A 114872-nucleotide genomic window follows, 5' to 3' on the forward strand; every position below is an offset into this window, starting at 1 on the left:
TCGCCCTTGGCAATCTTGAGAGCGGTATCCACCGCTCCCTGGCCCTGGCCGGCAGCGTCCTGGAACACGGTGACCTTCAGGTCTCCGGCCTTCATCGCCGCAAGCGCATCCTGGGTCGCATCGACGCCACCGATGATCTCCTTGGAGGTGTCCTTGCCGGCGGCCTTGAGCGCCTGGATCGCGCCGATGGCCATTTCATCGTTGTTGGAAACGATCGCGTCGAACTGGACGCCAGCCGAGAGCCAGTTGGTCATCAGGTCGGATGCCTGCGTGCGCTGCCAGTTGGCGGTCTGTTCTTCCACGATCTTCATGAAGGAGCATTCCGGCGTGGCGATCACGTCATGCACGTCTTGCGTGCGCTGGCGCGCCGCCTGGTTGGACAGTTCGCCCATCATGACGACGATATTGGCTTCGGTCTTGCCGGCTTCCTTGAGAAGGCGGCAGACCTCCTGCGTTTCCAGAGTCCCGGATTCCTTCTCGTCCGAGCCTACGAAGGACTGGTTGGCCGGCAGTTCAGCGGCGTTGACCGGTTCCCGGTTTACATAGACCAGCGGAATGCCTGCATCCGCAGCGATTTTGGACAGGGCAACGGTCGCGTCCGTATCGACCGGGTTGACGACGATTGCGTCGACACCGCTGGCGATGAAGTTTTGCACCTGGCTTTGCTGCTTGGCGACATCGTTCTGCGCGTCTTCGACCTGCAGCGTCACGCCGTCGAGCGTCTTGGCGTAGTCGACCATGCCGTTGCGAAGCACGGTCAGGAAGTTGTCGTCGAACAGGGCCATCGACACGCCGATATTCTGCGCAAACGCGGAACCCGTCATCAGCGCCGACAGAGCGGCGCCCAAAAGTAGCTTCCTCATCTCACATCTCCTCCACAGTTGGTGTCCGGTGGCACCCATTGTTCCGGAATCCCCGGCTGGCCGGGGAATTGCTCCTGTTTCCTTGTCGTGCCCGCTTCCTGCGACCGGGGTCTCAAATCGCCCAAAGCGGAACATAAAAGCCAAAATGTATTAGCAGTGAAACATTTATTCCATTTTGGTGGCGCGCGTCAAGCTGAATTCCAGCGGGATGCCGCCGGATTCTGCATGGCCTGCCGTCCTGGGTTGCAATCGTTGTTGCAAGTGAGGGGCTTGTGGCTGCGCGGTGCCTGAGCGCGTGCTGACCAGGTCCGGCAAGCCGCAGGGCCGGTGGGGCGCCATAGGTCGACCTGGCGCCGCCATCCGCCCCGGGAATGCACCATGGCGCACCAGTGGAGTGGGATAACCGCTGCGGGTTCACGCGGTTTGTTTGGTCGCCTGACGCAAGAGCATGCCGAACAGGTCGCGCGGCTCGTCGGGGTCGGCGAGCAGGTCCAACTCATCGTAGCGCGGGATCGTGCGAAGCTGGTCGCGCACATAGCGCAATGCCGAGAAATCCTCGATTGCGAAGCCGACCGAATCGAACAGCGTGATCTGCCTTTGGTCATCGCGTCCGGGTGCCTTGCCGGTCATCACCTGCCACAACTCGGTCACCGGATGATCCGCCGCGAGTTGCTGGATTTCGCCTTCGACGCGCGTCTGCGGCGGATACTCGACGACGATGTGCGAGCGCAGCAGGATATCGCGGTGCAGTTCGGTCTTGCCTGGGCAATCGCCGCCAACGGCGTTGATGTGCACTCCGGTGCCAACCATGTTGTCGGTCAGGATCATCGCATACTGCTTGTCGGCCGTCACCGTGGTGATGATGTGGGCGCCTTCGACCGCCTCCTGAGCGGTCTTGCAAATGGTGATGTCGAAGCCCTGTCCCTTGAGATTGGCCGCGCATTTGCGGCTTGCCGAACCGTCGATGTCGTAAAGACGCAGCCTGTCGATGCCGAGCAGCGCCTTGAACGCCGTCGCCTGGAACTCCGACTGGGCGCCATTGCCGACGATGGCCATCGTGTCGGCCCCTTTTGGCGCGAGGTACTTGGCCGCCACCGCCGACGTGGCGGCGGTGCGGAGCGCCGTCAGGATCGTCATTTCGGTGAGCAGCATCGGATAGCCCGAACCGACATCGGCAAGCACGCCGAAGGCGGTCACTGTCTGGCGGCCTTCGCGCATGTTCTTGGGATGGCCGTTTACATATTTGAAGCCGTAGAGTTGGCCATCGCTGGTCGGCATCAGTTCGATGACGCCGTCATGGCTGTGCGAGGCGACGCGCGGCGTCTTGTCGAACAGGTCCCAGCGCCGGAAATCCTCCTCGATATAAGCGGCCAGATCTGTGAGGAAGCGGTCCACGCCGATCTCCAGGACCAGCTTCATCATGTTTTCCACGCTGACGAAGGGGACGATGTTGAGATTGGGGATTGTCATCAAAAGCTCCTGGTCGGGCGGTCCATGATGCGGCGGCCCATCAGGCTTGCCGTGAGATCGACGATCAGGCTGGCGGTGCGCCCGCGCTCATCGAGGAAGGGGTTCAGTTCGACGAGGTCAAGGCTGGTGACCAGCCCGCTGTCGTGCAGCATTTCCATGACCAGATGGGCTTCGCGGAAGGTTGCCCCGCCCGGAACCGTGGTGCCGACGGCCGGCGCGATAAAGGGGTCCAGGAAATCCACGTCCAGGCTGACATGCAAAAGCCCGTTCTCTTGCCTGACCCGTTCAAGGAAAGCGCGCAACAGCGGAGCCATGCCGTGTTCGTCGATCATGCGCATGTCGTGAACGGTGACGCCAACGCGAAAAAGCGCCTCGCGCTCGGCCGGATCTACGCTGCGAAGGCCCAGCGTGCACACGCGTTTCGGGTCCACCGTAAAGGCGCGGTCGGGGAAATAGCCTTCGAAGCCGGGCAGGCCGGACGCATAGGCCAGCGGCACACCGTGCAAATTGCCGCTGGCTGTCGTGTCCAGCGTATGGAAATCCGGGTGCGCATCGAGCCACAGCACGAAAAGCGGCCGGCCCGTTTCGGCGGCATGGCGCGCAACGCCCGATACCGTGCCCGCCGAAATGCTGTGGTCGCCGCCCAGAAAGATCGGCATGGCATCGACGCACGCCGCATAGGCCGCTTCGGCGATTGCCGCGGTCCATGCCGATATCTGCGGCAGTGCTTTCAAGGCCTTGTTGCTGTGCTGGGCCACGGCGACAGGTACGGGAACGACCGTTCCAAGGTCGGTCAGCGTGTGGCCAAGCTCGATCAGCGCATGACCGAGACCTGCAGTGCGCAACGCGCTCGGTCCCATTTCACACCCCATGCGGCCGGTTCCATCCTGAACCGGTGCTCCCAGAATCTTGCAGTGCATGTGCCGCCCCTGTCGAAGAAGGCGGCATTGGACTGGAAGGCACTGGCAAAATGAAGTGGGTGAATTGACAAATATGCCAAGGAATGTGTCCATTTCGGCAGAACTGTTTTCCAGAATGGAAATTCTATGGACGATCTGGACAAAAGGCTGGTCACGCTTCTTCGACATCAGGGCCGCCGCAGCATCTCGGATCTGGCAGTCGACCTTGGCGTGTCGCGTGCAACGGTGCGCTCGCGCATGGCGCGGTTGGAAAAGTCGGGCGACATTGTCGGCTACACGGTGATCCTGCGCGCCGACGCGGTGGACCAGCCCGTTCGCGGTATCATGCTGATCGAGATCGAGGGCCATGCCGCCGACCGGGTGATCAGGGCTCTGGGCGGCTTCTCCGAAATTTCGCAGGTGCACACGACCAACGGCCGTTGGGATCTGGTCATCGAACTGGGCACCGGCACGCTCACCGATCTCGATACGGTGCTGCGCAAGATCAGGCTGATCCCAGGCATTACCGGCAGCGAAACCAGCCTGCTGCTTGCCACCCCGCGCAGCACCAGGGCGAAACTCTAGCAAGCGAACAACCGCCGCGGCCGTCGGGTGCCTGCATTCCCTTCGCGGGGATCAGCCCGGCTTGTAATGGTCCATGTAGGCGAAGTCGAAATCGGTCAGTTGCGCGAGCCGGTCCTTGTCGACGAAAGTTACCACGCCGTCCCTGAAAAGAAGAAGTTCCGCCTCGCGCAAGTGGCGCAGCACGCGGTTGAGATGGATGGCGGTGATGCCGACGGCATCGGCGACGATGCTTTGCGAAAGTGGACACCGGTATGAGGTGGGGGAGCCGAGGCCGATCAGTTCCATGCGCGCGCCGAGTTCGAGCAGGAAGTGTGCGGTCCGGGCCATCGCGTCGCGCTTGCCCACGCAGACCAGGTGCTCAGTCACCATGGCTTCGTCGCGCGAGGCCGCCCACAGCAAGGTGGTGATCAGCTTCGGCGTAAGGCGGAATGCCTCCCATAGCCGGTCGGTATTGATCCTGCTGATTTCGACGTTGGTCAGTGCAACGACGCTTTGATCGGAATTTCGCAGCAACAGGCTGCGCAGGCCGATGAAGTCTCCAGGTATCTCTATTTCGACGATTTGCCGTGCGCCGTCCCGCAATCGTTTGTAGGCGCAGGTCCATCCGTCGTGCAGAATATAGGCGGCGTGCTGGTGCTGCCCCTCATAGATGAGTTCCTTTCCGGCAGCGACAAAAGTCCGCGCGCCTTGCAGCGCTTCAAGCATTGCCGCTTCTTGGGGGCTCAGCGTCGTATACGCCCCCAACTTGCGGAAAATTGCATCCGTACGAGCTACCATGCTGCAGGCAGGCCCCGATCTCAGTTGTGAACAGTAGTTGCAATTTGAATTATAGTACCCAAACTAAGCATGGAACACTAATCCAGATTAATGTCATAGATGCAATCCAGGCTGAGTTCCGGGTCGCGCGAAATGCGTGCAAGTCTTGCGCAAGCTTCACATGTCGCATTTCGGCGGTTACTGGTTCGTATTCTTTTTCCTGCCCGTTTTCCCGGGCTCCTCTTTTTAGCGTTCCTCCACCCTTCATGTGCAAGTCGCATACATCGAAATATGTATGCGGCTTGCACCGCATTTTGCTGGACATCTATTGTCGAATTGACCTTCGATAGACGTATTCAGCCAGTCTTGGCGCTTGCCGGAAAAGAAGCCCGAAATGAGCAATTTTAACCATCCGGTATAGTCGCCCGGCAATCTTGAGAAGCCGGTCCTTGCCTGAAGCGCACGTTCCCCGGCTTACCAAGGTCAGCGGAATTTCCCGAAGCTCTTCGGGGGCAGGCCGGGCCGGTGTTGCAAGACGAGACAGCGGGTTGGCGAGTTTATGGCGGCTCCCGGTACGGCTGAAATAATCCTTACGTTTCAGGTTATTGATCTGCAAGTGATCTGATTTGGTAATTTAGCTGACCTTGTATTAGAAGAATATGTGTATAACTGACAAATTAACCAACTAAACCAATAGCTCGTAAGATAGCTGGGAAAAAGAACGTAAATTTAAAGCTTCGTTAACCTAAATTAATGACTAGTACAATCTTTTTATCTATTCCAGTCTGGTGCAATAGTCCGCCAAACCGAGTTTGCTCCCTGAATGGCAGGGTGGCGCCATTGGCCCCAAGCCAAGGGCGCTTCTTATTCGGAGAAGCGGGTGGGAAGGCGACCCGCGGTCCTGGTGCCGCGGAGGGAAAAGGAGCTATGTGTCATGACACTAATGGGAGAAACCAACTTAAATCATACCCAGTTCGACTATCAGCAGCAGTCTGTCAGACCTGACGATGGCGACAGCGTTTCTGAGATATCGGCACAGCCTGCCAAGTTCGTGGTAATGATCGATTCGCGGGCACTTGGCCGCGAATGCTTCGTCCAGAGCGTGGCGGCCCAGAAGACCGGGATGAACGTTCTTGCCTTTGCCTCGATCGAGGAATGGAAGACGAAGCGGTCGTACCATCCGGCGGCTTCCGCCATCCTCGTCAACGTCGGCAGCCGGAAGATCACCGAGCCGTCCGTTGCCGAAGAGATCAGAAATCTGTCGGTGGAACTTGAGGGCGTGCCGGTCATCGTGTTGGCCGACGGAGACGAACTGCCGCAAATCGTCAAGGCATTGGAATGCGGCGCGCGCGGCTACATCCCGTCTTCGGTCAATATCCAGGTCTGCATCGAGGCGATCGGATTGGCGCTGGCTGGCGGTGTGTTTGTTCCTGCAAGCAGCGTGATGGCGATGCGCCAGATGCTCGAATCCGGCGCCGAGCCGGCTCGTCCGATGGCGGGAATGTTCACCTTGCGGCAGACCGAGGTCGTGGAAGCGCTGCGCCGGGGCAAGGCCAACAAGATCATCGCATACGAACTCAATCTTCGTGAAAGCACGGTCAAGGTCCATATCCGCAATATCATGAAGAAGCTGAAGGCGACGAACCGGACGGAAGTTGCCTTCAAGATCAACGACCTTTTTCCGGGCGATTTCGTCGTGCCTTCGCATGTCAATCATGCCGCCGCGCGCATGCCGGCCATTCATTACTGATCGAAAGCTTGGGCCTCATTTCTGACCGGGGCCGGGTCGCCATGCACTGCATGGCGGCCCGTTTTTCTGACCGGTAGTAGGTGTGGGGCTCAGAGCCCGGTTCCGCGAAAGACGACGCCGACAGTCCGGACCATGATCTGCAAATCCGTCTGAAACGACATGATGCGAGCATAGCGCGTGTCGTGCATGGCGCGTTCGGTGAAGGTGCAATTGTTGCGATCGCTGATCTGCCATAGTCCGGTCAAGCCTGGCCGGAGTTCGAAATAGGCTGTCCCTGGATATTGCGAGCGCTGATCGAGGCACATCGGGCGTGGCCCCACGAGCGACATCTGCCCTAGAAATACGTTGAGCAACTGCGGCAGCTCATCGAGGGAGTATTTGCGCAAAAACCCGCCGATCGTCGTAATGCGTGGATCGTGCCTGAGTTTTTGATTGGCGTCCCATTCGATGCGCGCCGTTGGATTGTCCTTCAGGTGCTGCTCCAGCTTGGCTTCGGCGCCGGGCACCATCGTGCGCAGTTTCCACAGCCTGAAGGTCTTTCCGCTCCTGCCGATACGCGGCTGGCTGTAGAACGCTCGCCCTCCATCGAGCCTGACCAGGATTGCCAGGGCGCCGACCAGCGACAATGCCACGGGCGCAACGGCTACCGTGGCTGCGATATCGAACCCGCGCTTAAGGCCGAAGTAGATTTGTCGTGACAATGGCGTGCGATTGCTTTCCGGCAAATCGAACGGCAAAGCATGAATGTGCGTTCTGGAATATTCTTCCAGCATAGACCGACCCGCCAAATGATGGTTTCTCCAGGCGCCCGAGCGCCAAGACAAAACTCAAGTGAAATTATCTGGAAGGGCAGTTCCCTCTCGCAGAACAATTCACGATAATAAAAGATTAACCAATTATGATTTTGAGCAGCAATTCATCGATGTTAGACAGTTCGATCTAGATACGAATAATAGTATTGGCACTCTCACAAAATGATTTGCGGTTGAGCCTGGATTCGCCGGGGTAGATCTGGAAATTTCAATTTTTCCATAACCCAATCAGTGGGTTTTCGGTGCATTTTCGATTTTCAGCGCAGTCAGGTGCCAAGCCTTCTTTCCAACTGCATCTGTTCGAAATGCGCAGGCGAAGCCTCCGATCGGTCTTCATTGCCTTCAAAGGGAGAGGGGCGTGCCTGCGTGGGCATCAAAACGAATAGGGTGGATAACGCAGCATAGCCGCAAGGCGTAGGGCGGCGCCAAGACCACCCCTCCCAGGTCGTAGTGTCACTACCGCCTCAGGAATTTTCCCTGTTCCAGGTATCGACCACGGCGGCGCTGTCGTCTTTCAGCGCGAGGCTGAACATCCGCCTTGCCCGATAGAGGCGGATGCGGGTCAGGCAAGCCAGCGCCAGCCATCTGGTGCGCAGGCTGGATATCCGCTTCGATCGCGCGATCGAAACGATTTCCGGTATCGGCTAAGCGGCGATCACCGCTCCGGTGAAGAGCCAGCGGACCATGGCTTTGGCATCGTCGACGTTGCGGAACTCGTGCGCCACTTGCCGATCCCATCGCTTGGCCAGTTGCGGGAACGATCTGCAGGAGTTCGTGAGCACCCTGGCTTGCGGCAAGTAGTCTACCTTGAAGCCCATCGCTGACGCCCGCTGCCCCCATTCGGTATCTTCCATGGTGGCGATGCCGCCGAACGGGCCGACGGCGCGGAAAACGGACCCCCGCACCGACATGTTGCCTGTCGCGGCGAATCCGTATCGCTCCACGTAGTCGCGGGCGCGGTAGCTGTAGATGCTTTCATACGCCTCGACGGCGGTCAGACTGTCCGGGTCGGCGGCCAGGATACCGATGTCGCCTCCCAGGAAGCCGATTGCGGGATTTCGGTCGAAGTACTCGACGATCGAGCGCACCCAGCCGGGACAGGCGACGCAGTCCGCATCGATGAAGGCGATGAGGTCGGCGCGCGCGAGACTGACGCCGCGATTTCGCGCCGGACCGGGTCCCGGCGTTGCCTCATGATCCAGATGTACGTCGGCGATGCCGGCGCACGCCTGCTCAGGCAACTCCGCGGACCCATTGTCGACGACGATGATTTCGAAGGCAATTCCGTCGCGCTTTTGTGCGTCGAGCGAGAGCAGGCAGCGGCGCAGGCCCTCCTGATCGTTGAGATGCGGGATGACGACGCTCAATCGAGGTGGTGAGGCCATGGCATGTCCTGTCGACGGGGCGGCGCGGCGTGCAGGTCCAGCTGGCGTCGCGCACGGGTGGACCTTGATAGCAAGCATCGGCTGAGCGTACGCATAAGCTTTATGGCGTAAGATCAGCCGCCCGCCCCGGTCCTTCAACAGCCGAATGACCAGATGGAAAAGCCACCCGGATAGACCAGAATTGCCTTTCGCAACCGATGCGCTGGTCGCATCGACGCAACGGGAGAAGATCATGGCCTTGTTCGGGTTCAGAGTTCGCAGCACCGACCGGGACAGTGCCGGGGACGCAGTACGGATGCAGCGTCTTGCCGACGCGCTGTCTGTTCTTGTCGCCGAGATCGAGGGCGAGCGTTCCGGTTTTCGGGCGAGGCGCGAGCGAGCGGCTGAAAATGCAGCCTTCTCGATGGCGGCGTTGGAAGATGACGGCGCTGACTATCTGTCGGAAAAGGTGGATGACCTGACCAACTCGATGTCGAGATATTCGCAGCGCATTGCAGCACTTCAGGCGCAGTCTGAGTTCGTCGTCGGCTTGCTTGACGAGGTTGGCCTGTTCGCGCGCGACTATGGCATCGAAATCCGCGGCTCCACGACTGCGCTGCATCGCACGGGAAGCGGCTATTGAAGCCCCGGCCCTATGATAGGTTCAGGCCCTAGACCCTTTTGTATAGCCCGAGATGGCGCAATGTCCCGCAAAAGGATTAGGTCGGTTGGCTGCCGCTGACACCCTTAGCGCCTATCAGCGGTCTATCGTCGGCTAGGCCGACACCCGAAAATGCAGCTGCCGGCATGGGTGCCGGATGCAGTCGTGAGCCGGCCATGGGTGATGTTGATCTGCGCTTTTATCTCTCGCTGCTGTTGCGGCGCCTGCCTCAGGTCGCGGCGATCATCGCGGTGTTCACCGTCGGCGGCGTGGCTCTGGCGCTGCTGATGCCGGCGCTTTACCGGGCGAGCGCCAAGATACTCGTGGAGGCCCCGCAGATTCCCACGGAAATGGCGCGTTCGACCGTTCCGATCAGCGCCGTGGAGCAGTTCGAAGTCATCCAGCAGGAAGTTACGACCCAGGACAAGTTGCAGGCCTTGGCCAAGCGCCTCGACGTCTATGGCAGCGACATCGCCAAAATGTCGGCCACCGATGTTGCCGAGGATATGCGCGAGCGCCTCCATTTCGAGCAGGTCCAGTTGGAAACGCAAAGCCGCGGCGCAGGGGCGACCGTCTTTGCCATTTCGTTCGACGCGAAGGATCCGCAACTTGCCGCTCGTGTCGTCAACGACCTGGTTGATCGGGTGGTCGACAAGAACGCCATCTCGCGCACGGGCCGAGCCGGGGAAACGATGAAATTCTTCGACCAGGAGGTCGATAGGCTGGGCAACGAACTGAGCGGACTCGAAGCCGAAATCCTGAAATTCAAGAACGCCAACAAGGATGCGCTTCCCGACAGCCTGGATTTCCGGCGCAGCCAGCAGAGCGGCTTGCAAGACCGGCTGTCCCAGATGGAGCGGGAGGAGGCGGGTCTTCGCAGCCGCCGAAATAATCTCGTCCAGCTTTTCCAGAACACCGGGCAATTGGCCACTGCGGGGCCGCTGAGCCCCGACCAGCAAATGCTTCAGGACATGAATCGGGCGCTGGGCGACCAGCTGACGATCTTTTCGGAGACGAGCCCGAACGTTGTTGCCCTGCGCAAGCGCATAGCCGCCTTGCAGGAGAAGATCACAACAGCCTCGCGCGGAACCGACAAGAAGGCGGGTCCTACCGAACTCGACCTGCAATTGTCCGATATCGACGAGCGGCTGCGCTATATCTCCGAGGAAAAGGCGTCGATCACCGACAACATCGCCAAGCTGACGAAGTCGATCACCGCAACGCCCGGTAACGACACCAGGCTCAGCGCGCTTGAGCGGACGCGCAACAACATTCAGGCGCAATACAATGCGGCAACCGCCCTTCAGGCCCAGGCTTCGACCGGCGAGCAGATCGAAGCCCATTCCAAGGGGGGGCGCTTCTCGATCGTCGAGCCTGCCGTCGCGCCCGAGACACCCGTGCGGCCGAACAGGCTGCGCATCGTCGCAACGAGCATCCTGGGGGGCGTCGCTGCCGGGCTTGGCCTCGTCGTGCTGCTTGAGTTGTTGAACAAGACCATTCGCCGGCCGGCCGAACTCGCAGAGTTCCTGCAGGCCCAGCCGCTTGCCACCATCCCCTATATTATGAGCCCCGAAGAGAAAAAATCGAAATTCCGCAGGCTGCGCCTGGGTCTGGCTTTGACCGGCAGCATTGCCGTGGCGGCATTCCTTGGCATGGGCGCGTCCGACATCATCACCCCTGAACCGCAAAATCCGGCCATCGGCGTTTCTGCCGATGGGGCGGTCTGACGTGGCAGGAAAGCGGGAAGGTAAACGGATCGTGCTGGCAGGTGCAAAGGCGGAAGGTATGGAATTGATTCAGGCCGCGCTGGTCAAGGCGAGGGCGCAGCAGCACATTCCCGAGAAGTCACAGCCGCAGTTTCCCCCGCAGCCAAAGCGGAAATCCAGGCCCAGCCAAAAGACCAATGGCAAGATCAATGGCAAGGCCAACGGCAAGGCGCCGTCCTTGGCTGCCCCCCATGTCGCTCCATCTGTCTCGCCGGCCCCGCCTTTGCCGGTTTCGTCCCCGGCTTCGATTTGGGCAGCTCTTCCGGCAGGAAGACCCGATCCCTGGCGTGTCGAACAGGGCCGGCTCGTAACCGTGGGGCGCACCGACCCGGCCCACGTCGCCTTCGACATCCTGCGCACCAAGGTCATGCATGTGATGCGCGAGAACGACTGGACGTCCTTGATGATTACCTCGCCGACGGCGCGCTGCGGCAAGACGGTCGTCGGGCTGAACCTGGCCTTCTCTCTCGCCAACCAGAAGGATTGCCGCACGGCTTTGGTGGACCTCGACCTTCGCCGGCCGCAGGTCGCCGAGGTGCTTGGCGTCAAGTCGCCGCCCTCCATGGAAGAATTCCTGAAGGGAAATATTGGTGTCGAGAACATGTTCTCGCGCTATGGCGACAACCTTGCCGTCGCCTCCAACAACCGGCCCGTCCGCATGGCTGCGGAATTGCTGCAGAGTCCGGAGGCCGCGCATGCAGTATCGGCGGTGCGGAAAAAGCTTGCCGCCGATATCGTCATCTTCGATCTGCCGCCGATGCTGGCCAACGACGATGTCATGGGGTTCCTGCCCAATGTCGATTGCGCCATCCTGGTGGTTGCGGCCGAAGAAAGCACGGTATCGGAGGTCGATCTGTGCGAACGGGAACTGTCCGAAAAAACCAATCTGCTCGGCACCGTGCTCAACAAGTGCCGCTATGCGCCGGAAAAATACGGCTATTGAGCGGGGGCATTGTGTTGCACAATCGAAAGCAGTTTGCGGCAAAGCACGACGATCCATCGGTGAATGACGAGCCGCAGGCCCGGCCTTCGGGCGGGTCGAGCAGCTTCCTGATCTATTCCAGTCATTTCGGCATCAAGGGCCGGCCCTTCAGCCTTGTTCCCGATCCCGGCTTCCTGTTCTGGTCGACCAACCACAGCCGTGCCTATTCGATGCTCGAATATGCGCTCGCCACCTTTGCCCCAATCAGCGTCATTACCGGCGAGATCGGAGCCGGGAAGACGACGCTGATCCGTCACCTGCTCAGCGCAGCCGCCCCGGACCTGCGCATCGGGCTGGTCTCCAACGCTCATGGCGACAGGGGGCAATTGCTGCATTGGGTGCTGGATTCGCTGGGGCAGCCGTTGGGCCGGGGCGTGTCCTATGTCCAGCGTTTCAGCCAGCTTGAGGAATTCCTTCGCAGCGAGCGCGCCGAAGGGCGCCACACCGTGCTGATTTTCGATGAAGCCCAGAACCTGTCGGCCAAGATGCTTGAGGAATTGCGTTGCCTGTCGAACCTCAATGACGAGAGCGACGAACTCTTGCAGATCGTGCTGGTCGGCCAACCGGAACTCAACGAAATCATCGCCAGGCCGCGAATGCTGCAGTTCGCCCAGCGCGTGTCGGCGCAGTTTCACTTGTCGGGCATGCCCCCCGAAGCGGTCGGACCCTACATCGCGCACCGTCTCTACGTCGCCGGAGCCAAGCGCAAGATCTTCACGCGCAGCGCTTGCCAGCTGATCGCGTCGGCCAGCAACGGTCTGCCGCGCGTCATCAACCAGATCTGCGACTATGCCCTGGTTTACGCCTTTGCCGAAGACGAAAGGACAGTCGACGCCGATACCGTCCGGCAGGTCATCGCCGACAGGAAAATCCAGTCGCTCAGCAGAAATTTCGTAGCCGATTGAGTGTGCGGCAATGCGGACCGCTCGTGACCTTGCGCGAGCGCAGGTCGTACCGCAGGTAATACCGGAAAGATCAAAACTCGCGAGTTACGGTCTATATCGATTTAGATATAGTTCTAGATCGATAACATGGAATCTGGAGGCAATGTATACTTAATAGGTAAGCTCGCCCAGCAATGTAGACAAATACAAGCGAACGCCGACATCGAATAAGCTCGTTGAGAAGGAGAAATTCCATCAATGAGCATCCAGTGCGAAACGCTGAAGCAGCCGTATGCCACGACCGAGTCGATCGTGCGCCGCAGCTTCCTCGGCGTTCCGTTTGACCGGGTCGACCAGGACAAGGTGGTCGAAATGCTGCGTGGCAATCCCGAAAACAGCAAGTTCCGCTACATCGTAACGCCGAACGTTGACCATGTCGTCCGCGTCAAAGGCAACAAGCCACTCTTGGCCTACTACGACAGCGCCTGGCTGTCTGTGTGCGATAGCGTTCCAATATCGATACTGGCGCGCATGTGCGGCTTGAAGTTACCGTTGGTCACCGGTTCGGATTTGACATCAAGGGTGGTCAAATCCGTTATCCAGCCGGGCGATTCGATCACGCTGGTGGCATCCGACCACGACCTTGTTCGCGATATGAGGCGCGCCTATCCCGACGTCCGGTTTGACTCTATCGTCCCGCCACATGGAGTTCTGGCCCAGCCCGAACTCTTGCAGGAGTGCGTCGAATTCGTTGCATCGCGTAAAGCCAGGTTCGTCTTTCTGGCGATAGGCTCGCCGCAATCCGAAAAGATTGCCCATGTCTTGTCGCAGGATTCACGAGCGACCGGTGTGGCGCTTTGCATCGGTGCAAGTCTTGAGTTCTTGCTCCAGAACAAGAAGCGCGCGCCGCTTTGGATGCGGCGGGTGGGCCTGGAATGGCTTCACCGCCTGGTGCTGGAACCCAACAGATTGTGGCGTCGCTACGTCTATGCAGTCGTGCCTTTGATGAAACTCTTCGTCCAGGAGTTCGCGCTGGGCAGGGGCAGGCGGGCGGACTTGTGATCAAGCTCCGATACGGGCTCGCAAACAGGCAACCGTGTTGGCGTTCTTCTCCAAAATGGGTGCGTCCACCGGCTTTGCTAGTCCTATTGGCTTAGATTGCCCGAAAGGTTAGCGGTCTCCTTCTCCTATCTGGGCGCTGGTGAATGTGATTGGAAATTCTAGCATTTACCGAGGCGAGTTTTTCTGACTCACCTGGAGCGTCGTGCGTCCGACTGGGCGTTCGAGGGACGCTCTAACGTTACCCGAAAACCGGATTCCACTTTCAGTCCGATGTTCGGGTGTGCAGGGTGCGGGGGATATGAATGTCCATTCAAAGGGGGACGTGGCAGAGTGCCGGTCTTTCGACCGCGCCGGCGACCAGTCGAGCAGATGGGTGTTTCCCTTTCGCGAGGCTTGACGCGCTGGGGAAGGTGTCGATTGACGCCCGCACACAGGTCGAGGGGCTTATTGCGCTTGCCAAGCGCGGGCTGCCGCGGATGTTCCGCAAGGGTTCATTCGCGCACAAGGTGAAGGCAGTCAGGATTAATGGTGACGTGGCGTTGAAGCCGGAAGGCGAGAGCCTTCGCAATTCCATCTGCATTGCAATGGGCCTTGCGTTCGTCGACGAGGACGATCAGGCAAGCATCCTGAAAGGCTTGTCGCTTGCTGATCTGCTCCGTTTGGTCGTAACCCGCGCGGAATTCTCCAACGATCCGGGGGCTATGGCGTTGGCCTTGTGGGCGGCGGCCGAAGGCCGGGGCCTGTTTGCCTCTCCTCTTGTCGTTCGGCTGACGAAATTGCTTGAGTCCGGTGCACCTCTTCCTGCTGCAGAGGTCGCGTGGATACTGACGGCTGCAATTGCCGCCGGTCCAGCCGGGGATACGGTCCACCTTGTCGGGATGGCGGGCAAGCGGCTGATGAACATGCAGTCACCTTCCGGCCTCTTTCCTCGGTTCGCGGCTTCCCCCGCTGGGCCGGAAGAGCATGCCGGTTACCTGGCCGACCAGACCTACGCCATCCAGGCCCTCGCGCGCCTCAGCATTCTGCGACGCAACACCGAGGCATTGACTGCCGCCGAAGCATGCGCATCGAAAATGTGCTCCATGCAGGAGATGTCGGGTCGATGGTGGTGGCGTTGCAACACCAGGACCGGTGAGGTCCTGGCCACTGATCCTGTCTTGAGTGTCCAACAATGCGCGATTGCGCCAATGGCGTTGTTTGAGCTCACAGAGGCAGGAGGCAGCGACCATCTCCCTTCGATTTTGAAAGGCTTGCATTGGTTCGAAGAACACACGGCGATGAAAGGCTCGTTTGTCAACAATAACTTGAACGTGATTTGGCACAGTTCTCGGTCGCGATCGTCAAACTGGGTATCGCTGGCGATTGCTCAGTGCCGACAAACTCTGCAGCAGAACTTGCCGGCTTCAATCATCGGCGTTGGTTCCCAGCGTATCCGTGTCATTCGTGAATGCAGCCCCGATGACCTTGGTTGGCTGTTGTACGGCTGGTATTCGGGACACTCGGCAGCAAACATCATAGAGCCGCCGCAAAGCGGGGGGCAGGCAAACCTGAGCTTTGTCCCATCACAAGCTACAGCTTGATTTTGTAGATGTGATAGCTGGATTCTCTTTCGAACGAGTCGACGAACCCATTCTCGCGGATCGGGATTTGACGACCTTCGAACAAGACTTCCACGCTTTGACCCTTGATGCCTGCTGGCAGTGCAAATGAACGGGTCCCATCGGTCCCTTCGGTCATTGCGAATATGTAGACATATCCATCGTGGACCTTGAGCATCGTATCGAGGTCAGGACCGAATTCCCATTTGTAGGATTGCGTATTGATGACGGGAGCCAGCATGTGAATCTGATTGTTCACTTCCTTCAGCGACTCGGCATAGGGCCATGCGCAAGATCCCGGCCCCTGTACCTGGGCCAGGCGCAGGGTCCCGCCTTCGCAGGAGCCGCTGAATGTGGTGTTGAACCAGACAATTCCGCGAGCTTCATTGACGATCGAGGCCATTACAGCACCCTTCTGCTGCTGTGGCGTCACTTGCGGGTTGTTGGTTCCCTCGGCAGGTCCCCCCGATATGAACTCGACAAAATTCCACAGGGGTTGTCGCTTGCCGTCAGCGGCATCCTGCATCGCCAGCATTTCCATCGACCGTCCGTAGGAACGTGACGTACGGCACGTGGCTTGAGGCGTGTCTATCAGGTAATTGGCGCGGTATGGCTGCAGGTTGCAGAACGGTATCGTGTACCAATACATGTCCATGGACACGATGTCGGTGAAGTCATTCACATATCGTTGGGCATCCAACTGATCCATGTCTTGCGAGATAACCAACTGCGTGAAGTTGGCATAATTGGGCTTGCCATTGCCTTTGTACTGGTCGACGAGCGCCTGCAGGTGAGCCCGGCCTTCCTCTGGCGTGAAACGACCGTCGACCTCGTCGTCCAGCAGATTTCCGACCCAGTTCGGGCTACTGGGTGAGGCATTCTTTAGAGGTCCGCCTATCCAGTACTGACCGGAAGCTTCAAACAGCCCGAAGTCGGTCCCTTCGTACATTCCCATATACGTGTTGACGCCGTGGGCCTTGTCGAACCTGGCTTCCTCTAGAGAACTGATCCCGTTGAACCAGATTGCCACTGGGAAGAAATCCGGCCGGTCCCATTTTTCCGTAGCCGGGAATTGAGCCCAGTAGGCGGGACCGCCTTCCCAATCGATGCGCGGCAGGTCAAGAATCGGCGTAGTATCTGCCGTCCTGGTTTCCGAGGTGACGGAGATAACCAGGGAAAGTGCGGCTGTTGCCAGAATTCCCCCGGAAACTGCGAAGGTCAGCCACTTATTTGCCAACGACCGATTCCACTCGCTTCTGCCATTTTCCCGGACGCAAAAGCGCATCCAAAGCCGCGCGATGTTCCGGGCCGCGCCAAGATCGAACGAGTTCTCCCACGGTCACTCCCATACGAAACACCAGGGTTTCGAACTTGCTGTGATGGCCGGCGAAGTCCCGCACGCGGTTCATCGTGGACAAACCAAAAAGGAATGGGTTGGCGTGCGTGTCGCCGCCCTTGTGGAAGGCCACGGCAACCGGCGAGTACTCGACCGTAAGCTCGGCTTCCCGAACGCGTCTCATGAAGTCCACTTCTTCGCTGTAGAGAAAAAACGATTCATCCCATACGCCCACAATATGGCGCGCTTTGGCGGAGATCAGCAGGATCGCACCGGTCGCCCAATCGACCGGTCCGACTTGCTCATAACGCTTTCGGTCCGAGATGATTTCTCCGGTTCTCAATTTGCCGGACAGCGTTCCGCCTAGAAGAGCCTCCGACCATGCTGTCACGATGGAGGGCTCGCATCGCAGCGAATAGGAAAGGTGGTCGCTCTCTCCCACGATCTTGGGCACGACCACGCCGACGCCGGGATTGATCAGCGCTCTGCGCATTGCCTGTACGGTATCGGGGCGAAGTCTGATGTCGGGGTTGAGGATGAGGACATCTACGTTGGCGCCCAGCGTTGCACAGGCAATGTTTATGGCTGCGGCATATCCTGCGTTGCGTCCGGTCTGGATGATCCGTGCGCCGATGGGGTGCGCGCTCGCAATTGCGACGGAATGGTCGCGTGAATTGTTATCCACGACGATAACTTCGCATTTCTCTAAACCCGTCAGCCCGTCAATCAATGAATCCAGCAGGCCCGCCAGCACGTCCTCGCTGTTGAAGGTTACGATGACGGCAGCCACCGGATTTGGGTGCAGCGGAACAACGACGCCGGCGTGACCGGTCATCGTGCTCGGATTGTCCATCTCGGTCTTGTTAGGCAACATCGGGCCGGCTATTGGCACAAAGGTCTCCGTAATCCTGCCCTGCAGTTAACCCTCCGATAGCCGGGTCATTCAACCTGACCTTTCTGCGGAACGGGGAACCGATACGCGCCAAGGGGGGTAGACCCTATTACCAATGGTTGAGGGCAAGACCGGTCTGTCGCAGCAGGTGTGCCTTCAGTGGTGGCGCGGACATTAGCTTCTGCCGAAATCATCGCTAATCCTGATGATGTCGTCCTCGCCAAGGTAGGAGCCTGTCTGGACTTCGATGAGCTCCAGCGTGATCTTGCCGGGGTTTGCAAGCCTATGCACTTCGCCCAGTGGGATATAGACCGACTCGTTTTCCTGCAGCATCTGTATCTTGTCGCCGATCGTGACTTCGGCAGTGCCTCTCACGACCACCCAGTGTTCCGACCTGTGATGATGTTTCTGCAGGGACAATTTCTTCCCGGGTATCACAAATATCCGTTTCACCTGGAAGCGGTCGCCGTTAAGTATCGACGTGTATCCGCCCCACGGCCGGTAGCAGGTGGGGTGATTTTGCGTCAGCTTCGATGTCGCTGCCGTTGCTGAGAGTTTTGCGACGATTTTACCGACATCCTGGCTGCTGTTCAGATCGCCCACATAGATGGCATCTTCCGTCGCGATCACTGCTACGTCAGCCATGCCGCACACCGCGACATGAGGTCCGCTGCTGACGACCAGAGAATTCCTGGTTTCGACGAGCGTCGCGTTTCCGGTTGCCACATTGCCGTCGGTGTCGCCTTGGCCGTTCTTCCATACGGCATCCCAGCTCCCAAGATCCGACCATGCAAATGACGTTGGAACGACCACGGCATTGCTGGTCTTTTCCATCAATGCGTAGTCGATGGAAATGTTCGGCGACTTGGCGAATTCGTCGGCATCCAGTCTGATGAAATCCAGGTCGCGGCAGGATTTTGCAACGGCGTTGTCCGCTGCCTCCAGGACATCGTGGCTGTGTTCCTCAAGCTCCGTGCGCAACTCCTTCAAGGGGAACATGAATATTCCGGAGTTCCAGTAAAAGCCGCCCGCATCGATCATTTCGACCGCTTTGTCATGGCTGGGCTTTTCCAGGAATCTGCGAATATGGAAGACCTTGGAGTTCAAGGGTTCGCCGACCTCGATATAGCCGTACCCGGTAGCGGGTTCCTTCGGCGCGATACCGAATGTCACGAGTATGCCTGACAGGGCGGCGTCATGGGCCACGCGGACTGCGTCGAAGTAAGTGTCGTCGGCGTTGATGGTGTGGTCGGACGGGAGCACCTGCAGCACTACGCCCTGGCCAAACAACGGAGTTGCAACGGCGGTCACGGCGGCTATAGCGGCCGCGGTGTTCCTCGCTGTCGGCTCAAGCACCACTGCGGCCAGTTCGATACCGATTTCGCGTGCTTGTTCGCAAACCAGGAAGCGGAATTCGTCATTGGTGACGATGATCGGAGCTTCGAACATGCTAGGGTCCGAGACACGCTCGAGCGTATTCTGGAACAACGTCCTGTCCCCGATAAGCTTTATGAATTGCTTGGGCGCCGCAGCGCGCGAGAGCGGCCAAAGCCGCGTGCCTTTGCCGCCTGCCAGGATTACGGGAACAATCTTCTTTTCCTTCATTGTCGTCCCATTCGTCACGAGGATCCCGAGTTTGCTTCAAACTGGCGGTTCTGCAGGGTGAACCTCACCCTCATTTCATCCCTTTGCATCCAAAGGGTTGCCGATAGGTATCCTGGTACCGAACTCTCAAGCATCTTGGTCAACAAGATGAAAGAAACCTTGGCATGCCATCGACTGGATGAACGGAGTAGCGCGCGTCTGGTCAATCCAGCATCTCCTACCGCCGCAAAACCCTTCCCTGAAACCGCGTCCATGCATATTTTGCCCTGTCCAACCCCTGCAGCCCAAACAGAAGGTACACAAGCTTTTTGGTCGTTCCGCGCGCGGCCTCGCGCATCAGCCGCCTTGGTTTAAGGACGAGTAGATCCAGCAGTCTATCCGAGAACTCCGGCTCTTTTGCTTCATCGATAATCCGGGGAAACAACGCCCGGTATCTTTCTGGCGAAACCAGTCGTCCGTGCACGCGGTTGCTGACATTCGTTCCGTGAATCACCTGAAGCCATGCTGGATCACCAGCGACGACCCGGGTTGGCATGATGCGTTCCAATTGATTGTGATAGGCGGCCCAGCATCCGACTGCACCTTCCCAAGGCTCACGGACCGAACAGAAGGCGTTGCTTTTATCGGTATGCAGGTATGTCTGGTTTCCCTGCATGATGAGCCCACTGGCCAGATAAAGCGCCGTGCGCTCATCCGTGACTGCTTCGGCTTGAAGCCTCTCTATGAAATCGACCGCCAGTCCGTCGTCGTTGTCGAGATTGGTAGTGATCAAAATGTCACCGGCCTGTCCAACCACGTCGTGCATATCGGCCATCAGTGCCTTTTTGCTCACGGCGACCCTGAATATCGGTCGGAACACGCCTGCCTGTTGCCAGACGGATATGCGCTTCATCAGCCAAGCTGGGCTTTGGGGGTCGAAGTAGATGATCCAATGAAAATTGGTCGAAGTTTGCTGCAACACTGAAGGCAGGCAATAACATTCGAACAGCACCACTCTTTTCTTTAGCCAGCCTTCCCGTGCCCGGATTGCACTTTCGTTGCCTCCGGAAGGCAAATTGAAGCGCGTGAGGATGACATGGTCCAACTTGGTCACGATTGGCCCCGCCCGTTCTGTTTTGTCCCGCTCGCGTTGCGCCTGGATGTTCGGTCGCTGGGCAATCTGGCCCGTCTGCCCGTGTGAGCGGATCTATCTGTCTGGATGTCCAGAAACCACGCGCCGCTACCCAGCAGGAACACGAACCATACATAGGTCGCGCCCCAGAAGTGAACGGTGGAACCGACGAAAAAGAATGTCGTCATGCACGCCAGATATGCCAGGCGATAAGTCGCATGTCTTTCGTCCAGGCCTTTTTTCAAACCGACGGCGAAGGTCAAACTGAGACAGGAGACCGCAATGAAGAACAAGGCGGGCAACCCATAGCGTATCGTATTTGCGAGCCAGAAATTGTCGATACTGTCAGATGTCATCCAGCTTGGGCGAGCCCAGTCGGCAAATCCGATTCCGAACATTGGGTGATTGTACACCGACGCAGTGCCGTATTCCCAGATGGCAAGCCGCCACCAACCGGATTGGGCGTCGAATGTGAAACGGGAAATGTAGAACTGGATAGGAGTCTGGTTGGAGCCGAGCTCGACAACCAGATATGCCGCAAAGGCTGCAATACCCAACAATATCCATCTTTGGCTCTGGCGTCGCAGGACCCAGTCCCATGCGATCAGAAATATCTGGACCATAAGCGCGGCAATCGGAGCCGAGGACATCGACATCAACGCGCTCCAGAATACAACTAACGTCAAAATCCATCGGCGACGGCCCGTCTGCTCTCGACTCAGCACCAGGAAAACCAGCGCCAGGATGCTACCGCAGAACAGGCCGAACTCGATAGAATGACTGAACGGGCCCTGGACACGCCAAAACCCCAGGCGCGGCTGGTCCAGATTTGCTGGCACGGTCGGCAGTACGGTCTGGAAAAATGCCAGGATGGGTTTGCTTGCGGTGATCCACTCATAGAGGGAAAATGGTGCCAGGAGGATCACGATCTTGGCCACCAGCCCGATCATGTTTCGGAAGTCGTTGGCATCGCGGATATAGCAGCGAGCCAGAAAATACGCTCCTGCCGTTTCGACAAAAATGATCCCGGACGACTGCAAGGCGGCGGAAATGCCATGTGCGTGAGCCAGGCTGATGGCTGTCCATAATGAAAACAGCAGCAACCCGATATCGGCGACCCGAACGCGCCCAGCCTGCCCCGACAGCCACTTTACAAGGCATGGCAGTACGGTGAACAGCAACACGATCCGATAGGCTGACAGGCTGATACTGCCCAAGGGTATGATCCATGGCACGACGAGGCCGATTATGAACAGACGTATCGGCCAAGCATTGGAACTAGAGCTTTGCTGGGCGCCCGTTGAACGCGCACGCTGGGAGACGACCGAACGCCTCGATACTTTCCTAGCAGTGTACGGAGCGCGGTTCAGTGTTTCGCCGCTCTGCGACAGGATTGGCGCGGACGGAAGTCTCCGTTTCGACTGTTGGCCAGATGCGCTGAACAAGCCAGTGTTCTCATCTCTCAAAGGGGCACTCGGTCGTTGCCGAACATTCTGTCACGGCTGACACCGTGAAGTTTACTCAACCCGGAGTACCGTCGACAACCACGCCCGGGTCAGCCTATTTGCAGCTGAATGTACTCATTTGGATGCATATCGAACCTGCCCGGAAGGACTGCGGAGGGTTCACGTTCTGCGATCGGTTCGAACCCACCCCTCGCCACGCCCCCCCCACATCCGAGCCGGGTACCTCGCCAGTTTCCGGAGAATGAACCCCGGAACTGCACCGATCATTCTAGGCGGTATGATCGCTCGACCATGCGACAGCCATGCCACCGTGGTGGCGGTCAGCATAACTGCGAGGTTGCAAAGGGCTATGTAGAACGGGGCATGCGATCCGCCTGCTGCGGCCAATAGGCCTGTCTGCACCGCCCACAAGCAAAGAATGGCTAAAAATAAGGTCAGGGGGGGGATCAGGCGGTCGATCAACAGGACGAACGCTTGCCAAGTGTGGATGCTGCGGGGTCTTAGCAAATAACCAAAAGCCGAACCGATCATCGCCAGATGTCCGCGTTCCCACCTCCGGCGTTGCGAAATCGTACCTTTTTCGGTTTGTGGAAAGAAGCTTGTGATGCCGAATTCTGGACAATAAGTGGGCGCATGGCCTGTCTGCGCGACATCGAAAGCCAGTTTCATGTCCTCGACAATGTGCTCATTGGCGAGGTCCGCCTTGCATATGATGTGCCAAGGGATGATCATTCCGGTGCCCATCAGCAGGGACGGCAGCTTCAGGCGCAGCATCCCCGTCGGCCTGACAAGGTTTTTCACGACATAGGCGAACTCGGCGATCTTGACGTCGAAAGCCGCGCCCGGTGGGGCCTTCATCAGATTCCTGCCCTGAACCGGCCGGCGGGTAGCAGTCGCAATGGCAGCCAAGCTGTCGACCGCGCCCTTGTCTAGCGCGCAGTCGGCGTCGACGACCATCGCAAGCTCGCACGGAGCATCTGCTAGGTAACGCATGCCTGCATCCAGCGCATACCCTTTGCCGCGCCGCACGCTATCAGTCCGCTCGTGGACCTCGGCACCGAGGCTCCTGGCGAGTGCCGCTGTTCGATCTTCACAATTGTCGGCAACTACAACGAGACGATCACCGGTCCCCAATTGTGGGAGAATGGTCTCGAGCGTCGCGCATATGCAGGTTTCCTCATTGTGTGCGGGAACAATCACGGCCACGGAGGGGCGGCGTCCTTTGTAAGCGCCGCGAGGCTTGTATCTAAAAGCACCAGCAAGGCATTGGAGAGCAAAAAACCAGGCCGGAACGGCCAACCCAAGTCCGATGAACACCGCAGATGTCGAGACGAATGATATGAGCATCGTTTCAGCCGCTGGTTGTTCGGGCCGTGCGATTCACGCGGCCCGGAGCTTCTCGATTACCGTTTTCGCAATAGCCAAAGAATAACGGCCACGTGCCCGGACCTCAACTGACGGCGCGGCAGCAAAAGTAGGTTTGACTTTCCGATCAATGGGGTAGTCCGCTTGAATGATCGCCCTCCTGTAAAGCATATGACTAGGCCAAATGGCGTAGTCCTATCATGTGTGGTCTGGTCATGGTGTCGACCGGAGGTTTGGCAGCGATTGCATGGCGCGGTTCCTACGCTGAAAGAGTGCGTTCTTTATTGGCCGCAAATGCCGTAGTGAACTTAATTGGATGCGAACTGAGTTGCTGGAATGCAGATTGCTGGCCTGCCACCGGAGCGACCGCGTTCTGACCTCATTCGACGGTTGCAACAATTGGGGAAGGGCTGTGGCTATCGAGGTGTCTGTCGTCCTGCCGACTTTCAACCGCTTGAGAAGCTTGCCGGCAGCTGTTGAAAGTGTGCTTTCCCAGTCGTTTCGCGACCTTGAACTTATCATCGTTGATGACGGGTCCTCCGAAGACATTGAGGGTTTTGCAGCCTCCGTCAGTGACCCGCGCTTGAAATACGTCAGGCGGCCGGTCAATGGAGGGGCTGCCGCTGCACGTAATACCGGCGTTTCCGAATCCAGGGGCAGGTTCATCGCTTTTCAGGATAGCGACGATCTCTGGTTGCCAGGTAAACTTGAAAGGCAGATCGCCCTCTTCAGGGAATTGCCGGACGAGGTCGGCGTAGTGACGGGCGGCAAGATCGTCTACGGCCGCGACGAGCGTTACCGGCACGGCCATGGCAAAGTTGCCTACGCTCCGCCTCCTCGAAGTATTCTTCGGCTGGATGAGGATCAAGTTGCCCATCTGCTTCTGGAAAACCGGATCAGCCTGCAAAATACGCTATTCAAGAGAAGCCATGTTTCTGGGGCGGCCTGGTTTGATAGCGGCGCCAGTGCGAATGAAGATTGGGAGTTTGCCATCCGCACGGCCCAACAGACGAAAATATACGAAGATATCGCCCCCGTGGTTGTTGGGTTTGTCTCCCCTGACAGCATTTCCACTGATGACAGGAAGCAGACCATGGGCATGTTGCGCATTCTGCGGCGCAATCGCGCGCTGTTCGATAAGTATGGCAACCAGCATTCGATCCTGTTGATCGGCGTCGCTATGGCCCTGTTCCGCACAGGCAAATACAGGTGGGCGGCTGATTTTCTTGCTGCGGGTCTCAGGCGCAACCCCAGGAATATTCTGATGGTCCCGCGTGCGCTTGGGCGTGAGATGAAGCTGAAGTTGTTTGCGACTTAGTTGTTTAGTCCTGGTATTTGATGGGTTGGATCGCTGATGAATCGATCCGGCTCCAAAGTCCATCGTTTGCAGATGAATTCGTAGGGCGTTCGGCCCTTTAGCGTCTTGAGCCTGCGACCGAAGTTGTAGGCTTCGATGAAGTTCTGCAGGTGCTGTCGCAACTGTTCATGGCTGTCTTAGTGGAAGCGCTTGACGGTTGCGTCCTTGATGGCGCGGTTCATCCGTTAGACCTGTCCGTTGGTCCAGGGATGCTTCACCTTAGTCAGTCGATGCTCGATGCTGTTGTCGTCGCAGACCCAGTCGAAGATATGCTGGAAGGCATTTCGATCACAAGCTCGGTTGGTGAACTGAATGCCATAGCACCTACGGAAGGAATGATGAGAGGCAACCGAGACATCGGTGCGCGCGGCTTTTCGCTGTAGGCGCGCACCGATCGAGGTGGCCATGGCCAGTCTAAGAATCTCTAGACTAGGGTCACTCGCCAATCAGGTTAAGTTTTTCGGTGTTTCTGTTCGGTCAACGGCAGGTTGGCGGGCGGCCATGCCCCTGACTTTGCCGCTGCAAGGATCGTCTGCTGCTGCGCCTTGCTGGCGCGTTTTCGCCGCGGATCGTGGTTGTGTAGCTCCAATTGCAGGGCGAGCCCCGCCGACTTGACGGCTTCGCCGAACTTCCAGCCGGATTTGCCGGCCAGGACTTGCCGGTAGATGTCCAGTTGCAGGTCGACTGCGCGCTGCAGGCTGAAACGTTCGCATGCGACCCGCCTGCCGAACTGGCCAAGCTTGTCGCGCAGCACCTTGTCTTGCAGCAGTCGCTCGATCTGCGCGGCTAGCCGGGCTGTTCCTTCATCCGGGTCGCCAAGTCCATAAAACCCCTGCCACAGGAACTGATCTTGCGTGGACGGTTCGAATACGTCGCAAAAAGCCTGTTCTCCCTGCACGATCACGGGGCGTCCGATGGCCATGGCCCTGAGTGCCGAACTGCCCATTCCGAGAACGACATCCGCCGCGGCATAGGCCGCGCGCGGATCGAGGTCGGCGCCGTGGAGCGCAATGACCTCGCGTCCGCTCGCTGCGTTCACCGCCTCGGCCCGCATTTCAAGCGCCTCGCGTGCCGGTCCGTCACCGACCATGACCAGCCGCACCGGATAGCGCGCGGCAAGAGTTCCGGTGGCATCGATCGCCCGCACCAGCGCATCGAGCTTGAGGTCCAGCGCCAGACGCGACACAGTCACGATCAGCAGTTCGGTGTCCTTGACCTTGTGCAATTTCCGGAAAGCGGAGCCGTCCACCGCCGGTGTATCGCGTTCCGTATCGATCGGCGGTTCGATGACCCAGACATTGCCTCGCCGGTCCTTGCGTGCGTCTGCACCCAGTTCCCCGGTTCCCATGATCAGCGGCACGGAAGCCGGTATGAATGGTGGCACCCCCATGCTGAGTACCGTGCAGACCGTGGGCGTACCAAGAATGCAGACGGCGCCGTAGTAGGCGTCGAGGCATGCCGTCCATTCGTAGCTATGGATGATGTCGATCCGTTCTCTTCGCACGATGGAGGCGATCTGTGCTATCCGCGTTGGAGCCGGGCGGTATTTCAGGGGGTGCGCGGGCAGGAAGCGAAGGCCGCGCATGCCGATATATTCCACGAGGGGGCCTGGCACACCGTAAATGATCGCCTCGTGGCCGGCTGCTACTATACCGGCGGCCAGATCTATAGCGTTGATCTGGCTTCCTCCGATTGCAAGATCATGAGGATATACAAGAACGCGCAATATTATATTTCCAGGTTCGGCTAATACATAGCTGAAAGATAGCTGAAATTATGTATATATTTATTTGGTAATTTAATCAATTATTACATAGCCGTTGCCGTCCAGCACAAAGCTTAATTCGGCACTCGGTGGCGCTACCCCTTTCGGATATGACCGTTCGGCGTTTTGCCTAATTTACTCCATTGGCGCCGCAACTCCATTGTTTGGGCGATAGCCTGTCGGGAACGACGGAATATCGATCCGCGACAGCGATGGAGTCGATAATGATCGCAGCGAGCGTTGTTCTTGGGGAGGGGGTGGTCATCCATCATCCCGACCTCGTCAATCTCTATGGCTGCCGCATCGGCGACGGTTCGCGCGTCGGCGCCTTTGTCGAAATCCAGAAAAACGCCGTGATCGGCCGGAACTGCAAGATCTCCAGTCACAGTTTCGTCTGCGAGGGCGTCACCGTCGAAGACGGCGTCTTCGTCGGTCACGGCGTCATGTTCACCAACGACATCTATCCGCGCGCCGTCGCGTCAGACGGCAGCTTGCAGACCGAGGCGGATTGGGCCGTCGTTTCCACCCGCGTCCGGGAAGGTGCCTCGATCGGTTCGAACGCCACCATCCTGGCCGGCATCACCATCGGTATGGGTGCGCTGGTGGGCGCCGGCGCCGTCGTCACCCGCGACGTTCCCGACTATGCGATCGTCGCCGGCGTGCCGGCTGAGGTCACCGGGCGCGTCAAGGATGCGCCGCCGGTTGCCCGTATTGCGGGAGGCGCGCAATGATCGGCGTTGCTGTCGTCGGCTACGGCTATTGGGGGCCGAACCTTGTCCGCAATTTCGCCGAGGTGCCGGGCGTGCGGCTTGCCGCCGTCTGCGATCTCGACAAGGGCCGGCTGGCGCCCGTGAAGGCGCGCTACCCGAACGTCTCGATCACTGACAGCTATGACGAGATCCTGAGCGATCCCGACATCGCCGCCGTTGCCATCGCCACGCCGGTGTCGAGCCATTTCAAGCTGGCCATGAGTGCGCTGATGGCCGGCAAGCACGTCTTCGTCGAAAAGCCGATCGCTTCCTCTTCGGAAGAGGCCGAACGTCTTGTCGAGGAAGCGGCACGCCGCGGGCTGGTGCTCGCCGTCGACCACACCTTCGTGCACACCGGCGCGGTGCGCAAGATGCGCGAACTGGTCGATAGCGGCCTTGGCGAGATGTATTATTACGACTCGGTGCGCGTCAATCTCGGCCTCTTCCAGCACGACGTCAGCGTCATCTGGGATCTCGCCGTGCATGACCTGTCGATCATGGATCATGTCTTGCCGGTCAAGCCGGTCGCGGTCTCCGCCACCGGCATCAGCCATGTTCCCGGCGAGCCGGAAAACATCGCCTATCTCAACCTGTTCTTCGAGACGAACCTGATCGCCCATGTCCACGTCAACTGGCTGGCGCCGGTCAAGGTGCGCCGCACGCTGATCGGCGGCAGCCGCAAGATGATCGTCTACGACGACCTCGAGCCCAGCGAGAAGATCAAGGTCTACGACAAGGGCATCACGCTGAACGGCAACCCGAAGGCCAATGGCGAGAAGGTCTATCAGGCGCTGGTCGGCTACCGCACCGGTGACATGTGGGCTCCGCATCTAGACGTCAAGGAAGCGTTGAACACCGAGTTGCGCGAGTTCGCGCAGTGCATCGAAAAGGGCGGCACGCCGACCGCCGACGGACAGGCGGGTCTGCGCGTGGTGCGCATCCTCGAGGCTGCAACCCAGTCGCTCGCCCAGCGCGGCCGCGTCGTCGAACTGGAAAAGATGAGGCGGGTGGCATGATCCCTTTTCTCGATCTCAAGGCCCAGTACGCAAGCATCAAGGACGAGGTCGATGCCGCCGCATTGCGCGTGCTGGCCTCGACCCAATATGTGCTCGGCGAGGAAGTGGCGGCGTTTGAAAACGAATTCGCCACCTATTGCGGCGCGCGCCACGCCATCGCCGTGAACACCGGCACCAGCGCTCTTCATCTGGCGCTGCTCGCCGCCGGCATCGGCCCCGGCGACGAGGTCATCACCGTGCCTTTCACGTTCGTGGCCAGCGTTTCAGCCGTCTGCTACACGGGCGCACGGCCGGTGTTCGTCGACATCGAGCCGCGCACCTTGACCATGGACCCGTCGCGGCTCGAGGCTGCGATCACGCCGCGCACCAAGGCGATCATGCCGGTCCATCTCTACGGTCAGATGGCGGACATGGCGCCGATCATGGAGATCGCCCAGCGCCACGGCATCCCGGTCATCGAGGATGCCTGCCAGGCGCATGGGGCGCAGTATCGCGGCGAGCGAGCCGGCAGCATCGGCTTGGCCGGCTGCTTCAGTTTCTATCCGGGCAAGAACCTCGGCGCCTGCGGCGAGGGCGGCCTCGTCGTCACCAACGACGACGCCACGGCCAAGGCTATCCGCATGCTGCGCGATTGGGGCCAGGAGCAGCGCTACCACCACACGCTGAAAGGCTTCAACTATCGCATGGACGGCATCCAGGGCGCGATCCTGCGCGTCAAGCTGCGCCATCTGGAAGGATGGACCGAGGCGCGGCGCGCCAATGCGCGGCGTTACACGTCCCTGCTGCGCGACGTCGAAACCGTGACGTCGCCGACGGAAGCGCTCGACCGGCGTCATGTCTACCATATCTATGCCGTGCGTTCGGCTGATCGCGACGGGCTGAAGCAAAACCTCGATGCTGCCGGCATCGCCACCGGCCTGCACTATCCGATCCCGGTGCATCTGCAGAAAGCGCATGCCGATCTCGGCCACCGCGAAGGCGACTTCCCAGTGTCCGAACAGGCGGCGCGCGAGGTGCTGTCCTTGCCGCTCTATCCGGAAATGACGTCGGATCAGGTCGCGACCGTCGTCGATGCGATCGCACAGGCGACGATGGTCAAGCCACCGAGGGCCGCTCTCCGTGTCGGCTAAGTCGAAACAGGCAGGCCGCGTCGTCGCGGCGGTTCACGGGCGCAAGGCCTTGTCGCCCGAACTGGAGTTCGTCGCCGGCTTGGCCGAGGCGCTGCACGAGGCCTACGACACCAAGGGTCTCGTCGAACTTTACCAGCGGTTTTCGGCAGGCGACGGCTTCATCGATGCCACCATGCGCCGCACCATCTGGCGGGCGCTGGCGCGCCGTTGCGGCCCGGGCCTGCAGGTCGGTGCGAATGCCGGCTTCAAGCACGTCGAGACGTTCGAGATCGGCTCCGGCGTCTTCATCGGCGCGCAGGCCATCGTTCAGGGCCGTTTCGATGGAACCTGCATCATCGGCGACAACACCTGGATCGGGCCGCAGGTGTTCCTTGATGCCCGCGATCTGGTCATCGGCGAAGCCGTTGGATTCGGTCCCGGATCGAAGGTGCTGGGCTCCGAGCACAATGGCCTGCCGGCCGATGTGCCGATCATCCGCACCGATCTGGAAATCCGCCCGGTGCGCATCGGCGATTGGGCCGATATCGGCACCAATGGCACCATTCTTCCGGGCGTCACCATCGGCAAGGGTGCGATCGTCGGGGCCGGCGCCGTGGTGACGGAGGACGTACCGCCCTTCGCCATCGTGGCGGGCGTGCCGGCGAAATTCCTGCGCTGGCGTCCTGAATCGGAAGCCGTGCGCAGTGCAGAGGGAAACAGGCGATGAAAGACAAACGCGTATTGATAACCGGCGGAGCCGGCTTGATCGGTTCCCACATCGCCGACCTGGTCGCCAGGGAGCGGCCGCGCGAAATCATCGTCCTCGACAATTTCGTGCGTGGCCGGCGCGAGAACCTGCGCCAGGCCATGGCCGATTTTCCGCTGACCATCGTCGAAGGCGACATCCAGGACCGCGATCTCCTGGCCAAGCTTTTCGAAGGTGTCGATATCGTCTTTCATCAGGCTGCCATCCGCATCACGCAATGTGCGGAGGAACCCAGGCTTGCCTTCGATGTGTTGGCCGGAGGCACCTTCAACGTGCTCGAAGCCGCCGTCGCCGCCAAGGTCTCCAAGGTCGTCGCTGCCTCGTCCGCTTCCGTGCTGGGACTTGCAGAAAGCTTCCCGACCACGGAAGCGCATCACCCTTACAACAACCGCACCATCTATGGTGCCGCCAAGACCTTCAACGAAGGCCTGTTGCGTTCCTTTGCCGAAATGTACGGCCTGCGCTACGTCGCCTTGCGTTACTTCAACGTCTACGGCCCGCGCATGGACGTCTATGGCGCCTACACGGAGGTGCTGATCCGCTGGATGGAGCGCATCGCCGCCGGCGAGGCACCGCTCATCTATGGCGACGGCTCGCAGACCATGGACTTTGTCCATGTCCACGACATCGCCCGCGTCAACCTTCTCGCGGCCAAGTCCGACGTCACCGATGAAGTCTTCAATGTAGCCAGCGGCACTGAAGTCAGCCTGCTGGAGCTCGGGCAGAGGCTGAGCGCCGTCATGGGTTCGTCGCTGGCTCCCATCCATATGCCGGCGCGCACCGTCAACGGCGTCACAAGGCGTCTGGCCGACACCGGCAAAGCCAAGGCCATGCTCGGTTTCGAGGCAACGACGCGGCTTGATGACGGTTTGCGCGATCTTGTCGCCTGGTGGCGGCGGGAGCGTGAGGCAATCCAGGTCGCCGCCGAATGAACAAGCCGCTCAGCCAAATTGCCGTCGCCAAGCCTGTTCTCGGTGAGGAAGAGGCCGAGGCCGCCCGCCGCGTGATCCTGTCCGGCTGGGTCACGCAAGGGCCGGAAGTCGCCGCCTTCGAGCGCGAGTTCGCCGAAATTGTCTGTGCGCCGCACGCCTGCGCTGTGTCGAACTGCACCACGGCGCTGCATCTGGCGCTGAAAGCGATTGGCGTCGGCCCGGGTGATGAGGTCGTCACTGTCAGCCACTCCTTCATCGCGACCGCCAACGCCATCGTCTATTGCGGTGCCGTACCGGTTTTCATCGATATTTCCGCTGCCGGCTACAACATCGATGCCAGCCTGATCGAGCCGGCCATCACGCCGCGCACCAAGGCCATCCTGTGCGTACATCAACTTGGCATGCCGTGCGATCTTGCTGCTATCGTGGCGATCGGCAAGAGCCACGGCATTCCCGTCATCGAGGACGCCGCCTGCGCCATCGGCTCGGAAATCCTTTGGAACGGGCAGTGGGAAAAGATCGGCAAGCCGCATGGCGACATCGCCTGCTTTTCCTTCCACCCGCGCAAGGTCGTGACCACCGGCGACGGCGGCATGCTGACCACCGCCAACCCGGATTACGACCGCAAGTTCCGGCTGTGGCGTCAGCACTCGATGAGCGTGGCGGACACCGTGCGCCATTCGTCCAATTCCGTCATCTACGAAACCTATCCCGAAGTCGGCTACAATTACCGCATGACCGATGTGCAGGCTGCGATCGGGCGCGAGCAGTTGCGCAAGCTGCCTTCCATTGTCGAGCGCCGCCGGCAGATCGCCGCCGACTACGCCGCGCGCCTTGGCCACATCCGGGGGCTGGGCGCTCCGGTCGAGCCGGGCTGGTGCCGCTCCAACTGGCAAAGCTACTGTGTGGCATTGCCGCGCGGCGTGGATCAGCGCGCCGTCATGCAGGCGCTGCTTGATCTCGGCATTTCCACCCGGCGCGGCATCATGAACAGCCATCTGGAGCCGGCTTACCAGCATCCCGGCGCCTATCGCCAGGGTTCCAGCCTTCAGCACAGTGCAGCGGCCCAGAGCGGGTCGATGATCCTGCCGCTGTACACCCAGATGACCGACGCTGAGATATCCCGTATTGCCGATGCGCTCGAGCAGGTTCTGGGGGCCGCCAACTCGGTAGCGGCCTGACCCTTATGCCCAACGCCTCACGAATCCCGGCAGGCTTTCCGCCGGTAGCAGCTTCAGCAACAGCCGCAGCGAATAGAGGCCAGTGATTGCGGTCAGGGCGATGCCGATTGCCGTCGCCGGCCAGAACGGCAGGAACATCAGCGCGGCAAAGACGGCCGCTGCGGCTGGCAGGAAGATCACGCCGAGCCTGAGATTTTCGGTCGACCAGCGAAAGCCGCTCATGCGCCGTACGATCACGTAGATCAGGCAGCTGTGCCACACGTAAAGACCGAAGAAAGCGATACCCGCACCCGTCAGCCCGATTTGCGGTACCAGCAGCCAGGCAAGCCCGACATGGACCGTAGTCGCCGCCACTTCCGTCCAGAAGAACACCTTGCGGTCGCCCTTGGCCAATACGATGAAGCCCATCGGCCAGGCGACGATGCGCAGCATCATGCCGAGGCAGATCCAGCGCAGCAGATCCACCGCCGGCACGAAGGCCTGCGAATAGAAAACGGTCATCACCAGCGGCGCCACGGTCAGCGTCGCCAATAGGCCGGGTCCGGCCAGGAGGATGCTGATCTGGGCCTGCTCGTTGACGAGGCGATTGCATTCGGGATTGTCGTTGGCCACGGCGGTCAGGCGCGGGTAAAAGTCCGTTCCCATGGCTTGCAGGATGAAGCCGGCGTAAAGCCCGCCCAGCGCCCAGGCCGCCTGGTAAAGCCCTGCCGCCTCGAATCCGTCATGACGCAGCACGATCAGCCGTATCGCATAGGCCGCGCCCGTGGTCAGGAAGGCGCTTGCCATGAACACCACGCCGAGCTTGAGCAGTGCCGTCGCTTCTTGCCCGACCTCGCGTGCCGACAGCGCCACCGGCTTGATCCTGATCTGCCTGGCGTACCACCAGGAGGTCAGCAGCGAGGCGAGCGCCATGGCGATGAACGCCGGCACGATACCTTGCTCACCGAAGACATAGATCATCGGAATGCCGATCGCCGTGCTGAAGAAGGCGCCGAGCATGGTGATCTGCGCCAGGTGAGAAATGCGCCGCATGCCTTGCACCAGCGCCATCTGGCCGGCCGACACGAGTTGCAGGCAGACCGCCGCGCCGAGCAGCATGACGGCGACGACGTGCGTGTCGTCGCCGAAGGTGAAGCGGGCGACGGGCAAGGCCAGCAGTCCCAGCAGCGTTGCGCCCAGAAGGCCCAGCACGATGGAAACGCGCCTCAGCATCAGCGTCGTTCGCGCGACCCTGTCTTCGTCCTGCGTTGCCGTGGCCTCGGCGATCTGGCGCACGCCGCTTGCCGGAATGCCAAGCCCCGCCAGCGTTTGCGTGAGGTCGACGATCGAACCGTAGAGGCCCATCAGCCCGACGCCGGAAGGTCCCAGCAGCAGGGCCATCGCCTTGTTGCGGATGATGGCGAAGCCGACATTGACGATCGACGAACCGCCGATCATCGCCGTCGATTTCAGGATCTGCGCATAGCTGCTTGGCTTCGGCGGACCTTGCTCGTTCATCGCAATCTCGGTCATCGGCTCATGTCCGCCTGCCGGCTGGCAAGCGCCGCCCGGCCGCTTTGCCGATGGAACCTGGCTTCACTGGCTGGCTTCTTCGGGCTGAGCCGTTCCGGCGGAAGCGGTCTCCGGCGAAGCCTCGCCGCCTTGCAGCAATGCCAGCGCGGAGGTGACCTTCACCACGTCGCCAGGCAACAGGGCGGTGGATTCGTCCGCCGCAACGGTGGCTTCCTGCCCATCCTTCGCGCGCGTGATCGCGTAGCTGACGGCTGCCGACTGGCCGCTTGCCGCAGCAGGGCCGGATGAGGACAGGACATCGAGCAGCAGTTTCTGCGACACGTCCCGCTTCAGCCTCAGTTGTTCGAGACTGGCCTGTTCGGCCTGTATCTCGATCGCGACTTCTGTCTGGCGCTTGTCTTCGATGCCTTCCATGTTGCGCTTCGCTTCTGCGAGGTTCTGCCTTGCCCGCATGATGGCGGTGACCTGGTCGAGACGCTCGCCCCTGTAGCTGGCCAGCACGCGTTCCAGTTCCGACTGCCGCGACATCACTGCAAACCCCTTGCTGACCAGGCTCTTGACCGCGTTGAGGTCCCGCTCGGCGGCTGCGATGCCGTCGTCCGCCGTTGCGGTCTTCTGCTTGAGGGTATCGATCTCGGCCGTGAAAAGTTCCTGCAACTCCGACAGCGATTTCGTCTGCCGCTCAAGTTCCTTGGCGCGCGTGTTGAAGATGGTTTTTTCCTGGTTGAAGATGTCTTGCGCCAGATCGGTTTCCGCTGCCGTCGAAGTCGGAGGAAACTGGATCGTTTCGGCACCGGAAGCTTCGGCGCGCAATCGGGCTATTTTTGCCATGCTGCGCAATATCTGCACGTCGAGCCCGCGCAACTCGCCCACCATGCCGATCTCGTTCTTGCCGGCGCCAAGCGTGCCGCGCCGTTCTCCGCCACCGAGCGCCAGGGCCTGCAGCACCGTCATCCCCTCGCGAAACTTGTATTCGCCGGGCTTGGCAACGTCGCCCACGACATAGACCGGGGGATATTCCAGGATCGCGACCGTCGTATCCGGCTTGTCGACAAGGCCGGTCTTGGCCTGGATGCGCTTGGCGATGTCTGCCGCCAGCTTGGTCGGATCCATGTCCTTGATCTCGACGGTCCCGATCACCGGCAGCACGATCGTGCCCTCATCGGAGACGACGAAATCGCCGCCAAGCGCAGGCCATTGTTCGTAGACGCCTTTCATCGGCATCCATTGCAGCACGGTGACCCGCAGCTTGGTCTGCGCGACCAGTTCGCCTGCACTGGCCGGCGTCGTCGGCAGCAAGGCGCTTGCCACGGCAAACGCACAGGCGAGCATGGGGCCATATGATCGGCCTGACGGATTTTTGCGAAAGACAGTCATTGCTCGCCTCAGGCTCGCTTGCTCGAAAGCGGAGATCCCGTTCGGGAGGTGCCGTAGCTGCTCTTGCCAGCCGGCATTTCGCGACGGCATTCCGCGCACGCCCGAACCGTTTCCGGGCACCGCCAATGTGCCAACTTATCTCGCCCTTGCTAAGGTCTAGATCGGGGGGAACGGCTCATCCATTCTGGTGTGAGACGCATCCAGGGGTCCGCCAAACAGGATATTTCCTTGCCGCAACGAGGCCTTGTTTCGGGCGTTTCTGACAATAACCGCTTTGTCACCCGGCGACGCGCCCCAATGCATGTCGCCCGAAAGTGGGAACCGGTTTCGGGATAACGACATGCATGAAAGAAAATGCTTAAAGCGCGGCCAGCAAATCTGAAAGATCGCGACGCGCTCTAAGCGGCGGGCGAGGAGGTGTCCGTTGTGCGGCTTGCGGCCTCTGCGTGTTACGGGCAACCCCCCTGTGGGAGCAGGCTGTCCAGATGATGGAGAGCGCCCGATTGAACTGGCTAGGACCAATCGACATTCAGGTTTCGGGCGTGGCGCGAGCCGGATTTCGGTCCTGACAAGGAGAAAAGCGCAAGGCGGTGTCGACCACCGTCGAGCATTTTTCGACGCAGTCGGGGCTGAAATCCGCTGCGTCCCGCAGGGATATGGCCAAAATCGCCCAGTTCCACGTCGCCAAGCCTCGACGGTGGGCAACACCGCCTTCGGCTCCGCTTCTCGAACTGGGCGATTTTTGCTCATACCACGTTCCAAACCCTGAATGTCGATTGGTCCTAGTCCCTTTGGAGGATGCCGGTGAGCGCGCAGACGCTTCCGGCATCCCACGTTTGGATTGAGCCTCAACCCTATTGCCCCGTCGCGGTGCTCAAAATCCTGCCATATCGTCAATGTCGGCTGATCTTGCTTGGCGCGGTCCTGTGCTTTGACGAGGCGGCTTGCTGGGATGGGTTGAGTTGTACGAACCAGGAAGAAGTCCGAAGCCAATGGAAGCAACGAGCGAAGCGCCGATGAATGGGAAGCGAGCCGCGGTTGGGGCGATCGAGTCGCGAAAGACCGTCCTGTTCGTGACGGCTCCGGGTGCGATTTCAGGCAGCTTGATCTATGCGCTCGACCACGAGTTTCCGTGGCTCGACGTCAAGCAGATGGACAGTGTCGAAGCCGCTTGCGTGGCTTTCGCCTTTCCGGTGGCCCTGATCCTCATCGACCCGGGGCTGTTGTCGACGGCGCAGCGCATGTCGGCGGAACTGACGCGCCGCCATCCCCACGCCATGATCGCGCTGATCGAACCCGACAGCCAGAACTCGGCCCTGGTCTTCCCCGACATCTGCGAGTCGCAACTGGTTCGCGGCGTGCTGCCCATGAACCTGAGACTCGACGTATGGCTGTCGGTCGTGCGGCTGATGCTGCGCGGCGGGGAGTATTTCCCGGTCGGCATGCTGCAGTCCTATGCCCACAAGATCGCCTCGGCGCCTCAGCCGGCACTCCTGTATGGTGAGAACCCTGCTGAAAAATCGGCCAGGGTCGATCGCGTTGCCGACCTCACGCCACGCGAAATGCAGATATTGGAGATGGTCTCGCGAGGCCTTCAAAACAAGGCGATCGCCGCCGAGTTCAGTCTGTCCGAGCACACGGTGAAGATTCATCTCCACAATATCATCAGCAAGCTCGGCATCCACAACCGCACCGAGGCTGCGGCGCGTTACCGCGACCATCAGGCCGGCCGCATCCGCATCACAAGCGCCAACCCGGGTTAATGCATGTTGCCCGAAAGTGGAAACCGGTTTCGGGATAACGACATACAAACGCTTAGAGCGCGCCAGCGAATCTGAAGATCGCGACGCGCTCTATGCATCGAAAATCCGATGCCCGGACGGAGAAACAACCCGGGCATGGCAGGCCGTGCCTCAAAGCATCTTCAAACGGCTTCCAGATAGGTTTCGAACTCGAAATTGTTCACCCTGAGCGCGAAGGTCTCCAGTTCCTGTTTCTTGCAGGCCACGAGCGAACCGCGCAGCGCGTCCGGAAAGATTTCGGGAACCAGGTCGCCATGCTCGAAGCTGGCGATCGCCGAAGCCCAGTCTGGCGGCAGCTTGGACAGGTCGCGGCGGTCATAGACATCGGTGGTGGTCGGCTCGCCGGGCGACAACTGCCGCTCGATGCCGATCAGTGCAGCGCCGAGGATCGCGGCAAGCACAAGATAGGGATTGGCGTCCGCCCCCGATACGCGATGCTCGATGCGGCGCGCACTTGACGGCCCGCCCGGTATGCGGATCGCCACCATGCGGTTCTCGTAGCCCCAGGCGACCGCGGTCGGCGCATAGGACTTCGGTCGCAGCCGGCGATAGGAATTGAAATGCGGCGCGAACACCAGCGTGCTTTCCGCCATCGCCGCAAGCAGGCCGGCCACCGCGTGGCGCATCAACTCGGAGCCCTGGTCGGTGCCGTCGTCGAAAACGTTGCGGCCTTCGGCGTCGATGAGGCTGAAGTGAACATGGAAGCCGTTGCCGGCGCGCTTGCCGTAGGGCTTGGCCATGAACGAGGCGATGAAACCGTGCTTGCGCGCGATGCCTTTTACGGTGCGCTTGAACAGCACCGCATCGTCGGCGGCGCGCAAGGCATCGGCGACATGGTTGAGGTTGATCTCGAACTGGCCGACGCCGTTCTCCGCGATCGCCGTGTCGACGGGAATGTCCTGCAAACGGCAGGCTTCGTATACATCGTGCAGGAACGCCTCGAAATCGTCGATCTCGTCGATGGAGAGCGCCGCATCGGAATCGAGCCGCCGCCCGGTCACCGGCGACACGGGGCCGCGCGGGCGTGTGGATTTCGGATCGACGAGATAGAACTCAAGCTCGGTCGCCGCCACCGGCGTCAGGCCGAGTTCCTTGTAGCGCTCGAGGATGCGGGCCAGCGCCCGCCGGGGGTCTCCGAGGAAGGGCGTGCCATTGTCGTCGCTGAGCCACAGCGGAATGAGCGCGGTGGGGTATGCGGTCCAGTCCATCGGCAGGATGCCGCGCCCGGTCCAGTGGCAGATGCCGTCGGCGTCGCCGGTCGAGAACACCAGCTTGTTGCCGACGATGTCTTCGCCCCAGATGTCGACTCCGCTGACCGAATAGGGCATGCGCAGCTTGCCTTCGAGCGCCTTGCGTGCCTGTTCGACGGGGATGCGCTTGCCGCGCATGATACCGTTGAGATCGCAAACGGCGGCCCTCAGGCTTTGAATGTCCGGCCGGCTGGAAAGCCACTCCAATACGCCCTCTGTCGTGTCACTCAATTGTTACTCCTCTGTTGGTTGAACATAGGCAAAAGCCACGCCGAAGACTTGGAAAACCGGTTGCGGTTTTCGCAGACAATGTCTTGGTGCGTGATTGAGGGAGGCGGCGAAAGGGTGAGCGAAAACGCGCGCCATATGCGGCGCAGCCATGATCGACCGTGATGTCCCCAGCCCGGAATTTGTTCCTCGCCTTCAACTTCGTCGAGAGGCGAAAAGACGGCTGAACGTTGCGCAGCCGCTTTGTAGGACACCCCTCATGCGGCCCGGAGGGCCGTCATGCCAGCCTTCACCTTACCGACGAGGCGGCGAAAAGCCAAGCTCACCCGCCCCGTATGACCTGGGTAGCGGCCAACGGTGCCGTTCCGTATGCCTCGAGAACCCCTGTTCGCTGTGGATGAGACAGAACGCCTGCACCGTCCACTGCAACGGTTCTATCTCCTGTTCCGGCACTGCCCGGTGATCATAGAGCAGCGTCATGTGCGGCGTGAACGCCTTGCTCACCTTGCGCCCAAGACCGCTCCATCGCATGGCTTCCCCGAGCCGGCGATGGAAGTCGAACAATTCTTCATTGCCGCCGCTTGCGACGAGCACAAGCGGCCGTTTGTCATCGTTGCCGCTGAAACTCATGGCCCGGTTGAAGCGGATAGGAAACGCAGCAAACTCGAACCGGCTTGCGGCATCTTCGGCTTTCAATTCGATGCCGGGGTTGCGTCCGTCGAAAGTGCCCAACCCGTGCACGCTGATGTGGTAGCGGCTGGGGCCGAGCGACTTGCCCAGCAAACCGTATTTTTTGCTGAAATCGCCCGCGATCTCATTGGCCTCCAGTGCGGCCGTCATGTCAGGGCGAAGCGCGAAAAATAGATTGTCGGCGCGCCGCGCTTCGAGGCCGGGCAGGATCATTTGCCCGCCCGCTTGCTGCCGGCGGGCGACCGTCAATGCCGCCCTGCGGAGAAACACGTCACGTCTCTCCGACGGCTCGAAGCCAAGGTCGTATTGCATGCGGTAGTTTAGAACAAAAAGCGAACATTGTAAACGCGACCGGAAATCTCGGTCGCGTGAACGTGTTCCGGCAAGGCGCAAGATCGCGGTGGCGCCTCAATGGTTCTGCCGATATCGTGCGCCGGTTGGTTTTCGCGGAAGGCAAGGACGATCGGATGAACAACCACTTGAATTTCTTCATCGACGGCAAATGGGTGGCGCCGGTCAACCCTGCCACGCTGGACGTGATCGATCCGTCCACCGAGGAGGCCTATACGAAGATTTCAGTGGGCTCGAAGGCCGATGTCGACAAGGCGGTGACGGCGGCGAAGGCGGCGTTCCCGGCTTTTTCGCGGACCACCAGATCGGACCGGCTGAAACTGCTCAACCGCATCCTCGAAATCTACAACGAGCGCTACGAGGATATTGCCCAGGCGGTCAGCCAGGAAATGGGCGCGCCGATCACCTGGGCGCGCGAGGCGCAGGCATGGGCCGGCCGCGCCCATATGGAAGCGACAATAAAGGCGCTCGAGGACTACGAGTTCAGTGAAAAGCGCGGCGCCACCCTGGTGGTGAAGGAGCCGATCGGGGTCTGCGCGCTGATCACGCCGTGGAACTGGCCGCTCAACCAGATCGTCTGCAAGGTCGCTCCCGCTATTGCCGCCGGTTGCACGGTCGTGTTGAAGCCCTCCGAGATCGCGCCGATCAGCGGCATCGTCTTTTCCGAGATCGTGGACGCCGCCGGAACCCCGAACGGCGTCTACAACATGGTCAACGGCACCGGCCCCGATGTCGGCCAGGTCATGGCTGGCCATCCCGACGTCGACATGGTTTCCTTCACCGGCTCCACCCGGGCCGGCATCATCGTCGCCAAGACGGCGGCCGACACGGTCAAGCGCGTGGCGCAGGAACTGGGCGGCAAGTCGGCCAACATCATCCTTGCCGATGCCGATTTCGAACAGGCGGTGAAAAAGGGTGTCGAGGGCTGCTTCGGCAACAGCGGCCAGTCCTGCGATGCGCCGACCCGTATGCTGGTGCCGGCCGCTCGCCACGACGAGGCGCTGGCCGTCGCCAGGGATGCGGCCGAAGCCCACAAGGTCGGCGATCCCCGCGCCGAGGACACCCAGCTTGGGCCGGTGGTCAGCCAGTTGCAGTACGACAAGATCCAGCGGCTCATCGAGGCCGGCATCAAGGAAGGCGCGACGCTGGTGACCGGCGGTCCCGGCCGGCCCGAACATCTCAATCGCGGCTACTATGTGCGCCCGACCGTCTTCGGCCATGTCAAACCGGGCATGACCGTCGAAAAGGAAGAAATCTTTGGCCCGGTGCTGTCGGTCATCTCCTACGAGGACGACGACGACGCGGTGAGGATCGCCAACGACACGGTCTACGGCCTCGCTGCCTACGTCCAGTCGAAGGACATCAAGCACGCCCGCGCCGTGGCCTCGCGCCTGCGCGCCGGGCAGGTCAACCTCAACTATCCCGACTGGGACACCTTCGCACCGTTCGGCGGCTACAAGCAGTCGGGCAACGGGCGCGAATATGCCGATTGGGCGATCCATGATTTCCTCGAGGTCAAGGGCATCATCGGTTACGGCGAGTAGAGCATGGTCCCGAAAAGTGTGTCGCGGTTTTCGGACAAGACCATGCTCCAAGGAAAGAGCGGGGCAGGGCCGCGCGCGTATTGGAGTTGCAAATGAACATCGAAAAGCGGGGGGACGCTGGCATGGCGCCGTCAGCCTTCGCCAACCAGCCGCACCCCTACAATCCGGCGGTGCCGCTTTCGCTCGACCCGATTGACAGCGTGCGCGTCAACCTGTCGGCCGCCGAGCGCCGCACGGCCTCGCTGGCCGGCCGCCGTACGGTCAAGAAGGAATGGCAGGCGGCGTGGCTGGTCCGCGCGCTGCAATGCATCGACCTCACCACCTTGAACGGCGACGATACCGCAGGGCGTGTGCAGCGCCTGTGTGCCAAGGCGCGCCAGCCTTTGCGCGCCGACCTGAAGGAAGCGCTTGGCCTCGGCGACCGCGCCATCACCACTGGCGCCGTCTGCGTCTATCATCGCTTCGTCGCCACCGCGGCCGAGGCGCTGCACGGCTCCGGCATTCCGGTCGCCGCCGTTTCAACCGGCTTTCCGGCAGGGCTTGCGCCGCTTCCCACACGGCTGAAGGAGATCGAGGCTTCCGTGGCCGACGGTGCTTCAGAAATCGATATCGTCATCACCCGCGAACATGTGCTGACCGGCAATTGGCAAGCGCTCTACGACGAGGTCAGGGCCTGCAAGGAGGCCTGTGGCACAGCCCACATGAAGACCATCCTCGGCACCGGCGACCTGCAAACCTTGCGCAACGTCGCTCGCGCCTCGTGGGTGGCGATGATGGCCGGCACCGACTTCATCAAGACATCGACCGGCAAGGAAGCCGTCAACGCCACGCTGCCGGTGACGTTGACCATGCTGCGCGCCATCCGGGATTATCGCGAGATGACCGGCCATGTCGTCGGCTACAAGCCGGCCGGCGGCATCTCCACCGCCAAGGATGCGCTCGCCTATCTGGCGCTGGTCAAGGAAGAGCTTGGCAACGACTGGCTGCAGCCGAACCTGTTTCGCTTCGGTGCCTCGTCGCTGCTGGCCGACATCGAGCGCCAACTCGAACATCATGTGACCGGCCGCTACGCGGCCTTCAGCCACCATGCAATGGCATGACCCCGAACCGAAGGACCGCGTCAGCGAAAAGTGGGAAGCGGTTGTCGGACCAGATCATGCCCAGCAAAGAGTCGTAGTGCTCAGGGCGACCGAGGGAAGAAAAAATGTCGATTGCTGAGATACTGGACACGATGGAATACGGCCCGGCGCCCGAGAGCGACAAGGAAGCGCGCGCCTGGATCAAGGGGCTGGGCGACGAGACCAGGCTGTTCGTCGGCGGCCAGTGGAAGAAGGCCAAGTCAGGCCAAAGCTTCGAGACGACAGCGCCGGCCAGCGGCGAGGTGCTGACCCGCATCGCCGAGGCCAATGCCGCCGATGTCGATGCCGCCGTCAAGGCAGCCGCCAAGGCGCAGCCGGCATGGGCTGCCCTGTCGGGCCATCAGCGGGCGCGCTATCTCTATGCGCTTGCCCGCCTGATCCAGCGCCACAGCCGCCTGTTTGCCGTGGTCGAATCGCTCGACAACGGCAAGCCGATCCGCGAAACGCGCGACATCGACATTCCGCTCGTCGCCCGCCATTTCTATCATCACGCCGGCTGGGCGCAGCTGATGGACACCGAGTTGGCCGACAAGCAGCCGCTCGGCGTCTGCGGCCAGATCATCCCGTGGAATTTTCCCCTGCTGATGCTGGCGTGGAAGATCTCGCCTGCCATCGCGCTCGGCAATACGGTGGTGCTGAAGCCTGCCGAATACACCTCGCTCACCGCGCTTTTGTTCGCCGAAATGTGTGAGAAGGCCGGCCTGCCGGACGGCGTCGTCAATATCGTCACCGGCGCTGGTGCCACCGGCGAGGCCATCGTCAACCACCCCGGCATCGCCAAGATCGCCTTCACCGGCTCGACCGAAGTCGGCCGGATCATCCGCGAGGCGACGGCCGGCTCGGGCAAGAGCTTGACGCTGGAACTCGGCGGCAAGTCGCCCTTCATCGTCTTCGACGATGCCGATCTCGATGCGGCGGTCGAGGGCGTGGTCGATGCCATCTGGTTCAACCAGGGCCAGGTCTGCTGCGCCGGCTCCCGCCTCCTGCTGCAGGAAAGCATCCACAACCGCTTCGTCTCCAAGCTCACCGCCCGCATGGAAACGCTGCGCGTCGGCGATCCGCTCGACAAGGCCATCGACATCGGCGCCATCGTCCATCCGGTGCAGTTGCAGCGCATCCGCGCGCTGGTCGAAACCGGCGTCAAGGAAGGCGCCGAACTTCATCAGCCCAAGGCCGCCATGCCGGCAAGCGGCTGCTTCTATCCGCCGACGCTGCTCACCGGCGTGCACCCCGCTTCCACCGTCTCGCGGGTCGAGATTTTCGGCCCGGTCATGGTCGCCACCACCTTCCGCACCCCTGCGGAAGCGGTCGAGCTTGCCAACAACACCGAATACGGCCTCGCCGCCACCGTCTGGAGCGAGACCCTGTCCTTGGCGCTCGACATCGCGCCGAAGCTGAAATGCGGCGTGGTCTGGGTCAACGGCACCAACATGTTCGATGCCGGCGTCGGCTTCGGCGGCTACAAGGAATCCGGCTTCGGCCGCGAAGGTGGCCGCGAAGGACTTGCCGCCTACTGCAAGCCGAAATGGCTGGCCAAGGCCAAGCCCATCGCAGCCCAGCCGGCACCCCAGCCAAGCGGCGAGGCGACCTCCGCCTCCTTCATCGACCGCACCGCCAAGCTCTATGTCGGCGGCAGGCAGGCGCGCCCCGATGGCGGTTATTCGCGCCCCATCCTGTCGCCGTCCGGCGCGCTGGTTGGCGAGGTCGGCGAAGGCAACCGCAAGGATATCCGCAACGCCGTCGAAGCGGCGCGCAAGGCTACCTCCTGGGGCACGGCCAGCGAGCACAACCGCGCCCAGATCCTCTATTACATCGCCGAGAACCTCGATGCCCGCGCCGGCGAATTCACCGAGCGTCTCGCCGCCATGACCGGCAAGCGCAAACCGGAGGCGGCGAAGGAAGTCGCGGCCAGCGTCTCGCGCCTGTTCTCCTATGGCGCCTGGGCCGACAAGTTCGAGGGCACCGTCCACAAGCCGCCGTTGCGCGGCGTCGCACTCGCCATGAACGAGCCGCTCGGCATCGTCGCCGTCGCTTGCCCGGAAGACTTCGGCCTGCTCGGCTTCGTCTCCACCTTCGCGCCGGCGATTGCCACCGGCAATCGTGTCGTGGTCGTGCCTTCGTCGCGGTTGGCGCTGGCGGCGACCGATTTCTATCAGGTGCTGGAAACCTCGGATGTGCCGGACGGTGTCGTCAACATCGTTACCGGCGATCGCGACTCGCTCGCCCTTGAACTCGCCAGGCACGAGGAGGTCGACGGCATCTGGTATTTCGGCCCGAAGGAAGCCGCCGCCCGCATCGAAAAGGCCTCGGCCGGCAATCTCAAGCAGGTCTGGGCCGAAACCGTGCAGCGCGACTGGCTCGACCCGCGCATGGGAGAGGGCAGGGAGTTCCTGTCGCGCGCCGTGCAGGTCAAGAACATCTGGGTGCCTTACGGCGAATAAAGCAATTCCAGGAAAAGTGGGAACCGGTTTTCCGTCCGGAATTGCGCAAGCCAATGCTTTGAGCGGATATCGATCCGCTCAAAGGCTCAGCGCTTCTTCGCCCTGCCGGCGAACGGATTGTCCGATGTGCGCAGCGCCATGCGGATAGGCACGCCCGGAATGTCGAAGGCGTCGCGCAGATTGTTGACCAGATAGCGCACATAAGATTGCGGCATGGCGTCCGGTCGCGAGCACGACACCACGAAACCCGGCGGGCGCGTCTTGGCCTGCGTCACATATTTCACCTTGAGGCGGCGTCCGGCGACGGCGGGCGGCGGGTGATGCGCCAATATGCCTTCCAGCCAGCGGTTGAGCTTGCCGGTGGAAACGCGGCTGTTCCACACCTTGTGCGTCTTGATGACGGCATCCATCAGCTTGTCGAGGCCACGTCCCGTCTCGGCCGAGACGGTCACCGCCTGGATGCCGCGCGCCTGCGGCAACAGCCGTTCCGTCTTTTCCCGTAATTCGGCCAGCAGTTGCTGTGGATTGTCGATCAGGTCCCATTTGTTGAAGGCGATGACCGGAGCCCGGCCTTCGCGAATGATGAGATCGGCGATCTGCAGGTCCTGCTTCTCGAACGGGATGGTGGCGTCGAGCACGATGATGACGATTTCCGCGAAGCGTATGGCGCGCAACCCGTCGGCGACCGAAAGCTTTTCCAGCTTCTCCTGCACCTTGGCCTTGCGGCGCATGCCGGCGGTGTCGAACAGTTTTATCAGGCGCCCGCGCCAGTCCCAGTCGACCGAAATCGAATCGCGGGTGATGCCGGCTTCCGGTCCGGTCAAAAGCCGCTCCTCGCCGATCAGCGCGTTGATCAGCGTCGATTTGCCGGCATTCGGCCGTCCGACCACGGCGATGCGCAGCGGCTTGGTTTCGTCATAGGCCGGCACCTCTTCGGCATCGGGATCGGCGATATCCTCGCCGATCAGCACTTCGCTGGCCGCGATCTCCTCGTCGTCTTCGTCCTTGCCCAGCACACGCTCTTCGCCCAGCGCTTCGATGACGGCGTCGCGCAGGTCGGGCATGCCCTGGCCGTGTTCGGCCGAGACCGGGATCGGCTCGCCCATGCCCAGTTCCCAAGCTTCCAGCATGCCGCCCTGGGCGCCGCGCGCCTCGGCCTTGTTGGCCACCAGAACCACCGGCTTGCCGGATTTGCGCACCACTTCGGCAAAGGTGCGGTCGTCCGGCATCAGGCCGGCCTTGGCGTCGATGAGGAAGAAGATGAGATCGGCTTCGGTAATGGCGATTTCGGTCTGGGCGCGCATGCGCCCCGGCAAGCTGGCGGCCGGAGCATCCTCGAAGCCGGCCGTGTCGATCACGTCGAAGGTGATGTCGTAGAGCTTGGCGGCGTGGACTCGGCGGTCGCGGGTCACCCCCGGCGTGTCGTCGACCAGCGCCAGCTTGCGGCCGACAAGGCGGTTGAAAAGCGTCGACTTGCCGACGTTAGGCCTGCCGATGATGGCGACTTTGAACGTCATGCGTTACGACGCGCCGCCCGAACCGCGGATCAGCTCGGACATCAAGGTGGCACGCTGGCGCAGGTTTTGCGGCGCGGCCTGGTCGGCCACGATCTGGTCGAACAGCTTGAGCGCATCGGTCGCCTTGCCTGCCTTCCATGCCGAGAGGCCAAGCGCCTCGCGCGCGGAGTGGCGCAGCGCATTGCCGTCCGCCGCCAGCGCTTCGACGCGGCTTGAAACATCGGCGTAGGAGCCGTTGTCGACCAGAAGCAGCGCGGCCCTCAGCCGCGCCATGTCGCGCAGGCTTTGCGGGATCGAGCCGTCGGCGGCAACGGCGTCCAGTTCGGAAACCGCCGTTGCAATGTCGCCCTTGTCGGCCTTGACGGTGGCCGAGCGCATGCGGGCGAGCACGGGGTAGGCGCCGTAGCCGGTCTTCTCGATGTCGGCGAGAGCGGCCAGCGCATCGGCCTCCTTGCCTTCGTTGGCGAGGCGCAGAGCTTGCGAATAGGCGTCGCCGGACGTGTTGGCGCGGCTCTCGTCCCAATAACGGTAGCCGACATAGCCGGAGGTCGCGAGCACCACGAGAAGAGCGAGGCCGATCAGGATGGGGCCGTAGCGGTCCCACAGCGCCTTGGCCTGTTCCTTGCGGATCTCTTCGTTGACTTCGCGGATAAATGTTTCGTCGTCGGCCATCACTCAAACCGTTTTTGCGCCGCCGGGCGGCAGATCAGCCCGCGTTTTAGCGGAAATTCGCCGGCATGGAAGGGGCGATCCCGGAAATTCGCCGCACCGGCTCCGTCATCATATGGGTATTGGCTGTCCCGGCTTCCCGGCGGGGAGGTAAAATGAGTGCCGGACGTGGATCGAACCTCCGTCGTTCTTGGGCCAACCTATTGATCTCGCTCGCTTTGGCAAAAACAGTCATCCACACCCTTTGCCGCCTCTCGCATAATGCCCCCAGCTTCTTCCGCCGGGAACACCGATCATGACGGTGATTGGGTGGGAAGAGGCCGGCGCCCCGGAGGCAGGCTGACGTGGCCTTGTTCCGGGGAGGTTTGGCTGCTCCCCCACGAGGGATCCGGTTGTGGTCCGTGCAGCGTTGAAAGGGGACGCGCTAGGCCTGCCGAGCGTTGCCCTCACCTTGCAGCGGCATCTTCAAGGAGAGCCTGTGAGGGGAATCTTCAAACGCCGGACGGACGGCCGCGAGGTCGCGTTACTTGCTAAACGAGCGTCCGAACGGCCGCCCGTCTTCCCGACCTTGTGCTCCAGAAGCGGAGGCCAGTTCTTTGACAATGGCCAGGGTCGAAAAGGCAGCGTGGCAATGAATAATTGTACTCCTCCTTCGTCATCCTAGGGCGGAGCAGGCCGAAGGCCGTCGCGCAGACCCTGGGATCCATGCCGTGACGAAGCGGCAGTGCGATACGGTGCACAAGGCCCCCGTTCTGCTCCTCAGTGGTCCCTCACGGCATGGATCTTCGGGTCGCGCCTTTCGCTGGGCTCAGGCTTGCCCGAGGATGACGAAGTCGAGAGGCGCGCGCTTCCCTTCTGTCGCCAAGGGGAAGGGGCAAGGAATCGTCCCCGCCAGCGACGAGCGCAGCGAGCGCGAGAGGGAAGAGCCCGTCATGCAGCCATTGGTCAGGCATGTTCCTCGACGCCGCCAGCCTCGATGAAACGCTGGTCGATATCCTGCAGCGGCTCGCCGTCAAGCGTTGCCTCGAAAGCGTGCAGGCGCTTGTAGATCGACAAAAGCTCGACGATCGTCGGCCAGGCGCTGACCAGGTACTGGAAGGATGACGACACCTGCCCGAAGGCGGTCGAAATCTGTTGCCAGATGCCAAGGGTGATGGTGCCTGCCGCAATGGTTGGAATGAGGATCACGCTTGAGAAGATCGCATCGGCCTGGATGAAGCCCGAGCGCACGACGTTGAAGTAGGCGTAGTGGAAATAGAGCGTGAAATAGTTGCGGCGAACATGGGAAAACAATTCCTTGACCGTCGGTGGCTGCGCCCGTGCCTCGTCGTCTTCGCCATAGACCAGTTCCTTGCGATAGGCGGCCTCGACACGCTGGTTCTTGAACTCCAGCCCCGGCAGCTTGATGCCGGCGACCATCAGGATAAGCGTTCCGAAGATGGACCATGCCACCGCCGCCACCACCAGCGAATAGGGGATTTCGCCGACCAGCGGCAGAAGCTTCACATGCGAGGAAAGCTGCGCCAGAAGCGGCAGGAAGGCGATCAGCGTCATCGCCGAATCGATCAGTGCCACGCCCAGCCCCTCCATGGTGGTGGAAAAGCGCATCGTGTCTTCCTGAACGCGCTGCGAGGCGCCCTCGATGTGGCGCAGTCTTTCCCAGTTCGCCATGTAGAAGTCGTTCATCGCGGTGCGCCAACGGAAGATGTAGTGGCTGACGAAGAAACGGGTGGCGACGAACAGCGCCATGCCGCAGGCGCCGATCCAGGCATAGATCGAAAACATCGAATAGAGTTCGCCGGCACTCACTGAACCGGGCGTAGTGAGCGCCTTCTGGAACAGATCGAAGAACGGCCCGCGCCAGTTGTTCAGCGCCACATAGATCTGCACGGACAGGTAGGTCGAAAACAGGATCAGCGATGAGCCCAGGATCGACCAGTTCTGCCATGGATGGTTATCGTAAGTGCGCCAGAACAGGTAGAACGCGCCGACCATGAAGCCGAAATAGAGGTAGAACCACAAGAACGGCCTGGTCCAGAAGATGGGAATGCCAAGGACCGGTGGCGCGCCCGCCGCGGCCGGCGGCAGCCCGAATGTCGCGCCGAGTTGCTCGCCGCCAAAAAACCAGAACAGGACGCCGACAAGGCTCCACAAGACAGCCGACGTAAAGAACAGTTTCGGCTTGGGAAAGAAGGATACGAACACGGAGGTGGCTTCCTTATTGCGCGCGCAAAATCGGCCGGACTACCGGCAGGCGGGCATAAGGTCACATTTCCAGGTTAAATAAAATGCCCGCGCCTCGCCCCAGCAAGATCAAAATCATGGCGATTTTGGCGCGGCCGACCATGCTGCGGCGGCGGAAAGCACAAGGACGGCGGCAGCCAGCATGGAGGGGACGAAGAAACTTCCCGACCATTCGGCAAGCACGCCGGCAACGATCGGCCCGATGATCTGGCCGACGCCGAATGCCGCCGTCATGATGGCGAACACCCGACGCGTCGCCAATGGCGCCAGTTGGCGCGCCGCCTGTATGCCAAGCGCCGTCGGCGCCATGAAGGTTGCGCCGAGCAGGATGCCGCCGGCCAGCGGTCCGATGCGCCCCGTCACCGCGACGCTGGCCGCCACCCCGACGGCTTCTACCAGGCAGGCGACCGCATAGGCGGCATAGACGCTGCTGCGGCGTGCAACCCGTTGCCACACGAACAGCGATGGCGCGGCCATGCACCCTGTTACCAGCCAGACCATCGCCTCGAAGGCGCGGCTTTCGCCGCTTTGGCGCACGATGGCGACGAGGAAGGTTGCGGTGATCACGTAGCCGAAGCCGAACAGGCCATAGGACAGGATGATCTTGTTGAGCGAGGCGTTGCGCGGCAGCTTGGGTTCGCGTTTGGAATTGGCGCTCGCCGCCGGGCCTTCGTTTGCGAGCAGGGCAACAAGCGCGAACCCCGCTAGAGAGAGCGCTCCCGACCAGTACCAGCCGGCCGTCCAGCCGGCATGGGTGCTGACCATGGCCGCCATCAGCGCAGACGATACGGCGATGCCGAAGCCGACACCTCCGAAATGCAGGGCCTCGAAACCGTTCCGCCCGGAAGTGGCCAGATGGCTGAAGACGATGCTGGTCATGAAGACCATGACGAAAGCGCTGGCGACACCGGCAAGGAAGCGGATGAGAAGAAACGGCGCCATCGTGTCGACAGCCCCCATCAGCGCCACCAGCGCCGTGCTGGCGGCAAGCGAACCGAACACCAGCAGGCGCTCGCGCCCGTGGGCCCAGCCGCCCGCCGCCACCAGCGCGCCGACCAGATAGCCGAGATAATTGGCCGAGGCGATCAGGCCGGCATTCGAGGCCGAAAGCCCGAGTTCCTCCATCATGCCTGGCAGGATGGGCGTGTAGACAAAGCGGCCGATGCCCATGGCCACGGCAAGGGAGATCATGCCTGCGACGGCAAAACGCAACGGCGACGATTTTGACTGTTCCATGGCCGCGCACAATATTTGCGCATGCGGCAGAGACAATGTGACTTCAGTTGGTCCAGCTTTGATTTATCCACGGCTCCCGGTCTTCATCTACACTTGGTCGGGAGATCCGCTGAACCAACTCATAAGGGTGGAAAGGGCAACGGGGCGGGTCTATGTAACAGGCTTGGTATCCATAATAACCGCAGGCTTTCCCAAATGACCGCACATGTCCCTTTGACCACCTCCGCGCGCGACGTCTCTGCGTCCATCGATCCGGTGAAGCTCGACAGGCTTGCAGAAGTTGCGATCAAGGTCGGGCTGCAATTGCAGCCGGGGCAGGATCTGGTTTTGACCTCTTCGATTGCCGCCCTGCCGTTGACGCGCAGGATTGTCGAGCATGCCTACAAAGCCGGCGCCGGGCTGGTGACGCCTATTTTCAATGACGACGAAATCACCCTGGCGCGCTTCCGCCACGGCGCTTCCGCAGGGTTCGACCACGCCGCCGGCTGGCTCTACGAGGGCATGGCCAAGGCGTTTTCCAACAATGCGGCACGGCTGGCGGTGCGCGGCGACGATCCATCTTTGTTGTCCGGACAGGATGCCGCCAAGGTGGCGCGCGCCAACAAGGCCAATTCGATGGCCTATCAACCGGCGCTGGAGAAGATCACCGGCTTCGACATCAACTGGAACATTGTCGCTTATCCGGAAACCGCGTGGGCCAAGCAGGTATTTCCAGGGGAGGGTGTCGAGACGGCGGTGGCAAAGCTCGCCGACGCCATCTTTGCCGCCAGCAGGGTCGATGGCGACGATCCGGTCGGTGCATGGAAACTGCACAATACGGTCTTGAAGGCGCGCACCGATTGGCTGAACGGCCATCGCTTTCATGCACTGCACTTCACCGGTCCGGGAACCGATCTCACCGTCGGGCTGGCCGACGGGCATGAATGGATGGGCGGCGCCTCGACTGCCAAGAACGGCATCACCTGCAATCCCAACATCCCGACCGAGGAAGTTTTCACGACACCGCATGCCTTGCGCGTGTCGGGTCACGTTTCCTCGACCAAGCCGCTGTCCTACCAAGGCACGCTGATCGACGATATCTCCGTGCGCTTCGAGGCGGGCCGTATCGTGGAGGCCAAGGCGTCGAAGGGTGCGGACGTGCTGAACAAGGTGCTCGACACCGACGAAGGTTCGCGCCGTCTGGGCGAAGTGGCGCTGGTGCCGCATTCCTCGCCAATCTCGAAAAGCGGGCTGTTGTTCTTCAATACGCTGTTCGACGAGAACGCCGCCTGCCACATCGCGCTCGGCCAGTGCTACTCGAAATGTTTTGTCGATGGCGCCAGGCTGACGCCGGAAGAGATCGCCTCGCGCGGCGGCAACAAGAGCCTCATCCACATCGACTGGATGATCGGGTCCGGCCAGATCGACATCGACGGCGTACATGCCGACGGTCGCACCGTGCCGGTAATGCGCCAGGGCGAGTGGGCCTAGAAAGGGCGATACCATGTCGAGCTATGCAATCGCGATCAAGCGCGTCTACGAACCGATCGACGACAGCGACGGGCAGCGTGTGTTGGTCGATCGGCTGTGGCCGCGCGGGGTCAAGAAAGAGGATGCCGGGCTTGCCCTGTGGCTGAAGGACATCGCGCCGAGCGACGAGTTACGCAAATGGTTCGGCCACGACCCCGAACTTTGGGCGGAATTCCAGAAGCGCTACCGCGAGGAATTGAAGGACAAGGGCGATGTAGTGCAGGAACTGCGCGGCCTGCTTGCCAAAGGCAAGGTGACCCTGCTTTTCGGCGCTCATGACGAGAAGCACAACAATGCCGTCGCGCTGGCTGAATATCTGAAGTAGGTTTCAGGCCGCCGGGCTTATCGCCCGGATAGTTCCTGCGCATAGACAACTGGCTTGAAGCCGACCAGCAACTGCTCGCCGAGATCGAGCACTGGCCGCTTGATCATCGTCGGGTGCTTCAGCATCAGCGCCTTGGCCCTCTGCTGGGTCAGGCCATGTTTCTCCTCGTCGGCCAGCGCACGAAAGGTGGTGCTGGCCTTGTTGAGCAGCACCTCCCAGCCGACCTTGCCGATCCATCCTTCAAGCCGTTCGGCTTCCAGTCCCTGGGCGCGATAGTCATGGAAGGCATAGTCGATGCCATGGCCTTCCAGCCACACACGCGCCTTCTTGATCGTGTCGCAATTGGGGATGCCGTACATGGTGATGGTCAATTGACTGTCCTCGTGGTCGAGCGATGGCTGCCGGTACTCAAAGCCGATTCGCGCCGGCCTGTCAGTCCGCGCTTCGGCTATGCCTTTGCGAAACATCACGCCTGTTAACCCGGCATCAAGGTTAATGCACCATTTTCGATGCCAGTGGGTTTGAAGTAGCGTTCTGGAGAGTTCCCCGTGCATCGACGTGGTTGGAAGCGGCCGGCGGCCGCCGCCGGTGGCAAGCATCGTTCAATTTTCTCTCCGCTCGTGGTGGGCCTTGGCATCTGGGTAGGCTTTCCTACCGTCACCGCTTTTCAGGACATGACCAGCCTGGTTTCAGGCCTTGAGGCCAATGCGCGCTGGAATTCTTATATCGAGAAGTCCGTGGCCGGTTCCACCCAGGCGGCCGAAATGCCGTTTGCGGCATCGTCTGCAGTTTCCGGCTCCATTTCCGGCGCTGGCGTCGAATTGCCCGGGGTGGGGACGGTTTCATTCCGCAGAAAGAGCGGAGCGGTCGGTGAAACACCGGACGAGGACCGCATCGTGCGCAGCGGCAAGGGCAGCCGCCTTGTCGAGATCGCGCCGGTCGCGCCGCCGAAGAATTTCAACGCCGGTTCGATCTTCGAGCGCACCAGTTCTCTGTTGCGTCCAAGCATGGATAGCGGACTGAAGCTTGCCTTCGCCAAGCCGAGGATCAAGGGCAAGGAAATCGAGATTGCCGCGGCCTTCCATGCGCGAGAAGAGAAGAAGCCGCAGCCCGGCGTGTCGCCGATGCTGGCCAAGCTGATCAATAACGACAAGCCCGACATCCTCGCCACCGCCTATGCCCCGGCCGAGCCCGACTATGCCAAGGCCTCACCGTTCGAGGCCTTGCTGCAGGAGGAGAAGCCGGACAACGGTCGCTTCATCCCGCCTATGGGCAAGGGCGACCATTCGTGGTTGCAGAACCCGCTTCCCGCCGCCGTCTTCTCCAAGCCTGAACAAGTCTGCCTTGCCAATGCCATCTATTTTGAGGCGCGCAGCGAATCTTTGCGCGGCCAGGCGGCGGTCGCGCAGGTCGTTCTTAACCGGGTCCGCAACCCAACCTATCCGAGTTCGATCTGCGGCGTCGTCTACCAGAACGACAACTGGTTCAACCGCTGCCAGTTCTCGTTCGCCTGTGACGGCCATAAGGATCGCGTCACCGAGCCTTCGCGCTACAAGACCGCCAAGGATATCGCCATGGCGGTGACCGCCGGAAAGATATTTCTGCCGGAGGTCGGCTCGTCCACCCACTACTACGCCAGCTACGTCAATCCGGGCTGGGCGCGCGCCATGCACAAGATGACCAAGATCGGCCTGCATATCTTCTATCGCACCTATGGCGGGGGATGGAGTTGACATTGCTCGCACTCGTTCTTGGCTTGGCCCCGCATTTTCCAAGTTCGCGGCCGGATTCTGCCGATTGACGTTCCGGCCATCGCCGGGCACGATGTCGCACTTGTCTAACCGATTGATTTTACAGTACCAAATACTGGGATTTGAAAGCCGTACCGTGGCTTGACGGCGGCGAACCCTCTAACTATGTTGCGCCGCAATTGGATGCGGACCGACGGCGACGTTCTGGCCGGGCAAGGAGGTTGCGATGGCCAACATGAAAAGGCCAGACGGAACCGGAGAGACTGGCCCAGGCAACGATCGCAAAGGCGACATCCGCGACGACGAACTTGAGCAACGTCGGCGTGAGCTTGAAGCATCTCTTGCAGCAAGACAGCCGGAAACGCTTAAGGGGGAAGATAACGCGAAAGCGGGCGGTGCGATCGGTTACGGTCAGGCCTTCAAGTTGTCCAGCGAGTTTATCGCCGGGGTGGCGGTGGGGGTTGGCATAGGCTGGATGATCGATCGGCTTGCCGGAACCTCTCCTTGGGGCCTGATCGTGTTTCTGCTCCTGGGTTTCGCCGCTGGCGTGCTCAATGTCCTGCGTTCGGCCGGCCTGATCGCTGGATTCGGAGAGGGCAAGCGCGGGGCTGACCCGAAGCATGATTGAGACGCGTCTTTGGCGCGATGGATATTTCAAGAAGGCCGCGCGCGGCCATGTGAGGACTGAAAGTGGCAACTGCTGACAAGGTCGATCCGATCCACCAGTTCCATATTAGCAAGATCGTCCCGATCGAGATCGGCGGCTATGATCTGTCCTTTACCAATTCGTCGCTGTTCATGGTCGCTACCGTGGTCGTGGCTTCCCTGTTCCTGTATCTCGCTACGTCCGGCCGTCATCTGATCCCGTCGCGTTGGCAGTCTTCGGCCGAGATGACCTATGAATTCGTCGGCTCGATGCTGAAGGATTCGGCCGGCTCGCAGGGTATGCGGTTCTTCCCGTTCGTGTTCTCCCTGTTCATGTTCGTTCTGACCGCCAACCTGCTTGGCCTGTTCCCCTACTTCTTCACAGTCACCAGCCACATCATCGTCACCTTCGCCTTGTCGATCCTGGTCATCGGCATCGTGGTGTTCTACGGTCTTGCCAAGCACGGCTTCGGCTTCTTCAAGCTGTTCGTGCCGAGTGGTGTGCCGCTCGTGCTGATGCCGCTGGTCGTGGCCATCGAAGTGGTTTCCTTCCTGTCGCGTCCGGTCAGCCTCTCCGTCCGTCTGTTCGCCAACATGCTGGCCGGCCACATCACGCTCAAGGTTTTCGCGGGCTTCGTCGTTTCGCTGAGCGCGCTTGGCGCTGTCGGCATCGCCGGCGCCATACTGCCGCTGATCATGGCGGTGGCATTGACGGCGCTCGAATTGCTGGTCGCGGCACTTCAAGCCTATGTCTTCGCCATCCTCACCTGCATGTACCTGAATGACGCCCTGCATCCGGGGCACTAAGAGAATCGCTCGCAGACGGTCTGCGTCGACGAACCCAAACTGAGATCCTACAAGGAGTTGAACAAATGGAAGCTGAAGCAGCAAAGTACATCGGCGCTGGTATTGCGTGCCTGGGCATGGGTGGCGCGGGCATTGGCCTGGGCAACATCTTCGGCAGCTACCTCGCTGGCGCGCTGCGCAATCCCTCCGCTGCCGACGGCCAGTTCGGCCGCCTGATTTTCGGCTTCGCCGTGACGGAAGCCTTGGGCATCTTCTCGCTGCTCATCGCACTGTTGGCGCTGTTCGGCTGATCTGCCGTTGAACGTGGGGCCGTCCGCGAAGGTGCGGTCGGCCCGAATGACGGGGACGAGAAATGTTCGTGACACCAGCCTACGGGCAAGAAACCGCGCCAGCCGTCGAAGGCGGTGACGCGCATGCCACAAGCGGCGCGCAGGCCGGGACGGAAGTCCCGCACGATGCGGCGCATGAGGGCACGTTTCCGCCCTTCGATCCTGCGACCTTCTCGTCGCAAATCCTCTGGCTGGCCATCACCTTCGGTCTGTTCTACCTGTTCCTGAAGCGGGTCGTGATGCCGCGCCTTGCCGACATCCTCGATACGCGTTCCAGCCGGATCACCCAGGATCTGGATCAGGCAGCCAAGTTGAAGGACGAGGCGGACGCGGCCGTCGCCGCCTACGAACAGGAATTGGCCGAGGCCAAGGCCGGCGCCAACGCCATCGGCCAGCAGGCGCGCGATGCCGCCAAGGCAGAGGCAGAGACCGCCCGCAAGAAGGTCGAGGCAAATCTCGAAAAGAAGCTGGCCGAGGCCGAGGTGCGCATCACTTCGATCAAGTCCAGCGCCATGAAGGATGTCGGCGCCATCGCCGAATCCACCGCCACGGCAATCGTCGAGCAACTGGTCGGCAAGGCCGACAAGGCAGGCGTTGCGGCGGCTGTGAAATCGATCGCCGGTTGAGGGCAGGGCAATGGACGCAACATCTCTCGCAACCGTATGGGCGACAGTCGCTCTCGTGATCTTCATCGGCATCTGCATCTACGTGAAGGTGCCTGCCATGGTGACAAAGTCACTCGACCAGCGCGCCGACAAGATTCGTGCCGAGCTGGACGAGGCCCGCAAGCTGCGTGAAGAAGCGCAGTCGTTGCTGGCAGAGTACCAGAAAAAGCGCAAGGCTGCCGAGCAGGAGGCCGCCGACATCGTCGAGGCCGCCAAGCGCGAAGCCGCAGTGCTTGCCGAAGAGGCTCACAAGAAGACCGAGGATTACGTTGCCCGCCGCACCGTGCTTGCCGAGCAGAAGATCGGCCAGGCCGAGCGCGAGGCGATCAACGAAGTGCGCGCCAGTGCTGTCGATCTGGCTGTCGAAGCCGCCCGCAAGGTTCTGGCCGGCCGGGTGGACGCCAAGGCGAACACGGATATGTTCAAGGCTTCCATGCAGGAAGTGAAGGCCAAGCTCAACTGAGCTGCCACATATCGCCATCCGGATTGCCGAGCCGCCTGGGAAACCTGGCGGCTTTTTACTGGCAAAATGGGGTAGATCGCGCAGGCGCTTATGTGCTTTGGCTTTCGTCGACTTCCGCCATTTCCAGCCTGAAAGGTGCAAATGAGACGCGATGCAGGCGTTTCAGGGGGCCATACGCCTTGATAGCGGTGCGATGGCGCAAGGTAGCGTAGCCCATATGGATTTCGAAGCCGTAGTGGGCGTGGCGCCTGCCGCAGTCGGACATCATGCGGTCGCGCATCACCTTGGCGACGATCGATGCGGCGGCGATAGACTGCGAACGCTGGTCGCCCTTGACCAGCGCCCGTCCGAGGCAAGGCAGGCCGGGCGGCACGTCGCGGCCATCGGCAAGGGCAAGCCTGGGCCGCACAGGAAGCCCGCACAGCGCCCGCCGCATGGCTTCGAGGCTGGCCTTGCGGATGTCGCTGGCGTCGATGCCTTCGGCGCAGACCGAAGCCATCGCAACGCCGAGCGCCGAGTTCAGGATAGCCTCGAATATTGGTTCGCGTTGCGCATGGCTGAGCCGTTTGGAATCGTCGAGGCCATCGGGGATGTTGGTCGGATCAAGGACCACCGCCGCCGCCACGACCGGTCCCGCGAGCGGGCCGCGTCCGGCCTCGTCCATTCCGGCAACAGGCCACAGCCCTTCGGCTTTTGCCGAAGTCTCGAAGGAAAAGTCGGGGCGTTCGACAATTTCGAAGAGGAGCGGAGAATCGGGGCGTGCGCGAACCATGGTGCGGCGAAGTTCGCATTGGCCCCGATTCTCCGCAAGGCCCTTCCGGCCGGTGGGGAGCGGGCGGGAAGGACACCGTCGGCGGGGACGGGCCGGACGGGATTTCAGAAAGATTGAACTGCCTTCCAATTGTCACAACAGCATAAGCTGCTCGTTCTGCTTGGCGGCGGCGACGAACTGATCCGTGCGCAACGTGCGCCGCTCGGTGTTGAGGCCGAGCCGCTTGGCGGCGATCTCGAAGCGCCGCCCGATCTGCCAGGCATAGGGTCCGGCGCCCTTCATGCGCTTGCCCCATTCCGAATCGTAGTCCTTGCCGTCGCGCATCGAGCGCACCAGCGACATCACATGACGGTAACGGTCGGGATAGTGGCGCAACAGCCAGTCCTTGAAGATCGGGCTGACTTCGAGCGGCAGGCGCAACACGACATAGCCGGCCTCGCGCGCACCGGCTGCGCGTGCCGAATCGAGGATGCGTTCCATCTCCTGGTCGGTGAGGCCCGGAATGATCGGCGCCACCATTACCGATGCCGGGATGCCTGCATCCGACAATTGCCGGATCGCTTCCAGCCGCTTGGTCGGCGTCGAGGCGCGGGGCTCCATGGTCCTGGCCAGCATGCGGTCCAGCGTCGTGACCGACAGCGCCACCTTGGCCAGTCCGCGCTCGGCCATGCGGGTCAAAATGTCGATGTCGCGCGTCACCAGTGCCGACTTGGTCACGATGCCGACCGGATGGCCGCGCGCTTCCAGCACTTCGAGGATTTCGCGCATGATGCGGTACTGCTTCTCGATCGGCTGGTAGGGGTCGGTGTTGGTGCCGATGGCGATGGTACGCGGTGTGTAGCCGTCCTTCGACAATTCCTTGTCGAGCAGGCGCGCGGCGTCCGGCTTGGCAAACAGCTTCGATTCGAAATCCAACCCCGGCGACAGGCCCATATAGGCGTGGCTGGGCCGGGCAAAGCAGTAGACGCAGCCATGTTCGCAGCCGCGATAAGGATTGATCGAGCGGTCAAAGGAAATGTCCGGCGACTCGTTGCGGGTAATGATGGTGCGCGGCCGTTCCACCTGCACTTCGGTCTTGAACGGCGGCAGATCTTCCAGCGAATCCCAGCCGTCGTCGAAGACATGGCGGCTGATCGGCTCGAAGCGGCCCGACGGGTTGATGCCGGCCGAGCGTCCGCGATTGCGGTCGGGCCGCACGCGCATGCCGCTTTGTTCAATCATTGCATTGGCCATCTCTGCCCGTCCGGCCCCAAAGGCTACAATGTCCGCCCGCATGATCTGTTCCATCTTGGCCTTCTCCCATGGGGCTTTGGCAGGCTGTCGAATCGCTGTTCTCATGAAATTATTCCTATTCGACAAATGAGAACAAAGCAAGAACTTTGTTTAAAAGGCGAGATAACCGGGAAAGTCGGGAACTGGCGGAACGGAATCCTTTCGGCTATTCCGACTGGATGCTGAGCGTGTTGATCGAGACGAGGAACGATGAGGAAGGCCTGGCTCGCACGCTGGCCTCGCTGATCGGCGGTGCCGTCGAAGGCGTGGTTCGCGACGTCATCGTCTGCGACCATGGCTCGACCGACCAGACCCACAAGGTTGCGGATCATGCCGGCTGCGTCTGGCTGCCCGGAATAGGACTTGCCACGGCAATCCACCAAGCCAAGGGCGAGTGGCTGCTGTTTGTCCAGCCGGGCGCGCGGTTGCTCGACGGCTGGGTGGACGGTGCAACCGGCCATATGGCCAAGGCCACCATGGCTGCACGCTTTGCGCGGGCGCGCTCCAGCCGCACGCCGTTTTTTTCACGGATGCTCACCCGCCCAAGCCCGCTGGCCCAAGGGCTGCTTATCTCGAAGGCGCGCGCCCTTGCCTTGTCGAAAGCAGCCGCCAATTCGGAGGCCCTGGCTCGTGGGTTAGGGGTCAAAACGCTCAGTGCGGAAATCGCGCCGGCGCCGTTGAAGTGAAGGAAGCATGCCTGATGCCAGTGGCTGCATGATTGACCACTAGGAATCTCTTCTCGCGTCGGCAAAGGGTGAGTCTTTTCATCGCCACGCCCGGCATTTGCCGTCTGGTGGTCTTTGCCCCGCCGGTTCCCTGGTTTCGCAATTCCAAACGGAAAACCGATTCCCACTTTTCCTGGAATTGCTCTTAAGCCCGCTCGCTGCGCTCGTCTCTGGCGGGGACGCTTTTCGTGCCGCTTGGGGAGCGATAAGGGACACACCGCTTTTTTCCTTTCGTCATCCTCGGGCAAGCCTGAGCGTAGCGAAAGGCACGACCCGAGGATCCATGCCGTGAGGGCCGGGAGGCACAGGGGGGTTCAGAACGAGGGATGTTCTGCACCGTATCGCGCTGCCGCTTCGTCACGGCATGGATCCCAGGGTCTGCGCGACGGCCTTTGGCCTGCTCCGCCCCAGGATGACGAAGGTGGTGGAGTACAATTATTCATCGCCACGCTGCCTTTTCGGCCCTGGCCATTGTCAAAGAACTGACCTCGATTGAGAGGTCGGGAAGACGGGCGGCCGTTCGGACGCTCGTTTGGTAAGTAATGCGACCTTGCGGCCGCCCGTCCGGTGGCTGTCATCCCGTCGACCGGAAAGCCCGCCGCAAGACGCCGGCCTGTCGGATGCCCTCGGGTCCACTGGCGCCGAACCAGTGGGGGGAGGTCACCGCCGCTCTAACCGTTGCCCGGTGCGCAGCCGGTTCCCGCAAGAGCGATGGGGCGGAGTATGCAGGGGCTGGCGAGGGATGTGGAAAAGAATGCCGTCGGCTTCTGCTCGAAGCGAGCGGGATCAACGGGTTGGCGAGGTGAAGGGGTTGGTTTGATCCACGATTGACCGCCGCGCTCCACGGCTTCACAGCAGCTAAATACCCCTCATCCGACTGCTGGTGCGCTCGGCCATCGCCCGGCCCTTCGCCATGGCTCCGGGCGAACACACCTCTCCTCACCCCCAAGGGGCGAAGGGACGGCCTTCTCGCTTTGCTCGAATGAGAATTCCGGGATGACGATGCTGAGGTTGCGCTTCGGTTTGCGAACGGCGGCAGGCCGCAAGGTCAGCGCGGCACGCCGGCGACAGAGCCGCGCACGACGACATCGACAGGCCAGACCTCGCCGCGGATTTCACTTTCCAGTCCGGAAATGCGCGCGGCAAGCCGCTCCGCTACCCGCGCGCCGGCAGCCCGGATCGAAGAACGGGTGGTCGCCAGCGGCACGGAAAAGTTCTCCGGTCTCAGCCAGGGGAAAACATCGTCATGGGCAATCAGCGATACGTCGCCAGGGATGCTGACGTTGAGGTCGCGCGCAGCGCGCACCACGCCCAGCGCCATGATCAGGCTGGAACACAGGATCGCGGTTGGCGCGTCTGCACCTTCGAGCAGCCGGCGCGCTGCCCGGTAACCGTTCTCCTCGGTCATCGCCATCGACAGCACGTGGCGGCCGTCGAGCGACAGGCCACTGCCGGCCAGCGCTCGCCGCACCCCTTGCTCGCGATGGATGGCGAAGGTTTCGCGAGTGTCGCCGTTGATCAGCGCCGTGCGCTGGTGGCCGAGTTGCAGCAGCAGCCGGGTCGCTTCGTGGAAGGCGCCTTCATTGTCGATGTCGATATAGGAATAATCGAAATCGTGGCCGTCGCTGCGGCCATGGACGATGAAGGGAATGCCGAGTCCATGGAGCAGGGCGATGCGCCGGTCTGCCGGGCGCGGCGACGAGATATAGACGGCATCGACCTGCCTGTTTGCCACGATGCGCCGATAGGTGGTCTCCTGATCGTCGGCGTCGGCGGGCGACAGGACCAGGTCGAGTTCATGCGCGCGCGCATAGTCGCCGAGGCCTGACAGGAACTCGACGAAATGCGGGTCGATGTCGACGCTTGTGCCGGTCGGCAAAACGTAGCCGATCATGCCGGTCTTGCCGGTGGCGAGACGCCGCGCGCTGGGATTGGGCCGATAGCCGTGCCGCTTGGCGGCATCCACCACCCGCCGGCGCGTTTCCTCGTTGACCTCCGGATAGCCGTTCAGGGCGCGGCTCACCGTGGTCTGCGAAAGCGCCAGCATCTGCGACAGCTGCTTGAGGTTCAAACCTGTCTCCACCAATCCAAAGCGCTTTAAAATCAGAACCGACGCGCATGGATATTCAGCTTCCGAACATAAGCGGCGGCGGCGGCGGTTGAAAGCCGGATTTGCTGCTGCGCTGCAAAAATACGTGCTGCATCGCGGAAAAATCGATGGATCTGGCGAAAAGATAAATCGATTAACTTGTAACCGGCTTGACTCATCGTCGATTCGGTGGCGAGATAAAAGCAACCAAAGCGCTTTGAAATGTCTTCAAAGAGTCAGGTTCTGGCCTTGAAGGCGGTGAAGCGGCCTCGGCGCGCGGAATGGAGGTTCCGCACGATACTTGCACCAACGGGAGGAAGCCGATGAAGAAGATGCTTTTGACGGGCGCGGCCCTTGTCGCCTTGGCGTGGAGCCTGCCTGCACATGCGGAGCTGAAGTTCAAGCCGGGCGAGGATCAGCGTTTCCAATGGGCGAACTTCGACGATCTCAAGAAGGTGGACCTGAAGGGCGAGACGCTGACCATTTTCGGTCCGTGGCGCGGCGAGGACGAGGCGCTGGCGCGTTCGGTATTCGACTATTTTTCCGAGGCGACCGGCGTCGAGCTGAAATACTCATCTTCGGAAAACTACGAGCAGCAGATCGTCATCGACACCCAGGCCGGCAGCCCGCCCAATCTTGCAATCCTGCCGCAGCCGGGACTGATCCAGGACCTTGCCTCGAAAGGCCTGCTTACCCCTCTCGGCGACGATGTCGCCGCGTGGGTCAAGGACAATTACGGCGCTGGCCAGTCCTGGGTGGATCTCGGCACCTACAAGGACAAGGACGGCAAGCCGGGCTACTACGCCTTTCCCTACAAGGCCGACGTGAAGTCGCTGGTCTGGTATTCGCCCGACAATTTCGAGGAAGCCGGCTACGAGGTGCCGAAGACGCAGGAAGAGCTTGCAGCGCTTGAGCAGAAGATCATCGCCGACGGCGGCAAGCCCTGGTGCATCGGCCTCGGCTCCGGCGGCGCGACCGGCTGGCCGGCAACCGACTGGGTCGAGGACATCATGCTGCGCACGCAGACGCCCGAGGTCTACGACAAATGGGTGAAGAACGAGATCCCGTTCAACGATCCCGCGGTGGTCAACGCCATCGATATCTTCGGCAAGATCGCGACCGACGACAAGATGGTGGATGGCGGTGCCGCGGCGGTGGCGGCCACCGATTTCCGCGACAGTCCCAAGGGGCTCTTTGCGGTGCCGCCGAAATGCTACATGCATCACCAGGCATCCTTCATTCCCTCCTTCTTCCCGGAAGGCACGGAACTCGGCGTCGATGCGGACTTCTTCTATTATCCGCCCTATGCCTCCAAGCCGGAGCTTGGCCAGCCGGTGCTAGGCGCCGGCACGCTGGTGATGATCACCAAGGATTCCAAGGCTGCGCGCGAGTTCATCAAGTTTCTGGAAATGCCGCTCGCGCATGAACTGTGGATGGCGCAGAAGAGCTTCGTCACGCCCTTCAAGGGCGCCAACACCGAAGCCTATGGTTCGGAGGCGCTGAAGAAGCAGGGCGAAATCCTCGCCAATGCGACGACGTTCCGCTTCGACGGTTCGGACCTGATGCCGGGCAAGATCGGTGCCGGCTCGTTCTGGACCGGCATGGTCGACCTTGTCGGCGGCAAGCCGGCCGAGGCAGTGGCCACCGATATCCAGAAAAGCTGGGACGCGATCAAGTAGATTTGGGCCACAGGCGAGGGGCGACGCAGCCTCCCAGGGCGCGCTGGCCCGGACCTTGAAGGTTCGGGCCAGCTTATCTGGAGACACGCCTGGCGGGCGCAAAATCGGCCTGGCGCTGGCTGTTCCATGACGCGGAGCGGCTTTGCACGCAGGGACAAGGCGGCAAAATCAGGCGAACGCCGCTCCATTGAAATCGGCACCGCTCGCGGGGGAGGAACCCATGGCAGCTCAGATTTTCTCGGCCATTTTCGTCATCCTCGTCGGCGTCGGCGGTTGCGTTGCCTATTTCTGGGGAGCCAACAAACTGCTCGATATCGTCTTCCCGTCGCGCGGCGTGACGGGGGCGGCGGCGGTCGACAATCTGCGCCGGCAAGGGTTCATCCGGCCTTGGCTGTTCGTCGGCCCGGCGCTGCTGATCCTGACGGTCTACCTGATCTATCCGGTCGTCGAGACGCTACGGCTCTCCTTCATGGACCGCGGCGGCACCGGCTTCGTCGGTTTCGCCAACTATGAATGGGCGCTGGGCGACCGCGAGTTCCGCAATTCCATCCTCAACAACGTGCTGTGGCTGGCGGTGGTGCCGGCGGCCTGCACCTTCCTCGGGCTGGTCATCGCGGTGCTGACCGACCGCATCTGGTGGGGCACGATCGCCAAGAGCCTGATCTTCCTGCCGCTGGCGATTTCGTTCGTCGGCGCCAGCGTGATCTGGAAGTTCATCTATGAGTATCGCGGCGATGGCCAGGTCCAGATCGGCATCCTCAACGCCATCGTGCAGTTTTTCGGCGGTGCGCCGCAGGTGTGGATTTCCATCCCTTTCTGGAACAACTTCTTCCTGATGATCATCCTGATCTGGATCCAGACCGGCTTTGCCATGGTCATCCTGTCTTCGGCGCTGCGCGGCATTCCGGAGGAGACGCTGGAGGCGGCGGTGATCGACGGTGCCAACCCCTTCCAGATCTTCTGGAAGATCATGATCCCGCAGATATGGGGGACGATCGCGGTGGTGTGGACCACCATCACCATACTAGTGCTGAAAGTGTTCGACATCGTCTTGACCATGACCAACGGCCAGTGGAATTCGCAGGTGCTCGCCAACCTGATGTTCGACTGGATGTTCCGTGGCGGCGGCGATTTCGGCCGCGGCGCCACCATTGCCATCGTCATCATGATCGCCGTGGTCCCGATCATGATCTGGAACATTCGCCAGGCCAACCGCGAAACGGGAGGACACTGAGATGGCGACCGGAAAATCCTTCCTCGGCCGTTTCGGCGTCCATCTGGCGGTGCTTGTCTTCGTCGTCATCTGGACGATCCCGACGCTCGGCATCCTGGTATCGTCGCTGCGCGACAAGGACCAGATCGTCGCCTCCGGCTGGTGGAATTCGGTGGTCTCGTCCAGCCAGACGGAAGCCGGGCGGCTGCCGCCGGCTTCGGCGCAGGTCGAGAAGGACGGCAAGTTCTTTCTGGAAGGCAATATATTCGGCGACGGGCCTGTGCGCAGCATTAGCGCCTTCGGTGTCAGGTCGGCTGCTCCGACGCAGTATGAAGCGGGCGTGGTTGCCGACCTGGGCGAGGGCGTCACCTTGCAGTTGAACGCGGATGGCAGCTTCGCCATGGCCTCGCCCAAGGCGTTCGAGGGCGAGCGCGGCCAGCGCGTTTATTTCGCCTCCTCGGCCCCGCCGCGCTTCACCACCGAGAACTATGAGACGGTGCTGTTTTCCGAAGGCATCGGCCGCTCCTTCATGAATTCGCTGACCGTGACCATCCCGGCCACGGTGATCCCGATCCTGATTGCGGCGTTCGCCGCCTACGCGCTGGCCTGGATGCGCTTTCCGGGAAGGGCGCTGTTGATAGCGGTCATCATCGGCCTGCTCGTCGTGCCGCTGCAGATGTCGCTGATCCCGCTGCTCAAGCTCTACAACGGCGTCGGCGTGTTCTTCGGCGTGCCGGTGAAAACCTATCTCGGCATCTGGCTGGCGCACACCGGCTTCGGCCTACCCTTCGCGATCTACCTTTTGCGCAGCTACATTGCCGGCCTGCCGCGCGAGGTCATGGAATCGGCGCGCATCGACGGCGCCAGCGATTTCGAGATATTCGTCAAGATCGTGCTGCCGCTGTCGTTTCCGGTGCTGGCGTCGTTTGCCATCTTTCAGTTCCTGTGGGTCTGGAACGATCTTCTGGTGGCGATGGTGTTCCTCGGCACCGAGGCCGACCAGATCGTGCTGACTGCCAAGCTCAACGCGCTTTTGGGTTCACGCGGCGGCGATTGGGAAATCCTGACGACCTCGGCCTTCATCACCATCATCGTGCCGCTGATCGTGTTCTTCTCACTGCAACGCTACTTCGTGCGCGGCCTTCTCGCCGGCTCGGTCAAGGGAGGCTGATTCCATGCAGGCGGCGCAACACGCCCACAATCCGGCCCTTGCCCCCGATCGCGACTGGTGGCGTGGCGCGGTGATCTACCAGATCTATCCGCGCAGCTATCAGGACAGCAATGGCGACGGCATCGGCGACCTCAAGGGCATCATTGAAAGATTGCCCTACATCGCGGCCCTCGGCGTCGATGCGATCTGGATATCGCCCTTCTTCAAGTCGCCGATGCGGGACTTCGGCTACGACGTCACCGATTACTGCGATGTCGATCCGATGTTCGGGACGCTGGCGGATTTCGATGCGCTGGTGGCCGAGGCGCACCGGCTCGGCCTCAAGGTGATGATCGACGAGGTGATTTCGCACACCGCCGACGATCACCCCTGGTTCAAGGAGAGCCGCGCCAGCCGCACCAATGCCAAGGCCGACTGGTATGTGTGGGCCGACGCCAGGCCGGACGGCAGCCCGCCCAACAACTGGCTGTCGATCTTCGGCGGTTCGGCCTGGCAATGGGACACGCGACGCCAGCAATACTACCTGCACAATTTCCTGGCTGAGCAGCCGGACCTCAATTTCCATAACAGCGAGGTGCAGGATGCGCTGCTGGACGTAACCCGGTTCTGGCTGGAGCGCGGAGTCGACGGCTTTCGCCTCGATACCATCAATTTTTATTTTCATTCCGAGGGGCTGGAGAACAACCCGGCTCTGCCGCCCGACCAACGCAACGACCAGACAGCACCTGCCGTCAATCCCTACAACTACCAGGACCACCTCTACGACAAGAGCCAACCGGAGAATCTGGGCTTCCTCGAGCGCTTCCGCGCCTTGCTTGATGAGTATCCGGCTGCCGCCGCCGTGGGCGAGGTTGGCGATTCCCAGCGCGGATTGGAGGTGGTGGCGGCCTATACGGCCGGCGAGAAGCGCGTCCACATGTGCTATGCCTTCGATTTTCTTGCACCGGAAAAGATCAGCGCCGCCAAAGTCAGGACCGTGCTGGAAACCTTCGGCAAGGTCGCCGGCGACGGTTGGTCGTGCTGGGCGTTCTCCAACCACGACGTGATGCGCCACGCTTCGCGCTGGGCAGCCGGCGAAGCCGACCGCACCGCCTATCTCAAGGTGGTGTCGGCGTTGCTGATGTCGCTGCGCGGCTCGGTCTGCATCTATCAGGGCGAAGAGCTTGGCCTGACCGAAGCCGATCTCGCCTTCGAGGATTTGCAGGACCCTTACGGCATCCGCTTCTGGCCCGAATTCAAGGGCCGCGACGGTTGCCGCACGCCGATGGTGTGGGATGGAAGTGCGCCGAATGGGGGTTTCTCGACGGCAAAGCCCTGGCTGCCGGTGCCGCCCGAGCATCTGGCCAGCGCGGTCAGTGCGCAGCAGGGCGATGAAGCCTCGCTGCTGGAGCACTACCGCCGCTTCCTGGCTTTCCGCAACGCGCATCCGGCGTTTGCCAAGGGTGACATCGAATTCCTCGCCGGCGAAGGCGACGTAGTGGCCTTCACGCGCCGCGAAGGCAACGAGCAGATTGTATGCGCCTTCAATCTGGGCAGTTCGCCGGCGGAAATAGGCGTGGGTGACGGACGCTCATTGCAGCCGCTGCCGGGACATGGCCTGTCCGGTCAGGCAACGGAAGGCAAGGTGCGGCTTGGAGGTTACGGTGCCTGGTTCGGGCGCTTCGCCTGAACAAAACAAAACGCCGGAGCGTTTCGACCGCTCCGGGACTGTTCAACGGGAGGAAATCATGGCCGATCTGACGCTCAGGCAAGTGAAGAAATCCTACGGCAGCGTGCATATTCTTCACGGCATCGACCTCGACATCAAATCGGGCGAATTCATCGTCTTCGTCGGGCCGTCCGGATGCGGAAAATCCACGTTGCTGCGGACCATTGCCGGGCTGGAGGAGATCAGTTCGGGCGAACTCAGTATCGCCGGCGAACGGGTCAACGACGTGCCGCCGTCGAAGCGCGGCATCGCCATGGTGTTCCAGTCCTACGCGCTCTACCCGCACATGACCGTTTACGACAACATGGCCTTCGGCATGAAGATCGCCCGCGAGGACAAGGCGGAGATCGACCGGCGGGTGAAGCAGGCGGCGGAAATCCTGCAACTGACCAGATATCTCGACCGCCTGCCGCGCGCTCTCTCCGGCGGGCAGCGCCAGCGCGTCGCCATCGGCCGCGCCATCGTGCGCAATCCCAAGGTGTTCCTGTTCGACGAGCCGTTGTCGAACCTCGATGCGGCGCTGCGGGTGGCGACCCGCATCGAGATCGCCAAGCTGAAGGAATCCATGCCGGGCACGACGATGATCTATGTCACTCACGACCAGGTCGAGGCGATGACATTGGCGGACCGCATCGTGGTGCTGAAGGATGGCCATATCGAGCAGGTCGGCACGCCGATGGACCTCTACAAGAAGCCGGGCAATCTGTTCGTGGCCCAGTTCATCGGCTCGCCGGCGATGAACATATCCCCGGCGACCGTCAGCAAGGCCGGCAAGACGACGATCGTGGAGCATGTCGGCGGGCGCAAGGCCACGGTGCCGATCGCCTCGCCGGCGAAGGCCGAGGGAGCGGCGATCAGCTTCGGCGTGCGGCCCGAGGATTTGTTCATTGCCACCGGCAAGGATTATCTGTTCGAGGGCAAGGTCGACTATGTCGAGCAACTGGGCGAGGTGCAGCTTGTCTATGTCGATATCGGGCGTGGCGATCAGCCCTTGGTGACCAAGTTGCCCGGCAATGTCGAAGTCGCGCGCGGCAGCATCTTGAAATTGGCCGCCAATGCGGAAGACTTGCACATCTTTGACGGCAACGGCCACTCTTTCGCGCTCAACGGTGCGGTCGCCGAAGTGGCGTGATCGTGACCATTGTGGGATGCGGGCCGGCGGCTTTCCCGCCGGCCTTTGCCATTCGGGCGTGGCACACCCATATCGGGCGGGTGAAGCTTGAGGGGCAAGGCAGCGGAGCCTAGAACCACGACCGGATTGACGGTTGGGTAGACACTCGCTCGACCGCGATAACAGGAGCGATACGATGCTGCGCAAGACGGATTTCTTCATCGACGGAAAATGGGTCGCTCCGGCAGTGGCGAATGAACTGGAGGTCATCAACCCGGCCGACGAGCAACCCTTTGCCGTCATCTCTATGGGCTCTGGCGCCGATGTCGACAAGGCGGTGGCCGCGGCACGGCGCGCCTTTGAAAGCTGGAGCGTGACCAGCCGTGAAGAGCGGCTGGCAGCGCTGGAGCGCTTGCTCAAGGTCTATAAGACCCGCATGGGCGACATGGCCAAGGCGATTTCCGACGAGATGGGCGCGCCGATCAAGCTGGCCTTCGAATCGCAGGCGGCAAGCGGCGCAGGCCATATCGAGGCGTTCATCCGCACATTGAGGGACTACACGTTCGAAGCGCCGCTGAGCGACGACAATCGCGGTGAGCGCATCGTGCATGAACCGATCGGCGTTTGCGGCCTGATCACGCCGTGGAACTGGCCGATGAACCAGGTGACGCTGAAGGTGGTGCCGGCGCTCGCGGCAGGCTGCACCGTGGTGCTGAAGCCTTCGGAGGTCGCGCCGATCTCGTCGGTGGTCTTTGCCGAGATCATGGAAGAAGCGAATTTCCCGGCTGGCGTGTTCAACATGGTCAATGGCGACGGGCCGCAGGTCGGCGAGGCGATGTCGCGCCATCCGGGCATCGACATGATGTCGTTCACCGGCTCCACCCGCGCCGGCATTGCCGTTGCCAAGGCGGCGTCGGAGACGATCAAGCGCGTGGCGCTGGAGCTGGGCGGCAAGTCGCCCAACATCGTCTTTGCCGACAGCGATCTTGAGGCGGCAATCAAGCGCGGCGTGCGCCACTGCTTCAACAACACCGGCCAGTCGTGCAACGCACCGACCCGCATGCTGGTCGAACGCCCGGTCTATGACCGCGCCGTGGGCATTGCCGCCGATGTCGCCGCCACCGTCAAGGTCGGCAGTCCGGCCGACGACGGCAACCACATCGGCCCGCTGTCTTCGGAAGTGCAGTTCACCAAAGTGCAGAGCCTGATCGAAAAGGGCATCAAGGAAGGCGCGCGGGTGGTGGCCGGCGGGTTGGGAAGGCCGGAAGGCTTCAATCGCGGCTACTATGTGCGCCCGACCATCTTTGCCGACGTCAACAACGACATGACCATTGCGCGCGAGGAGATATTCGGACCGGTGCTGGCGATGATCCCGTTCGACACGGAAGACGATGCGGTGGCCATCGCAAACGACACGCCCTATGGGCTCGCCGCCTATGTGCAATCCGGCGACAAGGTGAGGGCGCAGCGCGTGGCCCGCAAGCTGAGAGCCGGCATGGTGCAGATCAATGGCGCCAGCCGCCCCTATGGCAGTCCGTTCGGCGGCTACAAGCAGTCGGGCCTTGGCCGCGAGGGCGGCAAATGGGGGCTTGAGGACTTCCTTGAGGTCAAGGCCGTCAGTGGCTGGGACGAGGCGGTCGGCTGACCGCTACAGATCGGCAGTATCCTTGAGATAGTTTGCCGCGATTTCGCGCATGCGGTCGCGAGAGAAGCTTGGCCCGTGGCCGCCATGGCCGATGCGGATCGGCAGGTCGAGCAAACGCTGCATGGTGTGGCGATAGGCGGCGCGGTCCGAATCCGGCAAATCGTCGATCAGCGTGTCGTCGTAGACGGCGTCGCCGCTGAACAAGGTGCCGTCGGCCTCGTCGAACAGGGCGATGGAGTCCGGCGAGTGGCCTGGAAGGTGCAGCACCTTGAATTGGCGCTTGCCGAGATCGACCACGTCGCCTTCGCTGAGAGTTCGGTTCAGCGGTGCCGGCCTGATTGCATAGTCCGCCGCGCTCCAGCCCGGTTTCGGCAGTTCGGAGACGGCGTCCGCCATGGCGCGGAACATGTGCGCGTAGGTCGCGCCGTCGCTCATCCGTGCGAATTCGGCGGCGCTGCAGGCAGGCCCGGCGCGATACGCAAACTCGTGCAGCGAGCCGACATGGTCGAGATGGATGTGGGTGGCGACGACGATCAGCGGCTTGCCGCGAGGCGTCGGGATTTCCGGTGCGAGCGCACAGATGCCCATGCCGGTATCGATGAGCAGGTCGGCGTCGCGGCCTGCGACATGCCAGATGTTGGCGCGCATATAGGCATTGACGTAGGGCTCGGTCAGATGCGTGGTGACGGCATCGACCTTGCGCCTGGAAAACCAGTTTCGCATCAGACGAATGGCCGCCCGATCTGGTACTTTGCCGGGATCAGGCGCTTCAGGTAATCGTAGGCGGGTGCGGCAAGCTGGTGGACGTCGGGCTGCATGAAGTCGTCCGGCATGTGGCGGGTCTTGCCGGCGACGTGGTCGAGCGGCACCTTTTTCAGCACGGTCTGGCGACCGTCGAATTGCAGCGCGACCGAGCCGCCGCCTTCGCCCGCGACCATTGCCGCGAATGCGCCGGCCTTGAAGGCTTCTTCGCTGTCTACCGGATTGATGGCCCCGACATAGCCGCGCGGCATGTAGCCGAGCGCATCGACGCGGGCGCGTTTGCCGGGCAGGTGCGTTGCCAGCGCCTGTTCGAGCGCGGCGGTGAGGTCGCTGCCGGAAAGCTTGACGTTACCATGCGCGTCGCGCTCCAGCCTGTCGGGCGGCACGAGGCTTTCGACAAGCGCCTTGCCGTCTGCCGTGGAAACGCCTTCCGAAACCGCGACGATGCAGCGCCGGTGACGGTCGAGCGTGGCGCGCACGTCGTCGACGAAGCGGGACACCTCGAAGGCGCGCTCCGGCACATAGACAAGGTGCGGGCCGCTGTCTTCGTCCGCGCGCCACGCTGCCGCAGCGGCGGTGAGGAAGCCGGCGTGGCGGCCCATGACGATGCCGACATAGATGCCGGGGAGCGCCCGGAAATCGAGATCGACCGACAGGAAGGCGCCGGCGACGAACTCTGCCGCCGAGATGAAGCCCGGCGTGTGGTCGTTTTCCTCGAGATCGTTGTCGATGGTCTTGGGCGCATGTACGAAGGCCATGCCGCCGCCGGCTGCATCGGTCAGGATCTGCTGGGTGCCGGCGGTGTCGTTGCCGCCGATATAGATGAAGGCATCGGCGCCGGCCTTGCGCAACCCTTTGAGGATCACCTCGCAATAGGCCGCGTCCGGCTTGTCGCGGGTCGAGCCGAGTGCGGCGGAGGGGGTTCGCCCGATGAGGCGCAACTGGGCCTCGGGCATGTCGCTCAGATCGACATAATCGCCGTCGCGAATGCCGCGCACGCCGTGGCGCGAGCCGAGCACATGCGCGCCGGGGTGCCGCTTGCGGATTTCGAGCACGGCGCCCACCAGGGTCTGGTTGATGACGGCGGTGGGCCCACCGCCTTGTGCGATGACGAATGTCTCGGACATCGATCAAGTCTCCGGCGTGATCGCCTGCACAATCGCGCTTCCGGGTTGGCTGCGCAACACCAATTAAATCGGTTGAATATTTTTATTTCAGGCGACGACGACCGGGTTCTTTTTCGACACGCGGCTGTAGAGGTCGATGATGTCCTGATTGATCAGCCGCACGCAGCCAGACGACATCGCCTTGCCGATGCTCCACCATTCCGGCGAGCCGTGGATGCGGTAGCCTGTGTCCTGATTGTTCTGGTAGATGTAGAGGGCGCGGGCGCCAAGCGGGTTGTCGAGTCCGCCGGGTTGGCCGCCTTGCCACTTCACCAGTTCCGGCTTGCGGGCGATCATTTCGCGCGGCGGCGTCCATGTGGGCCATTCGCGTCCGTACTGGATGTTGGCGCGGCCCGACCAGCGGAAACCGTCCTTGCCGACGCCTACACCATAGCGGATCGCTTCGCCATCCGGCTGGACGAGGTAGAGGAACCGCTCCTGGGTATGCACGACAAGCGTGCCGGGCGCCTCGCCGGTCGGATCGACGACGATCTGGCGGCGGAATTTGGGATCGACCTTAAGATAAGGGACCTCCGGCACGGCAAAGCCGCCGTCGGTCAACCCGGCATACATGACCTCGGGGCTGGTAATCTGCTTGTCGACGCTGATGGCCGGCCTGAGCGAGCGGATCGAGCCGGTCGTCGTGCTGTCGAGTTCCAGTGCGGGGAATTCCATCGAGGTACAGCCGCTGGCCGCCAGCAAGGCGGTGGCGCCGATACCGCGAAGGACCGCGCGGCGAGCAACCGGCGTTTCGCGGACATCGGGCGCGTCGAACAGGGGATAAGGCAGCTTGTTCTGCAACTCGGACATCTACGCTTTACCTTGCAGGATTGCCGCAACCGGAGGGCGGCCATTGAGCGGTATTTTCGGCAGACATGGTTTACAAAACATGAAAGTCCCCGGCTTAACTGCGCCGGTGGCGCGCGCGATTACCGCACGGGGTTAGCGGTGGGTCTTTACAGGAGACGGAAGGCAGGGATTTATCCTTCCTCTTGAACGGAGAGAACGATGTCTTTCGAAGCCTGGCTCGCCTTCACCGCCGCCTCGATGGTCCTTCTGGTCATTCCCGGCCCGACCATCCTGCTTGTCGTTTCCTATGCGCTCGGCCAGGGTTGGCGTACCGCCTTGCCGATGTCGGTCGGCGTGGCACTGGGCGACTTCACCGCCATGACGCTGTCGATGCTGGGGATCGGCGCGCTTTTGGCTGCATCGGCGAGCGTATTCACGGTGCTGAAGGTGATTGGCGCTGCCTATCTTGTCTATCTCGGCATCAAGCTGTTCCGCGCCGGTGGAACGCTCAACGCCGAACCGCGAACCGATGCCGTCTCGTCAGCAAGGATGATGGCCCACGCTTGGCTGGTCACGGCGCTGAACCCCAAGAGCATCACCTTTTTCGTGGCGTTCCTGCCGCAGTTCATCGACCGCCACACGGATTTCGTGACACAGATGATGATTTTCGAAAGCACGTTCCTGGCGCTGGCCTTCGCCAATGCCTTTGGCTACGCGCTGGTCGCTTCAAGGGCGCGCAGCCTGGTGAGCAATCCGAGGGCGATCCGCATCTTCAACCGTGCCGGCGGTTCGCTTCTCATCGGGGCCGGCGTCGCCACCATGGCCGTTCGCTCGGGTTCTTGAGGCGAGGTCGTCAGCCGACCAGCTTGGCGATCTTCGAGACTTCGAAGAAGTCGAACAGGATTGCCAGGGCAACGCCGCCACTGGTCAACAGCAGCCCGACCATGAAAATGCGGTTGGCCCGCTCGAAGCGCTGCTTCATCAGGCATTGATGCTTGAGAAGGTCGGAGAGCGCCTTGATCTGAAGGGCGATGCCGACAAGGATCGGCAGCAGCGCGAAGCCGTCCTCGGGCTGCCACGGTATGGGGTTGGCCGCCCAATGAGTAACGAAGCCGAGCGAGAAAGCCAGCACGATGCCGACCACGGTGAGCGTGCCATTGCGGAAAATCGTCTCGACCAGTTCGTCGGGTTTTTCAGGCTGCATTTGCATACTCAACATCGACGCCGCGCCGCTGTCAAACGGTGCCGCGCAGCCGTTCCCAGCCGTAGAATTCGGGTCGGTAAATATTTTTTACGGGTATCGAAAAAAATCACTTCAAGGGGCGCGATTTTTTGATATGACAGAGTGGCGAGGTGGGAGGCATTGGCGCAGACGCACCGCGCGGCCTTTGGAATTGGTCCGGCATCGGCCCGCTTACCGTGTTCGGGAGGACGTCCATGTATCTCGGCCTGGATCTTGGCACGTCTGGCGTGAAGGCCCTGCTGATCGATGCCGAACAGAAGGTGGTCGGCTCCGGCCACGCTTCGCTCGATGTGTCGCGGCCGCATCATGGCTGGTCCGAGCAGAGCCCCGCCGACTGGATCGCCGCCTGCGAACAAGCCATTGAAGACCTGAAGGCCGCGCACCCGAAGCAACTCGCCGCCGTCAAGGGCATCGGCCTTTCCGGGCAGATGCACGGCGCAACGCTGCTCGACGCCTCGGACAAGGTTCTGCGGCCTTGCATTCTGTGGAACGATACGCGCAGCCATGCCGAGGCAGCCAGGCTCGATGCCGACCCGCGTTTCCGCAAGATCACCGGCAACATCGTCTTTCCAGGCTTTACCGCGCCAAAGCTCGTCTGGGTCAGAAACAACGAGCCGGACGTCTTTGCTAGGGTCGCCAAGGTGCTGCTGCCGAAGGACTATCTGCGGCTCTGGCTGTCGGGCGAACACATATCCGAGATGTCGGATTCGGCGGGAACCGCGTGGCTCGATGTCCAGCAAAGACGCTGGTCCAGTGCGTTGCTTGAGGCGACGGAGCTTGACGAAAAGCACATGCCGGCCCTGGTCGAGGGCACCGAACGGGCAGGGGTGCTGCGCGCCGAACTGGCGGCGAAATGGGGCATGAAGGCCGGCATTCCGATTGCCGGCGGGGCCGGCGACAATGCCGCCTCGGCCTGCGGCATGGGAACGGTCGGCGAAGGGCACGCCTTCGTGTCGCTCGGCACATCGGGCGTACTGTTTGCCGCCAATGGCGCCTATCTGCCCAGCCCCGAAAGTGCCGTGCATACGTTCTGCCATGCGCTGCCGGCCACATGGCACCAGATGGGCGTCATCCTGTCGGCGACGGATTCGCTGAACTGGCTTTCGGAGATCAGCGGCAAGGATGCGGCGCATCTCACCACGGAACTGGGCGACAAGTTGAAGGCGCCGACCGGCGTGACGTTCCTGCCTTATTTGTCCGGCGAGCGCACGCCGCACAACGACGCTGCCATCAGGGGCGCCTTCATCGGGCTTGCGCATGAATCGAGCCGTGCGGCGCTGACGCAAGCTGTTCTGGAAGGCGTTGCCTTCGCCTTCCGCGACAGCCTCGAAGCCTTGAACAAGGCCGGCACGAAACTCGATCGCGTAACCGCAATCGGCGGTGGTTCGCGCTCGCGCTACTGGCTGAAGGCGATAGCGACGGCACTTGGCATTCCGGTCGATGTGCCGGCGGACGGCGACTTCGGCGCGGCTTTCGGGGCGGCGCGGCTGGGGTTGATCGCCGCCAACGACGCCGATCCGCACGCCATCTGCACGCCGCCGCCCACGGCTGAAACCATCGAACCCGATACGGCCCTGGCCGGCGGCTTTGCCGATGCCTACCAGCGCTATCGGGCGCTTTATCCTGCTATCAAGGGAGTTCAAGCATGAGCACCGGGTTCTTCGGCGACATCAAGAAGATCAAATACGAAGGACCGGATTCGACCAATCCGCTGGCCTATCGCTTCTACAATCCCGACGAGATCGTCGCCGGCAAGCGGCTGGAAGACCATTTGCGTTTCGCCGTTGCCTATTGGCATTCCTTCGCCTGGCCGGGCGGCGACCCGTTCGGCGGCCAGACTTTTGAGCGGCCGTGGTTCCCAAAGGGGGGCGAAGATGACGATATGGACAAGGCGCGGCTGAAAGCCGATGTCGCCTTCGAAATGTTCTCTCTATTGGGTGCGCCCTATTACTGTTTCCATGACGCGGATGTGCGGCCTGAAGGCAGGGACTTCTCCGAGAGCGCTGCAAATCTTGACGAGATCGTCGACATCTTCGAGACAAAGCAGAAGGAGACGGGCGTCAAGCTTTTGTGGGGCACGGCAAACCTGTTCTCCAATCGCCGTTACATGGCGGGTGCAGCGACCAATCCCGATCCGGATGTGTTTGCCTATGCGGCTGCCACGGTGAAGACATGCCTCGATGTCACCAAGCGCCTCAAGGGCGAGAACTATGTGCTGTGGGGCGGGCGCGAGGGCTACGAGACGCTGCTCAACACCGATATTGGGCGCGAGCAGGAACAGGCAGGCCGCTTCCTGTCCATGGTCGTCGATTACAAGCACAAGATTGGTTTCAAGGGCACGATCCTGATCGAGCCGAAGCCGCAGGAGCCGACCAAGCACCAGTACGACTACGATGTTGCCACCGTCTACGGCTTCCTCAAGAGGTTCGGGCTGGAGAAGGAGGTCAAGGTCAATATCGAGCAGGGCCACGCCATTCTCGCCGGCCATTCCTTCGAGCATGAACTGGCGATGGCCAACGCGCTTGGCATTTTCGGTTCCATCGATATGAACCGCAACGACTACCAGTCCGGCTGGGATACCGACCAGTTTCCCAACAACGTGCCGGAAATGGCGCTGGCCTACTATCATGTCCTGCTGGGCGGCGGCTTCAAGAGCGGCGGCACCAATTTCGACGCCAAGCTGCGCCGCCAGTCGCTCGACCCGCAGGATCTGTTGATCGCCCATATCGGCGGCATGGATTGCTGTGCGCGCGGCCTGAAGGCGGCGGCCAGGATGATCGAGGACAAGGCGCTGTCCGGCCCGCTGGAGGAGCGCTATGCCGGCTGGAAATCCGCCGAAGCGAAGGCGATGCTGTCAGGCAAGCACACGCTGGAGGAGATTGCCGAGCGCGTGGTCAAGAACAAGATCGAGCCGCAGCCGAAGTCCGGGCGGCAGGAATATCTGGAAAACATCGTCAACCGCTACGTATAGAGCAGCACCTCGAACCGAGATCGCGGCGACGGAAAGGCGCAAATTGTCGTCGTTGCCCAGATGCTGCCTTGATGTCTTCATGAGGCCGTCACGGGCGGCCTCTATATCGGCATCGTAACAAGCTCAAAGGAGGCGAACCGATATGCAGAACGAACGCGAAATCGACGCTCTTCTGTCGAACGAAGCCTGCGATTCCATTATCGACCGGCTGATGACCTTGCCACGCCCGCCGGACGGGGGGCAGGCTGGCGGCGAGTGGGACCGCGCGGTCGCAAGCCGCTTCGAGGCCCGCCTTGCACGCCGATTGCGCACGCTGCTCGACCCAGGCGACAGCGATCTCCACGCTGCCTGAGCCCTCCACATCCTTTCGAACGGTTTGACGAATGGTCGGCCGTTCGTCATCCTTCACCGATGCTGCGCGGCGTACTTCTGGACCTGGCCGGTGTGGTTTATGACGGCGACACCCGGATACCGGGTGCCGCCGGCGCGATCCGGCGTTTGCGGGCCGCGGGGCTGGCGGTTCGTTTCGTTAGCAACACGACCCGTTCGCCGCGGCAAACGCTGGTCGAGCAGCTTGCCGGGTTCGGCATCGGGGTTGCCGGCCACGAATTGATCACACCGGCGGCGGCGGCCATCGCCTGGCTGAGGCTGAACAAGCGCACGCCGCTGTTTGTAGTCCATCCGAAGCTGAGGCCGGAGTTCGAAGGTCTGCCCTTTGCAGGCAAGCCGGCGGTCGTCGTCGGCGATGCCGGTGAAACCTTCGACTACGCGGTGCTCAACGAAGCGTTCCGGCAGTTGATGGCGGGCGCCGATCTCGTCGCGCTTGCCAACAACCGCATGTTCAAGGATCGCGACGGATTGCCCAGCATGGATGCCGGGGCCTTCGTGGCGGCTCTGGAGTTCGCCAGCGGTGTGAAGGCAACGGTGATCGGCAAGCCGGCTTCGGCGTTCTTCCAGGCGGCGTTGCGGGATATGGGGTGCGCGGCGCCCGAGGTGGCGATGGTCGGCGACGATGCCGAAAGCGATGTGGCGGGCGCCTTGAGCGCCGGTCTTGGTGCAGCGCTGCTGGTGCGGACCGGCAAATACCGGCCGGGAGACGAGGCGCGCTTCGATCCGCCGCCGACGGCCGTGGTCAAAGATCTCGCAGCGGCGGCGGACTGGCTGCTGTCCGACCGTGCCTGAGCGTCTAGTTTCTCCTGAACTGCGAGGGCGCCTTGCCGAAACTGTTGGAAAACGCCCGTGAAAATGTCGCGGCGGAGGAGAAGCCGGTTCGCGCCGCGACATCGGCCAGCGGCACACGTGTGTCCACCACCAGCCGCCGCGCCGCGTTGAGCCGGAGCCTGAGATAATAGGCGCCCGGTGTTTCACCGATTGATTTGCTGAAGATGTTTTCGAGCGTGCGGGGGGTCACGCCGGCCCGGCGTGCTACCGTGGCGACCGGCAGCGGCTGGTCGACATGCGCTTCCATCAGCCGGATCGATTGCGCCAGCCTGGGGTCGTAGCCGTCGAGACGGCCGAGCGACACCAGCGGCTGCGCGTCGGTCGATGCCCGCGACTGGTCGTAGATGAACACGCTTGCCACATCTAGCGCCACAGCCATGCCGAGGCGCGAGCGGATCAGGTGCAGCATCAGGTCGAAGGTGGGCGCAGCACCCCCGCTGGTGAACACGGGACCGTCGATGACGTAGCGGTCGGGACGCACGTCGGTGCCCGGAAAGGCGGCGGAAAAGTCCTCCATGTCTTCCCAGTGCGTGGTGGCGGCGCGGCCTTCGAGCAGGCCGGCACGGCCGACCAGCCAGGTTCCGGCCTCGACGCCGCCGACAGCCCGTGCGGAGCGTGCCGCCTGGCGCAGCCCGGCAAGCAGGACTGCCGTGGCATAGTTCTGCGTGCCGAAGCCGGCGATGACGACCACCATGTCGGCGACGTCGCGTGCGTCGAAACGGCCGCTGACCGCCACCGGCAGCCCACAGGTGGTGACGGCCGGTTCTCCGGTCATCGACACCAGTTTGAAGTCGAACAGCGTTTCCCCCGAGATGCGGTTTGCCGCGCGCAATGGATCGATGGCCGAGGCCACGCACATGATGGACGAGCCGGAGAAAACCAGAAACGTTACCTTGAGCGGTGTGTGTTCGGCATGGAAGATGGTCGGTTTTTCGCTTTTTGCCATTCTGTATTCGTAAATCGCGAAGCAGACGGCTGCAAGGGGCGCGATGATGGCTGAGCTTTCAGGGAGGATTGCCATGCCGCTCGAGATGAATCGCGAGGTCTTCATCACCTGTGCCGTCACCGGATCGGGCGGCACGCAGGACCGCAGCCCGCACGTGCCGCGCTCGCCCAAGCAGATCGCCGACTCGGCCATCGAGGCGGCCAAGGCAGGTGCGGCGGTGGTGCACTGCCACGTGCGCGACCCCGTAACCGGCAAGCCCAGGCGCGACGTGCATCTCTACCGCGAAGTGACGGAACGCATTCGCGCCGCGGACGTCGACGTGGTGCTGAACCTCACCGCCGGCATGGGCGGCGACATGGTGTTCGGCTCGCCGGACAGCCCGCTTCCGCTGAAGGTGGACGGCACGGATATGGCCGGTGCCGCCGAGCGCGTCGAGCATGTGCGTCAGTGCCTGCCCGAGATCTGCACGCTCGACTGCGGCACGATGAATTTCGCCGAGGCCGACTATGTCATGACCAATACGCCCGGCATGCTGCGCGCCATGGGCGCCATGATGACCGAACTCGGCGTCAAGCCGGAGATCGAGGCTTTCGATACCGGGCATCTGTGGTTCGCCAAGCAATTGGTTGCAGAAAAGGTGCTGGAGCCGGATGCGCTGGTGCAGCTTTGCATGGGCGTGCCGTGGGGTGCGCCGGACGATCTCAACACCTTCATGGCCATGGTCAACAACGTGCCGAAGGAGTGGACGTGGTCGGCGTTTTCGCTTGGCCGCAACCAGATGGCCTATGTGGCGGCCGCGGTGCTGGCCGGCGGCAATGTCCGCGTCGGGCTGGAAGACAATTTGTGGCTGGGCAAGGGCGTTCTCGCCACCAACGCGCAACTGGTCGAGCGAGCGGTGACGGTGGTTTCCAATATGGGCGCGCGCGTCATCGGGCCGGAAGAAGTGCGCAAGAAGCTGAACCTCACCAAGCGCGTCCCGTTGACTGCGTAAAGTTCGTTTGGACATGGCTAGAGGCTTGCTCCCCCTCCACCGCCTGCGCCGGTTCCCCTCCCTCGTAGACGGGGGAGGGTCCGCGGTCGCGCCGTTGGCACGATCCAGATATTCCCATGCGAAGCGGGGGAGGTAGGCCGAAGGGCCGGAGGGAGCAATATCGGGGGAAGTGGAGGTATTTCAATGACCATTATCGCAAAGGCTGCCGCCATCGGTGGCGGGGTTATCGGCGCCGGTTGGGTCGCGCGCCTGTTGCTGAACGGCATCGACGTTTCGATCTTCGATCCCGATCCGGAAGCGTCCCGCAAGGTCTCGGAAGTGATGAAGGGCGCGCGCCGCGCCTACAAACAGATGCTGCCCGACGGCCTGCCCAAGGAAGGCAAGCTGACCTTCGCCAAGACCATCGCGGAAGCCGTGGCCGACGCAGATTTCATCCAGGAAAGCGTGCCGGAACGGCTTGACCTCAAGCACAAGGTGCTGGCCGAGATCGACTTGCACGCGCCGGCCAACGCCATCATCGGCTCGTCCACCTCCGGCATCAAGCCCACCGACATGCAGGTGGCGATGAAGAAGCATCCCGAGCGGCTGGTCGTCGGCCATCCGTTCAACCCGGTCTACCTGTTGCCGCTGGTCGAGATCGTCGGCGGCGAGCAGACGTTCCCCGAGGCCATCGAGGTCGCCAAGGAAATCTATGCCTCGATCGGCATGAAGCCGGTGGTGATCCGCAAGGAGATAGAGGCTTTCGTCGGCGACCGTTTGCTCGAGGCGGCATGGCGCGAGGCGCTGTGGCTGATCAAGGACGGCATCTGCACGGTCGAGGAACTGGACGACATCATGCGCTACGGCTTCGGCCTGCGCTGGGCGCAGATGGGCATGTTCCAGGTCTACCGCGTGGCCGGCGGCGAGGCCGGCATGCGCCACTTCATGGCGCAGTTCGGGCCGTGCCTGAAATGGCCGTGGACCAAGCTGATGGACGTGCCGGAGTTCAACGACGAACTGGTCGACCTGATCGCCACACAGTCGGACGAGCAGTCGGACAAATGGTCGATCCGCGAGTTGGAAAAGATCCGCGACGACAATCTGGTGGCGATCATGGATGCGCTGTCGAAGCAGAACAAGGGCAAGGGCTGGGGCGCCGGCGCGCTCCACAAGGACTACACCAAGCAACTCGCCAAGCAGGCGGCGAAGCCACGCACCTCCAAGGCCGCCACAAAGGCAAAAGCCGAGAAGCTGAAAAAGAAAAAGGGCTGAGCCATGGATTTTGGCCTTTCGGAAGAACAACAACTCATCGTCGACACCACGCGCGCCTTTGTCGAGAACGAGCTTTACCCGCATGAGCGCGAGGTGGAGCGCACCGGCAAGCTCGAAATGGACCTCATCAAGGAACTGCAGGCCAAGGCGATTGCCGCCGGCCTTTACGCTGCCAACATGCCGGCGGACGTGGGCGGTGCCGGCCTCGATACGTTGACCTGGCTGCTCTACGAAAAGGAACTTGGCCGCGCCAACTACGCGCTGCACTGGACCTGCGTGGCGCGGCCTTCCAACATCCTGCTGGCCGGCACCGACGAGCAGAAGGAGAAATATCTCTATCCCTGCATTCGCGGCGAAAAGTGGGATTGCCTTGCCATGACCGAGCCGGGCGCGGGCTCCGATCTGCGCGGCATGAAGGCGAGCGCGGTGCAGGACGGCGACGATTTCGTCCTCAACGGCACCAAGCATTTCATCTCCCATGCCGACATCGCCGATTTCGCCATCTGCTTCATGGCCACCGGCGAGGAAGAAACGTCTCGCGGCAAGCGCAAGAAGATCACGGCGTTCTTCGTCGACAAGGGCACCAAGGGCTTCACCGTGCGCGACGGCTATCGCAACGTTTCGCATCGCGGTTACACCAACGCCATCCTCGAATTCGATGACTGCCGCTTGCCCGCGAGTCAGGTGTTGGGTGAGGTCCACAAGGGCTTCGAGGTGGCGAATTCATGGCTGGGCGCGACGAGGCTCCAGGTTGCCTCGACCTGCCTTGGCCGTGCCGAGCGCGCGCTTGGCCACGCCATCGAATATGCCGCGCAGCGTCAGCAATTCGGCCAGCAGATCGGCAAGTTCCAGGGCGTATCCTTCAAGCTCGCCGACATGGCGATGGAACTGAAGTCGGCAGAACTGCTCACCCGCGAAGCCGGCTGGAAATACGACCAGGGCACGGTCACCGACGAGGACATGGCGATGGCCAAGCTCAAGGCCACCGAGGTGCTGGCCTTCATCGCCGACGAGGCGATCCAGATCCACGGCGGCATGGGATTGATGGACGACCTGCCGCTGGAACGCATCTGGCGCGACGCCCGCGTCGAACGCATCTGGGAAGGCACTTCGGAAATCCAGAGGCACATTATCAGCCGGGCGCTGCTGCGGGCGGTGGGCGGGTGAAAATGCATCGTCTTGACCGGCTGCTTCGCCCGAAATCCATCGCCGTCATCGGCGGCGGGGCGTTCGGCACCAATGTCGTCGAGCAATGCCTGAAGATGAATTACGCAGGCGCGATCTGGCCGGTGCATCCAAGCCGGCCGGACGTCCGTGGCGTGCCCGCTTTCAAATCGGTTGCCGATCTGCCCGGCGCGCCCGATGCGGCGTTTGTGGCCGTCAATCGCAATCTCACCATCGACATTATCGGCCAGCTTTCCAGGCTGGGCGCAGGCGGCGCGATCTGCTTTGCCGCCGGCTTTCGCGAGACCGGCAACGACGATGCCGACGGCGAGCGCTTGCAGCAGGAACTGGTGGCTGCGGCTGGCGCAATGCCGATCATCGGCCCGAACTGCTATGGCCTCATCAACTACGCCGATGGCGCGCTGTTGTGGCCCGACCAGCACGGCGGCAAGCGGCTGGAGCAAGGCGAGCGCGGCGTGGCGATCATCACCCAATCGTCAAACATCGCCTGCAACCTCACCATGCAGCAGCGCGGCCTGCCGGTCGCCTTCCTGATGACGGCCGGCAACCAGGCGCAGACCGGCCTGTCCGAAATGGCGCTGGGGTTGATCGAGGACGAACGCGTCACCGCCCTTGGCCTGCACATCGAGGGCTTCGATTCCGTCGCCGGCTTCGAGCGCCTTGCCGCCCGCGCGCGTGAACTGAAAAAGCCGATCGTCGCCATGAAGGTCGGCCGCTCGGAACAAGCGCGCGCCGCCACGATTTCGCACACAGCCTCGCTGGCAGGGTCTGACGCAGGCTCGGATGCCTTCCTCAAGCGGCTGGGTATCGCGCGCGTGCATTCGATCCCGTCCTTCCTCGAAACGTTGAAGCTGCTGCACACGGTCGGTCCGCTGCCGGGAAGACGGCTGTCGTCGATGAGTTGTTCGGGCGGCGAAGCGTCGGTGATGGCCGACACCGCCGAGGGGCGCGGGGTCGGTTTCCCGGCGCTTGCCAGCGGCCACAAATCCCGCGTGAAGGAAGCGCTCGGCCCGCTGGTGGCGGTCGCCAATCCGCTCGACTACAACACCTTCATCTGGAACGACGAGCCGGCCATGACGGCGGCATTCGGCGCGTTCGTGTCCGGCAGTTTCGACCTCAACATGCTGGTGCTGGACTTCCCGCGCAACGACCGCTGCTCGGATGCCGACTGGTGGACGGCGGTGAGCGCCTTCGAAGCTGCCTTGAAGGCAAATGATGCGCGCGGCGCCATTGTCGCTTCCATGCTGGAGAATTTGCCTGAAGCGCATGCGATGGACCTGATGAAGCGGGGCGTCGTGCCGCTTCACGGCATCGTCGAGGCGTTCGATGCGGCTGAAGCGGCGGCGTTTATCGGTGCGGCGTGGAAGAGACCGACCCCACTGGCGGTAGGGTCGGTGCGAAGTGACGGGATGGAGCCTCTCTCCACAACACCCCCACCCGCGCCTATGGCGCGACCTCCCCGCAAGGGGGAGGTAGGGGCCAGCGCCACGCTCGATGAGGCCGAAGCCAAGGCGCTGTTGCGCGAGGCGGGCCTTGCCGTGCCCAAGGGCGAGCGTGTCGCCAATGCGGATGAAGCGGTTGCTGTGGCGCGGGAACTTGGCTTTCCGGTTGCGCTGAAGGCGCTGGGCGTCGCTCACAAGTCAGAAGCTGGCGCGGTTAAACTCAACTTGCACAGCGAAGGGGCTGTGCGTTCTGCTGCAACGGCGCTCCTGCCGCTCGGCTCCGGCCTCTATGTCGAACGCATGGTGCAGGGTGGGGTGGCGGAACTGATCGTCGGCTTCACCCGCGATCCGGTGTTCGGCCCGACCATGACGCTGGGCAGCGGCGGCGTGCTGGTGGAATTGCTGCAAGACAGCGCCATGCTGCTTTTGCCGGCTTCGCCAGGCGAGATCGAGGTGGCGTTGCGGTCGCTGAAGCTGTTTCCGTTGCTCGACGGCTATCGCGGTCGCCCGAAGGCCGATATCGCGGTCGCCGTCGAGGCGGTTGCGGCCATTGCCGCCTTCGTTTCCGAGCGGGCGGACGGTATCGAGGAACTCGACATCAATCCGCTCATTGTCTGCAGGCAAGGCGAGGGTGTGTGGATCGCCGACGCGCTGCTGGTTTCAAGGGACGCATCATGACCGAAGTTATTTCGACGCGCCGCGAAGGTTCCATCCTGGAAGTCACGCTCGACCGCCCGAAGGCTAACGCCATCGATCTCAATACCTCGCGGTTGATGGGCGAGACCTTCAAGGCGTTCCGCGACGATCCGGACCTGCGTGTCGCCATCGTGAAAACGGCCGGCGAAAAATTCTTTTCGGCCGGCTGGGACTTGAAAGCGGCGGCGGGCGGCGACGCGGTCGATGGCGATTATGGCGTCGGCGGCTTCGCCGGGCTGCAGGAACTGCGCGACTTGAACAAGCCGGTCATCGCCTGCATCAACGGCATGGCGGTCGGCGGCGGCTTTGAACTGGCGCTGTCCTGCGACCTCATCTACGCCTCCGACCATTCGTCGTTTGCGCTGCCGGAGATCAAGGCCGGCACGCTGGCCGACGCCGCCACGATCAAGCTGCCGAAACGCATTCCCTATCACGTCGCCATGGACCTGTTGCTCACCGGGCGCTGGATGGATGTTCAGGAAGCGCATCGCTGGGGGTTGGTCAACGAGGTGCTGCCCAGGGACAAGCTGGAGGAGCGGGTCTGGGAGATCGCGCGGCTGCTGGCTGGCGGCCCGCCGCTGGTGTTCGCCGCGATCAAGGAAACCGCGCGCATCGCCGAATCGCTGACCTTCCAAGAGGCGATGAACAGGGTCACGCGCCGGCAATTGCCGACGGTCGACATCCTCTACGGTTCGGAGGACAATCTGGAAGGCTTCAAGGCGTTTGCCGAGAAGCGCGACCCGGTGTGGAAGGGGCGGTAAAGGCCCTGGTAGTGATGATGGCGCACGCCGATGACCGATTACAAGAAGCTGATCGACGCGGAAACCTGGGCGTTCATCGACCGGACCAACTCGTATTACCCGCCGGATGCCGTCGATCTCACGATAGCTGAACAGCGCGTTATCTACGACCGCATGTGCCGCGGGTTCTTTGCCGGATACCCCGACAACGTGACGGCGAAAACCAGCGCGATCTCGACACCGACACACGATATCCCGATCCGTATCTATCGGGCGGGTGAGGCCGGCAATGCTGCGGTGGTCCTCTATTTCCACGGCGGCGGTTTCATCCTGGGCGGTCTGGAAAGCCACGACGATGTCTGTGCCGAGTTGTGCGGGCGCACCGGCTTCGAGGTGGTGTCGGTCGACTATCGCCTCTCGCCCGAACACGTGCATCCTGCTCACTTTGACGACGCGATGAGCGCCTTCGAATGGGCGACGAGGGTCTACTCCTGTCCGGTCGTGCTGTGCGGCGACAGCGCGGGAGGCAATCTCGCCGCTGCCGTCAGCCACGCCACGCGCGGCCACAAGGTCAAGCCAGCCGGGCAGGTGCTGGTCTATCCGGCGCTGGGCGGCGACATGTCGCGCGGCTCCTATGTCCGGCACGCCGAAGCGCCGATGCTGACCACCCGCGACGTCCGCTACTACGAACATGTGCGCACGGGCGGTGCCGACCATACCGGCGACATTGCCATGGCCCCGCTGGCCGATGCCAACTTTGCCTACCTGCCGCCAACGGTGATCTTCACCGCCGGATGCGATCCACTGGCGTCGGATGGCGAGGCCTATCGCGATCATGTAGTGGCCGGTGGCGGGCTGGCCTTCTGGTTCGACGAGGCGGGGCTCGTCCACGGCTATTTGAGGGCACGGCACACGGTCGGGCGCGCCCGCGCCAGCTTCACCCGCATCGTCGGTGCCGTGCGCGCGCTGGGGCAAGGCGCGTGGATCTGGTGAGGCTCAAGTCAGGAAGGGTTTGGCCTTCATCGTGGCAGGGACCTTGACGCCGAGCCTCTTCAGCACTGTCGGGGCCAATTGCAACTGGTCGAGTAGGGCGTCGGGCCTTGGTCCTTTCGCCGGGCCGAAATAATAGAGCGCAAAGTCCTGCTGCAATTCGTCATGGCCGCCATGGTGGCCGCGATCGGTCTGGCCGTGGTCGGCGGTGACAATGACCTCATAGCCGGCTTCCAGCCAGCGCGGCAGGAAAGCGGCGAGTTGCGCATCGATGGTGAACAGCGCCTTGTCCATCTCCGCGCAGTCGTGGCCGAAGCGGTGGCCCATCGAATCCAGCGTGCAGGTGTGGAGGATGCCGTAGTCTATGCCGAAACGCTGGGTGAGCATTGTCAGCGTGGCGAACAGGTCGGCGTCGCTCGGCGTCATCTGGTTGATGAGGTTGTAGCCGGTCATGGTGTGGAAGCGGCCATGGTGGATGGGACCGTCGGGCTCGTCATATTCGATGTCGCGGACGAAATCGAAAGGCGCACGGTTGAAAAAGGCCGACCAGAAAGAATGCGTCACCGCTCCCGTCTTGCCGCCGGCCTTGCTCACCTCGGAAAAGATATCCGGCCGCTCGACCCGGAAAACGACTTCGTTGGAAAGGATGCCATGCGCCTGCGGCGCAACGCCGGTATGGATGGAGGCGTAGCAGGAGGCCGAGGTCGAGGGCAGCACCGAGCGCATGCGCCAGACCTGCGCCGCGCCGGACTGTACCCAGCCTTCGAGGTTTCCCATGTAGCGGCGCCAGTTGCGCCATGGCAGGCCGTCTAGAACGATGAGCAGCAGCTTCGTTTTCAAGGCCATGAACTAATTTCCCGCGCTCTCCATGCGCCGGTTCTTGATCGCCTTTTCCAGCCAGCCCATTTCCATTTCGGGCACGGAGGACAGAAGTAGATCGGTGTAGGCGTCAAAGGGAGGCTTCAGCACTTCGGACTTCGGTCCGTAGCGCACCACCTCGCCGCGATACATCACCGCGATCGAATCGGCGATCGACTTCACCGTGGCGAGATCGTGGGTGATGAACAGATAGGCGACGTTTTCTTCCGCCTGCAGGTCGAGCAGCAGCTTGAGGATGCCGTTTGCCACCAGCGGGTCGAGGGCGGATGTCACCTCGTCGCAGATGATGAGCTTGGGCTTGGCCGCCAGCGAACGCGCAATACAGACGCGCTGCTTCTGCCCGCCTGACAACTCGGCCGGATAGCGGTCGTTGAAGCCCTTGCCCATCTCGATCTTGTCGAGCAGTTCGTTGACGCGCGCATCGCGTTCGCGCCCGCGCATGCCGAAATAGAACTCCAGAGGCCTCCCGATGATTGTGCCGACGGTCTGGCGCGGGTTCATGGCCACATCGGCCATCTGGTAGATCATTTGCAACTGCCGCAGATCTTCCTTTGGCCGGTCGGCAAGCCGGTTGGCCAGCGGCCGGCCGTCAAAGGTGATGGAGCCTTGTTCGGGCGGCAGCAGCCCGGTGACGGCGCGCGCCAGTGTCGACTTGCCCGAACCGGATTCGCCGACGACCGCCAGCGTCTGGCCGGGGTAGATGTCGACCGAGACGTTTTTCAGAACCTTGACCTTGCCGCCGCCATAGGCCGCCGTGACGTTCTTGACCGACAGGAACGATGCCGTACCCGGCTTCTTTTCCTCGTGCTCGATCTCGTGCACCGAAACCAGCGCGTTGGTATAGTCCTGCCGCGGCTCCTTGATAATCTGGCGGGTGCCGCCCCATTCGACCAGCCGTCCATGGCGAAGCACCATGATTTCGTCGGACACCTGGGCGACGACGGCAAGATCGTGGGTGATGTAAAGCGCCGCCACCCCCGTCTCGCGGATGGCCACCTTGATCGCCGCCAGCACGTCGATCTGCGTCGTCACGTCGAGCGCAGTGGTCGGCTCGTCGAAGACGATCAGATCGGGCTCGGAGCACAGCGCCATGGCCGTCATCACGCGCTGCAACTGACCGCCGGAAACCTGATGCGGGAAGCGTTCTCCGATATGTTCGGGATCGGGCAGGCTGAGCGCCTTGAACAGCTTGATGGCCCGCTTCTCGGCTTCGGCGCGCGTCGCCCTGCCATGCAAAAGGGTTGCCTCGACAACCTGGTCCATGAGACGGTGGGCTGGGTTGAAGGCGGCGGCCGCCGACTGCGCGACGTAGCATACTTCGTGCCCGCGCAGCTTGCGCAGGCCCTGCTTGCCACCCTTCAATATATCGCGGCCGTTCAGGAGAACCTCGCCGCCGGTGATGCGAACACCGCCGCGTCCATAGCCCATCGACGACAGGCCGATGGTCGATTTTCCGGCCCCCGATTCGCCGATCAGGCCAAGCACCTTGCCCTTTTCCAGCGTCAGCGACACATCGTGAACGATGACGATGTTCTTCGGCGGCTCGCCGGGTGGATAGACCGTCGCCTCGATGCGCAGATTGCGGATGTCGAGCAGGAGGTTGGACTTTTTATCAGCCATTTCCACGTCCCCCCTTGAGGTCGGCCGTGCGGTTGAGAACCCAGTCGGCAACCAGGTTGACTGAGATGGCCAGCATGGCGATCGCGGCAGCCGGGATGAGGGCCGCCCCGATGCCAAAGACGATGCCGTCCTTGTTTTCCTTGACCATGCCGCCCCAGTCGGCGTCCGGCGGCTGGACGCCCAGCCCGAGGAAGGACAGGGCCGACAGGAACAGGATAGCATAGATGAAGCGCAAGCCGAGTTCCGAGATCAGCGGGGAGAGCGCATTGGGCAGGATTTCGCGAAAGATGATCCAACGCATGCCTTCGCCGCGCAGCTTGGCTGCCTCGACGAAGTCCATGACCTCGATATCGACGGCGATGGCGCGCGACAGCCGGTAGACGCGCGTGGAGTCCAGTATGCCCATGACCAGGATCAGCGTGACCAGCGTGGAAGGCAGCACCGACAGCACGACGAGCGCGAAGATCAGCGTCGGGATCGCCATCAAGAGGTCGACGAAACGCGACATCAGCGTGTCGAACCAGCCACCCAGAACCGCCGCGCAAAAGCCCAGCGTAGCGCCCAGCGTAAACGACAGGGCCGTGGCCAGAACCGCGATGAAGATCGTGGTGCGCGCACCGTAGATCATGCGCGACAGAAGATCCCGGCCGAGATTGTCGGTGCCAAGCCAGAATTGATCCGACATGGGCTGCCAGACGTCGCCAACGATTTGTGCATTGCCATAAGGGGCGATCCACGGCGCGAAGACCGCCGCGATGACGAACAGGACCGTCAGGACGATCCCTATCAGTGCCGGAATGGGGATGCGTTTGATGTCCAGCATGGCGCCGCCCTACTTCGGATGTCTGAGGCGCGGATTTGCGACGATGGACGCGATATCCGCAACGATGTTGAGCGCGATGTAGACGGCGGCGAAGATCAGCCCGACGGCCTGAACGACCGGCACGTCGCGTTTGGAGACGTGATCGACGAGATACTGGCCCATCCCGGGATAGACGAAGATGACTTCGACCACGACGACGCCGACGATCAGATAGGCAAGGTTGAGCATCACGACATTGATGATCGGGGCAACCGCGTTGGGCAAAGCGTGCTTGCGGATAATGGAAAACGCCGACAGGCCCTTGAGTTCGGCCGTCTCGACATAGGCCGACTGCATGACGTTGAGGATGGCGGCGCGTGTCATGCGCATCATCTGCGCCAGAACGACCAGCGTCAGCGCCGCCGCCGGCAGCGCGATCGCCTGCATTCGCTCGAGGAACGGCATGCCGTCATAGACGGTGGAGATGCCGGGGAATATCTGCCACTGCACGGCAAAGAAATAGACGAGCAGATAGCCGATGAAGAATTCGGGAAACGAGGTCGAGGCGAGCGCCAGGCCCGAAATCAGCTTGTCGACCCAGCCGTTGCGGTAGCGCACGGCCAGAAGCCCGAGAAGGATCGCCAGCGGCACCGATATGAGCGCGGCGCAGAAGGCAAGAAACAGCGTGTTCCACAGCCGCCCGCCGATCGAGGTGGCGATATCCTGCCCGCTCGAAAGCGCCGTGCCGAGATCGCCGGTCATGACGCCGCCCAGCCATCGGAAGTAACGGATATAGGCCGGATCGTTCAGCCCCAGTTCCGCCCTCAGATTGGCGAGCGATTCCGGCGTGGCCGCCTGGCCCAGGATGGACTGCGCGACATCGCCGGGCAGCACCTGGGTGCCGGCGAAAATCAGGACCGAAACGGCCAGCAGGAGAAGGATGCCCAGCGCAACGCGCTGGGCCACCAGTTTCAGGATGGGTGAGGACATGCGCTCACGGCCGGCCTTAAGCTTCTAGCCAGCAGAGCGACAGCGCGTAGCCGCCGCACATTTCCTGCGCGGGATTGTTCACCCAGCCCTGCACGCCCTTGCCGGAGGCGTCGATATACTGGTTGAAGAACGGAACCAGCAGGCCGCCCTCGTCGCGCATCACCATGGCGATGTCGCGATACATGCCCTTGCGCTTGTCCTGGTCGAGTTCGCCGCGCGCGGTCAACACCATCTTGTCGAAGTCCGGCCGCTTGAAGCGCGTGTCGTTCCAGTCGGCCCCTGAAACATAGGCCGTGGAATACATCTGGTCCTGCGTTGCCCGCCCTCCCCAATAGGAAAGCGAGAAGGGCTGCTTGTTCCAGACTTCCGACCAGTAGCCGTCGCCCGGTTCGCGCTTGATCTCGATCTGGATGCCCGCCTTGGCGCAGCTCTGCTGATAAAGCTGTGCCGCATCGACGGCACCGGGGAAGGCGACGTCGGAAGTGCGCAGCAGGATCGAGCCGGAATGGCCCGACTTCTTGTAGAATTCGGCCGCCTTCTCGGGGTCGAACTTGCGCTGTTCGAGGTCGTCGGGGAACAGCGGATAGGCTTCGTTGACCGGAATGTCGTTGCCGACCTTGCCGTAGCCGCGCAGGATCTTGTCCAGCAGTTCCTCGCGGTCCATGGCCAGCTTCAGCGCCATGCGCAAATCGTTGTTGTCGAAGGGTGCGGTGTCGCAGAACATGTTGAACGGGTAGAAGCCGCGTCCGGAGACGTTCTGGATGGTCACGCCCGGCACGCGCTTGACCAGATCGACGACCTTCGGCTCGACGCGGTTGATCATGTTGACCTGACCGCCCTGTAGGGCTGCGGTGCGTGCGGTCGCGTCGTTGATGACGACGATCTCGATCTGAGCTGCGTGGCCGAGCTTGTCGCCCTGCCAGTAGTTGGCGAACTTTTCGCCGCCATAGCGCACACCCGGCTCGTCGATGGTCACCTTGTAGGGGCCGGCACTGATGCCGGCATTAGGATTGTCCTTGCCGCCATTGGGCTGAATGACCAGATGGTAGTCGGCCATCAGATAGGGGAAGTCGGCGTTCGGGTCTTTCAGCGAGATGACGACCTCGTCGCCGCTGGCCTTCATGCTATCGATGCCCTGCAGGATGCCGAGGGCCGCCGATTTCGACTTTTCGTCGCTGTGGCGCTCAAGCGTGGCGACCACGTCCTCGGCCGAAACGGTCTTGCCGTCGTGGAATTCGATACCTTTGCGGATTTTCATGGTCCAGACTTTGGCGTCGTCAGATGAACCGATGTCTTCGGCGATGCGGTTCTCGAGGCTGCCGTCGGGGTTCAGTTCGACCAGCAACTCGCCCCACGCCTTGCCGAAGGAGAAGTTCACCTGGCTGAGGTTCAGGGCCGGGTCGAGAACGTTGGAGGATTCGCCACCCTGCAGGCCGGCCTTGAGCACACCGCCCTTGACCGGGCCTTCGGCGAGCGCCGCGTCCGAAAGCAGCGTGTTGGCAAAAGCCGCACTCACTCCCAGTGCAGCAGCACGGCCAAGAAAATCGCGCCGGCTAAGTTTTCCGGTCGCGACACGGCGGCTTAGGAATTCGAGTTCATTGGACATGCTGAGGCTCCTCACTCTGTGGTTGGACCTTGTGGTCCGTTTTCTTAGTTATTCATTTGCCTTGAATAATGACGGCAAGGTCAAGCTGGACGCAAGACCGAATGCGACATCGCGTGGCGTAAATCGCATGTCGCGCTTGGACCAATGATTATTCAATCACTGATTGCGTTGAAGGGCAAAGTCGCGGGGTTTGCCGAGATTATCAAGGCTGCTCGTGCGCAAGTGTCGAACGAGGGGATGAATCGAGACGTCGCAATGCAGGTCGCGCCGGCATGCGCGCTTGCCGCAGGAACAACGGTCAGTTGAGCGGGATGTCGTTGTCGGCCTTGCTAGCCTGATACGTATCGGAAAGCGCGTCGTAGCGCCTTGAGATCGCCTCTATGCGCGCTTCAAGGCGGGTGCGGTCGGCCGGCGGCAGTTCGCGCACCAGCTTGCGGATCGAGAAGCTTTTCCAATAGGCGTTCTCGGCATTGTAACCGCCGGGATCGAGCCTGAACACTTCTTTCAGGATCTTCAGGTCATGCGGAATGGCGAAGCTGTCGCGCGAATCCTCATGGCTGAACAGATAGTAGAAATTGTCGAAACCGGCCCAGGTGATCGCCGACAGGCACAGCGAACAGGGTTCGTGCGTGGCGACGAAGATGGCGTCGCTGGTATCGACGCGTTCGGCCTTCGGCATCTCGTAGAACCGCTTCAGGCAGTGGATCTCGCCATGCCACAGAGGGTTCTCGATCTCGTTGTTGGTTTCGGCGATGATCAGTGAGCGATCGCTCTTTCTGAGGATCGCCGCGCCGAACAGCTTGTTGCCCTGTCTCACGCCGTCTGCGGTTTTCGGCACGATATCGTGCTCCACGACATCGAGCAGGCGATCGATCAACGAGGCATCGCTCATGGCTTGAATCCGTCAGGCAGATGGACCTCGTAGGGATGCGAGAAGTAGAATTCCTCAAGGTTCGACCCGTCGCCGCCACGGTCGACCATGACAAAATCCTGGGTTTCGCCGACCGGCGTGAGCACGCCGTGCCACACATTTCGGCGATAATTCACGCCTTGGCCGGGGGCCGTCAGGAATGCTTGCGGCGTGCCTGGCCCGTCCGGTCCGTCGTCGGGGCACACGATCACGACGAACGGCTTGGGCGACATCGGAATGAAAGCCTGGCTGCCCAAAGGATGGCGCTCGACCATGGTCAGCTTGAGCGGGAATTCGTAGGGCGTGCCGCGCGCGATGGAAATCAGCACGCGCGCATTCGGCCCCGTCACGTCCGGCCGGGCAAGGTCATGGTAGCGCTCGCACTTGCCGTCGTTGATCGGGTAGTGGTTGCTGGTTTCCACATCGATCACGTCGCCGAAAGCGGCAAAGCTTTCGCGCGTCAGCGGCTGGGCGGCAATGCGGGTCATGGCGCGCGCCTCGGCGCGAAGGTGCCGCCGAGCCTGGGGTGGCGGTTGACGTCCTTGTAGAGCAGATAGCGGAAATTGCCAGGACCGCCGGCATAGCAGGCCTGCGGGCAGAAGGCGCGCAGCCACATATAGTCGCCGGCCTGCACTTCCACCCAGTCCTGGTTCAGCCGGTAGACGGCCTTGCCTTCGAGCACGTAGAGGCCGTGCTCCATGACGTGGGTTTCGGGGAAGGGGATGACCGCACCCGGCTTCAGCGTGACGATGGTCACGTGCATGTCGTGGCGCAGATCCGACGGATCGACGAAGCGCGTCGTTGCCCAGCCGCCATGGGTGTCGGGCATGGCAAGCGGGGCGATGTCGTTCTCGTTGGCGAAAATCGCTTGCGGCGCTTCGAGGCCGTCGACGAATTCATAGGCCTTGCGCACCCAGTGAAAACGCGCCGCGCCGCTGCCGTTGTTGCGCAGGCGCCAGTCGCTGGCCGGCGGCAGGAAGGCGTAGCCGCCCGGCGTCAGCCTGTGCGCCTCGCCGCCAAGCGTGACCGTGACCTCGCCTTCGACGACGAACAGCACGCCCTCGGCCCCGGCATCAGGCTCGGGCCGGTCGCTGCCGCCGCCGGGTTGAACCTCCATGATGTATTGCGAGAAGGTCTCGGCAAAGCCGGAGAGCGGGCGGGCGATGATCCACGCCCGTGTCTTGTCCCAGAAGGGCAGGAAGCTGGCGACGATATCGCTGAACTCCCGCTTCGGAATGACGGCATAGGCTTCGGTGAAGACGGCGCGGTCGGTGACCAGATCGCTTTGCGGCGGAAGTCCGCCTTGCGGGGCATAATAGGTGCGGTCGGCCATGGTTTTCTTATCCATCGATTGAATCTTAGAGCGGCAGCATGTCTTTGAGGCGCAGCAGGGCGATGCGCTCGACCTGCTTGCAGGCGGTCCGGAGTTCGGTTTCGCGGTCGTTGCCGATGCGGGTCTCGAACTCGGCGAGGATTTCTTCCTTGGTCCGGCCCTTGGCGGCGATGATGAAGGGGAAGCCGAAATTGGTGACATAGGCGGCGTTGAGCTTGGAAAACAGTTCGCGCTCCTTGTCCGTGAGGGCGTCAAGCCCTGCGGAAGCCTGTTCCCTGGTCGATTCGGGCGTCAGTTGCTTCGCCGCCGCCAGCTTGCCGGCAAGGTCCGGGTGCGCCTTGAGCACGCCAAGCCGTTCCGTATCGGTGGCCGACCTGAACACGCGGCAAAGTGCGTTGTGCAGGCCGCCTGCGCTGTCATGTGCGGGGCCGAGTTCCAGCTTGTAGGCGCGTTCCGCGATCCACGGCGAATGCTCGAACACGCCGCCGAAGCTTTTCACGAAGTCGGCCTTGCTCATGCGCGAAGGGCGAAGGGCTGCTGCCTCGTAGGGATGGTGCTCGTGCCAGTGGCGGGCGATGTCGATGCGCCGCGCCAGCCAAACCTTGTCATGGCTTTTGACGTATTCGATGAAGCGCTTCAGCGCGCCGAAACGGCCGGGCCGGCCGATGAGCCGGCAATGCAGGCCGATGGTCATCATTTTCGGCCGGCCGTTCATGCCTTCTTCGTAGAGCGTGTCGAAGGCATCCTTCAGGTAGGTGAAGAACTGCTCGCCGTTCGAAAACCCGGCCTGGATGCCGAAGCGCATGTCGTTGGCGTCGAGCGTATAGGGGATGATGAGCAGCGGCTCCATGGCGTTGCCGTGGCCGTCATGGTTGATCCAGTAGGGCAGGTCGTCGTCATAGGTGTCGGAGCAGTAGGCAAAGCCGCCCGCCTCGGCAACCAGCCGCACCGTGTTTTCCGACGTGCGGCCGGTGTACCAGCCGGTCGGCCGCTCGCCGGTGACTTCGGTGTGCAGCCGGATCGATTCCTCGATATCCCGGCGCTCGTCTTCGGGAGAGTGGTCGCGGTAGTCGACCCATTTCAGCCCGTGCGTTGCGATCTCCCAGCCAGCCTCCTGCATGGCCGTCAACTGGTCGGGCGATCGCGCCAGCGCGCTGGCCACGCCGTAGCAGGTGGCAGGCACATTGGCCTCGGTGAACAGGCGATGGACCCGCCAGAAGCCGGCGCGCGCGCCGTATTCGTAGATCGATTCCATGTTCCAGTGGCGCTGGCCGACCCACGGTGAGGCACCGGTGATCTCCGACAGGAAAGCCTCGGAAGCCTTGTCGCCATGCAGGATGCAGTTTTCGCCGCCTTCTTCAAAATTGACGACGAATTGGACTGCGACATGCGCACCGTCCGGCCATTTCGGGTCCGGCGGGTTGGCGCCATAGCCGCGCATGTCACGCTGATAACGCATCACAAACCTCTCCCGCTTCGAAAATGCCGTAGTAGAGACTATCAAAGGGGATGGCGGACATTCCCCTCAAAAATTTTGAAAGTGTTTTTGGGCCGCCCGGCCCGACCGGCCCTTATGCTACGCGGTTAAATGGCGCACAATCCAATCTCTCGTGTTTGAATGGACCGGAATGGGAGGCGATCAATTGGGAGGAACCGCGCAAGCTGAGGGCGGGCGTTTGACGACGCATGTCCTCGATACGGCCAGCGGCAAGCCCGCTGAAGGCCTTTCGATCGAGTTCTTCAAGGTGGCCGGCGAAACGCGCACCCATCTCAAGACCGTCGTCACCAATGCGGATGGCCGATGCGACGCCCCGCTTCTGGCCGGTGGCGATTTCCGCACCGGTGAATACGAATTGGTGTTCGCAGCCGGCGACTATCTGCGGCGGCAGGGCACTACGCTGCCCGAGCCCGCCTTCCTTGACCGTGTGCCGATCCGCTTCGGCATGGCGGAGCAAAAACACTACCATGTCCCGCTTCTGATCTCGCCCTACGGATATTCGACCTACAGGGGGAGCTGACATGGCTGGCGTGAAAATTCGCGACGAAATCCGCTTCATCCTCAACGACCGCGACGTGTCGCTCAAGGATGTCGCGCCCGACCTGACGCTGCTCGACTGGCTGCGCCTGTCGAAGAGCCTGGTGGGTACCAAGGAAGGCTGCGCCGAGGGCGACTGCGGCGCCTGCACCGTTTTGGTCGGCAAGCGGGTCGGTAGCGGCCTGGTCTATGAAAGCGTCAATGCCTGCATCCGCTTTGTCGGCTCGCTCGACGCCTGCCATGTGGTAACGGTCGAGCATCTGGCAGCCGACGCCGCCAGGCTGCACCCGGTCCAGCAGGCGATGGTCGATTTCCACGGCTCGCAATGCGGCTTCTGCACGCCGGGCTTCGTGATGTCCCTCTATGGCCTGTGGATGGAGACACCCCAGCCTTCCGACCTCGACATCGAAAAGGCATTGCAGGGCAATTTGTGCCGCTGCACCGGCTACGAGGCGATCATGCGCGCCGGCCGCGCCATTTCGAGCTACGGCAAGGCCGCCAACGATCCGCTGGCGAAGGAGCGTGCGGCGATCATCGTGCGGCTGAGCGCTATGGATGACGGCACACGGGTCGAGATCGGCGAAGGCAAGCACCGCCTCATCATCCCCGCCGATGTCGACGACCTCGCGGCCATTCTGGAAGCCGAGCCGAAGTCGACGGTGGTCGCCGGCTCGACCGATGTCGGGTTGTGGGTGACCAAGATGATGCGCGACATCTCGCCGGCGGTGTTCATCGGCAATGTCGAAGGGTTGCGTTCCATCAGCGAGCGCGACGGCGTCATCTCCATCGGCGCCGGCGTCACCTATACGGAAGCGTTCGAATTGCTTGCCGCCAGGATTCGGGCGCTTGGCACCCTGATCGACCGCATCGGCGGCCAGCAGGTGCGCAACATGGGCACCATCGGCGGCAACATCGCCAACGGGTCGCCGATCGGCGACACGCCGCCGCCGCTGATCGCGCTCGGCGCGCGCCTGACGCTGCGCAAGGGCAGGGAAAGGCGAACCATTCCGCTCGAAGATTTCTTCATTGCCTATGGCAAGCAGGATCGCCAGCCGGGGGAATTCGTCGAGGCCGTGCATGTTCCGGTGCCGGCCAAGGACGAATTCTTTGCCGCCTACAAGATTTCCAAGCGCCGCGACGAAGACATTACCGCCGCCCTTGGCGCCTTCCATATGAAACTGGCGCCGGACAATACGGTCGCCGCGATCCGCATCGCCTATGGCGGCATGGCGGCCACGCCCAAACGGGCCAAGGCCGTGGAGGCAGCGCTTGCAGGCAAGCCGTGGACAGAAGCAACGGTTGAGGCCGCTCTGGAAGCCTATTCGCGGGATTTCGCGCCGCTGAGCGACATGCGCGCCACGGCGGAATACCGCATGCTGGCGTCGAAGAACTTGCTGCGCCGCTTCTTCGCCGAAACCCAAGCCGGCGGCGCACCGACCCAGGTTTCGCGGCACCGGGCCGCGTGAGGCAGATGGTCATGACCAAGCATTCCCCAAATCTCAAGGCAGAAAAGATCGCCGGCGGTGTCCACACCGGCCAGCGTCACGACTCGGCTCACAAGCATGTCACCGGCGCGGCCGTCTACATCGACGACATCGCCGAGCCGGCGGGCACGCTGCACGCCGGCTTCGGCCTGTCCTCGGCTACCCATGCGTTGTTGAAATCGGTCGATTTGTCGGCGGTGCGCGCAGCACCCGGCGTCGTCGATGTGCTGACCTATGCCGACGTTCCCGGCGAAAACGACATCTCGCCCAGCGGCATGCACGACGATCCGATCCTGGCGGAAGGCAAGGTCGAATTCCACGGCCAGCCGATCTTTTGCGTGATCGCAAAAACGCGCGAGCAGGCCCGCCATGCCGCGAGCTTGGCCAGGATCGAATATGAAGAGCTACCGGCAATCGTCGATATCTGGAACCTCGACCCGGTCAAGGACAAACTGGTCACCACGCGGCTGGTCCTGAAGCGCGGCGATGCGGAGGCCGCGATCAATGATGCGCCCCGCCGTATCACCGGACGCATGCGCCTTGGCGGCCAGGACCATTTCTATCTCGAAGGCCAGGTGTCGCTTGCCGTGCCGGGTGAAGATGATGAAGTCATCGTGCATTGCTCGACGCAGGGTCCGAGCGAAACCCAGCACCTGGTTGCCCATGCGCTGGGCGTGCCGAGCCACGCCGTGACGGTGGAGGTGCGCCGCATGGGGGGCGGCTTCGGCGGCAAGGAAACCCAGGCCAACCAGTGCGCGGCGCTTGCCGCCATTGCCGCCAAGAAGCTGAAGCGCGCCGTCAAGGTCCGCATGGACCGCGACGAGGATATGACCGCGACCGGCAAGCGGCACGATTTCGTCATCGACTACGATGTCGGCTTCGACGAAGAGGGCAACATCCTCGGCATCGACTACATGTATGCGCTGCGCAGCGGGTTCTCGGCCGACCTGTCTGGCCCGGTCGGCGACCGCGCACTGTTTCATTGCGACAACGCCTATTACTATCCGCATGTGCATGCGCGGTCGGCGCCGCTTTACACCAATACGGTGTCCAACACCGCCTTTCGCGGTTTCGGCGGCCCGCAAGGCATGGTCGGGGCCGAACGCGTCATCGACGAAGTGGCTTTCGCCGTGGGCAAGGACCCGCTCGAAATCCGCAAGCTCAATTTCTATGACGCGATGGGCACGAAAGGCCATCGCAACGTCACGCCCTATCACCAGAAGGTCGAGGACTGCATCATCCAGCGCATCGTCGCGGAACTGGAAGAGAGCGCCGATTATGCCGGCCGCCGCCGCGAGATCGCGGCGTTCAATGCCAACAGCCGCTACATCAAGCGCGGTATGGCGCTGACCCCGGTCAAGTTCGGCATCTCGTTCACCAAGACGGAGTCCAACCAGGCCGGCGCGCTGGTCCATGTCTACACCGATGGTTCGGTGCACATGAACCACGGCGGCACCGAGATGGGGCAGGGCCTGCACCTGAAGGTGGCGCAGGTGGTGGCCGAGGAATTCCAGATCGATATCGACCAGGTGAAGATCACCGCCACCACCACGGCCAAGGTTCCCAACACCTCGCCGACCGCAGCGTCGTCAGGCGCTGACCTGAACGGCATGGCCGCGCAGGATGCGGCGCGCCAGATCAAGAACCGCCTCATCGACTTCGCCGCCGAAGCGCACCAGATTCCAAAGGATCAGGTCGTGTTCCTGCCCAACCGGGTTCGGGTCGGCAATGAGGAAATCAGCTTCGCCGAACTGGTCAGGCAGGCCTACATGGCGCGCGTGCATCTATCGGCGGCGGGCTTCTACAAGACGCCGAAAATCCATTGGGACCGCAGCCGTGGCAGGGGCCACGCCTTCTACTACTACGCCTATGGCGCAGCCTGTTCCGAAGTTTCGGTGGATACGCTGACCGGCGAATATGTGGTCGAGCGCACCGACATCCTGCATGACACCGGCCGCTCGCTCAATCCGGCCATCGACATCGGCCAGATCGAAGGCGGCTTCGTGCAGGGCATGGGCTGGCTGACGACGGAGGAGCTTGTCTGGGACGACAAGGGAAGGCTGCGCACCCACGCGCCTTCGACTTACAAGATTCCGCTCGCTTCGGATCGCCCCAAGATATTCAATGTCGCGTTGACCGATTGGTCGCAGGCCTACGAGCCGACGATCCATCGCTCGAAGGCCGTAGGCGAGCCGCCGCTGCCGCTAGGCCTGTCGGTCCTGCATGCCCTGTCGGATGCGGTGGCGAGTGTGGCCGGCCACAAGATCTGCCCGCGCCTCGATGCACCGGCGACGCCTGAGCGCGTGCTGATGGCGATCGAGAGGCTGCGGACGGAAGGGCGCGGCGCGGCCTGATCGCGTGCCGATGAAGCAATTGAACCCGGTATCTGCTATATTCCCATGAGGGAATGACGACCATGACCTCGAAACTGCAAAGCCTCAAAGCCTTTCTCGCCGGCGCGCAACGCTTCGCGCTGGTCGAGGTGGCGGACGCGAAGGGCTCCACTCCGCGTGAGACGGGGACGACGATGCTGGTTTCCACCACCGGCACACATGGCACCATCGGCGGCGGGCAACTCGAATACATGGCCATCGACAAGGCCCGGCAGTTGCTGTCTCCCCGGCGGGGAAAAAGCACGGGCGCTCCTCTGTTCGATGCCGATCGGCTTGCCACGACCCTCGATATCCCGCTCGGCCCGGAAATCGGCCAGTGCTGCGGCGGCCGGGTAGCGGTATCCATTCGTCTTGGCGACCCGGAGATCGCGGCCGACCTGGTGCAGCGGGAAGAAGGTGAGGAGGAACGCTTGCCGCACCTCTACATTTTCGGCGGCGGCCATGTCGGCCATGCGATGGCCGCGTCCTGCGCCTTGATGCCGGTGCGCACCATCGTGGTGGATACACGTGCCGATGCGCTGGAAGGTCTGCCGGAAGGTGTCGAGGCCCGGTTGACGCCAGTCCCCGAGGACGTGGTCAGGGATGCGCCTTCATGCTCGGCATTTGCCGTGCTGACCCATGACCATGCGCTTGATTTCCTCATCGTGGCCGAGGCGTTGCAGCGAACCGACACGGCTTACGTGGGCATGATCGGGTCCAAGACCAAGAAGGCCACCTTCAAAAGCTGGTTCCTGAAAACCGCCGGCGGCACCGAGGCGGAGTTTGCCCGCCTCGTATCGCCGATCGGCGGCGATGGTGTGAAGGACAAGCGTCCCACCGTAATCGCAGCACTGGCCGCAGCCGAGATCATGACGGCTTTTGCCCTTCAACCGGCGCCAGCGCCCGGCGTAAGGACGCGAGCGGCCGGCTGATCACTCCTTTTCCTGGGTATGGGCTTCCAGGAACCACAAAGCCTTGTCCAGCGAGCGCGAATAGCCCGTCAAGATGTCGGCGGCGTCGGCATCGCCCGCCTCGTCCGTTTCGTCGATGGCGGAACGCGCGTTGTTTGCCGCGACGGCGTAACGCTCGATCAGAGCGGCGAGGTGGTCCGTCGTCTTGTAGATATCGGTCGGATAGGGCTTCAGCGGCGTAGCCTTGGCGACGGCCTGTGTCGTGCCGATGGCGGTGCCGCCAATTTGCACGACCCGTTCGGCAATGGTGTCGACATGCACGTCCAGTTCGGCGCGGAAGCCGTCCAGCATCTCATGGATGGCGATGAATTGCGGCCCCTTGACGTTCCAGTGAGCCTGCTTGGTGATCAACGCCAGATCGATTGCGTCGGCAAGCCGTGCATTGAGGATTTCAATCGAAACCTTCTTGGCGTTGGACTTGAGGTCGTTATGTGTGGGGTGAGACGGCATCAGGAACTCCATAGGCTGGGGCACCGGACCGAAAAGAAAATCCGGTCTTCCGGATCGTTCCGATGCTGGATCAAATGCTGGAGCCCATGCGTCCGCTTGGATGCACGGAACTCAGGTGAGCGGCAAACGGCGTCGAATTGATTGCCGCCTGCTTCACGTCTTAATGTGCGGCTTGCGATCCGGTTCCTCAAGGGAATGCGGCTATTTGCCCGCAAGCAGTTCCTTGATCAGTTTTTGGCAGCGTTCGGCCATGAAATCGAGCAGCAGGCGCACCTTTGGGTCCTGCAGCTTCTTGTGCGGATAAACCGCTGCAAGCTGCACCGGCACCGGCGGTGACTTGGTCAGGATGACGCGCAGGCGCCCGTCGCGCAGATAAGGCTCGACCTCGAAGCGCGGCTTGTTGACGATACCGCGTCCGGCCAGCGCCCAGCCGGTCAAGACGTCGCCGTCGTCGCTGTCGAACGGACCCTGGAATTCGAATTTCTGCGGTCCGTTCTCCGTCTGCAATATCCAGTAGAACTCGCGCGAACCGGGATAGCGCAGCATCAGGCAGTCGTGCTTCCTGCCGACCAGTTCCTGGACATCGGTCGGTTCTCCGCGCGTTTGCAGATATTCGGGAGAGGCAACCAGCACGCGCTCGCAATCCAGGATGCCGCGCAGGCGCAGCGACGAATCCTCGATGACGCCAAGCCGGAAGGCAACGTCGATGCCTTCCTTCAGGATATCGACAGTGTGGTCAGACAGCCTCAGGCGGACCTCGATGTCGGGGTACTTATCGTGGAAATCCGGAATGCCGGAGGCGATCAGCCGGCGGCCGAGCCCGAGCGGGGCGGTGACGCGGATGGTGCCGCGCGGCTGGCCGGAGAGGGCGGAGACTGCCGCTTCCGCCTCGGTGATCGCGTCTAGAACCTGCTTGGCGCCACCGTAGAACACCGTTCCGTGTTCCGTGGGCATGAGTTGGCGGGTGGTGCGGTTGAACAGCCTCACGCCGAGGTATTTTTCCAGTTCCTTGATGCGGTTGGACGCAACCGCTGGTGAAATGCGCATGTCGCGCCCCGCCGCGGAAAGGTTGCCAAGCTCCACAACGCGGACGAAGACGGCGATATTGTCGAGATAGGCCATGCGCTGGTTTCGTGGCTCTCATCTGGCTGCGTAAAGTGACCCTAGTATTTTACATTTTTTTTTGAAAGTCATCGTGTTTCCCGCCTCTTTCCGTTTAGCGTGCACTCCACGTAATGTCCGAGCTTCGGCGAGAAGGGATGGAGCATGCTGGACTTCGTGATTTTCTGGGATTGGCTGGCGTTCGGTGTGCGCTGGCTGCACGTCATTACCGCCATCGCCTGGATCGGTTCGTCGTTCTATTTCGTGGCGCTGGACCTTGGGCTGCGCCAGCGGCCGAACCTTCCCGCCGGAGCCTTTGGCGAGGAGTGGCAGGTTCACGGGGGCGGCTTCTACCACATCCAGAAATACCTCGTCGCACCGGCCGAGATGCCGGAGCACCTGACCTGGTTCAAATGGGAATCCTACGCCACCTGGCTGTCGGGCTTCGCCCTCCTGTGCGTGGTCTACTATGCGGGCGCCGATCTTTTCCTCATCGATCCCAACGTGCTCGACGTGTCCGTGCCGGTCGGCATCGCCATTTCGCTGGCCACCATCGGCGTCGGCTGGGTGTTCTACGATCTTTTGTGCAAGCTCTTCCTCGGCAAGAGCGACACCGGCCTGATGCTGTTCCTCTACTGCGTGCTGGTTTTCATTGCCTGGGGGCTGACGCATCTGTTCACCGGCCGCGCCGCCTTCCTTCATCTGGGCGCCATTACCGCGACCATCATGTCGGCCAACGTCTTCATGGTCATCATCCCCAACCAGAAGATCGTCGTCGCCGACCTCATCGCCGGCCGCAAGCCGGACCCGAAATACGGCAAGATCGCCAAGCAGCGCTCGCTGCACAACAATTACCTGACCCTGCCCGTCCTGTTCCTGATGCTGTCGAACCACTATCCGCTGGCATTCGGCACCGAGTTCAACTGGGTCATCGCCTCGCTGGTGTTCATCATCGGCGTGCTGATCCGCCATTTCTTCAACACCCAGCATGCCCGCAAGGGCAACCCGACATGGACCTGGCTCGCCGCCGGCATCCTGTTCATCGTCATCATCTGGCTTTCGACCGTGCCTAAGGTGCTGACTGGCGAAGCCAAGGTGAGTGCGGCGGGCGAACAGTACGTCGTTTCCACTCACTTTCCCGCCGTGCGCGACACCGTGCTTGGCCGCTGCGCCATGTGCCATGCCACTGAGCCTTCCTATGAGGGCATCTACCATGCGCCCAAGGGCGTGATGCTCGACACCGATGCCGGTATCGCCGCGCACGCCAAGGAAATCTACCTGCAGGCCGGCCGCAGCCATGCCATGCCTCCGGCCAACGTCACCCAGATGACCGACAAGGAACGCGCCATGCTGGTTGCCTGGTTCGAGGAAGCGAAGAAGTGACGGCCGGTAGCATGACCACCACCCTCCTGCGCGGGCGCACGCTGACCTTCATCCGTTGGCCCGACACGATCGACGACCATGCCGCCTATGCTTATGAGGAAGACGGCGGGCTGTTGTTGCGCGACGGCAAGATCGTTGCCGCCGGCCCCTATGCAGAAATTGAGAAACAGGCGGGTGAGGGGGTCAAGGTCACAGACCATCGCCCGCATCTCCTTATGCCGGGCTTTATCGACGCGCATATGCATTTCCCGCAGATGCAGGTCATTGCCAGCTATGGCGCCGAACTGCTGGAGTGGCTGAACACCTACACTTTTCCAGAAGAAACCAAGTTCCAGGACGCGCAGCACGGCCGCCGCATAGCGCGCCTGTTCCTGGACGAGGTGATCCGCCACGGCACCACGACCGTCGCGGCCTATTGCTCGGTCCACAAGGCATCCGCCGAAGCCTTCTTTGCCGAGTCGCACGGGCGCAACATGCTCAATATCGCCGGCAAGGTGATGATGGACCGCAACGCCCCGGACGGCGTCACCGACACGCCGCAATCAAGTTACGACGACACCAAGGCATTGATCGGCGAATGGCACGGCAAGGGCCGCCAGCTTTATGCCATCACGCCGCGCTTCGCCATCACGTCCTCGCCTCAGCAGATGGAGATGGCGGGCGCATTGGCGCGCGAGTTCCCCGATCTGCATATCCAGACCCATCTGTCGGAAAACCACGCCGAGATCGCCTTCACCCAGGAGCTTTTCCCGAGGTCGAAGGATTACACCGACGTTTACGAGCACTATGGCTTGCTGGGGTCGAAGACCTTGCTCGGCCATTGTATCCATCTTTCGGAACGCGAGGCGGATGCGCTGTCGGGTTCCGGTTCGATTGCGGTGTTCTGCCCGACCTCGAACCTGTTCCTCGGCTCGGGGCTGTTTCCTTACCAGCGGCTGCGCTCGCGCGATAACCCGGTTCGCATCGCAACCGCCACCGATGTCGGCGGCGGCACCAACTATTCGATGCTGCGCACCATGGATGAAGGCTACAAGGTCATCGCACTGCAGGGCGAGAAACTGAACCCGTTCCAGTCGTTCTGGCAGATCACGCGCGGCAATGCAGAGGCGCTGTCGATTGCGGACAAGGTAGGCACGCTGGAGCCGGGTACCGACGCCGACATCATCGTGCTCGACGCCGGCGCAACGCCGGTCATGCGGCTGAGAATGGAGACGGTCAAGACGCTGGCCGAAGAGCTTTTCCTGTTACAGACGGTAGGCGATGACCGCGTGGTAGCCGAGGTTTATGTCGCCGGAAACCCGGCCAAGAGCGAACTCGCCGCCTGAATCGATTCACCTGCTCGGCCCAACTCCTGCTTGACCCGACGGCACTGATCGGCGAAAGCGTCTGGCGACTTTCCGGGAGGAGTGCCGATGGCCGTCGCCGACGATATCGAGACCATCAAACGCCAGGAGGCGAGGCTTGTCTTCGACGTGTTCGACGAGCAGGCGGCCTTTGCCATTGGTTCCGCCATCCGGACGCGGGCGCTCAAGGAAAGCCTGCCGATCGTCGTCGATATCCGCACCTTCGATCGCCCCCTGTTTTATGCCGCGATGCCGGGTTCCAACGGCGCCAATCCCGACTGGGCGCGGCGCAAGATCAACGTCGTCAAGCGCTTCCTTAAAAGCACGTACCGCATGGTGCTGGAGCAGGAACGCCCCGATCGAACCTTCAGGGTCGGCGAGGGGCTGGATAGTGCCGACTACGTGCTTGCCGGCGGCGGCTTTCCCATTGAGGTCAAGGGCGCCGGCGTCATCGGCGTCATCGCCGTGTCGGGCCTGCCGGAGCGTGACGATCATGGCATCGTGGTGGATGCCTTGTGCGACCATCTCGGCCACGACCGCAACGAACTGACCTTGCCTGCCCAGAAATCCAACTAGAAGAGCGACCCCCTGCATGGATTCCAAGCGCTTCCTGACATCCATCTTCGACGCCGCCGTTGCCGCCGCCGATCCGGAAAAGACCATTCGCGATCATCTGCCGGCCAGGCCGAAAGGCAGGACCATCGTCATCGGCCTGGGCAAGGGCGCGGCGCAGATGGCCGCCGCCTTCGAGAAGGTTTGGGACGGGCCGGTCGATGGGTTGATCGTTACCCGCTACGGATACGGTGCGCCGACGAAACACCTTGAAGTGGTCGAGGCGGCGCACCCGGTTCCGGATGCGGCGGGGCTCGAAGCCGCTCGGCGGTTGATGGAGAAGGTTTCCGGCCTGAGCGAGGACGATCTGGTGATCGCGCTGGTCTGCGGCGGCGGCTCTGCCTTGCTGCCGGCCCCGGCTGGTGGCCTGACCCTGGCCGACGAGATTGCCGTCAACGAGGCACTGCTGGCCTCCGGCGCGCCGATTGCCGCGATGAACACCATCCGCAAGCACCTTTCCAACATCAAGGGCGGCCGGCTCGCCGCCGCGGCTCATCCGGCCAGGGTGGTGTCGCTGGTGGTGTCGGACATTCCCGGCGACGACCCGTCGCTGGTGGCTTCAGGTCCGACCGTGCCTAGTACGGGAAGCCGCGCCGACGCCCTGAAAGCCATCGAAACCTACGCGATCAAATTGCCGGCGGCTGTCATGGCGCACATCAATTCGCCCGTAGCCGATGCGCCTCGTCCCGGCGATGCGATATTCGCCCGCAACGAAGTCAAGGTCATCGCTTCCGCCGCCGTGTCGCTGGAAGCTGCCGCTGCCGAGGCCAAGCGGCAAGGCATCGAGGCGGTCATCCTGTCGGATTCCATGGAAGGCGAGGCGCGCGAGGTCGGTGCGATCCATGCGGCAATCGCCCGCGAGATCGCCACCCGCAACCGTCCGTTCAAGAAGCCGGTGCTGCTATTGTCCGGCGGCGAAACGACGGTGACGTTGAAGGCAAAAGGCAAGGGCGGCCGCAACAGCGAATTCCTGCTCGCCTTCGCCATCGGCATCGACGGCCATGACGGCATCGAGGCACTTGCCGCCGACACCGACGGCATCGACGGCTCGGAAGACAATGCCGGCGCCTTCGCCAATGGTTCCACAGTGGCCCGCATGCGCGCGGCCGGCGTCGATGCCAAGGCGATGCTGGCCGGCAATAACGCCTGGACGGCTTTCAACGCGGTCGGCGACCTGTTCGTTCCCGGCCCGACCGGCACCAACGTCAACGATTTGCGGGCGATCCTGATAAGATAAAGGCTGGCCTGCGCCCGATTGCCGGGCCGCGATTTGCCTCACACCTCGTGCAAATAGAGGTGGTAGTCGAGTTCGCTGACGGTGCGGGCGACCCTCAGATATTCGGATTGCTTGATCGCCACGAAGGTGCGGTGCAGGTCTTCTCCCAGCGCACCTTTCAGAAAGGACGAAGCCTTTGCCGCCTCGATTGCGGCGCGCCAGTCGACCGGCATCGTGGTGCGCGTTTCAACTGCTTCATAGCCGTTGCCGGTTGTTTCGGGGCCGGGATCGAGGCCTTCGTCCAGCCCTTTGACGATGCCCGCCAAAACGGTCGCGGCCACCAGATAGGGATTGGCGTCGACGCCTGAAGGCCGGTGCTCGATGCGCCGGCTTTTCGCGTCACCGGCCGGCACGCGCAACGCCACCGAGCGGTTGTTGACGCCCCATGTCGGCGCTACCGGCGCATAAGATTGCGACACGAACCGCCGCCACGAATTGGCGTGCGGCGCAAACACCAGCATGGATTCCGCCATGGTCTGGATAAGCCCGCCCAAACCTTGGAGCAAGGGCAGCGACCGGGTTTCGCCGTCCGTTTCCGTAAAGACGTTTCGGCCTTTCCCGTTGAGCAGCGAGACGTGGAAATGCATGCCGGAACCCGCATACTTCTCGATCGGCTTGGCCATGAAGCAGGCGGTGACGCCGTGGCGGCGTGCCTGTGCCCGCACGATGCGCTTCAATAAGATGAGGTCATCGGCTGCCCGCATCACATCCTTGCGGTAGTTCAGTGTCAGTTCGTACTGGCCCGGCGCGTATTCGGAGATGACCGTTTCGGTCGGGACGCCCTGTTGCTTCGCGGCGGCATAGATGTCGGAAAACAGCGGCTCCATGCCGTGCAGATGGTCGACGGAATAGACCTCGGTCTTGCCGCTCTTGCGGCCATCGAGAACCGCGCGGGCGGGCTGTACCTTGCCCTCGGCATCGCGCTCGTTCGACAGCAGGAAGAACTCCAGTTCGAATGCGCCGGCCGGGTGCAGGCCCTTTTTCGCCAATGCCTCGACCTGCCTCGCCAGCGCAAGGCGCGGATCGGAGGTCATGGGCGCGCCGTCGAGGTGGTACATCGCCATCAACACCTGGCCGCGCGGCGGCTTGGTGCCGAAAAGCGGCGTCAGCGTGCCGGGGATCGGCCAGGCGCGCAGGTCGCCGTCGCCGGAGTCCCAGATCAGGCCGGTCTCGTGCACGTCCTCGCCGGTGATGTCGAGGCCGAGGATCGAGATCGGCATATGCCGTCCGCCCTCATAGATGCTCATCAATTCGTGCCGGCGCACGATCTTGCCTCGCCCGATGCCGTTGGCGTCGGTCAGCACGATGTCGAAGGCTTCGATCTGCGGATGCTGGTCGAGAAAAGCCTTGGCTTCGCTGGGCATCGAGCCCGAAGGTGAGGTCATGATGAAACTCTGTTGGACGATATCTGCTTTTCTCACGCCGCCAGTTTCGCGGCAACCTCGCCAAAGGCCGAGACCAGCCGGTTGACCTGTGCGGCTCGGGTGGCGGGCGAGATCAGCATCATGTTGTGGAACGGCGCGATCAGCACGCCGCGATTGACCAGCGCGACGTGAATTGCCGCCTCGAGTTCCGGCGCATGCGCGCCTTCCGCTTCGCCGCCATTCTTGAGCGGGCCGGGCGCGCAGATGAACTCGACGCGGGCGCCGACACGCGCCACATGCCACGGCAGCCTGTTGCGGTCGATGACTGCCGTCAGCCCGGCATCGAGCCGTCGCGCCAGATGCTCCATATGGGCGTAGTTTTTGGCCGTCATCACCTCTTCGAGTGCCGCCCGCATCGCCGCGAACTGCAACGGATTGGCCGACAGCGTCGTGCCCATGCCGGAGTAGCCAGGCTCCTTGGTCCGTTCATAGGCGGCGAAACGTGAGGCCACCTCGTCGCTCATGCCCCAGATGCTGGCCGGGATACCACCGGCAATCGGCTTGCCGAGCACGAACAAATCCGGCTCCAGTCCGTGGACCCTGGTGTAGCCGCCAGGACCGGTCGAAATCGTATGCGTCTCGTCGATGAGAAGCAGCGTACCAGCATCGCGCGTCTGCCGGCGCAGCGCGTCGTGGAAACGGGGATCGGGCAGTACCATGCAGGAATTGGTCAGCACCGGCTCGGTGATGACACAGGCGACGGATTTGTCTTTCAGCGCGGCTTCAAGCGCCGGGATGTCGTTGAACTCGACGATGCGCGTCGCGCGGGTCAGGTCGCGGAATTCGCCGGCAAGGCCGGGGCGATTGATGGCGCGGCCTGCCTTCAGCCGCACCATCGTCTCGTCCACCGAGCCATGATAGCAGCCGTTGAAGACGAGGACGGTTTCGCGCGCCGTAACCGCGCGGGCCACGCGCAGCGCGAAACGGTTGGCGTCGGTGGCAGTCGTGGCGATCTGCCAGAACGGCAGGCCGAACCGCTCCTGCAACAGCGGGCCGATGGCCAGAGCGTCGTCGGAGGGCAGCATGTAAGTGAGACCGCGTCCCGCCTGCCGGCGAATGGCGCGGGTGACCGGCGGTGGCGAGTGGCCGAACATCGAGCCGGTATCGCCAAGGCAGAAATCGTCCAGCCTGTTGCCGTCGATGTCGGTGATGGTGGCACCCCTGGCCTGATCGACGAGGATCGGGAAGGGCGTCGGCCAATCCTTCATCCAATGCATCGGCACGCCGCCGAGAAAGCCTTCGATGCCGTTGCCGATCCTGGCCTCGCTTTTCGGGCGCGCCGTGCGGAACGCCACGGCTTCCGCCTCGCGCATCTGCTCGATGCGGCTGCGGGCGATGCCGCCCAAGGTCGTTGTGTCGCGTGTTGTCATGACGGCCCCTCTTGGCCTTCCCTCATAGCCAATTGGGTATGAGGACGGCAATCCGGCCAGTGGGCGTGTTTCAACTGGGCAAGGGGTAGGACGGCTCAGCCCGCTATGTCGATGACGCCGCAATCGCCGGCGGCGCTGCCGAACACGATGCGACGCTCCTCGCGATCCCACATCATCGAGGTGATGGCGCCCTTGCCGGGACGGCGCAGCAGCACCTCCTTGGTGTCGGTGAAGCGCGCGGCGATGACCATCCCGTCTTCATAACCGATAGCGACCACATCCTGGCTGGGATGGCAGGCAACGCATGTCACCATGGTGTTGCCGCGCGTCCCGAGTTCCAGCGGCGCCTTGCCCATAGGCCCGTCCTTGGCCTGGAACGGCCAAACGATCGCCGCCGGTGCGCCGGAACTTGCCAGCCATTTGCCTTTCGCAGCCCACGACAGGCTTTTCACCTTGGCCGGATAGCCGCTCATGCGCATGTGCTTGCCGTCGGCAAGTTTCCAGCCGTGAAGCGCATTTTCCTGCATGGTGGTGACGAGGAAATTGCCGTCGGGCGAAAACGCGATGCCGGTATGGGCGCCTGCCCATTCCAGTTCGACCGGCTTGCCATCGGCGGCCGGGAAATGCAGCGTTGCGCCATTGTAGCGGGCGACGCCGATGCGCATGCCCTTCGGCGCGAAGGCCACGGCCTCAACCGAGCGCGGGTGGGATAGTTCCTTCACCTTGCCGTCCGCGAAGCGCACATAGGCGGTCTTGCCTGACGCATAGGCGATTGCGCCTTGCGGACCGGCGCTGACGCTGGTGATCCATTTGCGGCCAGCCTCGGCCAGTTGCTCGACCGTGCCGTCATTCTTGACGGCAAACACCTTGCCGTCCTCACCAGCCGTGAGCAGCCGGTCGTTCGCCGCGTCGTGAAATGCCGCGAGCAGGCCGTCATTGGCTTGCTCAGTCTTGTGGCCATGGTCGAGGCGATGCACCACGCCGTCGGCGAGTGCGAAATGCGGCACGTTGTTCAGGAAGACGGCGGCGAGGCAATGGCCGTCGAGATCAAGGGGAGCGACTGTCGGCATGGGTCAGTTGGCAGTCATGGCCTGGCAGGCCTCGAAGCTGTTCTTCAGCCGCTCGGCGTCGAGTTCGCGGCCGATGAAAACCAACCGGCTCTCATGCTTTTCGCCATCTTTCCAGGCGCGCTGGTGATCGCCCTCGAGGATCATGTGCACGCCCTGCACGACGTAGCGGTCCGGATCGTCCTTGAAGGCGATGATGCCCTTGAGGCGCAGGATGTTCGGCCCTTCCAGCTGCGTGATTTTCTCGATCCACGGAAAGAACTTTTTGGAATCCATCTCGCCGCCGCGCAGCGATACCGACTGCACCGTCACGTCGTGAATGGCCGACGGATGCGCATGGTCGTGGTGGTCATGATCATGATGGTCGTGATCGTGATGATGGTGGTGGTCGTGGTCGCAATCCGGGCCGCATTCATGGTCATGATCATGATCGTCATGCGCGTCGAGGAAATGCGGATCGTTTTCCAGCGCGCGGGAAAGATCGAAGGCGCCGCGGTCGAGCACTTCGCCGAGATCGACGCCCGAGCGCTGGGTGCGATGGATCTTCGCTGCCGGGTTGATGGCGCGCACGGTGGCTTCCACGGCGCGCAGTTCATCTTCCGTCACAAGGTCGGTTTTGTTCAGCACGACGACGTCGGCAAAAGCGATCTGGTCTTCGGCTTCCTTCGAGTCCTTAAGGCGCAGCGGCAGATGCTTGGCGTCGACCAGGGCTACGACCGCGTCGAGCTTGGTCTTGGAGCGCACATCCTCGTCCATGAAGAATGTTTGCGCGACGGGAACAGGGTCTGCGAGGCCAGTCGTTTCCACCACGATTGCATCGAAGCGGCCCGGCCTGCGCATCAGGCCTTCCACGACGCGGATCAGGTCGCCGCGCACCGTGCAGCACACGCAGCCATTGTTCATCTCGTAGATTTCCTCGTCGGATTCCACGATCAGGTCGTTGTCGATGCCGATCTCGCCGAACTCGTTGACGATGACGGCATAGCGCTTGCCGTGGTTCTCCGACAGGATCCGGTTGAGCAGGGTCGTCTTGCCGGAGCCGAGATAGCCGGTGAGAACGGTTACGGGAATTTGCGTCTGGGTGTCGCTCATGTCGCGCCTCGAAGGGGAATTGTTGCCTCCATATAGGATGACGGCGAACGTTTTGCACGATCAATCCCAGCCGTTTCGCATTGGGCCAGATTATCGGTCGGTGCGATGAAATTACGATGCAACGTCCCGGTCAAAGGCTATAGAGGATTTCTTTTGTCGGGGACGTCGCGTGGATTCGGTCGATGTATTGATCATTGGGGCGGGTGCTGCCGGCATGATGTGCGCGATAGAGGCGGCCGGGCGCGGCCGTCAGGTGCTCGTCATCGACCATGCGCGGAGCGCCGGCGAAAAGATTCGCATCTCCGGCGGCGGCCGCTGCAATTTTACCAATATCCACGCCGCCCCGAAAAACTTCCTTTCTCAGAATCCGCATTTCTGCATTTCGGCGCTGAAGCGTTACACGCAGCACGATTTCGTCGCGCTGGTCAAAAGCCATGGCATCGCGTTCCACGAAAAGACGCTGGGGCAATTGTTTTGCGACGGCTCGGCCATGCAGGTCATCCAGCTTTTGCTGGACGAGATGAAGCGCCACGGTGCGATGCTGAGGCTGAATACGCGCGTGGAGACAATCGAAAGGGCATCCGACGGTTTTGTCGTCAAGCTTGAGGACGGGCCGGTACACTGCGCATCGTTGGTCGTGGCGAGCGGTGGCAAGTCGATCCCCAAGATGGGCGCGACGGGGCTCGGCTATGAGATCGCCGCGCAATTCGGCGTGCGCGTTGTCGATCCGCGACCGGCGCTGGTGCCGCTGACCTTCGAGCCGAATACACTGGAGCGCCTCAAGCCGCTCTCCGGTATCGCCTTGGATGCCGTGGTTTCGTGCGGCAAGACGCAATTTGCGGAAGCCATGCTGTTTACCCATCGCGGCATCAGCGGTCCGTCCATCCTGCAAATCTCGTCCTACTGGCGCGAGGGCGACGAAATCGGCATTGCCATGTTGCCCGGCGTCGATGTGTTCGAAGCGCTGCGTGCCGCCCGCACCGAGAACGGCAAGCAGGCCGTGCAGACGGTGCTGGCTTCCTTGCTGCCGAAGAAGCTTGCCCAGACCATCGTCGAGCAATTGGCGATATCGAGAAATATGGCTGACCTGCCGGACAGGGAGCTACGGCGCGTCGAAGCTGCCGTCAACGACTGGCGCATCAAGCCTGCCGGTTCGGAAGGCTACCGGACCGCGGAAGTGACGTTGGGTGGCGTCGATACGCGCGACCTCGATTCGAAGACCATGGCGGTCAAGGCCCTGCCGGGCCTCTATTTCATCGGCGAGGTCGTCGATGTCACCGGCTGGCTCGGCGGCTATAATTTCCAATGGGCATGGTCGTCCGGCTGGTGTGCCGGGCAATCCGTCTAGGGCATTCCGCCAGCGGCGTTCGCAAAACAAGTCAGCCGGATAAACACTGTCATGAAACTGCAATGCGGCTCTGTCATAAGCATGCCGCTGCGGTTTCGCTTGCCGGCAAAAGGGTTTCTCCGGCGCGGAAAACAAAACGAATGCAAGCGGCGGCGCATGCTATCCTGCCGCCTGTCCGGATTGAGAGGAAGACATGGCCAAGGCTGACAGAACAGCGACAATGAGCCGGCTGCATTCGGCTGCACGATTGGCGCGCACCGCGCTTGCGTCACGACTTCTGGCGCACGGCTTCTATGCCGGCCAGGACCAGATCATGCTGACGCTGGACCGCGAGGACGGGCAGACGCCGGGTGCTCTTGCCGATCGGCTGGGCGTTCGCCCGCCGACCATCACCAAGACCATCAACCGCTTGCAGGCGCAGGGCTTTCTTGACAAGCGCGCCTCCAATTCCGATGCCCGGCAGGCCCACATCTTCCTGACCGATTCAGGCCGCGAAATGATCATGGCCATCGAGAAGTCGGTGAAGAAGACGGAAAAGCAGGCGTTGAAGGGCCTCGACAAGAAGGACCAGAAAGCGCTGCACAAGCTGCTCGCCCGCATCGAAGCGAACCTGTCGGGTGCCGACGCCACCGTCGAGGAAGAGGCGGAAGCCGAAGAATAGCTTTCGGTTAGGTCAGCCGCTTTTGCGCTTGCAGCCTCGGTCGGGCTGGCCCAAAGCTCACGGATGGTTTTGGAGCAAGTTCAGGTCCTGGTGTGAGCACTTCCCGTCGATTCGATGATAGCGTGACGCCTGTCGCGGCGATCTTGTACATGGTCGTCGCCTACATTCTTTTCACCTTCCTCGATTCGTCCAGCAAATATCTGGTGCTTGCGGGCATTGCGCCCCTGTTCATCGCATGGATGCGCTTTGCCGGGCATGTGGTGCTGGTGGCCGTGCTGTTTCGGGGCTGGCGCGATATCGGGCGCTTCCGCGCGGCAAGCCCGACGGCGCATATTGTGCGCGGCGCTTTCCTGGCCGGCTCGACCGTGT

At 62.1% G+C, this 114872-nt stretch carries 102 protein-coding genes and 1 pseudogene (2 of these 103 cut by a window edge); 56 read left to right on the plus strand and 47 right to left on the minus strand.

The annotated features are described in order from the left end of the window. From ASD64_RS08330 to rocF, 3 genes are all read right to left on the minus strand, one after another. A protein-coding gene (locus tag ASD64_RS08330) for a sugar ABC transporter substrate-binding protein (protein ID WP_056103578.1) crosses the window boundary here: on the minus strand, window positions 1-863 show its 5' portion. The gene continues 79 nt to the left of window position 1, outside the view; only the first 863 of its 942 coding nucleotides appear in the window; its start codon is at window positions 861-863; the stop codon falls past the left edge of the window. 414 nt (window positions 864-1277) lie between these two features. After that, complete coding sequence (locus tag ASD64_RS08335; RefSeq protein ID WP_056103582.1) at window positions 1278-2333, minus strand: ornithine cyclodeaminase; 1056 nt, start codon at window positions 2331-2333, stop codon at window positions 1278-1280. Further along, entirely contained in the window at window positions 2333-3253 is a 921-nt protein-coding gene (gene rocF / locus ASD64_RS08340) for an arginase (RefSeq protein ID WP_056103585.1), read from the minus strand. Before rocF ends, ASD64_RS08335 begins: the two co-directional genes overlap by 1 nt. Window positions 3254-3379: 126 nt before the next feature. On the opposite strand from rocF, the gene ASD64_RS08345 reads away from it, so the two are divergent. After that, window positions 3380-3817, plus strand: a complete 438-nt coding sequence (locus ASD64_RS08345; protein WP_056103588.1) for an Lrp/AsnC family transcriptional regulator — start codon at window positions 3380-3382, stop codon at window positions 3815-3817. A 51-nt stretch (window positions 3818-3868) separates the two neighbouring features. Here the strand turns inward: ASD64_RS08345 and ASD64_RS08350 are convergent, their stop codons facing one another. Continuing rightward, window positions 3869-4522 carry a Crp/Fnr family transcriptional regulator gene (locus tag ASD64_RS08350; protein WP_200957815.1) on the minus strand — a complete coding sequence of 218 codons (654 nt, stop codon included), beginning with the start codon at window positions 4520-4522 and terminating at the stop codon, window positions 3869-3871. A gap of 994 nt (window positions 4523-5516) precedes the next feature. On the opposite strand from ASD64_RS08350, the gene ASD64_RS08355 reads away from it, so the two are divergent. Next, entirely contained in the window at window positions 5517-6323 is an 807-nt protein-coding gene (locus ASD64_RS08355; RefSeq protein ID WP_056103594.1) for a response regulator transcription factor, read from the plus strand. An 89-nt stretch (window positions 6324-6412) separates the two neighbouring features. Here ASD64_RS08355 and ASD64_RS08360 read toward each other — a convergent pair whose 3' ends face one another. Both ASD64_RS08360 and ASD64_RS08365 read right to left on the minus strand, forming a co-directional pair. Continuing rightward, on the minus strand, window positions 6413-7024 hold the full coding sequence (locus ASD64_RS08360; RefSeq protein ID WP_244480741.1) for a sugar transferase: 612 nt from the start codon (window positions 7022-7024) through the stop codon (window positions 6413-6415). Between the two features lie 755 nt (window positions 7025-7779). Then, window positions 7780-8520 (minus strand): glycosyltransferase, encoded by a 741-nt coding sequence (locus ASD64_RS08365; RefSeq protein WP_244480742.1) that lies wholly within the window; start codon window positions 8518-8520, stop codon window positions 7780-7782. A 181-nt stretch (window positions 8521-8701) separates the two neighbouring features. Here ASD64_RS08365 and ASD64_RS08370 point away from each other — a divergent pair, with 181 nt between their 5' ends. The 6 genes from ASD64_RS08370 (at window position 8702) to ASD64_RS08395 (ending at window position 15434) form a co-directional block, all read left to right on the plus strand. Then, window positions 8702-9142: a hypothetical protein gene (locus ASD64_RS08370; RefSeq protein WP_056103598.1), complete on the plus strand. Its 441-nt coding sequence runs from the start codon at window positions 8702-8704 to the stop codon at window positions 9140-9142. Between the two features lie 194 nt (window positions 9143-9336). Further along, window positions 9337-10887: a GumC family protein gene (locus ASD64_RS08375; RefSeq protein WP_082549917.1), complete on the plus strand. Its 1551-nt coding sequence runs from the start codon at window positions 9337-9339 to the stop codon at window positions 10885-10887. A 58-nt stretch (window positions 10888-10945) separates the two neighbouring features. Beyond that, on the plus strand, window positions 10946-11869 hold the full coding sequence (locus ASD64_RS08380; protein ID WP_156460075.1) for a CpsD/CapB family tyrosine-protein kinase: 924 nt from the start codon (window positions 10946-10948) through the stop codon (window positions 11867-11869). After that, window positions 11866-12813, plus strand: coding sequence for an ExeA family protein (locus ASD64_RS08385; protein ID WP_200957816.1), 948 nt, complete (start codon window positions 11866-11868; stop codon window positions 12811-12813). Before ASD64_RS08380 ends, ASD64_RS08385 begins: the two co-directional genes overlap by 4 nt. Before the next feature lie 237 nt (window positions 12814-13050). Then, window positions 13051-13854: a WecB/TagA/CpsF family glycosyltransferase gene (locus ASD64_RS08390; RefSeq protein ID WP_056103601.1), complete on the plus strand. Its 804-nt coding sequence runs from the start codon at window positions 13051-13053 to the stop codon at window positions 13852-13854. A 302-nt stretch (window positions 13855-14156) separates the two neighbouring features. Further along, window positions 14157-15434: a hypothetical protein gene (locus tag ASD64_RS08395; RefSeq protein ID WP_056103603.1), complete on the plus strand. Its 1278-nt coding sequence runs from the start codon at window positions 14157-14159 to the stop codon at window positions 15432-15434. On the opposite strand, the gene ASD64_RS08400 is transcribed toward ASD64_RS08395, so the two are convergent. From ASD64_RS08400 to ASD64_RS08425, 6 genes are all read right to left on the minus strand, one after another. Beyond that, entirely contained in the window at window positions 15424-16689 is a 1266-nt protein-coding gene (locus ASD64_RS08400) for a hypothetical protein (RefSeq protein ID WP_056103607.1), read from the minus strand. The two genes, ASD64_RS08395 and ASD64_RS08400, sit on opposite strands and share 11 nt — an antisense overlap. Next, window positions 16679-17680 (minus strand): glycosyltransferase, encoded by a 1002-nt coding sequence (locus ASD64_RS08405; RefSeq protein ID WP_244480743.1) that lies wholly within the window; start codon window positions 17678-17680, stop codon window positions 16679-16681. Before ASD64_RS08405 ends, ASD64_RS08400 begins: the two co-directional genes overlap by 11 nt. Window positions 17681-17854: 174 nt before the next feature. Further along, the gene (locus ASD64_RS08410) at window positions 17855-19285 is read right to left on the minus strand and encodes a mannose-1-phosphate guanylyltransferase/mannose-6-phosphate isomerase (protein WP_056103611.1); all 1431 of its coding nucleotides are present in this window, start codon (window positions 19283-19285) and stop codon (window positions 17855-17857) included. Between the two features lie 217 nt (window positions 19286-19502). Next, window positions 19503-20378: a glycosyltransferase gene (locus ASD64_RS08415; RefSeq protein ID WP_200957817.1), complete on the minus strand. Its 876-nt coding sequence runs from the start codon at window positions 20376-20378 to the stop codon at window positions 19503-19505. Continuing rightward, complete coding sequence (locus tag ASD64_RS08420; protein WP_056103614.1) at window positions 20375-21613, minus strand: O-antigen ligase family protein; 1239 nt, start codon at window positions 21611-21613, stop codon at window positions 20375-20377. Before ASD64_RS08420 ends, ASD64_RS08415 begins: the two co-directional genes overlap by 4 nt. Before the next feature lie 408 nt (window positions 21614-22021). Then, on the minus strand, window positions 22022-23209 hold the full coding sequence (locus ASD64_RS08425; protein WP_056103617.1) for a glycosyltransferase family 2 protein: 1188 nt from the start codon (window positions 23207-23209) through the stop codon (window positions 22022-22024). A 430-nt stretch (window positions 23210-23639) separates the two neighbouring features. Here ASD64_RS08425 and ASD64_RS08430 point away from each other — a divergent pair, with 430 nt between their 5' ends. Then, entirely contained in the window at window positions 23640-24545 is a 906-nt protein-coding gene (locus tag ASD64_RS08430) for a glycosyltransferase family 2 protein (RefSeq protein ID WP_056104934.1), read from the plus strand. Here ASD64_RS08430 and ASD64_RS20580 read toward each other — a convergent pair. Next, a pseudogene (locus ASD64_RS20580) lies at window positions 24542-24901 on the minus strand (integrase core domain-containing protein); the annotation flags it as partial. The gene ASD64_RS08430 and the pseudogene ASD64_RS20580 sit on opposite strands and share 4 nt — an antisense overlap. A gap of 134 nt (window positions 24902-25035) precedes the next feature. Then, entirely contained in the window at window positions 25036-26310 is a 1275-nt protein-coding gene (locus ASD64_RS08435) for a glycosyltransferase family 4 protein (protein WP_082549919.1), read from the minus strand. A gap of 263 nt (window positions 26311-26573) precedes the next feature. Between ASD64_RS08435 and ASD64_RS08445 the strand changes: the two genes are divergently transcribed. The 6 genes from ASD64_RS08445 to ASD64_RS08470 are packed head-to-tail and all read left to right on the plus strand — an operon-like array spanning window position 26574 to window position 32102. Next, the gene (locus ASD64_RS08445; protein ID WP_056104937.1) at window positions 26574-27080 is read left to right on the plus strand and encodes an acyltransferase; all 507 of its coding nucleotides are present in this window, start codon (window positions 26574-26576) and stop codon (window positions 27078-27080) included. Then, window positions 27077-28114, plus strand: coding sequence for a Gfo/Idh/MocA family protein (locus tag ASD64_RS08450; protein ID WP_056103625.1), 1038 nt, complete (start codon window positions 27077-27079; stop codon window positions 28112-28114). Before ASD64_RS08445 ends, ASD64_RS08450 begins: the two co-directional genes overlap by 4 nt. Next, window positions 28111-29244 (plus strand): DegT/DnrJ/EryC1/StrS family aminotransferase, encoded by a 1134-nt coding sequence (locus tag ASD64_RS08455; protein WP_056103626.1) that lies wholly within the window; start codon window positions 28111-28113, stop codon window positions 29242-29244. The genes ASD64_RS08450 and ASD64_RS08455 overlap by 4 nt, the downstream gene beginning before the upstream one ends. Further along, entirely contained in the window at window positions 29234-29950 is a 717-nt protein-coding gene (locus tag ASD64_RS08460) for an acyltransferase (protein ID WP_056103629.1), read from the plus strand. Before ASD64_RS08455 ends, ASD64_RS08460 begins: the two co-directional genes overlap by 11 nt. Continuing rightward, window positions 29947-30921 (plus strand): NAD-dependent epimerase/dehydratase family protein, encoded by a 975-nt coding sequence (locus ASD64_RS08465; RefSeq protein WP_056103632.1) that lies wholly within the window; start codon window positions 29947-29949, stop codon window positions 30919-30921. The genes ASD64_RS08460 and ASD64_RS08465 overlap by 4 nt, the downstream gene beginning before the upstream one ends. Then, entirely contained in the window at window positions 30918-32102 is a 1185-nt protein-coding gene (locus tag ASD64_RS08470) for a DegT/DnrJ/EryC1/StrS family aminotransferase (protein WP_056103635.1), read from the plus strand. The genes ASD64_RS08465 and ASD64_RS08470 overlap by 4 nt, the downstream gene beginning before the upstream one ends. A gap of 3 nt (window positions 32103-32105) precedes the next feature. On the opposite strand, the gene ASD64_RS08475 is transcribed toward ASD64_RS08470, so the two are convergent. Both ASD64_RS08475 and ASD64_RS08480 read right to left on the minus strand, forming a co-directional pair. Beyond that, the gene (locus ASD64_RS08475; protein ID WP_244480744.1) at window positions 32106-33614 is read right to left on the minus strand and encodes an O-antigen translocase; all 1509 of its coding nucleotides are present in this window, start codon (window positions 33612-33614) and stop codon (window positions 32106-32108) included. Window positions 33615-33677: 63 nt separating this feature from the next. Next, on the minus strand, window positions 33678-34946 hold the full coding sequence (locus ASD64_RS08480) for a polysaccharide biosynthesis/export family protein (RefSeq protein WP_056103638.1): 1269 nt from the start codon (window positions 34944-34946) through the stop codon (window positions 33678-33680). Window positions 34947-36007: 1061 nt separating this feature from the next. Between ASD64_RS08480 and ASD64_RS08485 the strand changes: the two genes are divergently transcribed. Next, window positions 36008-36754, plus strand: coding sequence for a response regulator transcription factor (locus tag ASD64_RS08485; RefSeq protein WP_244480745.1), 747 nt, complete (start codon window positions 36008-36010; stop codon window positions 36752-36754). 161 nt (window positions 36755-36915) lie between these two features. Here the strand turns inward: ASD64_RS08485 and ASD64_RS08490 are convergent, their stop codons facing one another. After that, the gene (locus tag ASD64_RS08490) at window positions 36916-38274 is read right to left on the minus strand and encodes a glutamine synthetase family protein (protein WP_056103643.1); all 1359 of its coding nucleotides are present in this window, start codon (window positions 38272-38274) and stop codon (window positions 36916-36918) included. A 291-nt stretch (window positions 38275-38565) separates the two neighbouring features. Continuing rightward, window positions 38566-39354: a 2'-5' RNA ligase family protein gene (locus ASD64_RS08495; RefSeq protein WP_156460077.1), complete on the minus strand. Its 789-nt coding sequence runs from the start codon at window positions 39352-39354 to the stop codon at window positions 38566-38568. A 74-nt stretch (window positions 39355-39428) separates the two neighbouring features. On the opposite strand from ASD64_RS08495, the gene ASD64_RS08500 reads away from it, so the two are divergent. The 3 genes from ASD64_RS08500 to ASD64_RS08510 all read left to right on the plus strand — a co-directional run bounded on the left by ASD64_RS08500 (window position 39429) and on the right by ASD64_RS08510 (window position 44436). Continuing rightward, window positions 39429-40856: an aldehyde dehydrogenase family protein gene (locus ASD64_RS08500; protein WP_056104941.1), complete on the plus strand. Its 1428-nt coding sequence runs from the start codon at window positions 39429-39431 to the stop codon at window positions 40854-40856. 122 nt (window positions 40857-40978) lie between these two features. Continuing rightward, the gene (deoC, locus tag ASD64_RS08505; RefSeq protein ID WP_200957824.1) at window positions 40979-41956 is read left to right on the plus strand and encodes a deoxyribose-phosphate aldolase; all 978 of its coding nucleotides are present in this window, start codon (window positions 40979-40981) and stop codon (window positions 41954-41956) included. A gap of 104 nt (window positions 41957-42060) precedes the next feature. After that, window positions 42061-44436, plus strand: a complete 2376-nt coding sequence (locus ASD64_RS08510; RefSeq protein ID WP_056103653.1) for an aldehyde dehydrogenase family protein — start codon at window positions 42061-42063, stop codon at window positions 44434-44436. Between the two features lie 86 nt (window positions 44437-44522). On the opposite strand, the gene der is transcribed toward ASD64_RS08510, so the two are convergent. From der to ASD64_RS08530, 4 genes are all read right to left on the minus strand, one after another. After that, entirely contained in the window at window positions 44523-45953 is a 1431-nt protein-coding gene (gene der, locus ASD64_RS08515; protein WP_056103656.1) for a ribosome biogenesis GTPase Der, read from the minus strand. A gap of 3 nt (window positions 45954-45956) precedes the next feature. After that, window positions 45957-46625 carry a tetratricopeptide repeat protein gene (locus ASD64_RS08520; protein WP_056103658.1) on the minus strand — a complete coding sequence of 223 codons (669 nt, stop codon included), beginning with the start codon at window positions 46623-46625 and terminating at the stop codon, window positions 45957-45959. Window positions 46626-47567: 942 nt separating this feature from the next. Beyond that, a complete protein-coding gene (gene sbmA, locus ASD64_RS08525; RefSeq protein WP_056103661.1) occupies window positions 47568-48827 on the minus strand; it encodes a peptide antibiotic transporter SbmA in 1260 nt (419 codons plus the stop codon). Between the two features lie 114 nt (window positions 48828-48941). Beyond that, the gene (locus ASD64_RS08530) at window positions 48942-50102 is read right to left on the minus strand and encodes a YbfB/YjiJ family MFS transporter (RefSeq protein ID WP_156460078.1); all 1161 of its coding nucleotides are present in this window, start codon (window positions 50100-50102) and stop codon (window positions 48942-48944) included. Between the two features lie 195 nt (window positions 50103-50297). On the opposite strand from ASD64_RS08530, the gene ASD64_RS08535 reads away from it, so the two are divergent. Next, window positions 50298-51572, plus strand: a complete 1275-nt coding sequence (locus ASD64_RS08535; protein ID WP_056103664.1) for an aminopeptidase — start codon at window positions 50298-50300, stop codon at window positions 51570-51572. A 13-nt stretch (window positions 51573-51585) separates the two neighbouring features. Beyond that, entirely contained in the window at window positions 51586-51936 is a 351-nt protein-coding gene (locus tag ASD64_RS08540; protein ID WP_056103667.1) for a DUF488 domain-containing protein, read from the plus strand. A gap of 17 nt (window positions 51937-51953) precedes the next feature. On the opposite strand, the gene ASD64_RS08545 is transcribed toward ASD64_RS08540, so the two are convergent. Further along, the gene (locus tag ASD64_RS08545; RefSeq protein WP_056104946.1) at window positions 51954-52307 is read right to left on the minus strand and encodes an ArsC family reductase; all 354 of its coding nucleotides are present in this window, start codon (window positions 52305-52307) and stop codon (window positions 51954-51956) included. A 177-nt stretch (window positions 52308-52484) separates the two neighbouring features. Between ASD64_RS08545 and ASD64_RS08550 the strand changes: the two genes are divergently transcribed. The 6 genes from ASD64_RS08550 (at window position 52485) to ASD64_RS08575 (ending at window position 56596) form a co-directional block, all read left to right on the plus strand. Then, window positions 52485-53669 (plus strand): cell wall hydrolase, encoded by a 1185-nt coding sequence (locus ASD64_RS08550; protein ID WP_056103670.1) that lies wholly within the window; start codon window positions 52485-52487, stop codon window positions 53667-53669. A 244-nt stretch (window positions 53670-53913) separates the two neighbouring features. Further along, complete coding sequence (locus ASD64_RS08555; RefSeq protein ID WP_056103673.1) at window positions 53914-54315, plus strand: AtpZ/AtpI family protein; 402 nt, start codon at window positions 53914-53916, stop codon at window positions 54313-54315. Between the two features lie 62 nt (window positions 54316-54377). Next, complete coding sequence (locus ASD64_RS08560; RefSeq protein ID WP_056103676.1) at window positions 54378-55139, plus strand: F0F1 ATP synthase subunit A; 762 nt, start codon at window positions 54378-54380, stop codon at window positions 55137-55139. 65 nt (window positions 55140-55204) lie between these two features. Next, window positions 55205-55429 carry a F0F1 ATP synthase subunit C gene (locus tag ASD64_RS08565; protein ID WP_056103679.1) on the plus strand — a complete coding sequence of 75 codons (225 nt, stop codon included), beginning with the start codon at window positions 55205-55207 and terminating at the stop codon, window positions 55427-55429. A 62-nt stretch (window positions 55430-55491) separates the two neighbouring features. Next, complete coding sequence (locus tag ASD64_RS08570; RefSeq protein WP_056103682.1) at window positions 55492-56094, plus strand: F0F1 ATP synthase subunit B; 603 nt, start codon at window positions 55492-55494, stop codon at window positions 56092-56094. Between the two features lie 10 nt (window positions 56095-56104). After that, window positions 56105-56596: a F0F1 ATP synthase subunit B gene (locus ASD64_RS08575; protein ID WP_056103685.1), complete on the plus strand. Its 492-nt coding sequence runs from the start codon at window positions 56105-56107 to the stop codon at window positions 56594-56596. Between the two features lie 88 nt (window positions 56597-56684). On the opposite strand, the gene ASD64_RS08580 is transcribed toward ASD64_RS08575, so the two are convergent. Both ASD64_RS08580 and ASD64_RS08585 read right to left on the minus strand, forming a co-directional pair. Next, window positions 56685-57368 carry a ribonuclease HII gene (locus ASD64_RS08580; RefSeq protein ID WP_056103688.1) on the minus strand — a complete coding sequence of 228 codons (684 nt, stop codon included), beginning with the start codon at window positions 57366-57368 and terminating at the stop codon, window positions 56685-56687. A gap of 132 nt (window positions 57369-57500) precedes the next feature. Further along, window positions 57501-58655 carry a PA0069 family radical SAM protein gene (locus ASD64_RS08585; RefSeq protein ID WP_056103691.1) on the minus strand — a complete coding sequence of 385 codons (1155 nt, stop codon included), beginning with the start codon at window positions 58653-58655 and terminating at the stop codon, window positions 57501-57503. A 164-nt stretch (window positions 58656-58819) separates the two neighbouring features. Between ASD64_RS08585 and ASD64_RS08590 the strand changes: the two genes are divergently transcribed. Next, entirely contained in the window at window positions 58820-59326 is a 507-nt protein-coding gene (locus ASD64_RS08590) for a glycosyl transferase family 2 (RefSeq protein ID WP_056103694.1), read from the plus strand. Between the two features lie 1087 nt (window positions 59327-60413). On the opposite strand, the gene ASD64_RS08595 is transcribed toward ASD64_RS08590, so the two are convergent. Beyond that, complete coding sequence (locus ASD64_RS08595; protein WP_056103696.1) at window positions 60414-61436, minus strand: substrate-binding domain-containing protein; 1023 nt, start codon at window positions 61434-61436, stop codon at window positions 60414-60416. A 32-nt stretch (window positions 61437-61468) separates the two neighbouring features. Continuing rightward, window positions 61469-61633: a hypothetical protein gene (locus ASD64_RS20965; RefSeq protein WP_156460079.1), complete on the minus strand. Its 165-nt coding sequence runs from the start codon at window positions 61631-61633 to the stop codon at window positions 61469-61471. Between the two features lie 144 nt (window positions 61634-61777). Between ASD64_RS20965 and ASD64_RS08600 the strand changes: the two genes are divergently transcribed. From ASD64_RS08600 to ASD64_RS08625, 6 genes are all read left to right on the plus strand, one after another. Next, on the plus strand, window positions 61778-63133 hold the full coding sequence (locus ASD64_RS08600; RefSeq protein ID WP_056103699.1) for an ABC transporter substrate-binding protein: 1356 nt from the start codon (window positions 61778-61780) through the stop codon (window positions 63131-63133). 220 nt (window positions 63134-63353) lie between these two features. Then, on the plus strand, window positions 63354-64367 hold the full coding sequence (locus tag ASD64_RS08605; protein ID WP_056103702.1) for a carbohydrate ABC transporter permease: 1014 nt from the start codon (window positions 63354-63356) through the stop codon (window positions 64365-64367). A 1-nt stretch (window position 64368) separates the two neighbouring features. Beyond that, window positions 64369-65517 carry a carbohydrate ABC transporter permease gene (locus ASD64_RS08610; protein WP_056103706.1) on the plus strand — a complete coding sequence of 383 codons (1149 nt, stop codon included), beginning with the start codon at window positions 64369-64371 and terminating at the stop codon, window positions 65515-65517. Window positions 65518-65521: 4 nt separating this feature from the next. Further along, the gene (locus tag ASD64_RS08615) at window positions 65522-67186 is read left to right on the plus strand and encodes an alpha-glucosidase (protein WP_056103709.1); all 1665 of its coding nucleotides are present in this window, start codon (window positions 65522-65524) and stop codon (window positions 67184-67186) included. Between the two features lie 58 nt (window positions 67187-67244). Then, window positions 67245-68357: an ABC transporter ATP-binding protein gene (locus ASD64_RS08620; protein ID WP_056103712.1), complete on the plus strand. Its 1113-nt coding sequence runs from the start codon at window positions 67245-67247 to the stop codon at window positions 68355-68357. Window positions 68358-68532: 175 nt separating this feature from the next. Further along, window positions 68533-69981 carry an aldehyde dehydrogenase family protein gene (locus ASD64_RS08625; protein ID WP_056103716.1) on the plus strand — a complete coding sequence of 483 codons (1449 nt, stop codon included), beginning with the start codon at window positions 68533-68535 and terminating at the stop codon, window positions 69979-69981. A gap of 3 nt (window positions 69982-69984) precedes the next feature. On the opposite strand, the gene ASD64_RS08630 is transcribed toward ASD64_RS08625, so the two are convergent. The 3 genes from ASD64_RS08630 to ASD64_RS08640 all read right to left on the minus strand — a co-directional run bounded on the left by ASD64_RS08630 (window position 69985) and on the right by ASD64_RS08640 (window position 72719). After that, a complete protein-coding gene (locus ASD64_RS08630; protein WP_056103719.1) occupies window positions 69985-70704 on the minus strand; it encodes an MBL fold metallo-hydrolase in 720 nt (239 codons plus the stop codon). Further along, entirely contained in the window at window positions 70704-71870 is a 1167-nt protein-coding gene (locus ASD64_RS08635) for a diphosphate--fructose-6-phosphate 1-phosphotransferase (protein ID WP_056103722.1), read from the minus strand. The genes ASD64_RS08630 and ASD64_RS08635 overlap by 1 nt, the downstream gene beginning before the upstream one ends. A gap of 87 nt (window positions 71871-71957) precedes the next feature. Next, the gene (locus ASD64_RS08640; protein WP_082549922.1) at window positions 71958-72719 is read right to left on the minus strand and encodes a L,D-transpeptidase; all 762 of its coding nucleotides are present in this window, start codon (window positions 72717-72719) and stop codon (window positions 71958-71960) included. 198 nt (window positions 72720-72917) lie between these two features. Here ASD64_RS08640 and ASD64_RS08645 point away from each other — a divergent pair, with 198 nt between their 5' ends. After that, a complete protein-coding gene (locus ASD64_RS08645; RefSeq protein WP_056103727.1) occupies window positions 72918-73541 on the plus strand; it encodes a LysE family translocator in 624 nt (207 codons plus the stop codon). Window positions 73542-73551: 10 nt separating this feature from the next. Here the strand turns inward: ASD64_RS08645 and ASD64_RS08650 are convergent, their stop codons facing one another. Then, on the minus strand, window positions 73552-73902 hold the full coding sequence (locus ASD64_RS08650) for a hypothetical protein (RefSeq protein WP_056104950.1): 351 nt from the start codon (window positions 73900-73902) through the stop codon (window positions 73552-73554). 233 nt (window positions 73903-74135) lie between these two features. On the opposite strand from ASD64_RS08650, the gene xylB reads away from it, so the two are divergent. From xylB to ASD64_RS08670, 4 genes are all read left to right on the plus strand, one after another. After that, on the plus strand, window positions 74136-75590 hold the full coding sequence (gene xylB, locus ASD64_RS08655) for a xylulokinase (protein WP_056103730.1): 1455 nt from the start codon (window positions 74136-74138) through the stop codon (window positions 75588-75590). Then, complete coding sequence (gene xylA / locus ASD64_RS08660) at window positions 75587-76912, plus strand: xylose isomerase (protein WP_056103733.1); 1326 nt, start codon at window positions 75587-75589, stop codon at window positions 76910-76912. The genes xylB and xylA overlap by 4 nt, the downstream gene beginning before the upstream one ends. Window positions 76913-77054: 142 nt before the next feature. Further along, window positions 77055-77264 (plus strand): hypothetical protein, encoded by a 210-nt coding sequence (locus ASD64_RS08665; protein ID WP_056103736.1) that lies wholly within the window; start codon window positions 77055-77057, stop codon window positions 77262-77264. A gap of 59 nt (window positions 77265-77323) precedes the next feature. Continuing rightward, window positions 77324-78094: a TIGR01458 family HAD-type hydrolase gene (locus ASD64_RS08670; protein ID WP_056103739.1), complete on the plus strand. Its 771-nt coding sequence runs from the start codon at window positions 77324-77326 to the stop codon at window positions 78092-78094. A gap of 4 nt (window positions 78095-78098) precedes the next feature. On the opposite strand, the gene ASD64_RS08675 is transcribed toward ASD64_RS08670, so the two are convergent. Next, a complete protein-coding gene (locus ASD64_RS08675; protein ID WP_056104952.1) occupies window positions 78099-79079 on the minus strand; it encodes a GlxA family transcriptional regulator in 981 nt (326 codons plus the stop codon). Window positions 79080-79152: 73 nt separating this feature from the next. Here ASD64_RS08675 and ASD64_RS08680 point away from each other — a divergent pair, with 73 nt between their 5' ends. The 6 genes from ASD64_RS08680 to ASD64_RS08705 all read left to right on the plus strand — a co-directional run bounded on the left by ASD64_RS08680 (window position 79153) and on the right by ASD64_RS08705 (window position 86377). Then, the gene (locus ASD64_RS08680) at window positions 79153-80070 is read left to right on the plus strand and encodes a 3-keto-5-aminohexanoate cleavage protein (protein WP_056103741.1); all 918 of its coding nucleotides are present in this window, start codon (window positions 79153-79155) and stop codon (window positions 80068-80070) included. Between the two features lie 183 nt (window positions 80071-80253). Next, window positions 80254-81321 carry a carnitine 3-dehydrogenase gene (locus ASD64_RS08685; RefSeq protein WP_056103743.1) on the plus strand — a complete coding sequence of 356 codons (1068 nt, stop codon included), beginning with the start codon at window positions 80254-80256 and terminating at the stop codon, window positions 81319-81321. A 3-nt stretch (window positions 81322-81324) separates the two neighbouring features. Then, window positions 81325-82488, plus strand: coding sequence for an acyl-CoA dehydrogenase family protein (locus ASD64_RS08690; protein WP_056103746.1), 1164 nt, complete (start codon window positions 81325-81327; stop codon window positions 82486-82488). Window positions 82489-82490: 2 nt separating this feature from the next. After that, window positions 82491-84626, plus strand: a complete 2136-nt coding sequence (locus tag ASD64_RS08695; RefSeq protein WP_056104953.1) for an acetate--CoA ligase family protein — start codon at window positions 82491-82493, stop codon at window positions 84624-84626. Further along, on the plus strand, window positions 84623-85405 hold the full coding sequence (locus ASD64_RS08700) for a carnitinyl-CoA dehydratase (protein ID WP_056103749.1): 783 nt from the start codon (window positions 84623-84625) through the stop codon (window positions 85403-85405). Before ASD64_RS08695 ends, ASD64_RS08700 begins: the two co-directional genes overlap by 4 nt. A 30-nt stretch (window positions 85406-85435) precedes the next feature. Further along, window positions 85436-86377: an alpha/beta hydrolase gene (locus tag ASD64_RS08705; RefSeq protein ID WP_056103752.1), complete on the plus strand. Its 942-nt coding sequence runs from the start codon at window positions 85436-85438 to the stop codon at window positions 86375-86377. 3 nt (window positions 86378-86380) lie between these two features. Here the strand turns inward: ASD64_RS08705 and ASD64_RS08710 are convergent, their stop codons facing one another. The 9 genes from ASD64_RS08710 to puuE all read right to left on the minus strand — a co-directional run bounded on the left by ASD64_RS08710 (window position 86381) and on the right by puuE (window position 95973). Then, the gene (locus tag ASD64_RS08710; RefSeq protein WP_056103754.1) at window positions 86381-87220 is read right to left on the minus strand and encodes an alkaline phosphatase family protein; all 840 of its coding nucleotides are present in this window, start codon (window positions 87218-87220) and stop codon (window positions 86381-86383) included. Between the two features lie 3 nt (window positions 87221-87223). Further along, on the minus strand, window positions 87224-88873 hold the full coding sequence (locus ASD64_RS08715; protein ID WP_056104955.1) for an ABC transporter ATP-binding protein: 1650 nt from the start codon (window positions 88871-88873) through the stop codon (window positions 87224-87226). Continuing rightward, entirely contained in the window at window positions 88866-89696 is an 831-nt protein-coding gene (locus tag ASD64_RS08720) for an ABC transporter permease (protein ID WP_056103758.1), read from the minus strand. Before ASD64_RS08720 ends, ASD64_RS08715 begins: the two co-directional genes overlap by 8 nt. A 9-nt stretch (window positions 89697-89705) precedes the next feature. Then, window positions 89706-90665, minus strand: coding sequence for an ABC transporter permease (locus tag ASD64_RS08725; protein ID WP_056103762.1), 960 nt, complete (start codon window positions 90663-90665; stop codon window positions 89706-89708). A 16-nt stretch (window positions 90666-90681) separates the two neighbouring features. After that, complete coding sequence (locus ASD64_RS08730; RefSeq protein ID WP_056103765.1) at window positions 90682-92271, minus strand: ABC transporter substrate-binding protein; 1590 nt, start codon at window positions 92269-92271, stop codon at window positions 90682-90684. A gap of 298 nt (window positions 92272-92569) precedes the next feature. Beyond that, the gene (locus ASD64_RS08735) at window positions 92570-93163 is read right to left on the minus strand and encodes a nucleoside deaminase (protein WP_056103769.1); all 594 of its coding nucleotides are present in this window, start codon (window positions 93161-93163) and stop codon (window positions 92570-92572) included. Next, window positions 93160-93669, minus strand: coding sequence for an ureidoglycolate lyase (locus ASD64_RS08740; RefSeq protein WP_056103772.1), 510 nt, complete (start codon window positions 93667-93669; stop codon window positions 93160-93162). The genes ASD64_RS08735 and ASD64_RS08740 overlap by 4 nt, the downstream gene beginning before the upstream one ends. Then, window positions 93666-94514, minus strand: coding sequence for a bifunctional allantoicase/(S)-ureidoglycine aminohydrolase (locus ASD64_RS08745; protein ID WP_056104957.1), 849 nt, complete (start codon window positions 94512-94514; stop codon window positions 93666-93668). The genes ASD64_RS08740 and ASD64_RS08745 overlap by 4 nt, the downstream gene beginning before the upstream one ends. Window positions 94515-94539: 25 nt before the next feature. Then, entirely contained in the window at window positions 94540-95973 is a 1434-nt protein-coding gene (puuE, locus tag ASD64_RS08750; RefSeq protein WP_056103775.1) for an allantoinase PuuE, read from the minus strand. A 169-nt stretch (window positions 95974-96142) separates the two neighbouring features. Between puuE and uraH the strand changes: the two genes are divergently transcribed. The 4 genes from uraH (at window position 96143) to xdhC (ending at window position 101337) form a co-directional block, all read left to right on the plus strand. Further along, the gene (gene uraH, locus ASD64_RS08755; RefSeq protein WP_056103778.1) at window positions 96143-96532 is read left to right on the plus strand and encodes a hydroxyisourate hydrolase; all 390 of its coding nucleotides are present in this window, start codon (window positions 96143-96145) and stop codon (window positions 96530-96532) included. 1 nt (window position 96533) lies between these two features. After that, on the plus strand, window positions 96534-98015 hold the full coding sequence (gene xdhA / locus ASD64_RS08760) for a xanthine dehydrogenase small subunit (protein ID WP_056103783.1): 1482 nt from the start codon (window positions 96534-96536) through the stop codon (window positions 98013-98015). Between the two features lie 11 nt (window positions 98016-98026). After that, complete coding sequence (gene xdhB, locus ASD64_RS08765; protein WP_056104958.1) at window positions 98027-100387, plus strand: xanthine dehydrogenase molybdopterin binding subunit; 2361 nt, start codon at window positions 98027-98029, stop codon at window positions 100385-100387. Between the two features lie 62 nt (window positions 100388-100449). Beyond that, window positions 100450-101337: a xanthine dehydrogenase accessory protein XdhC gene (gene xdhC, locus ASD64_RS08770; protein ID WP_056104961.1), complete on the plus strand. Its 888-nt coding sequence runs from the start codon at window positions 100450-100452 to the stop codon at window positions 101335-101337. Here the strand turns inward: xdhC and dps are convergent, their stop codons facing one another. Both dps and ASD64_RS08780 read right to left on the minus strand, forming a co-directional pair. Further along, window positions 101338-101826, minus strand: a complete 489-nt coding sequence (gene dps, locus ASD64_RS08775; RefSeq protein ID WP_056104962.1) for a DNA starvation/stationary phase protection protein Dps — start codon at window positions 101824-101826, stop codon at window positions 101338-101340. Between the two features lie 201 nt (window positions 101827-102027). Then, entirely contained in the window at window positions 102028-102948 is a 921-nt protein-coding gene (locus ASD64_RS08780; RefSeq protein WP_056103787.1) for a LysR family transcriptional regulator, read from the minus strand. 144 nt (window positions 102949-103092) lie between these two features. Between ASD64_RS08780 and ASD64_RS08785 the strand changes: the two genes are divergently transcribed. The 4 genes from ASD64_RS08785 to ASD64_RS08800 all read left to right on the plus strand — a co-directional run bounded on the left by ASD64_RS08785 (window position 103093) and on the right by ASD64_RS08800 (window position 107502). After that, entirely contained in the window at window positions 103093-104310 is a 1218-nt protein-coding gene (locus ASD64_RS08785) for a urate hydroxylase PuuD (RefSeq protein WP_056103790.1), read from the plus strand. An 11-nt stretch (window positions 104311-104321) separates the two neighbouring features. Continuing rightward, a complete protein-coding gene (gene guaD, locus ASD64_RS08790) occupies window positions 104322-105635 on the plus strand; it encodes a guanine deaminase (protein ID WP_056104964.1) in 1314 nt (437 codons plus the stop codon). 87 nt (window positions 105636-105722) lie between these two features. After that, entirely contained in the window at window positions 105723-106229 is a 507-nt protein-coding gene (locus ASD64_RS08795; RefSeq protein WP_056103793.1) for a heme-degrading domain-containing protein, read from the plus strand. 16 nt (window positions 106230-106245) lie between these two features. Further along, on the plus strand, window positions 106246-107502 hold the full coding sequence (locus tag ASD64_RS08800; RefSeq protein WP_056103797.1) for a glycerate kinase: 1257 nt from the start codon (window positions 106246-106248) through the stop codon (window positions 107500-107502). A 38-nt stretch (window positions 107503-107540) separates the two neighbouring features. On the opposite strand, the gene ASD64_RS08805 is transcribed toward ASD64_RS08800, so the two are convergent. From ASD64_RS08805 to ASD64_RS08820, 4 genes are all read right to left on the minus strand, one after another. Then, the gene (locus tag ASD64_RS08805) at window positions 107541-108926 is read right to left on the minus strand and encodes a glutamine synthetase family protein (RefSeq protein WP_056104966.1); all 1386 of its coding nucleotides are present in this window, start codon (window positions 108924-108926) and stop codon (window positions 107541-107543) included. 32 nt (window positions 108927-108958) lie between these two features. After that, window positions 108959-110335: an aspartate aminotransferase family protein gene (locus tag ASD64_RS08810; protein ID WP_056103800.1), complete on the minus strand. Its 1377-nt coding sequence runs from the start codon at window positions 110333-110335 to the stop codon at window positions 108959-108961. A 95-nt stretch (window positions 110336-110430) separates the two neighbouring features. After that, complete coding sequence (locus tag ASD64_RS08815) at window positions 110431-111405, minus strand: WD40 repeat domain-containing protein (RefSeq protein WP_056103803.1); 975 nt, start codon at window positions 111403-111405, stop codon at window positions 110431-110433. A 3-nt stretch (window positions 111406-111408) separates the two neighbouring features. After that, window positions 111409-112494, minus strand: a complete 1086-nt coding sequence (locus tag ASD64_RS08820; protein WP_056103807.1) for a CobW family GTP-binding protein — start codon at window positions 112492-112494, stop codon at window positions 111409-111411. A gap of 169 nt (window positions 112495-112663) precedes the next feature. Between ASD64_RS08820 and ASD64_RS08825 the strand changes: the two genes are divergently transcribed. The 3 genes from ASD64_RS08825 to ASD64_RS08835 form a co-directional block, all read left to right on the plus strand. After that, the gene (locus tag ASD64_RS08825; RefSeq protein WP_056103810.1) at window positions 112664-113842 is read left to right on the plus strand and encodes an NAD(P)/FAD-dependent oxidoreductase; all 1179 of its coding nucleotides are present in this window, start codon (window positions 112664-112666) and stop codon (window positions 113840-113842) included. A 193-nt stretch (window positions 113843-114035) separates the two neighbouring features. Beyond that, window positions 114036-114503, plus strand: coding sequence for a MarR family winged helix-turn-helix transcriptional regulator (locus ASD64_RS08830; RefSeq protein ID WP_056103812.1), 468 nt, complete (start codon window positions 114036-114038; stop codon window positions 114501-114503). A gap of 149 nt (window positions 114504-114652) precedes the next feature. Continuing rightward, a protein-coding gene (locus ASD64_RS08835; RefSeq protein ID WP_056103816.1) for a DMT family transporter crosses the window boundary here: on the plus strand, window positions 114653-114872 show its 5' portion. The gene runs 665 nt beyond the window's last position; 220 of the gene's 885 nt are visible here — the first part of the coding sequence; the start codon lies at window positions 114653-114655; its stop codon lies off the right edge, out of view.

Origin of the sequence: Mesorhizobium sp. Root157, assembly GCF_001427385.1 — a bacterium.
In the GTDB taxonomy this organism is placed as follows: Bacteria; Pseudomonadota; Alphaproteobacteria; order Rhizobiales; family Rhizobiaceae; genus Mesorhizobium.

What these genes read in the sequence shown, in the direction of transcription:
- xylA (WP_056103733.1), top strand. Translation starts at nt 75,587, where the DNA reads ATGAGCACCGGGTTCTTCGGCGACATCAAGAAGATCAAATACGAAGGA.
- ASD64_RS08535 (WP_056103664.1), top strand. Translation starts at nt 50,298, where the DNA reads ATGACCGCACATGTCCCTTTGACCACCTCCGCGCGCGACGTCTCTGCG.
- ASD64_RS08745 (WP_056104957.1), bottom strand. Translation starts at nt 94,514, where the DNA reads ATGGCCGACCGCACCTATTATGCCCCGCAAGGCGGACTTCCGCCGCAA.
- xdhB (WP_056104958.1), top strand. Translation starts at nt 98,027, where the DNA reads ATGACCAAGCATTCCCCAAATCTCAAGGCAGAAAAGATCGCCGGCGGT.
- ASD64_RS08685 (WP_056103743.1), top strand. Translation starts at nt 80,254, where the DNA reads ATGACCATTATCGCAAAGGCTGCCGCCATCGGTGGCGGGGTTATCGGC.
- dps (WP_056104962.1), bottom strand. Translation starts at nt 101,826, where the DNA reads ATGCCGTCTCACCCCACACATAACGACCTCAAGTCCAACGCCAAGAAG.
- ASD64_RS08585 (WP_056103691.1), bottom strand. Translation starts at nt 58,655, where the DNA reads ATGGAACAGATCATGCGGGCGGACATTGTAGCCTTTGGGGCCGGACGG.
- ASD64_RS08780 (WP_056103787.1), bottom strand. Translation starts at nt 102,948, where the DNA reads ATGGCCTATCTCGACAATATCGCCGTCTTCGTCCGCGTTGTGGAGCTT.
- ASD64_RS08540 (WP_056103667.1), top strand. Translation starts at nt 51,586, where the DNA reads ATGTCGAGCTATGCAATCGCGATCAAGCGCGTCTACGAACCGATCGAC.
- ASD64_RS20965 (WP_156460079.1), bottom strand. Translation starts at nt 61,633, where the DNA reads ATGAGTCAAGCCGGTTACAAGTTAATCGATTTATCTTTTCGCCAGATC.
- ASD64_RS08820 (WP_056103807.1), bottom strand. Translation starts at nt 112,494, where the DNA reads ATGAGCGACACCCAGACGCAAATTCCCGTAACCGTTCTCACCGGCTAT.
- ASD64_RS08380 (WP_156460075.1), top strand. Translation starts at nt 10,946, where the DNA reads ATGGAATTGATTCAGGCCGCGCTGGTCAAGGCGAGGGCGCAGCAGCAC.
- ASD64_RS08630 (WP_056103719.1), bottom strand. Translation starts at nt 70,704, where the DNA reads ATGCGAAACTGGTTTTCCAGGCGCAAGGTCGATGCCGTCACCACGCAT.
- ASD64_RS08635 (WP_056103722.1), bottom strand. Translation starts at nt 71,870, where the DNA reads ATGTCCGAGACATTCGTCATCGCACAAGGCGGTGGGCCCACCGCCGTC.
- ASD64_RS08365 (WP_244480742.1), bottom strand. Translation starts at nt 8,520, where the DNA reads ATGGCCTCACCACCTCGATTGAGCGTCGTCATCCCGCATCTCAACGAT.
- ASD64_RS08355 (WP_056103594.1), top strand. Translation starts at nt 5,517, where the DNA reads ATGGGAGAAACCAACTTAAATCATACCCAGTTCGACTATCAGCAGCAG.
- ASD64_RS08620 (WP_056103712.1), top strand. Translation starts at nt 67,245, where the DNA reads ATGGCCGATCTGACGCTCAGGCAAGTGAAGAAATCCTACGGCAGCGTG.
- ASD64_RS08645 (WP_056103727.1), top strand. Translation starts at nt 72,918, where the DNA reads ATGTCTTTCGAAGCCTGGCTCGCCTTCACCGCCGCCTCGATGGTCCTT.
- ASD64_RS08465 (WP_056103632.1), top strand. Translation starts at nt 29,947, where the DNA reads ATGAAAGACAAACGCGTATTGATAACCGGCGGAGCCGGCTTGATCGGT.
- der (WP_056103656.1), bottom strand. Translation starts at nt 45,953, where the DNA reads ATGACGTTCAAAGTCGCCATCATCGGCAGGCCTAACGTCGGCAAGTCG.
- ASD64_RS08705 (WP_056103752.1), top strand. Translation starts at nt 85,436, where the DNA reads ATGACCGATTACAAGAAGCTGATCGACGCGGAAACCTGGGCGTTCATC.
- ASD64_RS08470 (WP_056103635.1), top strand. Translation starts at nt 30,918, where the DNA reads ATGAACAAGCCGCTCAGCCAAATTGCCGTCGCCAAGCCTGTTCTCGGT.
- ASD64_RS08720 (WP_056103758.1), bottom strand. Translation starts at nt 89,696, where the DNA reads ATGCTGGACATCAAACGCATCCCCATTCCGGCACTGATAGGGATCGTC.
- ASD64_RS08575 (WP_056103685.1), top strand. Translation starts at nt 56,105, where the DNA reads ATGGACGCAACATCTCTCGCAACCGTATGGGCGACAGTCGCTCTCGTG.
- ASD64_RS08570 (WP_056103682.1), top strand. Translation starts at nt 55,492, where the DNA reads ATGTTCGTGACACCAGCCTACGGGCAAGAAACCGCGCCAGCCGTCGAA.
- guaD (WP_056104964.1), top strand. Translation starts at nt 104,322, where the DNA reads ATGACCACCACCCTCCTGCGCGGGCGCACGCTGACCTTCATCCGTTGG.
- ASD64_RS08395 (WP_056103603.1), top strand. Translation starts at nt 14,157, where the DNA reads ATGTCCATTCAAAGGGGGACGTGGCAGAGTGCCGGTCTTTCGACCGCG.
- ASD64_RS08475 (WP_244480744.1), bottom strand. Translation starts at nt 33,614, where the DNA reads ATGACCGAGATTGCGATGAACGAGCAAGGTCCGCCGAAGCCAAGCAGC.
- deoC (WP_200957824.1), top strand. Translation starts at nt 40,979, where the DNA reads ATGGCGCCGTCAGCCTTCGCCAACCAGCCGCACCCCTACAATCCGGCG.
- ASD64_RS08335 (WP_056103582.1), bottom strand. Translation starts at nt 2,333, where the DNA reads ATGACAATCCCCAATCTCAACATCGTCCCCTTCGTCAGCGTGGAAAAC.
- ASD64_RS08520 (WP_056103658.1), bottom strand. Translation starts at nt 46,625, where the DNA reads ATGGCCGACGACGAAACATTTATCCGCGAAGTCAACGAAGAGATCCGC.
- ASD64_RS08680 (WP_056103741.1), top strand. Translation starts at nt 79,153, where the DNA reads ATGCCGCTCGAGATGAATCGCGAGGTCTTCATCACCTGTGCCGTCACC.
- ASD64_RS08695 (WP_056104953.1), top strand. Translation starts at nt 82,491, where the DNA reads ATGCATCGTCTTGACCGGCTGCTTCGCCCGAAATCCATCGCCGTCATC.
- puuE (WP_056103775.1), bottom strand. Translation starts at nt 95,973, where the DNA reads ATGCGTTATCAGCGTGACATGCGCGGCTATGGCGCCAACCCGCCGGAC.
- ASD64_RS08815 (WP_056103803.1), bottom strand. Translation starts at nt 111,405, where the DNA reads ATGCCGACAGTCGCTCCCCTTGATCTCGACGGCCATTGCCTCGCCGCC.
- ASD64_RS08480 (WP_056103638.1), bottom strand. Translation starts at nt 34,946, where the DNA reads ATGCTCGCCTGTGCGTTTGCCGTGGCAAGCGCCTTGCTGCCGACGACG.
- ASD64_RS08390 (WP_056103601.1), top strand. Translation starts at nt 13,051, where the DNA reads ATGAGCATCCAGTGCGAAACGCTGAAGCAGCCGTATGCCACGACCGAG.
- ASD64_RS08735 (WP_056103769.1), bottom strand. Translation starts at nt 93,163, where the DNA reads ATGAGCGATGCCTCGTTGATCGATCGCCTGCTCGATGTCGTGGAGCAC.
- ASD64_RS08425 (WP_056103617.1), bottom strand. Translation starts at nt 23,209, where the DNA reads ATGCTCATATCATTCGTCTCGACATCTGCGGTGTTCATCGGACTTGGG.
- ASD64_RS08800 (WP_056103797.1), top strand. Translation starts at nt 106,246, where the DNA reads ATGGATTCCAAGCGCTTCCTGACATCCATCTTCGACGCCGCCGTTGCC.
- ASD64_RS08565 (WP_056103679.1), top strand. Translation starts at nt 55,205, where the DNA reads ATGGAAGCTGAAGCAGCAAAGTACATCGGCGCTGGTATTGCGTGCCTG.
- ASD64_RS08590 (WP_056103694.1), top strand. Translation starts at nt 58,820, where the DNA reads ATGCTGAGCGTGTTGATCGAGACGAGGAACGATGAGGAAGGCCTGGCT.
- ASD64_RS08485 (WP_244480745.1), top strand. Translation starts at nt 36,008, where the DNA reads ATGAATGGGAAGCGAGCCGCGGTTGGGGCGATCGAGTCGCGAAAGACC.
- ASD64_RS08410 (WP_056103611.1), bottom strand. Translation starts at nt 19,285, where the DNA reads ATGAAGGAAAAGAAGATTGTTCCCGTAATCCTGGCAGGCGGCAAAGGC.
- ASD64_RS08345 (WP_056103588.1), top strand. Translation starts at nt 3,380, where the DNA reads ATGGACGATCTGGACAAAAGGCTGGTCACGCTTCTTCGACATCAGGGC.
- ASD64_RS08690 (WP_056103746.1), top strand. Translation starts at nt 81,325, where the DNA reads ATGGATTTTGGCCTTTCGGAAGAACAACAACTCATCGTCGACACCACG.
- ASD64_RS08740 (WP_056103772.1), bottom strand. Translation starts at nt 93,669, where the DNA reads ATGACCCGCATTGCCGCCCAGCCGCTGACGCGCGAAAGCTTTGCCGCT.
- ASD64_RS08625 (WP_056103716.1), top strand. Translation starts at nt 68,533, where the DNA reads ATGCTGCGCAAGACGGATTTCTTCATCGACGGAAAATGGGTCGCTCCG.
- ASD64_RS08510 (WP_056103653.1), top strand. Translation starts at nt 42,061, where the DNA reads ATGTCGATTGCTGAGATACTGGACACGATGGAATACGGCCCGGCGCCC.
- ASD64_RS08530 (WP_156460078.1), bottom strand. Translation starts at nt 50,102, where the DNA reads ATGGAACAGTCAAAATCGTCGCCGTTGCGTTTTGCCGTCGCAGGCATG.
- ASD64_RS08500 (WP_056104941.1), top strand. Translation starts at nt 39,429, where the DNA reads ATGAACAACCACTTGAATTTCTTCATCGACGGCAAATGGGTGGCGCCG.
- ASD64_RS08785 (WP_056103790.1), top strand. Translation starts at nt 103,093, where the DNA reads ATGCTGGACTTCGTGATTTTCTGGGATTGGCTGGCGTTCGGTGTGCGC.
- ASD64_RS08830 (WP_056103812.1), top strand. Translation starts at nt 114,036, where the DNA reads ATGGCCAAGGCTGACAGAACAGCGACAATGAGCCGGCTGCATTCGGCT.
- ASD64_RS08600 (WP_056103699.1), top strand. Translation starts at nt 61,778, where the DNA reads ATGAAGAAGATGCTTTTGACGGGCGCGGCCCTTGTCGCCTTGGCGTGG.
- ASD64_RS08350 (WP_200957815.1), bottom strand. Translation starts at nt 4,522, where the DNA reads ATGCTTGAAGCGCTGCAAGGCGCGCGGACTTTTGTCGCTGCCGGAAAG.
- uraH (WP_056103778.1), top strand. Translation starts at nt 96,143, where the DNA reads ATGGGAGGCGATCAATTGGGAGGAACCGCGCAAGCTGAGGGCGGGCGT.
- ASD64_RS08810 (WP_056103800.1), bottom strand. Translation starts at nt 110,335, where the DNA reads ATGACAACACGCGACACAACGACCTTGGGCGGCATCGCCCGCAGCCGC.
- ASD64_RS08665 (WP_056103736.1), top strand. Translation starts at nt 77,055, where the DNA reads ATGCAGAACGAACGCGAAATCGACGCTCTTCTGTCGAACGAAGCCTGC.
- ASD64_RS08725 (WP_056103762.1), bottom strand. Translation starts at nt 90,665, where the DNA reads ATGTCCTCACCCATCCTGAAACTGGTGGCCCAGCGCGTTGCGCTGGGC.
- ASD64_RS08650 (WP_056104950.1), bottom strand. Translation starts at nt 73,902, where the DNA reads ATGCAGCCTGAAAAACCCGACGAACTGGTCGAGACGATTTTCCGCAAT.
- ASD64_RS08730 (WP_056103765.1), bottom strand. Translation starts at nt 92,271, where the DNA reads ATGTCCAATGAACTCGAATTCCTAAGCCGCCGTGTCGCGACCGGAAAA.
- xdhA (WP_056103783.1), top strand. Translation starts at nt 96,534, where the DNA reads ATGGCTGGCGTGAAAATTCGCGACGAAATCCGCTTCATCCTCAACGAC.
- ASD64_RS08615 (WP_056103709.1), top strand. Translation starts at nt 65,522, where the DNA reads ATGCAGGCGGCGCAACACGCCCACAATCCGGCCCTTGCCCCCGATCGC.
- ASD64_RS08675 (WP_056104952.1), bottom strand. Translation starts at nt 79,079, where the DNA reads ATGGCAAAAAGCGAAAAACCGACCATCTTCCATGCCGAACACACACCG.
- ASD64_RS08640 (WP_082549922.1), bottom strand. Translation starts at nt 72,719, where the DNA reads ATGTCCGAGTTGCAGAACAAGCTGCCTTATCCCCTGTTCGACGCGCCC.
- ASD64_RS08610 (WP_056103706.1), top strand. Translation starts at nt 64,369, where the DNA reads ATGGCGACCGGAAAATCCTTCCTCGGCCGTTTCGGCGTCCATCTGGCG.
- ASD64_RS08555 (WP_056103673.1), top strand. Translation starts at nt 53,914, where the DNA reads ATGGCCAACATGAAAAGGCCAGACGGAACCGGAGAGACTGGCCCAGGC.
- ASD64_RS08445 (WP_056104937.1), top strand. Translation starts at nt 26,574, where the DNA reads ATGATCGCAGCGAGCGTTGTTCTTGGGGAGGGGGTGGTCATCCATCAT.
- ASD64_RS08700 (WP_056103749.1), top strand. Translation starts at nt 84,623, where the DNA reads ATGACCGAAGTTATTTCGACGCGCCGCGAAGGTTCCATCCTGGAAGTC.
- ASD64_RS08715 (WP_056104955.1), bottom strand. Translation starts at nt 88,873, where the DNA reads ATGGCTGATAAAAAGTCCAACCTCCTGCTCGACATCCGCAATCTGCGC.
- ASD64_RS08375 (WP_082549917.1), top strand. Translation starts at nt 9,337, where the DNA reads ATGGGTGATGTTGATCTGCGCTTTTATCTCTCGCTGCTGTTGCGGCGC.
- ASD64_RS08605 (WP_056103702.1), top strand. Translation starts at nt 63,354, where the DNA reads ATGGCAGCTCAGATTTTCTCGGCCATTTTCGTCATCCTCGTCGGCGTC.
- xdhC (WP_056104961.1), top strand. Translation starts at nt 100,450, where the DNA reads ATGACCTCGAAACTGCAAAGCCTCAAAGCCTTTCTCGCCGGCGCGCAA.
- rocF (WP_056103585.1), bottom strand. Translation starts at nt 3,253, where the DNA reads ATGCACTGCAAGATTCTGGGAGCACCGGTTCAGGATGGAACCGGCCGC.
- ASD64_RS08455 (WP_056103626.1), top strand. Translation starts at nt 28,111, where the DNA reads ATGATCCCTTTTCTCGATCTCAAGGCCCAGTACGCAAGCATCAAGGAC.
- ASD64_RS08710 (WP_056103754.1), bottom strand. Translation starts at nt 87,220, where the DNA reads ATGGCCTTGAAAACGAAGCTGCTGCTCATCGTTCTAGACGGCCTGCCA.
- ASD64_RS08795 (WP_056103793.1), top strand. Translation starts at nt 105,723, where the DNA reads ATGGCCGTCGCCGACGATATCGAGACCATCAAACGCCAGGAGGCGAGG.
- ASD64_RS08580 (WP_056103688.1), bottom strand. Translation starts at nt 57,368, where the DNA reads ATGGTTCGCGCACGCCCCGATTCTCCGCTCCTCTTCGAAATTGTCGAA.
- ASD64_RS08805 (WP_056104966.1), bottom strand. Translation starts at nt 108,926, where the DNA reads ATGACCTCACCTTCGGGCTCGATGCCCAGCGAAGCCAAGGCTTTTCTC.
- xylB (WP_056103730.1), top strand. Translation starts at nt 74,136, where the DNA reads ATGTATCTCGGCCTGGATCTTGGCACGTCTGGCGTGAAGGCCCTGCTG.
- ASD64_RS08670 (WP_056103739.1), top strand. Translation starts at nt 77,324, where the DNA reads ATGCTGCGCGGCGTACTTCTGGACCTGGCCGGTGTGGTTTATGACGGC.
- ASD64_RS08450 (WP_056103625.1), top strand. Translation starts at nt 27,077, where the DNA reads ATGATCGGCGTTGCTGTCGTCGGCTACGGCTATTGGGGGCCGAACCTT.